The sequence below is a fragment of the Bradyrhizobium sp. 153 genome (assembly GCF_023073835.1).
Classification (GTDB): Bacteria; Pseudomonadota; Alphaproteobacteria; order Rhizobiales; family Xanthobacteraceae; genus Bradyrhizobium.
In genome coordinates this window covers 57,672-171,573 of sequence record NZ_JADPKH010000015.1, presented here as the reverse complement: position 1 = coordinate 171,573, position 113,902 = coordinate 57,672, and the positions used below count along the sequence as shown (strand labels likewise).

Below are 113,902 nucleotides of genomic sequence, written 5' to 3'. Positions count from 1 at the left end.
CGCGCCCGTGGTCGTCGGCCTGATCCTCGGCCCGATCGCCGAAAGCCAATTGCGCAGGGCGCTCGCGATCAGCCTCGGCGATCCCATGACGCTGCTGCAGAGCCCGATCTCGGCGACCCTGCTCGGCATCGCGCTGATCGCGCTGCTGGCGCCCTTCGTGCTGAAGGGGCTCGGGCGTTTCAAGGCGAACGAGGACTAGCGGAGCTTAGAAGGCGGGGCCCGTCTGCCCAATGCGTAAGCATGGGTGCCGCATTATTTGAGTTGCCCCTGCCGCCATCGGGGGCAACCATCACTGGGCTGTCCATTCCCACGCGAGAGCCCCCATGACCAAGCTCACTCGTTTTGCCGTCGCGCCGCTGCACAGCATGACGCGGTGCCTCGCCGACGTCGCATCCGCACGCGCCGCGCCGGATCTGGTCATCACCGGCGCGCGGGTGCTCTCGACCTATTCGGAGCGCGTCCACGCGAGCCGCGAGGTCTGGATCACCGGCGGCCGCATCGCGGCGGTGAAGCCGGCCGGAACAGCCAGGAAGGCGTGGAGCGACGTCACGAGCTACGACGCGGCCGGCGGCATCATCGCGCCAGGCCTCGTCGATCCGCACATCCATATCGAATCCTCGATGGTGACGGCCTGCGCCTACGCGGAGGCCGCGCTGCTCAACGGCACCACCACGATCTTCTGCGACAGCCACGAGATCGGCAACGTCATGGACGTCGCCGGCATCGAGGCGATGCTCGAGGATGCGCGCGAGGCGCCGCTCTCGATCTTCCTGACGGTGCCGAGCACCGTGCCGGCAACGTCCGCGGAGCTGGAAACCGCGGGCGGCGACCTCACACCGGACAAGATCGCGGCCCTGTTCGACCGCTGGCCCGAAGCGGTGGCGCTCGGCGAGAAGATGGATTTTGTCCCGGTGACGATGGGCGACGAGCGCAGCCATGCGATCCTTGCCGCTGCGTTGAAGCGCGGGCGCCCGGTGTCCGGCCATGTCTATGGCCGCGAATTCGTCGCGGCCTATGCGGCGAGCGGCGTCACCGACACGCACGAGGCGATCGACCGCGACATCGCCGACGACCTGCTCGACGCCGGCGTGTGGGTGTTCCTGCGCGGTGGTCCGCCGACGACGCCCTGGCACTCGCTGCCGCAGGCGATCCGCACCATCACCGAGCTCGGGGCGTCGCACAAGCGCACGGCCGTGTGCACCGACGACCGGGATGCCGACGATCTGCTGCTGTTCGGTCTCGACTGGGTGGTACGGGAAGCCGTGAAGGCGGGGATGTCGCCGGAGCAGGCTTGGTCGATGGGCTCGCTGCATGGTGCCACCCGCTTCGGCATGGAGAGCGATATCGGTGGGCTCGGCGGCGGCCGCCGCGCCGATCTCGTGCTGATGGATGACAATCTCAAGCCGCAATGCACCTGGTATGGCGGCGAGCTCGTGGTCGAGCACGGCAAGATCACCTCCAGGCTCGATCAGGCGCTGTCACAGCGCTATCAATATCCGAAGGCCGCTTATGCCACCGTGAAGTTGCCCAAGAAGGTCAAGCTGACGCCGGAACTGCCGGCAAAGGCTTGCACCGTCAATGCCATCAAGACTGCGCTGCCGGGCATTACGCTGATTCACGAGAAGGTCAGGGTCGAGCCCGCCAATGACTGGCCGGAGCTGTTTGCTCGCTACGGCCTGTGCTTCGTCACGGTGGTCGAGCGCCACGGCAAGTCCGCGGGCAACGTCGCGTACGGCCTGTTGAAGGATTTTGGCTTGAAGCGCGGTGCGGTGGCCTCCAGCGTCGGCCACGACAGCCACAACATCATCGTCGCCGGGACCAACGAGGGCGACATGCAGGTGGCGATATCGGCGATCAGGGAGCGTCAGGGCGGCGTCTGTGTGGTGGCTGATGGCAAGGTGAGGGCATTGGTTCCGCTGCCGATCGCAGGCTTGCTCTCTGACAAGCGCGTCACCGAGGTGGCCGAAGAGGTCAAGGAGCTCAAGAAAGAATGGGCGGAGGCCGGCTGCACCATCCCCTACATGGGCTTCAATTTGATTCCGCTATCGGTCATTCCGGAAATTCGTATCACCGACAAGGGTATCGTTCTCGTGCCGCAGATGGAGCTGGCGCCGCTGTTCGAGTGATCTCCTTTCACGTGCATCTCGATCTAACCGATTGAGCCTGCCGCTATTTTTCCGCGGCTGCCGCATCGTGGAAAATAAAATCGATCTCGTTGAGATCGCATCTTGCACGCCGGATGATCTCGCTCGCTGACGCAACCAAGCGAGGTCCGATATGGCGAAGATGCGAGCCGTCGATGCAGCCGTCCGAATTCTGGAGAAGGAAGGCATCTCCACCGCCTTCGGGGTTCCCGGGGCAGCGATCAATCCGCTTTACTCGGCGTTGAAGAAGCGCGGCTCGATCCGCCACATCCTTGCGCGCCATGTCGAGGGCGCTTCGCACATGGCGGAAGGGTACACGCGGGCCAAGGCGGGCAATATCGGCGTCTGCATCGGCACTTCGGGACCGGCCGGCACCGACATGATCACCGGGCTGTATTCAGCGATCGCCGATTCCATTCCGATCCTCTGCATCACCGGACAGGCGCCCCGGGCGCGGCTCTACAAGGAGGACTTTCAGGCCGTCGATATCGAGTCGATCGCAAAGCCCGTGACCAAATGGGCGGTGACGGTGCGCGAGCCGGCGCTGGTGCCGCGCGTGTTCAGCCAGGCGTTTCACGTGATGCGCTCGGGAAGGCCGGGTCCGGTGCTGATCGACATGCCCCTCGACGTGCAGCTTGCCGAGATCGAGTTCGACGACGAGACCTACGAGCCGCTGCCGGTCTACAAGCCGGCTGCGTCGCGCAAGCAGGTCGAGAAGGCGCTGGAGATGCTCAATGCCGCCGAGCGGCCGTTGATCGTCGCCGGCGGCGGCATCATCAACGCCGATGCCTCGGATCTGCTGGTCGAATTCGCCGAAATCGCGAACGTGCCTGTCGTGCCGACGCTCATGGGGTGGGGCGCGATTCCCGACGATCACGTGCTGATGGCCGGGATGGTCGGGCTTCAAACCAGCCACCGCTATGGCAACGCGACGCTGCTGGAGTCGGATTTCGTGCTCGGCATCGGCAACCGCTGGGCCAATCGTCACACCGGCTCGGTCGAGACCTACACCAAGGGTCGTAAATTCGTTCACGTGGACATCGAGCCGACCCAGATCGGGCGCGTGTTCAATCCCGATCTCGGCATCGTCTCGGACGCGAAGGCCGCCCTCGAATTGTTCGTCACCGTCGCCAGGGAGTGGCGCCGTTCAGGCAGGCTCCGCGAGCGCCAGGCGTGGCCCGCATCCTGCCGCGATCGCAAGAGAACGATGCAGCGCAAGAGCCATTTCGACAACGTGCCGATCAAGCCGCAACGCGTCTATGAAGAGATGAACAAGGCGTTCGGCCGCGATACCACTTATGTCACCGTGATCGGCCTGTCGCAGATCGCCGGCGCGCAATTCCTCGGCGTCTACAAGCCGCGCAACTGGATCAATGCAGGGCAGGCCGGGCCGCTCGGCTGGACGCTGCCCGCCGCACTCGGCGTGCGCGCAGCGTGTCCGGAGCGAGAGATCGTCGCGCTGTCAGGCGACTACGACTTCCAGTTCTTGATCGAGGAGCTTGCGGTCGGGGCGCAGTTCAATCTGCCCTACATCCACGTCGTCGTGAACAATTCCTATCTCGGCCTGATCCGGCAGGCCCAGCGCGGCTTCGACATGGACTATCACGTTCAGCTCTCCTTCGAGAACATCAACGCGCCCGAGATCGGCGTCTACGGCGTCGACCATGTCGCCGTCGCCGAAGGTCTCGGCTGCAAGGCGATCCGCGTCACCGACCCGAAGGACACGCAAGCGGCGTTCGCGACGGCGCGCGAATTGATGGCCAAGCACCGCGTGCCCGTCGTGGTGGAGTTCATCCTCGAACGCGTCACGAACATCGCCATGGGCACGGAGATCGACAACATCGTCGAGTTCGAGGAGGTGCTGGACCTGCCACTTGACGAGGTCGACGCGGCGCGGCCCGGCGTGCTTCAGCCGGCCGAATAGGGAGGACAGCATCATGCCGAAATTCGCCGCCAACCTCACCATGCTCTTCAACGAGATGCCGTTCCTCGACCGCTTCGCCGCTGCGAAGGCGGCGGGATTTTCCGGGGTTGAATATCTCTTTCCCTACGATTTCGATAAGGCGCAGCTGCGCGAGCAGCTCGAGGCCCACGGCCTGACGCAGGTGCTGCACAACCTGCCGGCCGGCAACTGGGCAGCGGGTGAGCGCGGCATCGCGATCCTGCCCGATCGCACCGCCGAATTTCGCGACGGCGTATTCCGGGCCATCGACTACGCCAAGGCGCTCGATTGCGAGCAGCTCAACTGCCTCGTCGGCATCGCGCCTGCCGATGCCGACCGGCGCGAGCTCAACGAGACGCTGGTGGGCAATCTGCGCTTTGCCGCCTCGACGCTGGCGCGGGAGAACATCAAGCTGCTGATCGAGCCGATCAACACGCTCGACATTCCCGGCTTCCATCTCAACGGGACCGAGCAGGCGGTGCAGCTGATCTCAGAGGTACGATCGAACAACCTGTTCATCCAGTACGACATCTATCACATGCAGATCATGGAGGGCGATCTCGCCCGCACCATGCAGGAATACCTTCCCCAGATCGCGCACATCCAGCTTGCCGACAATCCCGGGCGCCATGAGCCCGGCACCGGCGAGATCAACTATCCCTTCCTGTTCCGCCACCTCGACGCGATCGGCTATCGAGGCTGGATCGGCTGCGAATACAAGCCGCGCACCACGACGCTGGAAGGACTCTCATGGCACGCGGCGCAGACGTTTGAGACGTGAGCGTCGGGGACCAGATGCGGCAGCGATGACAGTGCGCTCCCTCTCCCGCTTGCGGGAGAGGGTTGGGGAGAGGGTGTTTCCGCGTTGGGACTGTTGAGGTGCACCGAGAAAATCCTCAAGGGGATAAAGCCCTTCACCCGGCGCTCCGCGCCGACCTCTCCCGCAAGCGGGAGAGGTTGCGCCGAGCACGCGGATGAATTCCGCTTATGCAACTGAGAGAAAGTTAGAGACATGACCAATATCGGGTTCATCGGACTTGGCACCATGGGACGGCCAATGGCCGGCCATCTCCTGGCGGCCGGCTATCGGGTTCTCCTGCATGACGTCGCACCGGTCGCGCCCGATCTGATCGCCGCCGGCGGCGTCGCCTGCAAGTCCAGCAAGCAGGTCGCGGAGGAGGCGGGCGCGGTCATCATCATGGTGCCGGATACGCCGCATGTGGAAGCCGTGTTGTTCGGCAAGAACGGTGTGGCGAGCGGCATCTCCAAGGGCAAGATCGTGGTCGACATGAGCTCGATCTCGCCGCTCGCGACGAAGGAGTTTGCCAAGAAGATCGAGGCACTCGGCGCCGATTATCTCGACGCGCCAGTGTCCGGAGGCGAGGTCGGCGCCAAGGCGGCGAGCCTCACCATCATGGTCGGCGGGCCCGAGCGCGCCTTCAACAGCATGAAGCCGGTGTTCGACAAGATGGGCAAGAACGTCACCAGGGTCGGGGCCAATGGCGACGGGCAAACGACGAAAGTCGCCAACCAGATCATCGTTGCGCTGACGATTGAGGCGGTGAGCGAGGCGCTGTTGTTTGCGTCGAAGGCCGGCGCCGACCCTGCGCTGGTGCGGCAGGCGCTGATGGGCGGCTTTGCATCCTCGCGGATTCTCGAAGTCCATGGCGAGCGCATGGTGAAGCGCAATTTCGATCCGGGCTTCCGCATCGAGCTGCACCAGAAGGATCTCAACCTCGCGCTCGAAGGCGCGCGTACGCTCGGCCTCTCGCTGCCGAGCACGGCTGTGGCGCAGCAATTGTTCTCATCTTGCACCGCTCATGGCGGCAAGGGCTGGGATCATTCCGCGATCGTACGTGCACTGGAACTGATGGCGGGGCACGAAATCGCCCCAGCGTAAGTGTTACGAGGTAACAGTTTCCAGCCTTGAAGCGTCTTTCGCCGCCGCGGAACCGGAACAATGCTCCGGCCCCGCGGTTGAAGGCGCATGACAATCACTGGAGACATAAGGACATGAAAACCCGTCTTGCGATTTCGTTGGCTGCCGCCTCGCTGCTGGCGTCGAGTGCAGCCTTTGCTCAGTCGACGACCGCCCAGGGCGCGGCGGACGGCGCGCGCGCGGGCGGCGACATCGGCGGCCCGGTCGGCGCGATGGTCGGCGGCACCGTCGGTGCGGCCGTTGGCGCCGGTTTGGAAATTCCGAATGCGATTCTAGGCGGACTTCCGCGCGATGAGTCAGTGGTGATCCGGGAGCGCGTCGTGGTTGGCGAGCCGTTGCCGCCGACCGTGGTGCTGCGTCCGGTGCCGAACTACACGGAGTATCGCTATGCGGTCGTGAACGATCGCCGCGTGATCGTCGAGCCGCGCACGCGCCGGGTCGTCAAGATCATCGACTGATCTGCGCAACCTAGCCGCTGACAAACCGGGCCCTGCGGAGCATCACTCCGCGGGGCCTTCGCTCGTCAGGACCGAATTGGTGCGAAGCCGGGTCATGGCCCAATCGGCGGCGGCCGCGAGCGCAAAGCCGAGGCAGGCCGTGAGCGCGTCCACCAGAAAATCCTCCAGCCGCGCATGGCGGCCGGGTGCCCAAAATTGCATCAATTCGAGCACGCCGATCAGCACGATCGCGGCCGTTGCGGTCAGCAGGCGCCGCTGCCGATAGGCGAGACCAAAGGCCAGTCCCACCAGGACAAAGGCGAGCGCATGTTCGCCGTCCTGGCCGAAATCGGAATGGGGCCGCAGGCCCGGTGGACCGAGAGTTGCGAATGTGACGGCGGCTGCCAGCAGCCAGGCAAAGGAACGAACCAAAATGGACATGCGGCTCGCTTAGCACAGATTTGCAACCGGCCGTATAGTCCCGCTATCAGATCGACGTGTAGTTAATGACGAAATGTTAAAGTGGTTCGCGCACGCCAAGGCCGTGCATGAATCGTTCCCGGATCTGTACGGGATCGCGGCGAGTGGTGCCGACGCCAGGCTTGTCGTCGATCCGGACGGCGATCAGGCTCGGCTCGGCAGCGGTCATCGCGTCCTCGACCAGCCGCTGGAAATCCTCCTCGTCCGCGGCCCAGGCGCTGTTGGCGAGGCCGGAGCCGATGGCGATGGCGACGATGTCGGCGACGTGCGCGGCCGGTGTCGGTTGTGCGCCGGTAATCTGGTAGATGCCATTGTCCATCACGATCATCGTAAGGTTCTTCGGCTTCAGGGCCGCAATCGTCGAGAGCGCGCCGAGTTGCATCAGCAGCGAGCCGTCGCCTTCAAGCGCGAAGACGCGGCGGTCGGGCTGCGCCAGCGCCACCCCGAGCGCGATGGGGAAGGCAAGGCCCATGCTGCCCAGCATGTAGAAGTTCTGCGGGCGGTGGCCGGCAGCCCAGAGATCGAAATTGGTGTTGCCGATGCCGCCGATCACGGCTTCTTCGTGCTTGAGCTTCGCGATCAGGCGCGAGGTCACGTCGAAACGGTTCATCACCTTGGTGTTGCGCGCACTCAGATTTGAGCTCATTTGGTCGGCCTCACTTGTCAAACACCTTGCCGCCGGTGAGCAGCGGGTTGAGGATCAGCGCCACCGGCGCCTGCGTGGTGACGGCCTGCTTGATCGAGCGGTCCGTGATGAATTCGAGTTCATCGAGCCGGGTGATGGTGTGATGCTCCAGCGCCAGCGAATCCAGCACGGGGCGCATGGTGCGGCAGACCAGCGACTGGCCGTAATTGAACTCGCCGAGCGTGCCGCGCTCGGACACGAACATGATCAGCGGGATCTGGTAAGGCACTGCGAGCGAGGCCAGCACGTTGGCGAGCGTCGCAAAACCCGAAGTCTGCATCAACACCGCGCCGCGGCGGCCGCCCATCCAGGCGCCCGAGACAATGCCGACCGCTTCCTCCTCGCGGGCGGTGGCAAAGGTGGTGAAGAAAGGATCGGCGTGCAGGTTCCTGATCAGCGGCGTCAGCACGCGATCCGGCACGTAAGGGACGAGGCTGATCTCGTTCCGCTTCAGGGTGTGCAGGATGATGCCGTGCCAGCTTCTTTCACCGGCCGCCTGCGTCGCCTGCGGCGAGGTCTGCTGCTCCGCAATCGCCATTGCGTTCTCCCTTGAGCCGCGTCGTATGCTTATTGGTCTTCGGCCGTCGCGGCGCCCTGCTGAACTTGACGCAGCGGGCCGGATTGTCAACTGTTCGAGCCGGCACCGTGATCTGCGCCAGACGGCCTGCCGTGGCTGGCAGCGCCATGTCATATGTGGGCAACGAAAGAGTGGGAGGAAGCACGGAGGGGCGCGCGCTGCGCTGGCCTTGCTGATCCCTGGAGAGCCGGAAGGGTCCTGATGTCGGTCAACAGCAAGCGTGTCGTCTACTCCAATTACTTGGCCAATCCGATCTATATCGACATCCTCAAGGCACGGCCTGACGTCCGGCTCGATCGCATCGAGAACGGGAGCCCCGAACACGCCTATGCGCCGCTCCTCGGCGCTGCCCATGTTTACCAGGTTGGCGCTGCCCGCGACGAGCTCGCCCCGCATTTCCATGTCGATGCGGCTTTCCTGAAGCGCGCGCCGAATTTGCTGCTCGTCTCCAGCAACGGCGCCGGCTTCGATCCAGTCGACGTCGAGGCCTGCACGGCCGCCGGCGTCGTGGTCGTCAACCAGTCCGGCGGCAACGCCCATTCGGTTGCCGAGCATGCGCTGGCGATGATGTTGACGCTCTCCAAGCGCATCATCCAGTCGGACCGCCGGCTGCGCCGCGAGCGCGACGTCAACCGCAACGAGCTCGTCGGCAACGAGGTCGAGGGCAAGACTGTCGGCATCATCGGGCTCGGCAATGTCGGCCGCCGGATTGCCGCGCTGTGCAAGGGCCTGCTCGGCATGAAGGTGCTGGCCTATGACCCGTATTTGTCGGCCGAGGTGATGGCTGAGCGGGGCGGGGAGAAGGTCGAGCTCGACGAGCTCCTGCGCCGCGCCGATTTCGTCTCGATCTCCTGTCCGCTCAACAAGGGCAGCCGCAACATGATCAGCGTGCGCGAATTCGCGCTGATGCAGCCGCATGCCTATTTCATCACCACTGCGCGCGGCTTCATCCACGACGAGGACGCGCTGCTCCAGGCGTTGCGCGACAAGCGCATCGCCGGCGCTGGCCTCGACGTCTGGTCCAAGGAACCGCCGCCGCCGGAGCATCCGCTGCTCCAGCTCGACAACGTGCTGGCGAGCCCTCATACGGCGGGCGTGACGATCGAGGCGCGCCAGAACATGGGCCGCATCGCTGCCGAGCAGGTGCTGGAGACGCTCGACGGGAAACGTCCGCCGCGCATCATCAATCCGGAGGTCTGGCCGCATTATGCCGAGCGTTTCAAGCAGGCGTTCGGCGTGACGCCGGGATAGGACAGCTACCCTTTCTTCCCGTCATTTCCGGGGTCGGCCTTTCGAGCCGCCCCGGAAATGACGGAGCGAAGAAACCGCGTCCCGGCCTTCATCCGCGTCAAAATCTCTCTCCCGCATCCCGCGCAAATGGGATTAGAGTGCCGCCGGGGCAGGCAGGAGGTCTCATGTCAACTTATGTCGTCAAGTTCATGAAGGACGTGCTTGGCCAGTATGGCCGGCAGATCGAGGTGTGCCAGGGCACGCTCGAGATCGACGCCTCCGACGAGGACGAAGCCAGAGAGCGGGCCAAGGCGAGGTTTTGCAAGGATCAAGCCTTGCACCATTGGTCACTGCATGCCGACCGCATCCAGGTCAGACCGGCCGATCTTCCGTCGTGAAGCCCGGGAGGAGCCGTGACAGGCGGGGCGCCGTCGCTCCTGCGCCGAGCGACAACGTGTTGAAGCAGGTCTCGTTGGCGTCGAACAAAGGTGCGGCGAGGCGCTCACTCCAGTAGCTTGTCCAGCGTGATCGGGAAGCGCCGAATGCGCTTGCCGGTGGCATGATAGACGGCGTTCGCAATCGCCGCAGGCACGCCGACGATGCCGATTTCGCCGAGACCCTTGACACCCAGCTTGTTGATCCGGTCGTCGGGCTCGTCGACGAAAATGACGTCAATATCGTGAATGTCGGCATTCACGGGAATGTGGTACTCGGCGATGTTCGCGTTCATGATGCGACCGAAGCGGTGATCCATCACCGTCTCCTCATGCAGCGCCATCCCGATTCCCCAGACCACGCCGCCCATGATCTGGCTGCGGCCAGTCTTGGTGTTCAGGATGCGCCCGGCCGCGACCGCGCTCACGACCCGCGTAACGCGGATGACGCCGAGCTCCTCGTCGACCTTTACCTCGGCGAAGACGGCGGAATGCGTATTGCGGGCATGCGACTTGTCCTCCGCGAACTGGTTGAGCTTCTCCTTTTCGATCCGCTCGAGCTTGCTGTGGCGCATCACATCCGCAATCGAAAGGGCGGGGCCGTTCCTGCCGTTGCTGGCGATCATGCCGTCGACCAAAGTGACGGTGGCGGCATCGACGTCAGCGAGCGGCGAGCCGGGCATCGCCTTGGCGAGCCGGGCGAGCTCCTGGCGAATGTCTTCGGCCGCTCCCAACACGGCGTGCGCACTGGACGCCGCCATCCAGGAGCCGCCCTCGACGGGCGCTTGCGGCAAGGTCGAATCGGCGAGCCTGACGCTGATGTTCTCGATCGGCAGCCCGAGAGCGTCGGCCGCCACCTGCGCCACAATGGTGTAGGTGCCGGTGCCGATGTCGGACGCGGCGCATGAGACCTCCGCGTGGCCGTTCGATGTCAGAACGATGCGAACGGCGACCGGCATCTGCAGCGCCTCCCAGACGCCTGTCGCCATGCCCCAGCCGACCAGGTCCTTGCCGTCGCGCATGGAGCGCGGCGCGGGATTGCGCCGGGCCCAGCCGAAGGCTTCCGCGCCCCTGGCGTAGCATTCGCGCAGCTGCTTGCTGGTGTAGGGGAGGTCCCCGCTCTGGTCGCGATCCGAGTAGCACTTCAGCCGCAGCTCGATCGGGTCGAGCTTGAGCGCGACGGCCAATTCGTCCATGGCGCATTCGAGCGCGCAGACGCCCGTTGCCGCGCCCGGCGCGCGCATATCGCAGGGGGTGGCGAGGTCGAGGTGGACCAGCTTGTGGGAGAGGCGGCTGTTGGGACTCTTGTAGAGCTGCTCCCCCCAGCCGGTATCGTTGCGCGAGAAATCCTCAAACCGCGAGGTGACGGCGATGGCTTCGTGGGTAACGGCATCGAGTGTGCCGTCGGGCTTTGCGCCGAGCGCAACGTGCTCGATGGTCATGGGACGATAGCCCAGGCTGTACATCTGCTGTCGTGTCAGGACGACACGGACCGATCGTTTCAGCGCGAGCGCACCAAGTGTTGCCAGGACCACCTGGTGCTGCGGCCGCAGGCCCGAGCCGAACGCTCCGCCGACATAGGGCGAGATCACGCGGATGTCTTCCGGCTTCTTTCTGAAGACACCGCAGAGAAACTTCTGGACGTTCTGGACGCCTTGGGTCTTGTCATAGACTGTAAGCCCGCCGTTGCCCTCCCAGACGGCCGTTGTCGCGTAGAGCTCCATCGGGTTGTGATGCTCGCTCGGAATGACATAGTCCGCTTCGTGACGGACGGCCGCCCGCGTCAGCGCTGCTGCGGCGTCGCCGCGCGGCTTGTGTGGCTGATCCACTTTGGCAGCCGTGCCGCGTTCGGATTCGAGATCGGTCGCAAACGCCTCCTGCTCGTATTCAACGCGAATGCGAGTTGCGGCGAATTTGGCGGTTTCCCAGTCCTCCGCCACGACCAGCGCGATCGGCTGGCCGTTGAACCTGATCCTGTCGTCATAGAGTGGGCGGAACGGCGAGCCCTTCTCCGGCGCCACCTCGTCCTTCCAGGCTTCGTCCTTGTCGGCGAGGGGCGGGCGATGCGTGTGGGTGAGCACGTCGACCACGCCCTTCACCTTCAGTGCGTCGCTGCTGTCGAGGCGAACGATGCGTCCCCGCGGAATGGTGGCCTCGACGACAAAGCCATGGAGGAGACGGTCTGCTGCGAACTCGCCGGCATATTTGGCGGCGCCAGTGACCTTGGCCCGGCCGTCGACGCGCGACGTTGGTGTTCCGACATAGGCGTTCATCGGGCCCTCATGCGATCTTCTTGTGAGCTTGTGATTGCGGCGTGGCGCTTGTCGCCTGCATCAGCGTGCGAACGACGGCTCGGCGCGCGAGTTCGATCTTGAATCCATTATGCGAACGAGCGGTTGCTCCCTGCAGCAGCAGATCGGCGGCGCGCCCAAAATGATCCGGCGTTGCCGCTTGGCCGCGCAACGCCGCCTCGGCCTCGAGGCTTCGCCAAGGCTTGTGGGCCACGCCGCCGAGCGCCAGGCGCGCTTCGATGATTGCGTTGCCCTCCAGTTCGAGCGCGGCCGCGACCGAGACCAGGGCAAAGGCGTAGGACAGCCGGTCGCGGATCTTCAGATAGCTGTAGTTCCTGGCAAAGCCGCGCGGCGGCAGCTCGATTGCGGTGATGATCTCGCCGCTGCCGAGATTTGTATCGGCATGAGGCTTGTCGTCCGGAAGCCGATGGAAATCGGTCAGGGCGAGGGTGCGCTCACCGGTCGAGCCTGCGATGTGCACGAGCGCGCCGAGCGCGGCCAGCGCCACGCTCATGTCGGATGGATTGGTCGCGATGCAGGACGAGCTGGTGCCGAGGATTGCGTGGTTGCGGTTGAGGCCATCGAGTGCCGAGCAGCCGGTGCCCGGGCTGCGCTTGTTGCAAGGCGTCGTCGTGTCATAGAAGTAGGCGCAGCGCGTTCGCTGCATCAGATTGCCGCCGACCGAGGCCATGTTGCGCAGTTGCGCGGAGGCACCCGCCAAGATGGCGCTGGCGAGCAGGGGATAGCGCTGCTCGATCAGCGGATGGTAGGCGAGATCCGAATTTGGCACCAAGGCGCCGATGCGCAGGCCGCCATCGGCGGTCTCCTCGATGTCGCGGAGCGGCAGGCGGGAAATGTCGATCAACCGGGAGGGCCGTTCGACATTCTCCTTCATCAGGTCGATAAGATTGGTGCCGCCGGCAATCAGCTTCGCGTTCGGATCGGCGGCCAGCAGGCGAATGGCGTCGGCGACATCGCTTGCGCGGGAATACTGGAAGTTGTTCATGATCGGCTCATTGCCTGCTCGATCGCAGCCACGATGTTAGGGTAGGCGCCGCAGCGGCAGAGATTTCCGCTCATCACTTCCCGGATCTCGTCGGCGCCCCTGGCGTGGCCTTCGGCCAGGAGGCCGGCCGCCGAGCAAATCTGTCCCGGCGTGCAATAGCCACATTGGAATGCGTCGTGATCGATGAAGGCTTGTTGCAGGGGATGCAGGGCGCCGTCCTTGGCAAGGCCTTCGATCGTCGTGATTTCGGCGCCATCCTTCATGACGGCGAGCGTCAGGCACGAATTGACCCGTCTTCCGTCGATTAACACGGTGCAGGCGCCGCATTGGCCGTGATCGCAGCCTTTTTTGGTGCCGGTCAATTCCAGACGGTCACGCAGGGCATCCAGAAGCGTGGTCCACGGCACGACCTCGAGTGTGCGCCTGACGCCATTGACGATAAGGTTGATCGGAATGCGTTCGGGGATCTGATCCGTGATATCGGCCATGTTCTGTTCCCTGCGGAGAGGCCGAGCTGAGCAAGTTTGGATGCCGACTCGAGGATGCGTTGCCGCCGCTGGCCAATAGCGCCCAACGGATGACGAGGTGCTTGGTTCCCGGCCGGTTAGCCCGTCGCCCGGACGAGATTAGCGCTTCGCCTCGCCGAACACCACAGTCGGTACGGCGCGATTGACGATCTCGCGCAGCGCGAAGCTCGATTGCACCCGGGCGACGCGCGGCAGGCGCGACAGCTCGGTACGGTGGATGCGCTCGAAATCCTGGATGTCGCGGGCGAGAACGATCAGGATGTAGTCGTCGGTGCCCGACATCAGGAAGCAGCGCACGACGGAGGGGCACTTCACCACCTCCGCCTCGAATGCCTTGAGCGCATCGTCGCTCTGGCTCTCCAGCGCGATCCGGACCAGCACCGTTGTCGTGAGGCCGAACTGCGCAAGATCGAGCGCCGCTTGGTAGGCCTGGATGTAACCCTCGTCCTCCAGGGCCTTCTGCCGCCGCGCCAGCGCAGTGCTCGATAGTCCGACCTTGTTGGCAAGCTCGGTGTGGCTGGCCCGCGCATTGGTCGTGAGTTCGGCGAGGATGGCGAGGTCTTTCCGGTCGAGGGCCAAGGTTTCGTTTCCAGCGTGAAAGGGCATTTTCGCGCCGGAAACCGGCGCGCTAGGCATGAACCTAGCGGATATTTGCACGAAACCAAACCGCCGCCATCGCTACGATGATGAACGGAATCAAGGCGTTGGGAAGGAGCTGAAGATGCGCGTCGGTGTGCCCAAGGAGATCAAGGTGCAGGAATATCGCGTCGGGCTCACTCCGGGCGCGGTTCGTGAATATGTCGCGGCCGGCCACCGGGTGACGGTCGAGACCGGCGCCGGCAGCGGCATCGGCGCCTCCGACGACGTGTATCGGCGGGCAGGCGCCACGATCGCCGAAAGCGCCCGTGACGTCTTCGCCAAGTCCGACATGATCGTGAAGGTGAAGGAGCCGCAGAAAAGCGAATGGGCCCAGCTCCGCGAAGGCCAGGTCCTGTTTACCTATCTCCATCTTGCACCCGACCCGGAGCAGGCCAAGGGCCTGCTTGCCTCGGGCTGCACCGCGATTGCCTATGAGACCGTCACGGACGCGAGCGGTCACCTCCCGCTGCTCGCGCCGATGAGCGAAGTCGCCGGCCGCCTCGCCATCGAGGCCGCCGGCGCCGCGCTCAGGCGCTCGGCTGGCGGCCGCGGGCTGCTGCTCGGCGGTGTTCCCGGCGTGCAGCCGGCGCGGGTGGTCGTGCTCGGCGGCGGCGTGGTGGGAACGCAGGCGGCACGGATGGCCGCAGGGCTCGGTGCGGAAGTCACGGTGATCGATCGCTCGATTCCTCGTCTGCGCCAACTCGACGATCTCTTTACCGGACGCGTGCGCACCCGCTTCTCGACGATCGAGTCGGTCGAGGAGGAGGTGTTCGCTGCCGACGTCGTGATCGGCGCGGTGCTCGTGCCGGGTGCCAGCGCGCCGAAGCTCGTCACGCGCGCGATGCTGACATCGATGCGGCCGGGCGCGGTGCTGGTCGACGTCGCGATCGACCAGGGCGGCTGTTTCGAGACATCGCATCCGACTACGCACGTGGAGCCGACCTATGAGGTCGACGGCGTGGTGCATTATTGCGTCGCCAACATGCCGGGCGCGGTGCCGGTGACATCAAGCCAGGCGCTGAACAATGCGACGCTGCCGTTCGGCCTGATGCTCGCGAACAAGGGCTTTGCCGCGGTGTTGGAAAATCCGCACTTGCGCAACGGCCTCAACGTGCATCGCGGCCGGATTACGAACAAAGCGGTGGCGGAGAGTCTGGGGCTGGAATTCGCTCCGGTGGAGTCTGGGCTGGCGGCCTGAGTGGTTTTCTGATTGCGAGCGCAGCGAAGCAAGCCAGAGTGTCTCCGAGGAACGATTCTGGATTGCTTCGCTACGCTCGCAATGACGACGTGGGAAGTGGTTGCGCTGACGCCTAATCTGCCTCCGCAGGAGGGTCACGCTTTCGTCAGCTTGTATTGCCTCAGATCCGGATCGTGGGTCATGCGCCAGTAGTCTACGAACCGCCACGGCATCGCGGAGAATACGCGGCCGCTTGCATTCCGGTAATACGTGCTCATGCCGGGATGGGTCCAGATCATGGCCTCGTGCTCGGCATCGACCTTGCGGAGATAGTCATCGAGCACGTCCTGGCGAACCTCGATGGCCGCGATATCTCGCTCGATCATGTCGGCGAGGCAGGCGGAGATGTAGCGGCTCTGGCACTCCGACTGGAAGATGACGCTGCCGCCGTGGGCAGGACCGGAATTGGGACCGAGCATGCAGAAGAAATTCGGGAAGCCCGGCACGGTGAGGCCGAGAAATGCCGTCGGATTGTCGTTGGCCCAGGCATCGCGCAAATCTTTGCCGTCGCGGCCGCTGATGTTGAGGCGCGCCGCCATCTCGGTGACCTTGAAGCCGGTCGCGACCACGATGATGTCGGCGTGGCGGTGTGTGCCGTCGGCGGTGACGATGCCGTCCCGGTCGAAATGGTCGATTGCGTCGGTGACGAGTTCGACATTGTCCCGCGTCAAAGTCTTGAACCAGTTGTTGTCGAGCAGAATGCGCTTGCCGTAAGGCGGATAGGTCGGCACGCATTTTTCGATCAGGTCGGGTCGATCTTTCAGCTCGGACAGGATGAAGTCGGTCAGCTCCTGGCGGTGCCGGTCATTGCCCTTGTTGACGGCGCGTTCGGGATGCGGCCAGGCCGGGTCCTTGCGCAGGAAGGGCAGGAGGCCATCGCCATAGCGCCAAAACATGTTGAAGCGGTACCACTGCACATAGAACGGCAGGTGCGCCAGCAGCCAGCGCGCGCCGTCACTGATCGGATCGGCATAGCCCTTCACCGGCCGCGCCCATTGCGCGCTGCGCTGGTAGACGATGACTGAGGCCACACGGGTGGCGATCGACGGCACCAGCTGCATCGAGGTCGCGCCGGTGCCGATCACGGCGACATGCTTGCCCTCGATGTTGATTTCGTCGGACCATAGTGCCGAGTGCAGGATCGTGCCCTTGAACTCTTCTTCGCCTTTGAAGCGGGCGCGCGAGGGATCGTTGAGCTGGCCGATGGCCGAGACCAGCGCGGTGGATTCGAAAGTCTCCGCGCCGTTCTCGGTCTTGAGCGTCGAAATCCAGCGTTGCCTTTCTTCATCCCAGCGTGATGAGGTCAGCTCGGTGTTGACGCGCAGATGCTTGCGAATGCCGTATTCGTCCGCGACCTTCTGCAGATAGCCGAGTAGCTCCTCACGCTGGCAGAAATAGCGCGTCCATGCGTTGCGCGAGCCGAAAGAGTAGGAATAGGAGTGGTTCGGCGTGTCGACGCCGCAGCCGGGATAGCGGTTGATCCACCAGGTGCCGCCGAGCTCGGCATTCTTCTCGACGATGGTGTAGGGGATGCCGAGATGGCCGAGTGCCACGCCGAGCGCGATGGCGCAGACGCCGGCGCCGACGATCAGCACATGCTGGTCGGCAAGCTTTTCGTCGGAGGGGCGCTTCGTCCAGCGCGCCTCGCGCGGGACAAAACCCATCTCCTCGCGCATCAAAGGTGCATATTCCGGCGCGACATTCTCGCCGAGGCAAGCGCGCATCATCCTCAGCAGCAGCTCCTCGCCCGGATCGGTGATCACGGGTTTTGGCGTGCCATTGGCGAAGAGCCTGACCACGGCGGTGCGGATCTCGTCCTGAATCTCCCGGCGCACGCCGGCCTCGGGATCGGGAATGAGGCGGATGTCGCGTTTGGGCAGATAGGGCGGTTCGAGCCACTTTTCGTCGCCGGTCATGTGCACCAGCACCATCAGAAGGCAGCGGATATCGCCCTCGGCGATTGCGGAGGCGAGGTCGAGCGGTTTGTGCGGAGATTCGATGTTCATGGCGTGTCCTGATCTCCGCAGGCCCTGAAGAGGCCGCGCGTCATCAGCTTGCGATAGGCGGAGAAGACGTGATCGGGCACAGCGGTGACGCCGCCTCCCAAATAGGAGTAGCGGCGGCTGAGATAGCCGCGCGCGCCCATCAGCATGTGAACGATGGCCTCGAACTCCTCGTTGCTGTAATCTTCGATCGCGCCGGCAAGCCGTGCGCGGCGCAAAATGCGCACATAAGCGGTCGAGATGTTGTCGAGGTGCTTCTGGTAACCGATGGGCGCGAAGAACTCGGCCTCGTTGAGGATGCGCAAGAATTCAGGCACCTCGCGGATGAAGTCGAAGAAGGCGGCAAAGCGCTCGATCTCCTGCCGCGCCGCGTGCGCATTGCCGGTGCGGACGCGGATGAACTCGACCATGTCGAGGCCGATTTTTGGTAGGAGCTGGTCGAGCAGTTCCTGGCGGTTATCGAAATGGTTGTAGAAGGTACCCTGCGCGACACCGGCTTCTTCGGTGATGCGCGCGACCGAGGCCTCGGCATAGCCATGCTTGCCGACGACTTTCGTGGCAGCCTCAAAGATCTTCTGCTTGGTCCAGGCGTTGCGCTCGATTCGGTTCAGCTTGGTAACCTTTGCAGTCGCTTGCGTCATTCGGAGGTCTCCAACTCGGCGCGCAGCACGCGCTTGAGGATCTTGCCTGACGGATTGCGCGGCAGGCTGCCGCGGATGACCAGCTGTTTCGGCACCTTGAAACTCGCCAGCCGCGCGCGGCAATGCTCGGTGAGGGCAGCGAGGTCGAGGCTCGCGCCCTCAGTCAGTACGACAACCGCGACCGGCCGCTCGCCCCAGCGCGCATCGCGCAGGCCGATCACCGCGACTTCGCGCACTTCGGGCAAATCGTAGATGATGCGCTCGACCTCGGAGGAGGCGATGTTCTCGCCACCGGAGATGATCATGTCCTTCTTGCGGTCGGTCAGGTAGAGGAAGCCCTCGTCGTCGAGATAGCCGACGTCGCCGCTGCGGAACCAGCCGCCGAAGAAGGCGGACGCCGTCTTCTCCGGATCCCTCCAATAGCCGCGCGTGATCTTCGGACCCCGCAGGCAGATCTCGCCATTGACGTTCGGCGGCAGCTTGTTGCCGTTCTCGTCGCGGATTTCGATCTCGACATGGGCAATGGCGCGACCGGTCGAGCCGATCTTCTCGATCTCGCGACCTTTCTCCATGAAGGTGTCGCCGCCGACGGTCTCGGTGAGTCCATAGGCGTCGATGTAGCGCGCATTGCGGAAATATTCGGCGAAGGCGCGGATGCGTGCCTCCGGCGTCTTCTCGCCGCCGCCGATTGCCCATTGCAGGCTGGAGACGTCGTAGCGGTCGCGGGTGGGGCAGGTGAGCATCGCGGTGGTCATGACGGGCGCGAACCAGGCAGCGTTGAGCTTGTCTTCTGCGATAGAAGCAAGCGCCGCCTCCGGTTCGAAATTGCGCTCGATGCGAATGAATCCGCCATGCCAGAGCACTGCGATGCCTGGCAGGTCGAGCGCGCCGACGTGATAGAGCGGACCGATGACGAGAAGACGCGTATCGGCGCTTAAGGCCAGCGCAATCGTCTGGTCGGCCGACTTCCAGTAGAAATTATCGTAAGTGAGCATCACGCCCTTGGGGCGGTCTGTCGTGCCAGATGTGTACATCAGCCGCATCAGGTCGGAGGGCTGGCGCACATGCATCGGCGCAGCGGTCGTGTTGCCTGCGAGATGGGTGACGCTCTGCTGCGCGGTCTCGTTCAGCACGACGATGTTCGCGCCCGCTGCATTCGCAGCCAATTCCTCGTCGGCGATCAGAAGGCGCGCGCCGGCATTGCTGGCGATGTAGTCGACCTCGTTGCGGGACAAGCGAAAATTGATCGGCAGGAACACCGCGCCGAGATGGCTGGTGGCGAAGACGAGCTCCAGGAATGCCGCGCTGTTCTTCATCAGCACGGCGACGACATCGCCGGCACCGATGCCCTGCGCGGCGAGCCAGCCGGCGACCTGCCGGATGCGCGCGTCGAACATCGCGTAAGCGATCTCCTCACCGCGGTATTTCAGCGCGGGCCGGTCCGGCGTGCCCCGGGCATGGAAGGCGATGAAGCTCGAAAGGTTGATCATTTGCCGGGTTTTGGGCCGGTTACCGACCTCACTTCCTCCCTTGATGAATTCTGACTCGTAATTCATCTTTGGCTTGACGTCACCCCCCACCCTCTGAAATCCTTGGGATCACGGAGACGAGACGATCTCCGGCAGGGATCAGGACACGCCGACCCGAAAGAGGGAGGGAAAATGACGAGAACCCGCACGCCGGGCATCAGCCGCCGTTCCACGCTGGCGCTGATGGGCGCCGGCGCGATCACGTTTGCCGCGCCCTGGGTGGCGCGTGCGCAAGCCAAGACCATCAAGATCGGCATGCCGACGATCCTGTCGGGCCGTGTCGCGCAGCTCGGCACGTCCTCGCGCAATGCGGTGATGCTCGAGGTCGAGAAGGTCAACGCCGCCGGCGGCCTCGCCGGCCGGCACATCGAGATGGTGATCCGCGACTCCAAGGGCCAGCCGCAGGAAGCCGCCCGCGTCGCGCGCGAACTCGTCAACACCGACGGCTGCGAACTGCTGCTCGACGGCGAGGCGTCCTCCGGATCGTTCGCGGTGCATGAAGTCGCGCGCGATCTCGGCGTGCTCTGCGTCCACACCTGCTCGGAAGCATCTTCGCTGACGGCCGATCCCAAGCAGCACATCCCGAATGCGTTCCGCTGCGTGCGCCAGGGCATCCACGATTCCATCGTCGGCGGCAGCTATGCCGCTTCGATCGCGAAAGCCAAGCGCCTGAAGAAGTGGGCGACGTGTTCGCCCGACTACGCCTACGGCCGCGATACCACCGGAGAGTTCACGCTGTATCTGAAGCGCTTTGCGCCCGACGTCGAAATCGTCAGCGAGTCCTGGCCAAAGCTGTTCCAGCCCGACTACACCGAAGTGGTGACGAAGATCCTCCAGGCCAAGCCGCAGGCGCTGTATTCCTGCCTCTGGGGCGGCGATCTCACCTCCTACATCGACCAAGCCAACATCTACGCGATGTTCAGCCAGATGGAGGTGTTCGCAGTCAACATGGCCGACTACACAGCGCTCACGGTGGTGAAGAACCTGCCGAAGGGCATCCATTCCGGTAATCGCTACATCAAGACGTTCCCGGCCACGCCGGAGAACGCAGCCTGGGGGGATGCCTACAAGGCCAAGTACAACGAATATCCGACCAACTGGTCGTGGCAGAACGCCACCGCGGTGATGTTCCTCAGTGAAGCCGCGAAAAAGGCGAACTCCGCCGACGGCAAGAAGATCGCGGAGGTGCTGAAGGGCCTCACCATCAGGTGCCCGTTCGGCGCCGACGGCACTGTGACAATGCGCGGCGACGACCACACCCTGGTCGGCTACGCCATCGGCTGGGGCACCACCATCCCGCAGGAGCCTTATGTCCCGGAGGTCAAGGCCGGCGACTGGAAGACCATCTTCGAGTTGGAGGCCGAATGGAAGAAGAGCAAGGGCTACACCTGACGCCGCGGCGGAGAGGGATGACCCTCTCCGCCGTTTTCGTTTTCCGCGCCGTGTCAGGCGCGCCGCAATGAAAGTGCTCTCGTGGATCTCGACGCGCTCGCCGGCTGCCTCGCCAGCTCCGCCTGCTTGGTGACGCAAACCACCAGCGGCCTCATCATCGGCATGCTTCTGTTTCTCGTCGCGGTCGGGCTGACCCTGATCTTCGGTGTGCTCAAGGTCGTCAATTTCAGCCACGGCGCCTTCTACATGTTCGGCGCCTACTTCGCGATGACGGCCTATCAGCTCACCGGCAGTTTTGCGCTCGCCATGCTGGCGGGCGCGGCCGGCACCGCGATCCTCGGCCTGATCTTCGAGCGCGTCTTCATGAGCCGCGTCTACGGCGCCGACGTGCTGATGCAGCTGCTCGTCTGCTATGCCTTCGTGCTGATCTTCGACGATGTCGTGCGCATCATCTGGGGACCGGAGTTCAAATCGATGGGCATGCCGTCCGCGTTCCAGGTGATGCCGCTATTCATCGCCGGTGGCGTGGTGCCGCCTTATTATCTGTTGCTGATCGGTGTCGCGCTTCTTGCGGCCGTCGTGCTCGGCATCGGATTGTCGCGCAGCCGCATCGGCAAGGTGATCCGCGCGGCCGCGCACAATCCCGGCATGGTCTCGGCGCTCGGCATCAACACCGGCCTGATCTATGGCGGCGTGTTCGCGCTCGGCGGCATGCTGGCGGGTCTTGCCGGCGCGCTGGCGGCTCCTGTGCGGTCGCTGACGCCGGGCATGGGATTTTCCGTGCTGATCGAGTCCTTCATCGTCACCGTGATCGGCGGCATGGGCTCGATCCTGGGCGCGCTGATCGGCGCGCTGCTGCTCGGGCTGATCCGCTCGTTCGGCTCGCTCGGCTTTCCCCTGTTTACGGAAGGCCTGATGTATCTTTTCATGGTGATCGTGCTGGTCTCCAAACCTACCGGCCTGTTCGGCAGGGAGGCGGCATGACCGAGCTCGAGGCCGGTCGCGCCGAAACGCTGGCGCCGGTGCGCAGCGGTGCCGTACTGCGGCGCTACCGTGACGTCCTGATCGCGCTGATCGCCCTTGCCGTGCTGGCGAGCCTGCCGCTCTTCACCGGCAGCAAGGCGCTGCTCGATTTCGTCATCCGCTGCTCGGCCTACGGCCTGTTTGCGACGTCGCTCAATCTGCTGGTCGGCTATACCGGCCTGACTTCGTTCGGCCACGGCATGTTCTTCGGGCTTGGCGCCTACAGTTTTGGCCTCATCATGCAGAAGCTCGGCGTGCCGATTCCCGTCGCCTTCGTCGCGACGCTGGCGATCACCGCAATAGTCTCCGCGATCATCGGCGCCATCTGCGTGCGGCTGAAGGAGACTTACTTCGCCTTCGTGACGCTCGCATTCCAGATGCTGATCCACTCGACCATATTGTCCTGGGCCTCCTTCACCGGCGGCGACCAGGGTCTGCGCGGCGGCATTCCGCGGCCGCCGTTCCTCGGCATTGACCTTGCCAACCACGTCCATCTCTATGTCGCGAGCTGCGCGCTGCTGATCCTTGGCCTGCTCGCGATGCGCCAGATCGCGCAATCACCGTTCGGCTACACGTTGCGCATGATCCGCGACAACGCCGCGCGCGCGAGCTTCCTTGGCATCGACGTCTGGCGCGCCAAGCTCACCGTGTTCGTGCTGGCGGCTTTGTTCGCGTCGATGGGCGGCATGGTGATGGCGCTGTTCGTGTCCGGCGCCTATCCGGAATTCGCCTATTGGACGATCTCGGGCGAGGGCATTTTCATCAACATGCTCGGCGGTGTGTCGACCTTCCTCGGGCCGATGGTCGGCACCGTGCTGCTGCTTCTGCTCAACGATACCGTCACACGTTTCACCGAGTATCACGGCATCGTGCTTGGCGTCGTCATCCTGTTCTTCGCGCTGGGCCTGCGCAAAGGTCTCCTGGATTTCGCCGCCGAATGGTTTGCGCAGCGGCGCGACGCAGGCGAGGGGCGCTAGCAATGCTCGAGATCTGCAACCTCGCAAAATCGTTCGGCGGCGTGAAGGCGACCAACGACGTCTCGCTCGACTTTCCGGACGGCTCGCTGACCGCGGTAATCGGCCCGAACGGCGCCGGCAAGAGCACCTTCTTCAACCTGATCACCGGCGCCTTGAGGCCGGATTCCGGCCAGGTGCTGCTCGACGGCGTCGATCTCGCCGGCCGCTCGCCACCGGAGATCGTGCGCCACGGTATCGGCCGCGCCTTCCAGGTTGCCAGCATCTTCAAATCGCTCACGGTGCAGGAGACCATGCTTGCCGCCGTCAGTGCCGACCAGCGCACCTCGGCGGTGCTGCACAAGCGCTTTCCGCTGCCGGAGATGCGCGACCGTGCTGAGCATGTGATGGAGCTGCTGGGCCTCGCCGGCAAACGCCATCGCACCGCCGCGACGCTCTCGCACGGCGATCAGAAGCTGCTCGACATCGCGCTCGCGCTGGTGCTCGATCCAAAGGTGCTGCTGCTGGACGAGCCAACCGCCGGGATGGGCCCGGAGGAGCGCTGGCGCATGATCGACAAGGTGCGTGAGCTCTGGGAGACGCAGAAAATTACGGTCGTCTTCATCGAGCACGACATGGACATCGTGTTCAAGATCGCGCCAAAAATCGTCGTGCTTTGCTACGGCCGCATCCTGGCCACCGGCACGCCCGACGAGATCCGGAGCAACAGCGCGGTGATCGAGGCCTATCTGGGCACCGAGCATGCGGGAGCTGCGGCATGAACGCAGCCGTCATCGAAGTCGCCGATCTCGACGTCTATTACGGCACCAGCCAGATCCTGTTCGGCGTCAACCTGTCGGTGCGGCAAGGCGAGACCATGGCGCTCTTGGGCCGCAATGGCGCCGGCAAATCGACGACTATGAAGGCGATCATGGGGCTGGCGCCGCCGCGGAGGGGCAGGGTCAACCTGCGCGGCGCGGTGATCTCGGGCCTGAAGCCGCACACCATCGCGCGCGCCGGCCTCGGCTTCGTGCCGGAGGACCGCCAGATCTTTCCGGAGCACACGGTCGAGGACAATCTCGTCATCGGGAGGAAGAAGGGACCGCAGGGCCAGGACGAGTGGCCGATCAAACGCATCTACGAGGTCTTTCCGCTTCTGGAGCCGCTGCGCAATCGCATCGCCGGACGTCTCTCGGGCGGCGAGCAGCAGATGCTCGCGATCGCGCGCACGCTGATGGGCAATCCCGCGCTCCTGCTGCTCGACGAGCCGAGCGAGGGCCTCGCGCCGATCATCGTGCAGCGGATCGGTGAATTGTTGCGGCAGCTCCGTTCGCTCGGATCGACGGTGCTGATCGCCGAGCAGAACATGCATTTCTGCCTGGGGCTGGCGAGCCACGCCACGATCATCGACAAGGGCCAGATCGTCTATGCCGCCGGAATCGACGAGCTGAAGGCCAATGAGGCGATCCGGCGCAGGTATCTGGCCCTGTAGGCCGGACCGCCAGTGTCTCAATAGGCCGAAGAAGAAAACTATTGTGCCGGGGTTATCGAACGGAAGGAGTTTTTCCTCCGGAGGGCAAAAACGCCAATCGCTTCCATTGCCGTTTGGGGCCGAAAAGACGACATTCCCATCAGAATTTGATGGGTTGGCCAGAGCCATGGAACGTACCGGATTTGAACCCTTCGGCGAGCAATTGGTGTCCGCGACGGACACCCAGCCGCGGTCGCGTACGTCAAAGCTCCTGCTGCGGGCCGGCACCGGTCTGTTCTGGTCGCTGGTTGCGGGTATCGTGCTTGCCCGCGCTGCCTTCTTCGAGCCCGGCATCTATGACGGCTTCAGCCGCGTCGCTTCGCTGGCCAAGAGCCTGATCTTCTAGGGTCGATTATTTCGGGCTGAGGATAGAATATTCCGGGCTGAGGATAGAACTTCCCTCGGGCCTGATATGTCGAAAGCTTATTCCCCAACGGAAGCGCGCTGCGTATAAATCTTTCTCCTCTGGGAGAGATTTGTGTCGCAGAATCAAGCATCCAGCCCGGCCGATGCCAAACCGGCCACCGCCGCGAGCCGTATTGCGGCACTGATTCCCGGCATTCTCCTCTGCGTTCTAGTCGCCGGTGTCTCGGCCCTGCTCGAGCGGGCGGAACTCGGCGTCTTCGAGCATCCTTATGTCGAGGCGCTGGTGATGGCGATCCTGCTCGGGATGGCCTTGCGCAGCTTCTGGAAGCCCGCGCCGCGTTGGCAGGCCGGCATCGCCTTCAGCGCCAAACAGCTCCTCGAAGTCGCGGTCATGCTGTTGGGGGCCTCCATCAGTTTCGCCGCCATTGCCGCCTCGGGCATCGCGCTGCTCGCGTCAATCGCGGCCGTCGTCGTGATCGCGCTCTGCGTCTCCTTCGGGCTCAGCCGCATGCTCGGACTGTCGACACGGCTGTCGATCCTGATCGCCTGCGGCAACTCGATCTGCGGCAATTCGGCGATTGCGGCTGTGGCGCCGATCATCGGTGCCAACAACGACGAGATCGCATCCTCCATCTCCTTCACTGCCATCCTGGGCGTGATGATGGTGCTGGGCCTGCCGCTGTTGATTCCGCTTCTGCAATTATCGGCCACTCAATATGGCATTCTCGCCGGCCTGACCGTTTATGCGGTCCCGCAGGTGCTGGCGGCGACGGTGCCGGCCGGACTCGTCTCCACGCAAATCGGCACGCTCGTGAAATTGATGCGCGTATTGATGCTTGGGCCGGTCGTCGTCGGCCTCTCGCTGGTTGCCTCGCGCTGGCATAGCGATGCCAAGAAGACCAATGTCGGCTTCTTTCGGCTTGTGCCGTGGTTCATCCTCGGCTTCCTCGCGCTGGCGACCCTGCGCTCCCTGGAGATCGTGCCGGCCACGGTGGTCGGACCGGTGACGAAGATCACCGCCTTTCTCACCGTGGTCTCCATGGCGGCCCTCGGCCTCGGCGTCGACGTGCGCGTGTTGGCGAATGTCGGGGGCAGGGTGACAGCAGCCGTGACGCTGTCGCTGATGCTGTTGCTTGGCATCAGCATTGCACTGGTGCATTGGTTCAAGTGACAGCGCGTGCCGCCTCTCTGGACATCCCGCGCCAGACGTTTATTGGTCTTCGCTAATGTGACCGGCCAGCGTTCAACGCGGCCGATCCGAAAACAGCGAGGACGCGGCCATGACGACATTGACGGTTAAAGACCTTCTCCCCGAGGACGGTACGCGGGGAACGCTGGCCGGCCGCGTCTGGCTCCCGCAGGTGAATGGCCCCGCCGTCGTCGCTATACGTGATGACGGCGTCTTCGATGTTACCGCAGAGTTTCCCACCATCAGTACGCTTTGCGAAGCGGACGATCCAGCCAACGCGCTTAGGGCGGCCAAGGGTGAGAGGATCGGCGATCTCGAGGCGATCGTCACCAATACGCCGCCGGACCAGCGCGATCCTCAAAAACCGTGGCTGCTTGCCCCCGTCGACCTCCAGACTCTGAAAGCCGCCGGCGTCACCTTTGCGATCTCGATGCTGGAGCGCGTGATCGAGGAGCGCGCCAAGGGCAATCCGGCTTCGGCCGAAGCGATCCGCAAAGAAGTGACGCGCCTGATCGGCGATGATCTTTCGAAGCTCAAGCCCGGCTCCGACCAGGCGATGCATCTGAAGCAGGTGCTGATCGACCAGAACGCCTGGAGCCAGTATCTCGAGGTCGGCATCGGTCCTGATGCCGAGGTCTTCACCAAGGCGCCGACATTGTCGTCGGTCGGCACCGGCATGGATGCGGGCCTGCATCCGAAATCGACCTGGAACAACCCCGAGCCGGAGCTTGTGCTGTTCGTCTCGAGCCGCGGCAAAATCGTCGGCGGCGCGCTCGGTAACGACGTGAACCTGCGTGACTTCGAGGGCCGCTCGGCGCTGCTATTGTCGAAGGCCAAGGACAACAACGCCTCCTGCGCGATCGGCCCGCTGCTGCGCCTGTTCGACGATACGTTCTCGCTCGACGATGCGCGCAAGCTGGACATAAGTCTGAACGTCAAGGGACAGGACGGTTTCGTCCTCAACGGCCATTCCTCGATCAGCAAGATCAGCCGCGATCCGACAGATCTCGTCGAACAGACCATCGGCAAGGTGCATCAATATCCAGATGGTTTCGTGCTGTTCCTCGGCACGATGTTCGCTCCCGTCGAGGACCGGGATGCGCCGGGACAGGGCTTCACCCACAAGCGCGATGACATCGTCACGATCGCCGCGCCCCAGCTCGGCAAGCTCGTCAACCGCATGCGCACCAGCGACGAGTGCGAGCCGTGGACGTTTGGAATCGGTGCGCTGATGAAGAACCTGGCGCAGCGGAAGCTGATTTAGCGTCCCTGCGTTTTCAATTTCGCATAAGCGAATTTGCAGAAGGTCGTCATGCCCGGGCTTGTCCCGGGCATCCACGTCCTTTGTCCCGCTGGGTCAGGCGTGGATGGTCCGCACCAGCCCGGCGGCGGCAGCCGAGCCGTATAATTTCCTTCATCTTCCCGTTGTATCGCCGGAACAAAATCCCGCTGAGCGTGTCGTCTGCGCGAAGCCCGCATCCCTCCTCCTTTCACCTCAATAGTAAAATAATATGACTATACGGCGCTGGGTTTCCGTGAAATAGTGCCTGTCGCCGGCTCGAAGGCTGGCCTGCGGGTGCCATGCTACCAATCGGCGCCCCCAAATAAACATCTTAGGAGACACGCCTGATGACCCTCAAAGCCCTCTTTGCGGCCAGCGCCACGACCGCGTTGCTGCTCGCCCTGCCGGCGAATGCCGCCGAGCTCACCATCGGCTTCTCGCAGATCGGGTCGGAATCCGGCTGGCGCGCGGCCGAGACCTCGGTCTCCAAGCAGGAAGCCGCCAAGCGAAAGGTCAATCTCAAGATCGCCGACGCGCAGCAGAAGCAGGAGAACCAGATCAAGGCGATCCGCTCCTTCATCGCGCAGAATGTCGATGCGATCTTCCTTGCGCCTGTCGTCTCGACGGGCTGGGATTCGGTGTTGAAGGAAGCCAAGGAGGCCAAGATCCCGGTCGTGCTGCTCGACCGTGACATCGATCCCTCGGGCAAGGATCTTTATCTCACCGCTGTCACCTCCGACAGCGTGCACGAAGGCGAGGTGGCCGGCGACTGGCTGGCCAAGACTGTGGGGACGAAAGCCTGCAACATCGTCGAATTGCAGGGCACGGTCGGCGCGAGCGTCGCCGCCAACCGCAAGAAGGGTTTCGACACCGCCATCGCCAAGCATGCGAACCTGAAGGTGGTGCGCAGCCAGACCGGCGACTTCACCCGCGCCAAGGGCAAGGAGGTGATGGAGAGCTTCATCAAGGCCGAAGGCGGCGGCAAGTCGATCTGCGCGGTCTACGCGCATAATGATGACATGATGGTCGGCGCGATCCAGGCGATGAAGGAAGCCGGGCTCAAGCCCGGCAAGGAGATCCTCACCGTCTCCATCGATGCGGTCCCCGACATCTTCAAGGCGATGGCCGCCGGCGAGGCCAATGCGACTGTCGAGCTGACGCCGAACATGGCCGGCCCCGCGCTCGATGCGATTGCGGCGTTCAAGGACAAGGGCACGGTTCCGCCGAAGTGGATCCAGACCGAATCCAAGCTCTATACCGCCGCCGACGATCCGCAGAAGATCTACGACAGCAAGAAGGGCCTCGGTTACTGAGGCGGATGCCGGTCGGACCGCGTCTTGCGGTCCGACCGCGCCCTTCGAATCTGCTGCGCGAACGAATAGGCTGGGTGACCGCATTGTTAGCGGGCATTGCCGGGAGTGACGTTGTCATGGAAAACAGCCCCGATCCTGCTCCGGCCCTTGTGGAGGTGCGCGGGATCAGCAAAAGCTTCGGTGCTGTGCGAGCGTTGCAGGAGGTCGACTTCACGCTTCGCGCCGGCGAGATCCATGCGCTGCTCGGCGAGAACGGCGCCGGCAAATCCACGCTGATCAAGGCGGTGACCGGCGTGTTCCCGCGCGATACCGGCATCGTCAGGCTCGGCGGTGAAGAGGTCGCGCCGCGCTCGGCCAAGGCGGCGCTTCAGGCCGGCATCGCCACCGTCTACCAGGAAGTCAACCTGCTGCCGAACCTCTCGGTGGCGCAAAATCTGTTTCTCGACCGCCAGCCGATGCGTTTCGGCATTGTCCGCGAGGGCGAGATGCGTCGCCGCGCCAACGCCTTGCTGGCGGACTTTGGCCTCGACATCGATGTCGCCGCGCCGCTCGGCAGCTATTCTGTCGCCGTGCAACACGTCACCGCGATCGCGCGGGCCGTCGATCTCTCCGCGCGCGTGCTGATCCTGGACGAGCCGACCGCGAGCCTGGACCGCCACGAGGTCGACATCCTTTTCGGCATCATGCGCCAGCTCGCCAAACGTGGCATCGGTATCGTCTTTGTCAGCCACTTCCTGGACCAGGTCTACGAGATTTCTGACCGCGTCACCGTCTTGCGCAACGGTCGCCTGGTCGGCGAGCGCGAAACCGCTTCGCTGCCGCGGCTGGAATTGATCCGGATGATGCTCGGCCGCGAGCTGGCCGAGACCACCAGCGCGCGGGCGTCTGCCACTGAGCACAGAGCGCGCGAGATCTGCGCGAGCTTCGAGAATTACGGCAAAGCCGGCTACGTCGCGCCGTTCAATCTCGAGCTGCGCCATGGTGAGGTCGTTGGTCTCGCCGGCCTGCTCGGCTCGGGCCGGACCGAGACGGCGCGGCTGGTGTTCGGTGCCGAACGCGCCGATCGCGGCCAGGCGAAGGTGGAGGGCGCACCGGTGCGGCTCCAGTCGCCGCGCGACGGTGTCCGCCACGGCTTTGGCTATTGCCCGGAGGAGCGCAAGACCGACGGTATCGTCGCCGAGCTCAGCGTGCGCGAGAACATCGTGCTCGCGCTCCAGGCCAAGCGCGGGCTGCATCGGCCGCTGTCGCGCCGCGAGCAGGACGAGATCGCACGTCGTTACGTCAAGATGCTCGACATCCGCCCGGCAGATGCCGAACGCCCGGTCGGCCTGCTCTCCGGCGGCAATCAGCAGAAAGTGCTGCTGGCGCGCTGGCTTGCGACCTCGCCGCGCCTGCTGGTGCTGGACGAGCCGACCCGCGGCATCGATGTCGGCGCGCATGCCGAGATCATCCGCCTGATCCGTGAACTCTGCGACGACGGGCTGGCACTGCTCGTGATCTCCTCTGAGCTCGATGAGATCGTGACCTATTCCGACCGCGTCGTGGTGCTGCGCGACCGCGCCCATGTCGAGGAGCTCGCGGGCGAGGCGATCGACGTCGGCAACATTCTCGCGGCCATCGCCGCCGATGGCGCCGCGATCGCGCATGAGGGGCGGGCATGACAGCGCTGTTGCCGCGCCGCGGCCTTGCCCAGATCCTCGCGTTGATTGTTATCCTGGCGGTCGATCGCGTGGTGTCGCCGCAATTCTTCGACCTGCGTCTTCAGGACGGCCGGCTGTTCGGCAGCCTGATCGACGTGCTCAACCGCGGCACGCCGGTGGCGCTGCTCTCGCTCGGTATGGTGCTGGTGATCGCCACGCGCGGCATCGATTTGTCGGTTGGCGCGGTCATGGCGATCTCGGGCGCGATTGCGGCGAGCCTCGCCGACAGCCATGGTCTGCCCATCGTGCTGGGGGCTGCGCTTGGTGCCGGACTCGTCTGCGGCCTCTGGAACGGCTTCCTCGTCGCCGTGCTCGGCATGCAGCCGATCGTGGCGACGCTGATCCTGATGGTGGCGGGCCGCGGCATCGCCCAGCTGATTACCGAGGGGCGCATCGTAACTTTCTCCTCGCCCGATTTGGTGTGGCTCGGCAATGGCGCTGTGCTCGGCCTGCCGGTGCCGGTCGCGATCGCCTTGGGCATGCTGATCCTCACCGGCGCGGTGGTGCGCGGCTCGGCGCTGGGGCTGCTGATCGAGGCGACCGGTGGCAATGCGCGGGCGAGCGAGCTCGCCGGCGTCGGCACGCGCGCCATGATATTGTCGGTCTATGTCTGGTGCGGCGTCTGTGCCGCGCTCGCCGGCGTGATTGCAGCCGCTGATATCATGGGTGCGGATGCCAACAATGCCGGCCTCTGGCTCGAGCTCGACGCCATCCTCGCGGTCGTGATCGGCGGCACCTCGCTGTTCGGCGGCCGCTTCAGCCTGGTACTGGCCGTGTTGGGTGCGCTGATCATCCAAACCATGAACACCGGCATCTTATTGTCCGGCTATCCGCCGGAGTTCAATTTGCTGGTCAAGGCGGTGGTGGTGCTCGCGGTGCTCTTGCTGCAATCGCCGAAATTCGCCGGCATTGCCGGGACAGCCGCGCGACTGCGGAGGTCCAAAGCATGAAAGGCCTGCCGCCCGTCCTCATCACCGCCATCGTGCTGGTCGCCGGCTTTGCGCTCTGCGCGATGCAATTCCCCAACATTGCCTCAACCCGCGTGGTCGGCAATCTCCTCACCGACAACGCCTTTCTCGGCATCGTCGCGACCGGCATGACCTTCGTCATCATCTCCGGCGGCATCGATCTTTCGGTCGGCTCGGTGATCGGTTTCACGACCGTGTTCGTGGCGCTGGCTATCGAGCGCTGGGGCGTGCCGCCGCTGGTCGCTTTCACCGCCATCCTCCTGCTTTCGGCAGGGTTCGGGGCTGCAATGGGTGCCGTGATCCATGTCTTCGACCTGCCGCCCTTCATCGTCACGCTCGCCGGCATGTTCCTCGCGCGCGGTGCGAGCTTCCTGCTCTCGACGGAATCGGTGCCGATCACAGCGCCGGTCTACTCGACCGTGTCGGACTTCGCGCTGCGGATGCCCGGCGGCGGACGGCTGACGGCCATCGCGATCATCATGCTGGTGATCGTGATCGGCGGCGCCCTGCTGCTGCATCTCACCCGGTTCGGCGCCAATGTCTATGCGCTCGGCGGCAGCCGGGCCACCGCGAGCCTGATGGGCGTTGCGGTCGGCAAGATGACGGTGAAGATCTACATGCTGTCGAGCCTGCTCGCTGGCATCGCCGGCATTGTCTTCTCCTTCTACACCAGCGCCGGCTATTCGCTCTCCGCGGTCGGCGTCGAGCTGGATACCATCGCGGCCGTCGTGATCGGCGGCACGCTGCTCACGGGCGGCCAGGGATCGGTGATCGGCACCTTCCTCGGCGTGCTGATCCAGGGCTTGATTCAGACCTACATCAATTTCGACGGCACGCTGTCGAGCTGGTGGACCAAGATCGCGACCGGCATTCTGCTGTTCGCCTTCATCGCCTTGCAGCAGGGACTGGTCGCGCTGGCACGACGGCCGGTGAGGAAGAGTGCAGGAGCAACCTCATGACCTCGCGCATCGTCGTCATCCCGACGCGGCGGGCCCACTCCAATCATGCGGAGGTGGCCCGCTCGATCGGCGTCGATATCATCGCTGGCCGCTATGCGGAGGGGACGCGGCTGCCCGGTGACGCCGAGATGATCGCGATGTTCGGCGTGTCGCGGCCGGTCCTGCGCGAGAGCGTCAAGACGCTGGTAGCCAAGGGGCTGCTCACCACCAAGGCGCGCGTCGGCACCGTCGTGCGCGAGCGCGGCGCCTGGAACATGTTCGACGCCGACGTGCTGGCCTGGCATCTGGACGCCGGCATCGACAAGCGCTTCCTCAACGACCTCGCCGAGATCCGTCTCGCCGTCGAGCCGCGCGCCGCCGTTCTCGCAGCTATGCACCGGTCCGAAGACGACGTCGCTGAGCTCCGTCGCTGCATGGATCGCATGCGGCTTGAAGCGTCGGACTCCGTCGGCTTTGCCGATGCCGACCTCGCGCTCCATGTTGGGGTGGCGCGCGCCTCCGGCAATCTGTTCATGCGCTCGATCGGGCATGTCATCGAGGCAGCGCTGCGCGCCTCGTTCCTGCTGAGCGCCCCGGTCGCGCCGGAGGACCGCGACACCGTGCTGCTCTGGCATCAAAAGATCGTCGATGCCATTGCGGCAGGCGATGCTGACGGCGCCTCGGAGGCGATGGTCTACGTCATTCACAACGGCATGAGCCGGCACGAACACACTGTGATCGAGGCCGCGCCGGCGGATCCGCTGCCATCTGCGAATACTGGAGAGCAAGCGTGACCGAACTTCGCATCGCCATTGTTGGCTTCGGCAAGATCGCGCGCGACCAGCACCTCGATGCAATCGCCGCGACACCGGATGCGACGCTCGCGGCTGTCGCCAGCCGCAACGCCTCGCTACCGGGGCTGCCGCATTTCGCCACCATCGAGGAATTGCTGGAGAAGGGGCCGCCGATCGACGCAGTGTCGCTCTGCACGCCGCCGCAGGTGCGCCGCGCCCAGGCGGCCGCGGCGCTCGCCGCCGGCAAGCATGTCATGCTGGAGAAGCCGCCCGGCACCGGCGTCGCCGAGCTCGATCCGCTGATCGCGATGGCAGCGGAGGCGAAGCGGACGTTGTTTGCAACCTGGCATTCGCGCTACGCGCCGGCCGTCGAGCCGGCGCGGCAATGGCTCGCCGAGCGCCGCATCGCCTCCGTGCACATCAGCTGGAAGGAAGACGTCCGCGTCTGGCATCCCGGGCAGGGCTGGATCTGGGAGCCGGGCGGCCTCGGCGTGTTCGATCCCGGCATCAATGCGCTGTCGATCCTGACCAAAATCCTCCCGCAACCCGTGTTCGTCACCGCGGCCGAGTTGGCCTTTCCGGCCAACTGCCAGGCACCGATCGCGGCGAACCTGACGCTGACCGATATCGACGGCCTGGCCGTCAGTGCCGAATTCGACTTCCGCCAGACCGGGCCGCAGAGCTGGGATATCCTCGTGGAAACCGATCAGGGCCGGTTGACGCTGTCCGGTGGCGGCAGGCGGATGGCGATCGACGGCAAGACCATTGCCGAGGCGCCCGATGAGGAATATCGGGAGCTGTACCGGCGCTTCGTCAATCTCGCTGCGACCGGCGCGAGCGATGTCGACCTGGCGCCATTGCGTCTCGTCGCCGATGCCTTCCTGCTCGGCAAGCGGTCGATCGTCGAACCATTTGTGGACTGACAATGGCTGGCTCGCGAATCACAAGAGACGTTTTCGGAGCACTGCCGGATGGTCGCGCGGTCGAACGCGTCGTGCTGCGCGGGGAGGGCGGCTTCGAAGCGCGCATCATCACCCACGGCGCGGTGCTCCAGGCGTTGATCGCGCCGGACGCTAAGGGCGGCTATGACGATGTCGTGCTCGGCCACGATGCCTTCGCCGGTTATCTCGCCGAACGAAAGTTCCTCGGCGCCACGGTCGGCCGCTACGCCAACCGCATCGCCAACGGGCAGTTCCCGCTTGACGGCGAGACTGTGCAGCTCGCCGTCAACAACTGCCCTAATGCGCTGCACGGTGGCGTCGATGGCTTCGACCGCAAGCTCTGGGAGATCGCGGAGATCAACGAGAGCGCCGAGCCCGCGGTGACGCTCACCTATGTCAGCCCGCATGGCGAAGAAAATTATCCGGGCCGGCTCGATGTGCGTCTGACCTATCGCATCACCGGTCCGACCGAGCTATCGCTGAGCATGGAGGCCCGCACGGATCGGCCGACGATCGTCAACCTCACCAACCATAGCTTCTTCAATCTGGAGGGTGCGACGTCGGGTACGCCCGTCCTTGATCATGAGCTGACGGTCGCCGCCGAGCATTTTCTTGCGATTGATCCCACCGCCATTCCGCTGCCGGAGCCGCCGCGTCGCGTTGCCGGCACGCCGTTCGACTTCCGCGAAGCACGGCCGGTCGGCGAGCGCATCCGCGAGAGCAATCAGCAATTGCGCAACGGCAGAGGCTACGATCACACGTACTGTCTCGCGCGTGACGGCAAGCTTGCTTTCGCGGCCCGGCTGGAGGCGCCGGACTCGGGGCGCATCATGGAGTTGTTCACCGATCAGCCCGGCCTGCAGGTCTATTCCGGCAATTATCTCGATGGCACGATCTCCGGGAAGGGTGGCAAGCTCGTCCGGCAGTCGGACGCGATGTGCCTGGAGCCGCACATCTGGCCTGACGCGCCGAACCGGCCGGATTTCCCGAGCCCGCGGCTCTCACCTGGCGAGGTCTATCGCCATCACACGCTCTATCGCTTTTCGGTGAGGACGCCATGATGGAAGAGGTGCCGACGTCTGTGCTCTCGGATCACCCTTGCCATCTCGGCGAGGGGCCAACCTATGACGCGACCACCGACACGGCCTGGTGGTTCGACATCCGCGAAGGGCTGCTGTTTGAGGCGCAGCTCGGCGGAGGTGGCGTCCGCGTCCATGCGCTCGGCCGGATGGCGAGTGCGCTCGGCAGGATCGACGCCGAGCGTCAGTTGATCATCGCGGAAGACGGCCTCTACGTCCGCGAGCTCGCTCACGGCACGATGACGCTGCTCTGCCCGCTCGAAGCCCACAATCCGACGACGCGCTCCAATGACGCGCGGGTGCATCAGTCCGGCACGTTCTGGATCGGCACCATGGGCCGCAAGGCGGAGCCGGAGGCGGGCGCGATCTACGCGTTTCATCGCGGCAAGATCTCGCTGCTGTTCCCCCGCATCAGCATTCCCAACTCGATCTGCTTCTCGCCGGACGGCGCTATTGGCTATTTCGCCGACAGCGCGCGGGCCGTGCTCTACGCCGTGCCGCTCAATCCCGGGACCGGCCTGCCGCGCGGCGAGCCGGAGGTGCTGCTGCGCCACACCGGCATCGGCGGCCTCGACGGCTCGGTGTGCGACGCCGACGGGCAGATCTGGAACGCCTGCTGGGGCGCGGGCCGCATCGATGTTTACTCTCCGCAGGGCGAGCGCCTGCGCTCACTCAGCGTGCCGGCAAGGCAGGCGAGTTGCCCGGCTTTCGTCGGCCCCGATCTGTCGCGTCTCCTCGTCACCTCCGCCTGGCAGGACATGGACACGGCGACGCGTGCTGCCGATCCGCAAGCAGGCCACACCTTTCTGCTGAAGGCGTCCGCGCGCGGTCGCGCGGAGCCCGACGTCAAGCTCGCATAGGAGACCCAAAGCAACCGACATCTGTCCTCGAAACGAAAGAACAGTCTGACACCCAAAGGGAGTGAAACATGCTGAAACTGAAGACGACATTCCTCGCGCTCGCGCTGGCCGGCGCTGCCACGATGGCCACAGGCGTCGCCGCCTTTGCTCAGAAGGCGACAGTCGGCATCGCCATGCCGACCAAATCCTCGGCGCGTTGGATCGACGACGGCAACAACATGGTCAAGGTGCTGAAGGAGCGCGGCTACAGCACCGACCTGCAATATGCCGAGGATGACATTCCGAACCAGCTCTCGCAGGTCGAGAACATGGTGACCAAGGGCGCGAAGGCGCTGGTGATCGCCGCGATCGACGGCACCACGCTGTCCGACGTGCTCAAGCAGGCCAAAGCCAAGGGCATCACCGTGATCGCCTATGACCGCCTGATCCGCGGCACGCCGGATGTCGACTACTACGCGACCTTCGACAATTTCCAGGTGGGCGTGCTCCAGGCGCAGTCGATCGAGCAGGGGCTCGGCCTCAAGGAAGGCAAGGGACCCTTCAACATCGAGCTGTTCGGCGGCTCGCCCGACGATAACAACGCCTACTTCTTCTACAACGGCGCCATGAGCGTTCTGAAGCCCTATATCGATAGCGGCAAGCTCGTCGTCGTCTCCGGCCAGATGGGCATGGACAAGGTGGCGACGCTGCGCTGGGATGGCGCCACCGCGCAGGCCCGCATGGACAATCTGCTCAGCGCCTATTACGGCAACAAGAAGATCAATGCCGTGCTGTCGCCCTATGATGGCATCTCGATCGGCATCATCTCCTCGCTGAAGGGCGTCGGGTACGGCAGCGCGGACCAGCCGATGCCCATCATCTCCGGCCAGGACGCCGAGGTGCCCTCGATCAAGGCGATGCTGCGCGGCGACCAGTATTCGACCATCTTCAAGGACACCCGCGACCTCGCCAAGGTGACGGCCGACATGGTCGACGCGGCGCTCGCCGGCAAGCAGGTCACCGTCAATGACACCAAGACCTACGAGAACGGCGTCAAGACGGTGCCGTCCTATCTGCTTAAGCCGGTCGTGGTCTACAAGGACAATTGGGAGAAGGTGCTGGTCGACAGCGGCTACTACAAGAAGTCGCAGTTCCAGTAGGCTTGTCTTGCTCAGTCATTCCGGGGCGATGCGAAGCATCGAACCCGGAATCTCGAGGTTCCGGGTTCGCCCTTTGGGCGCCCCGGAACGACGGTGAACTTTCCAAGGACACTATCCGATGACCGCCATGCTGGAGATGCGCAACGTCAGCAAGAGCTTTGCCGGTGTTCAGGCGCTGCGCGACGTCAATTTCTCGGTTCACGCCGGGCAGATCCACGCGCTCGTGGGCGAGAACGGCGCCGGCAAGTCGACGCTGATGAAAGTGCTGAGCGGGGTCTATCCGCACGGCAGCTACGAGGGCACCATCGTCTTCGAGGGCGAGGAGCGGCGCTTCCGCGACATCAACGATTCCGAGGCGCTTGGCATCATCATCATCCATCAGGAGCTGGCGCTGATTCCGCTGATGTCGATCGCCGAGAACATCTTCCTGTCGCATCCGCCGTCGAAGTTGGGGGTGATCGATCGCGACGAGGTCTACCGGCGCACGCGGGAACTGCTTGCGCAGGTTGGCTTGAAGGAATCGCCGGATACGCTGATCACCGATCTCGGCGTTGGCAAGCAGCAGCTGGTCGAGATCGCGAAGGCGCTGTCCAAACGGGTGCGGATGCTGATCCTGGACGAGCCGACCGCGAGCCTCAATGAGGCCGACAGCGCCGCGCTGCTCGAACGGCTGATGACATTTCGCGAGCAGGGTATCGGCTCGATCCTGATCTCGCACAAGCTGAACGAGGTCGCAAGGGTCGCCGACCACATCACTGTGCTGCGCGACGGCCGCACGGTCGACAGCATCGATTGCCATGCCGAGGCGATCCAGGAGGATCGCATCATCCGCAGCATGGTCAACCGCGATCTTGCCCATCGCTTTCCGGAGCGCAGCGCGAAGATCGGCGAACCCGTGCTCACCGTCGAGAACTGGTCGGTCTATCATCCCGTCCATCCCGAGCGGAAGGTGATCAAGAACGTCAATTTCAGTGTCAAGCGAGGCGAGGTCGTGGGCATCGCCGGCCTGATGGGAGCCGGCCGCACTGAATTCGCCATGAGCCTGTTCGGCCGCTCCTGGGGCACCACCATCAGCGGCAGCCTCCGGCTCGAGGGCAGGGAGATGACGCTGCCGAGCGTCGCGGCCGCGATCGATGCCGGCCTTGCCTATGTCACCGAGGATCGCAAGCAGCTCGGCCTCATCCTCGCCGACGACGTTCGCAAGAACATCACGCTGGCGAGCCTCGACCAGGTCGCGCCCGGCCGTGTGATCGACGACATCGCCGAGCTCAAGGTCGCCAGCGACTACCGCAGCCGGATGCGGATCCGCTGCTCCGACGTCTACCAGGAGACAGGCCAGCTCTCCGGCGGCAATCAGCAGAAAGTGGTGCTGTCGAAATGGCTGATGACCGATCCGAAGGTGCTGATCCTGGACGAACCGACGCGGGGCATCGACGTCGGTGCCAAGTACGAGATTTACTGTATCATCAACGAACTGGCGGAAGCCGGTCGCGGCGTCGTCGTGATCTCCTCGGAAATGCCCGAGCTGCTCGGCATCTGCGATCGCATCTGCGTCATGAACGACGGCGCCTTTGTCGGGGAATTCCAGGGATCCGAGGCGACGCAGGAAAAGATCATGCGCGCCATCATGCGCAATAAGAGAAGCAACGGGAGCGGCGCTCGTGCGGCCGCGGAGATTGGAGGATCGCAGCCATGACCGACAAGACGGTGTCGCTGCCCGAGGAGCGCCGGCACGGCAGCTTCATCAAGAACAACTTGCGCAGCTACGGCATGCTGATCTCGCTGGTCGCGATCATGCTGTTCTTCCAGGTCGTCACTGGCGGCACGCTGCTCCAGCCGCTCAACCTGACCAATCTGGTGCTCCAGAACAGCTACATCGTCATCATGGCGCTGGGCATGCTGCTGGTGATCGTCACCGGCCATATCGACCTTTCGGTCGGCTCGGTCGCGGGCTTCATCGGCGCGGTGGCCGCCGTGCTCATGGTGACCTACAAGATCGACTACACGCTCGCCTTCATTGCCTGCCTCCTGATTGGCGCCGCCATCGGCGCGGCGCAGGGCTATTGGGTGGCCTATTTCAAGATCCCGTCCTTCATCGTCACCTTGGCGGGCATGCTGGTGTTCAAGGGCCTCGCGCTCGCGGTCTTGCAGGGCCAGTCGCTTGGACCGTTCCCGGCGACCTTCCAGAAATTGTCGTCGGGGTTCATTCCTGAACTGCTTCCGGAGGCCGGCACGCTGCATCCGACCTCCATGCTGATCGGTGCGGTGCTCGCGCTCGGCCTGGTCTATGCCAGCGCCAAGGGACGGTCGCGCGAGCAATTGCATGGCATTGAGGTCGAACCTTATGCGTTCTTCCTGGGCAAGAGCGTTCTCTTGGCCTGCGCCGTGCTCTATTTCACCTATCTGATCGCCTCGCATCGCGGCCTGCCGAATGTGCTGGTCATCATGACGGCGTTGATCGCGCTCTACGGCTTCGTGACCCGGCGCACCGTGATCGGCCGGCAGATCTATGCCGTCGGCGGCAACGCCAAGGCGGCGAGCCTGTCGGGCATCAAGACCGAGCGGCTGACCTTCCTCACCTTCGTCAACATGGGCGTGCTCGCCGCGCTCGCCGGCCTCGTCTTCGCCGCGCGCCTCAACACCGCGACCCCGAAGGCCGGCCTCGGCTTCGAGCTCGACGTCATTGCCGCCTGCTTCATCGGCGGCGCCTCAGCCTATGGCGGGGTGGGCCGCGTCGGCGGTGCCGTGGTCGGCGCCATGATCATGGGTGTGATGAACAACGGCATGTCGATCCTCGGCATCGGTATCGACTACCAGCAGGTCATCAAGGGCCTGGTGCTGCTCGGGGCGGTGTGCATCGACGTGTACAATCAGCGGCGGTAAGCTCGCGGCGAAGAACGTAGAGTGGGCAAATGGCGCCAAAGCGCCCATGCCCACCAATTCTCGCGGTCGGTCAGGACTGCAGCACCGGTACCAATCCGTAGCGCAGCATCGTCTCCTTCATCTTTGCCGGATCGGGTGTACCGGCGGTGAGCAGGGCCGCCATTTCCTTGAAGTATTGCGGGCCAAGCACGCCGGGGGTGAGTGTGCACAGGCAGGTCGCCGGCCGGGGTGAACGGTTGGTGAAGCTGTGCACGACGCCGCGCTTGATGAACGCGGTCTCGCCCGGCGCCACGTCGACCTCCGTTCCGTCGATCCGCCAGGTCGAGATGCCGCTGAGTCCATAGATCGTTTCGTCCCAGCGATCGTGATAGTGAGGGATCGGCATGCGCGCGTTCGGTTGGAGGGTCATTTCGAACAGATCGAGGCTGCCGTCGGTGTCGTCCTTGCTCCGCAGAAAGATTAGCTGCAGCGCACCAAGATTGATGATCTCAGGCATGGCAAACTCATTGGGTCGTGTGCGGTCGCGAACCTTACCGCGTTCGGGCAGTGAGCCAAAGCGCTCTGGTGATACCATGATCTGGGTGGCGCAATTGGCGCAATCCTACTTGCCGACGCTGTTCCGCCGCGGCGGCTGCGTATCCTCGGCAACATCAAGCGTTGCCGGCGATCGACCGGCAGGTGGCGCATTGAGGCGCAGACCGCGCCGCGAGGGCTTGCCCCAGCTGAGCTATTGCTCGTCAGTTGGGTATATGATCGAATGGCTGGATGCACCAGGGCCGGCTGAAACCCGATCTGATCATCTTCGACTGCGACGGCGTGCTCGTCGACAGCGAGCTGTTGAGCTGCCGCTGCCTGTCCGAAGTGCTGGCCGAATCCGGCTTCGCGCTCAGTGAGGCGCAGGCGCTCGAACTCTTTCTCGGGCGGAGCACCAAGGCGATCGAGCAGCATTATCACGATCTCGGGCAAACCGTGCCGCACGGCTTCCTGCCGCGATTGAAGTCGCGCGTGCTCGAGACGTTTGCCGCCTCGCTCGAACCGATCCCCGGGGTTGGGGCGGTGCTGTCGGACCTGACGGTGCCGTTCTGCGTGGCCTCGTCGAGCGATATCGACCGCGTATCGCTCTCGCTCGACGTCACCGGCCTCAAGCCGCTGTTCGACGATCGCATCTACACGGCGCAGATGGTCAAGCGCGGCAAACCGGCGCCCGACCTTTTCCTCCACGCGGCCGAGAAGATGCGCATACCGCCCGCGCGCACATTGGTGATAGAGGACAGCGTCAGCGGCGTGCAGGCGGGCAAGGCGGCGGGCATGACTGTCTGGGGATTTGTTGGCGGAGGCCATTACAGCACCCGGGACGGGCAGGCTATATTGTCGGGCGCCGGGGCCGATCGGGTCTTCGAGCGCATGAGCGATTTCTGGAAGGACGTCTGACGCCTGCCATGGCCGCCGAGAATGAGAAATCGAGGCTCGACGACGCCGCGCGCGCCGGCTGGCTCTATTTCATTGCCGGTCATACCCAGGACGAGATCGCAAAGATGCTCCAGGTCTCGCGTGCCTCGGCGCAGCGGCTGGTCTCGCTCTGCCTCGCCGAGCGGCTGATCACGTTTCGGCTCGAGCATCCCATCGCCGCCTGCATGGAACTGGCGGCGCGCCTGAAGCAGCGCTTTGATCTGGTTCATTGCGAGGTGGTGCCGGCCGACCCTGCGGCGCCGCAGGCTACCGCGGGCATCGCCGAGCGTTGCGCCAACCTGCTCGATTCCACGCTGCGCTCGGAGACGCCGGTCATCGTCGCACTCGGCACCGGACGGGCGGTGCGCGCCGCGGTCGAGCGCGTTACGCCGATTGACCGGCCCAATCATCAGATCGTCTCGCTGGTCGGCAACATCTCCGCCGACGGCTCGGCGAGCTTCTACGACACCGTCGGCCGGCTCGCCGACCGCACCGGCGCGCGGCATTATCCGATGCCGTTGCCGTTCCTGATGTCGTCCGAGGACGAGCGCAACAAGATGGTCCGCATCGAGCCGATCGCCAAGGTGAAGGCGGTCGCGGCCAAGGCGGACCTTCGCCTCGTCGGCATCGGCCAGATGGACCAGAAGGCGCAGGTCCATGTCGATGGCTTCGTCACCCGCGATGAATTGTTCGAGATGATGCGGTTAGGTGCCATCGGCGAGATCACCGGCTGGGCCTATGATTCCAACGGTCGCCTGCTCAAATCCGGCACCAACAAGCGCCTGACCAGCATCCCGCCGGAAGTCCCGGCCAAGACCACGACGATCGGCGCCGCGATCGGCGCCGCCAAGGTGCCGGCGATCGCGGCCGCGATGAACGGGCGATTGATCAACGGCCTGATCACGGACGAGGCGACGGCAAGGGCGATCTTGGAGCGGTAGGGCGTTTGCGCTTTCGGCGTGCGCACGAGGCGGGAAGTCTCTCAACCACACCGCTGTCATTGTCCGCGAAGGCGGACGATCCAGCACGCCGCGGCCCCGCTTGGGCCAACCAACCGCACCGAGTACTGGATGCCCCGCTTTCGCGGGGCATGACAGCGTGGGTGCTCCCGCATCGCAGCACTCATAAGTTGCGGGAAGGGCCGCACGCCCTGCTTGACAACTGCGCCTGCTTGCGCTGAACATATGCCCAACGCGTGGGCATGTACTCAAAAGCGCGACTCTAGGGAGGTCTCCGTGAAACACGTCCTCGGCGCCGTCTGCGGCGCGTCTTGCCTGCTGCTGGCCATCCCCGCGATGGCCGAAACGACCCTGACCATCGCCACCGTCAACAATGGCGACATGATCCGCATGCAGGGGCTGACGGGTGAGTTCACCAAGAAGAACCCTGACATCACCGTGAAATGGGTGACGCTAGAGGAGAACGTACTGCGCCAGCGCGTCACCACCGACATCGCCACCAAGGGCGGTCAGTTCGACGTGCTGACCATCGGCACCTATGAGGTGCCGATCTGGGCCAAGAAGGGCTGGCTGGTGCCGTTGGCCAATCTCGGCGCCGATTACGACGTCGCCGACCTGCTGCCGAAGATCAAGGATGCGGTCTCCTCCGACGGCAAGCTTTACGCCGCGCCGTTCTACGGTGAGAGCTCGATGGTGATGTATCGCACCGATCTGGTCGAGAAGGCCGGCCTGAAGATGCCGGAAAAGCCGAGCTGGGATTTCGTGATTGATGCCGCCAAGAAGCTCACCGACAAGAGCGCCGGCGTCTACGGCATCTGCCTGCGCGGCAAGGCCGGCTGGGGCGAGAACATGGCGTTCCTCTCGGCCATGGCTAATTCCTATGGCGCGCGCTGGTTCGACGAGAAGTGGCAGCCGCAGTTCAACACGCCGGAATGGAAGGCGACGCTGACGACCTACGTCAATCTCATGAAGGAGGCCGGTCCTCCCGGCGCGAGCTCCAACGGCTTCAACGAGAACCTGGCGCTGTTCAACGCCGGCAAGTGCGCGATGTGGATCGACGCCACGGTCGCGGCATCTTTCGTCACCAATCCGAAGGAGTCCAAGGTCGCCGACAAGGTCGGCTTCGCGCTCGCGCCCAACACCGGGCTCGGCAAGAACGCCAACTGGTTATGGGCCTGGAATCTCGCGATCCCCGCCGGCTCCAAGAAGACGGAAGCGGCCGAGAAGTTCATCGCCTGGGCCACGAGCAAGGACTACACCAAGCTCGTCGCGTCGAAGGAGGGCTGGGCCAACGTGCCGCCGGGCACGCGGACCTCGCTCTACCAGAACGAGGATTATCTGAAAGTCGCCCCCTTCGCCAAGTTGACGCTGGCCTCGATCGACGCGGCCGATCCGAACAAGCCGACGGTGAAACCAGTGCCATACGTCGGCGTGCAATACGCCGCGATCCCCGAATTCCAGGGCATCGGCACGCAGGTGGGCCAGCAGTTCTCGGCCGCGCTTTCGGGATCAATGACGGTCGACGCCGCGCTAACCGCCGCGCAATCCGCGACCGAGCGCGAGATGAAGCGCGCCGGCTACATCAAGTGAACCCGAGCTCTCCCTCCTGAGCTCAAACTGGCGGCCATCCGCCCATCCCCGGATGGATGGCCGCCTTTCTTCCCCGAAAGGAGAAGTCAGGGATGGCAACCCGGCAGACGCAATTTCTTGCGCGCTCGCTCCTGACGCCAGCGGTTGGGCTGCTGTTCATCTGGATGATCGTCCCGCTCGCGCTGACGATCTATTTCGCGACGCTGCATTACAGTCTGCTCGATCCCGGCTCGGAATCGTTCGTCGGCCTGGAAAATTTTCGCTACTTCCTGACCGATCCCGCCTTCCTTGCCTCGCTCCAGAACACCTTGGTGCTGGTCGGCTCCGTGCTGGCACTCACGATCCTGCTCGGCATTCCTCTGGCGCTGCTGATGGACCAGCCCGTGATCGGCCGCAATTTCGTCCGGCTGATGGTGATCGCGCCGTTCTTTGTGATGCCCACGGTGAGCGCGCTGGTCTGGAAGAATCTGCTGATGCACCCGGTATCGGGACTGTTTGCCTGGCTTGCTTCGCTGTTCGGCCTGACGCCGATCGACTGGTTCAACGATATGCCGCTGTTTGCGGTGATCCTGATCGTGACCTGGCAATGGCTGCCGTTCGCGACGCTGATCCTGCTCACCGCACTGCAATCGCTCGACGAGGAGCAGAAGGAAGCTGCCGAGATGGATGGCGCCAGCGCCGTCTCGACCTTCATCTACATCACCCTGCCGCACCTCGCGCGCCCCATCACGGTAGTGATCCTGATCGAGACCATCTTCCTGCTGACCGTGTTCGCCGAGATCTTCGTCACCACTGGCGGGGGTCCCGGTCTTCAGACCACCAATATCGCCTTCCTGATCTATTCGCAGGCGCTGATCCAGTTCGACGTCGGCAGCGCCTCCGCGGGCGGCCTCGTTGCCGTGGCGATCGCCAACATCGTCGCTTTCTTCCTGGTCCGCATCGTCGGCCGCAATTTGGAGGCCTGACATGGCACGGATGGCGACGACGCGGCGAGTGGCGATATCGACCGCAGCGGCCTGGCTGTTCGGATTTCTGATCTTCTTCCCGATTCTGTGGATGGTGCTGGCGAGCTTCAAGACCGAGCTCGAGGCCTTCGCCATCCCGCCGTCCTTCCTGTTCTTCCACTGGACCACGGAAAACTACGCGACCGTGCAGGAGCGCAGCGACTATTTCCACCACGCCATGAACTCGGTCATCATCGCCGGCGGCTCGACGCTGATTGCGCTTTTGATCGCCATCCCGGCGGCTTGGTCGATGGCATTCTCGCCGACCAAGCGCACCAAGGACATCCTGCTCTGGATGCTCTCGACCAAGATGATGCCGCCGGTCGGCGTGCTGGTGCCGATCTACCTGATCTACAAATCCTTCGGCCTGCTCGATTCCCGCATCGGCCTCGTCTTCATCCTCTGCCTCGGCAATCTGCCGATCGTCATCTGGATGCTGTTCACCTATTTCAAGGAGATCCCGCGCGATATCCTCGAGGCCGCGCGCATGGACGGCGCCACCATCGGCCGCGAACTCGTCTACGTGCTGACGCCGATGGCGATCCCGGGGCTCGCATCGACGCTGCTGCTCAACCTGATCCTCGCCTGGAACGAGGCGTTCTGGACGCTCAACCTGTCGACCTCGAACGCCGCGCCGCTCACCACGTTCATCGCGTCCTATTCGAGCCCGGAAGGGCTGTTCTGGGCAAAGCTGTCGGCGGCCTCCACGCTGGCGATCGCGCCCATTCTCGTCCTCGGTTGGTTCAGCCAGAAGCAGCTCGTGCGCGGGCTCACCTTCGGCGCGGTGAAGTAGAGGGGCTGCCGGATCATGGGTCAGATCACACTTCAGGGCGTGCAGAAATCCTTCGGCCCCGTGCACATCATCAAGGGCGCCGATCTGGACATCGCCGACGGCTCCTTCGTGGTGTTCGTCGGTCCCTCCGGCTGCGGCAAGACCACGCTCTTGCGGCTAATTGCCGGGCTCGAGGACGTCTCCGGCGGCAAGATCCTGATCGACGGCAAGAACGTGGTCGACACGCCGCCCGCCAAGCGCGGGCTCTCAATGGTGTTCCAGTCCTATGCGCTCTATCCGCATATGAGCGTGCGCGGCAATATCGGCTTCGGCCTGAAGATGGCGGGGCTGCCGAAGGAGGAGATCAACCGCAAGGTCGAGGCCGCAGCCGCGACGCTGAATCTCACGCCCTATCTCGACCGCAAGCCGCGCGAGCTCTCCGGCGGCCAGCGCCAGCGCGTCGCGATTGGCCGCGCCATCGTCCGCGAGCCCAAGGCGTTCCTGTTCGACGAGCCGCTCTCGAACCTCGATGCAGCGCTGCGTGTGCAGATGCGCATCGAGGTGACGCGGCTCCAGAAGCAGCTCGGCACCACCGCGATCTACGTCACCCACGATCAGGTCGAGGCCATGACCATGGCCGACAAGATTGTCGTGCTCAACGGCGGCAAGATCGAGCAATATGGCTCACCGCTGGAGCTCTATGAGCGGCCGGCCAATCTCTTTGTCGCCGGCTTCATCGGCTCGCCCAAGATGAATTTCGTAACCGGCGAGCTCGCCAAGCAGCAAGGCGCGGCGACCATTGGCGTGCGTCCCGAGCACCTCAAGATCGAGCGCGACGGCGCCGGCGGCTGGCAAGGAACGATCGCAGTCGCCGAGCATCTCGGCAGCGATACCTTTCTCTACGTCGACGCCGGTTCGCTCGGCATGCTGACGGCGCGCTACATCGGCGAATTGAGCCTGCACGCCGGTGATCGCGTGTCGCTGGTGCCGGACCCCGCGCGCATCCACCGCTTCGACGATGGCGGCAAGGCGCTTCGAAGCTAACAAGAAACGGCAAGAAAACGGGAAGACGATCATGTACCTGGACAAATTCAAGCTGAACGGCAAGAGCGCGTTCATCACCGGCGGCGGGCAGGGCATTGGCCTTGCTTGCGCCGAAGCGCTGGCTGAGGCCGGCGCCAGGGTCGTGATCGGTGATCGCGACAGCAAGGTCGCCGACAGCGCCAAAGCCACCCTGAAGGCCAAGGGCTACGACATCGAGACCGCGATCATGGACGTCACCGATACCAAGCGCGTCGCGGAGGTCGCAAACGACCTCGTCGCCCGCCACGGCAAGGTCGACATCCTCGTCAACAATGCCGGCATCGCGCGCAGCGAGACGCCGGCCGAGACCGTCACCGACGAGCACTGGCTCAACGTCATCGACGTCAACCTCAACGGCACCTTCTGGTGCTGCCGCGAGTTCGGCAAGCACATGTTGAAGGCTAGAAGCGGTGCCATCGTCAATGTCGGCTCGATGTCTGGCTTCATCGTCAACAAGCCGCAGGAGCAGTGCTTCTACAACGCCTCCAAGGCCGGTGTGCACCATCTCACCAAGTCGCTCGCCGCCGAATGGGGCGCACGCGGCATCCGCGTCAACGCGGTGGCGCCGACCTATATCGAAACGCCGCTGAACGCCTTCGTGAAGAGCAATCCGAAAATGTACGACGCCTGGATCGGCGGAACCCCGATGGCGCGGATGGGGCAGGTCGAGGAGATCGCCTCCGTCGTGCTGTTCCTCTCGTCCGAGGCCGCAAGCCTGATGACCGGCAGCATCGTGCTGGTGGATGGCGGCTACACTTGCTGGTAGGCTTGCGTCAAAGCTGACGAAGCGACCGGGAGCGACAATGCCGCGAGCGTATATCGGCGTCGATGTAGGGACCACAAGCACGCGGGCAGGGGTGTTTGACGAAGCGGGCACGCTGCTCGCTCTGGCGCGACATCCGATCCGGACCTGGCACGAGGCCGGCGATATCGTTGAGCAGTCGTCCCAGGACATCTGGGACGCCTGCGCGACATCGGTACGCGCGGCGATGACGGAAGCTGGCATCACGCCCGATAGCGTCCGTGGCATCGGTTTCGATGCCACCTGTTCCCTAGTCGTCCTCGATAGGCAAGGCGAGCCACTCACGGTCAGTGGCTCCGGGGATAAGCAGCGCAACGTCATCGTCTGGATGGACCACCGCGCCACCGCCGAGGCGAGGCTGATCAACGAGACCGAGGATGCCGTGCTGCGCTATGTCGGCGGCTCGATCTCGCCCGAGATGCAGATGCCGAAGCTGCTTTGGCTGAAGCGGCATCTTCGGGCGAGTTTCGACGCCGCTGGTTACTTCTTCGATCTGGCTGATTATCTGGCCTGGCGCGCGACCGGCTCGCTCCAGCGCTCGACTTGCACCGTCACCTGCAAGTGGAACTACCTCGCACATGATGGCGGCTGGAGCGCGCCATTCTTCAAGCGCATTGGCCTGTCGGACTTCGTCAGCGAGACATGCGCGCGCATTGGCACCGAGATGGTCGCCCCCGGCACGCGGCTCGGTGCCGGTCTCACGCCCGCCGCGGCGGCCGAACTGGGCCTGTCGCCGGGCACGCCGGTCGGGGCGTCGCTGATCGACGCGCATGCGGGCGGCATCGGTGCGATCGGCGGCCGCGACGGCTCGGGCGGAGCAGCAGACGCATGCGATCGCCTCGCCTACATCATGGGGACATCGGCCTGCATCATGGCGACCACGAAGGAACCCTGTTTCGTGCCCGGCGTATGGGGACCTTACTACTCCGGCATGGTGCCGGACTTATGGCTCAACGAGGGTGGCCAGTCGGCCGCGGGCGCCGCGATCGATCACCTCCTCAAGTCGCATCCGGGTTTTGGCGAGGCGAGCGCGGCGGCGCGTAACGAGCGCCTCGACCTCATCGACTTCCTCGAGCGCCGCATCATCGCGCGCGCAGGCGATGCCAGCCGCGCCGCGCTGCTCGCGCGTGACGTGCATGTGCTTCCCGAATTCATCGGCAACCGTTCGCCCTACGCTGATCCTGACACGCGCGCGGTGATCGCCGGTCTCGATCTCGACACCGACATCGCTTCGATGGAGCGGCTATTCGTCGCCGGCCTCTGCGGGCTCGCCTATGGGCTCGCCGAGGTGATCGAGGCCTTTGCCGCGCATGGCGTTCGCTCCAGCATCATGATCATGGGCGGTGGGGCCAGCCGTAGCCCGCTGGTGCGCCAGATCATGGCCGATACGACCGGCCTCACGGTCGCGCTGCCGCAGACCAAGGAGCCGGTGCTGCTGGGTGCCGCGATGCTCGGCGCAGTGGCCGGCGGCGCCTATGCCTCGATCGGCGAGACCATGGCAAAAATGTCGGCGTTGGGACGCAAGAGCGAGCCGACCGCTCCCGATATGGCGGCGTTTCACGCCCGCAAGCGCGAGGTCTACAAGCTGCTACGCAACGTCGACCGCGGCAGCCGCGCGGCGATGAGCGACATCGCGAGGGGTTGAAACGGATGCTGATTGCCTGTGGCGATGCGCTGATCGATTTCGTGCCGACGCGAAGCACTGAGGGACGTGAAGCGGTAATGCCCGCGGTCGGCGGCGCCTGCCTCAACGTGGCCATCGGCATGGCGCGGCTGGGGGCGCCGACAAGTTTCGTCGGAGGCATCTCGACCGACTTATTCGGCCGCATGATCGCAGATCATGCCACCGTCTCCAACGTCGGCCTCGATCTCGCTACCCGCAGTGATCACCAGACCACGCTGGCTTTCGTCCGCATCGTCGCCGGCGAGTCGCATTACGCCTTCTACGATGCCGAGACCGCGACGCGGAACTGGACCTACCGGCGAGGTACGATTCCGTTCGATGCGGTGGACGCCCTCCATGTCGGTTCGACCACGCTGGTCAATGATCAGGGCGCAGCGGAGACGACGGCATTGGTCGCGGACGCGCGGGCGTCAGCAACCATCTCCTTCGATCCGAACTGCCGCCCCAATCTGGTCAAGGACAAGCCGGCCTATCTCGCGCGCATGGCCGGCTTCGCTGCCAGCGCCGATCTCATCAAGATGTCCGACGTCGATTTCGCCTATCTCTTCGGGGACGAGCCATATCAACAACGCGCGAGCGCGTTGCTGGGGCAGGGTACGAGCCTTGTCGTCATCACCCGCGGCAACGACGGCGCGGTCGCCTGGCACCCGGGCGCAGGACGGATCGAGGTCGCCGCGCCCAAGGTCGAGGTGGCCGACACGATCGGGGCCGGCGACAGCTTTCAGGCGGCGCTGCTGTTCGCTCTGCACAAGCAGGGTCGCATTGCCCGGCAAACCTTGAAGGACATCAGTGCCGACGAGCTCCGCCGCGCGCTATCCTTCGCCGCCAATTGCGCCGGCCTCACTTGCACCCGTCCGGGCGCCGATCCGCCCTGGAGCCACGAGGTGAGTTGGAGCTTGTAGCGATTGCCACCCCTGCGGTTGCCGCGATTCGGTGGACAATGGTTATGCGCCCGCGGAAATGGACAGGATAGACCCGAGCTGGCAAGGTCCGAGCGTCCATGACGCGGGGCTTCGATATGAGCAATGATCCCTGTTTTTTGTCTGCCACTGAACTGCGCGGCCTCTTTGCCGGGAAGCGGATCTCGCCGGTCGAGATCGTCCGCGCCGTGCTTGCGCGCGCCGAGGCGCTCCAGGTCGAATTGAACTGCTTCATCACCTTATGCGGCGACCAGGCGATCGCAGCGGCGCGCGAAGCCGAGCGCAAGATGATGACCGGCGAGCCCCTCGGCCTGCTGCACGGCATCCCCGTCACCGTCAAGGATATCGTCAACACCAAGGGTGTGAAGACCACCTTCGGCGCCGTTCCCTACAAGGACAATGTGCCGAACGAGGATGCCGTCGCGGTGGCGCGGCTGCGCAGCGAAGGCGCGATCCTGATCGGCAAGACCACGACGCCGGAATTCGGCAGCAAGTGCCTGACGGACTCGCCCTTGTTCGGCCGCACCCGCAATGCGTGGGATGCGCGCCGTTCCTCCGGCGGCTCCAGCGGCGGCGCGGCGGTTGCCGTTGCGAGCGGCATCGCGCCGCTTGCAATCGCGACGGACGGTGGCGGCTCGACGCGGATTCCGGCCGCCTGCAACGGCGTGGTTGGGCTGAAGCAGAGCAACGGCGTCGTCCCGCACAGCCAGGCGCTCGATGTGTTCGGCAACCAAACCTATGTCACGCCGACCACCCGCACCGTGGCCGACACCGCGCTGATGATGCAGGCGATGGCCGGCGAGGATCCTTGCGATCCCTGGTCGATCGGCGTCCCCGTGCCTGATTTCATCGGCACCGCCGCTCCGCACGGCGATCTGCGCGGGCAGAAGATCCTGTTCTGTGCTTCGCCGCCCGGACGTCCAGTGTCGCTAGACGTCGCGGCCAGCTTCAAGGCGAGCCTTGATCGGCTGGCGGAGCTCGGTGCCGAGCTTGAAGAGTTCTCCGGCGACGGCTTCGACATAGAGCCAATCTGGCGCGCGATCAACCACACGGTCTGGCGCACGCGCTTTGCAAAGCTCGCCGCAGAGCACGGGGACGAGCTGAGCGAGGCCTTTCTCAAGCAGCTCGCGCTCGCAAGCGAGGTCAGCGGCGTCGAATACCAGGACGCGATGTTCGCGCGCACCGCGCTGTTCCGCCGGGTGCAATCGTTGCTTGCGCACGGGCACCTGCTGGCGATGCCGACACTCACGCGCACGGCGCTGCCGATCGAGCAGGATTTGTTCGGCACCATCGAGATCGACGGCAAGCAGTTCGACAGCGTCCGGCCGCATTGGTTCCCCTGGACCATGCTATTCAACATGACCGGGCATCCCGCCGTCAGCCTGCCCTGCGGCTTCGGCCGTGACGGCCTGCCGATCGGGCTGCAGCTCGTCGGCCGCTTCCGCGGCGAGGCCGAATTGCTGCGCGTGAGCGCGCTGTTCGAGGCTTCAAGTGACCTTCTGTCCCGCTGGCCGGCCTGAGGCGACGGGCATGCGGCAAAGGGCTTGCCTCCGGCACCCGGACATGTTGATCGTGCCTGCTAGCCCTGAAGCCGAGCGCGCATGAGCGTCTTTGTCCTCCGACGTCTGTTGACCTTGCTGGCGACCCTGGTCGGCGCATCGCTGATCATCTTCCTGGTGCTCGACGCGCTTCCCGGCAACGCCGCGCAGATGCTGATGGGGGCCGACGCCTCGCCGGACGCAGTCCGCGCGCTCACCGTCAAGCTCGGGCTCGACCAGCCGCTGGCGGTTCGCTACCTGCAATGGATCAAGGGCCTCCTCGTCGGAGATCTCGGCAACTCCTATGTCTACGGCACGCCGGTCGCGAGCCTGATCGCGGAGCGGCTGGTGCTGACCATTCCGCTCGCGATCATGGCCATGACGATCACGGTGACGCTGGCGCTCTCCGCCGGCATCTACACCGCCGCCAACCACAACAAGCTTGGCGACGTCGGCGTGATGTCACTGACGCAGGTGGGCATCGCGCTGCCGAATTTCTGGTTCGCGATCCTCTTGGTCCTGTTGTTCTCGGTGCGGCTGCAATGGCTCTCGGCGGGCGGCTTTGGCGGCTGGGACGATGGCCTCTGGTCGGGCATCAAGTCGCTGCTGCTGCCGGCGATCTCGCTCGCGGTGGTGCAGGCCGCGATTCTCGCGCGGGTCACCCGCTCGGCCGTGCTCGAGGTGCTGCGTGAGGACTTCGTCCGCACAGCCCGTGCGAAGGGCCTCGGCAAGCGCGAGGTGCTGTGGCGCCATGTGCTGCGTAACGCCATGATCCCCGTGATGACCGTGATGGGGTTGCAATTCGCCAATCTGCTCGCCGGCACCATCGTGATCGAGAACGTGTTCTACCTGCCGGGCCTCGGCCGCCTGATCTTCCAGTCGATCGCCAACCGCGACCTGATCGTGGTGCGCAACTGCGTGATGCTGCTCGCGGCCATGGTCGTCATCGTCAATTTCGTGGTCGATGTGCTCTATGCCTTCATCGATCCCCGCATCAAGGTCCACGACCTGTGAGCGAGCCCCTCACCATCGACGCGCCGATTGCGACGCGGCCGCTGCCGGCTCGGACGTTCTGGCGCCGCGCGCTGCGCCATCGCAGTTTCGTGCTTGGCGGCGCGCTGAGCCTGCTGGTGCTCGCCTCAGCGCTGTTGTCGCTGGTGTGGACGCCGTGGTCGCCCTATGAGATCGACATCGCCTCGAAACTCCGGCCGCCGTCGGCATCGCACTGGCTCGGCACCGATTCCTTCGGCCGAGACATCGTCTCGCTGCTGCTCGCTGGCGCGCGTTCGACCATCATGGTCGGCATCATCGCGGTGAGCATCGGTCTCAGCTTCGGCGTCTGCCTTGGCTTGATCGCCTCGGCCAGGCGCGGCTGGACCGAAGAGATCATCATGCGCTTTGCCGATTTCAGCTTCGCCTTTCCGGCCGTGCTCTCGGCGATCATGCTCGCCGCCGTGTTGGGACCGGGCATGGTGACCTCGATCGTCGCGATCGGTATCTTCCAGATCCCGACGCTGACGCGGCTGACGCGCGGTTCGGCCAACGCGATCTGGGCGCGCGAATTCGTGCTGGCCGCGCGCGCGGCAGGCAAGGGGCGCTTCCGCATCACGATCGAGCACGTGCTGCCCAACATCCTGTCGATCCTGATCGTGCAGGTCACCATCCAGTTCGCGCTTGCCATTCTCGCCGAAGCCGCACTGTCCTATCTCGGCCTCGGCACGCAGCCGCCGCAGCCGTCATGGGGCCGCATGTTGAACGATGCGCAGACGCTGCTGTTCCAGTCGCCGATGCTCGCGGTCTATCCCGGCGCTGCGATCGCGATCGCGGTGCTCGGCCTCAATCTGCTTGGTGACGGATTGCGCGACCTGCTCGATCCCAGACTGGCGCGGGAGCGGTAATAATGGCTGATTCCGCAACCATGCCATTGATCGAGGTCGCTAATCTCGGCGCGCGCCTCAACACCAGCCGCGGGCCGGCGCAGGCCGTGCGTGGCGTCAGCTTTGCCCTTAAGCGCGGCGAGACGCTCGGGCTCGTCGGCGAATCCGGCTGCGGCAAGTCGGTCACGGCGTTATCGCTGATGGGGCTGCTGCCAGACAGCGCGGTGGTCGGCGGCAGCATCAAGCTGGATGGCAACGAGCTCGTCGGGCTTTCGGATGCGGATTATTGTCGCCTGCGCGGCAACCGCATCAGCATGATCTTCCAGGAGCCGATGACCGCGCTCAATCCGATGCACACGATCGGCCACCAGGTCGCCGAGCCGCTGCGGCGTCACAAGAAATATTCGGCGTCACAGGCGCGGCGCGAGACCATCGCCTTGCTCGACCGGGTCGGGCTGCCCGATGCTATCAGGCGCGTCGACGCCTATCCGCACCAGTTTTCCGGCGGCCAGCGCCAGCGTGTCACCATTGCGATGGCGCTCGCCTGCGAGCCGGACCTCTTGATCGCGGACGAGCCGACCACCGCGCTCGACGTCACCATCCAGGGCCAGATCCTCGACCTCATCGCTGATCTCGTCGAGGAGCGCGGCATGTCGATGATCCTGATCTCGCACGATCTCGGTGTCATCGCCGAGAACGTGCAGCGCATGATGGTGATGTACGGCGGCACCGTCGTCGAGAGCGGACCGACCGACGAGGTGTTCCGGCGCATGGGGCATCCCTATACGCAGGGCCTGTTCCGCGCCCGGCCGAAGCTCGGTGCGCGCAAGGGGACGCGGCTGAAGACGATCTTGGGCACAGTGCCGGAGCTCGCCGATTTGCCGTCCGGCTGCACCTTCTCTGATCGCTGTCCCCTGGTGATCGATCAGTGTCGTGCCGCGTTGCCGCCGATGGTGGACGTCGGACCTGGCCATGGCGTGCGTTGCATCAGGACCGACGTATCGATGGCCGAACGCGTCGGAGCGCTGATCGCATGACCGCCGCCGGATTGCTTCTCGAGGTGAAGGATCTCGAGCAGCGCTATACGCTGCCGCGCGAAAGCCTGTTTCGCCCGCCGGGGCAGGTGCGCGCGCTGAACGGCGTGAGCGTGCAGGTCGCCGCGGGCAAGAGCCTCGGCGTCGTCGGCGAATCCGGTTCCGGCAAGTCGACCTTCGCGCGGCTGGTGATGGCGCTGGAGCGGCCGACGTCAGGGCAGGTCGCGCTGCTCGGCTGCGATCTCAACCGCATCTCTGCCGATGAACTGCGCCGTGCCAGGCGTGATTTCCAGATGGTGTTCCAGGACCCTTACGGCTCGCTGGATCCGCGCCAAACCATCGCCCGCATCGTCGCCGAGCCCCTCACCGTGCTGGAGGAGGCGGATCGCACCAAATTCCGCGAACGCGTCGCCGCAGTGCTGCGCCAGGTCGGCTTGCGCGACGCCGACATGGACAAATATCCGCACGAATTCTCCGGCGGGCAGCGCCAGCGCATCGCCATTGCGCGTGCGCTGATCACCCAGCCGAAGCTGATCGTCGCCGACGAGCCGGTCTCCGCGCTCGACGTCTCCGTGCAAGCGCAAGTGTTGAACCTGATGCAGGACCTCCAGGAGCAGTTCGGTCTCAGCTACATCCTGATCAGCCACGATCTCGCCGTCGTCGACTATCTCTGCGACGAGGTTGCGGTGATGTATCTCGGCCGGATCGTCGAACAGGGCCGGCCGCAGGACCTGTTCGAGCACTGCGCCCATCCCTATACGCGCGCGCTCTTGGATGCCGTGCCGCGGGCACGCGCCGGCGGCGGCCGGCGGCGGCGCGGGGCCCAGGCGGCCGCCTCGCAATCGGCGGCGGCGACCGGATGCCCCTACGCCGCGCGCTGTGCCCTCGCTGACCAGCATTGCCGCGCGATCCTGCCTGAGTTACGCAAGGTAGGCGAGGGGCACCTTGCCGCCTGCCACAAGACGGAGGCGGTGATGGCGTTGCCCCGGCCGACCCTGGAAGGTTAGTCTCCAGAGCAGGATTGGCGTAGGCTTGAAGAACAGAGATGGCCGGGGAGTTGCGCATGTTCAGGAAATTATCGATCGTTGCATTCGCCGCCGTGCTTGCCGCAGCGCCGTTGCCGGTGCTGGCGCAGAGCAAGAAGGACAGCGTCGTCATGGCGATGGCGCTGGAGCCGCCGGGTCTCGATCCCACCAACGCCGCCGCCGCCGCGATCGCCGAGGTCACGCTCTACAACATCTATGAGACGCTGACCAAGATCAACGAGGACGGCTCCGTCTCGCCGCTGCTGGCCGAAAGCTGGAGCGCCTCGCCGGACCTGAAGACCTATACGTTCAAGCTGCGCAAGGGCGTCAAATTCCACAACGGCGAGCCGTTCGATTCCGCCGCGGTGAAGTTTTCGTTCGAGCGTAACGCCGTGCCGACCAGCACCAACAAGGACAAGAGCCTGTTCCAGAGCTTCGAGTCCGTTGCGGCGCCCGACGCCGACACGATCGTGATCACCCTGAAGAATTCCGAGCCGAACCTGCCGTTCCTGCTCGGGCAGGCCAGCGGCTCGATCGTCGAGCCGAAGAGCGCTGCCACCAACATCACACAGCCGGTCGGCACCGGGCCTTACCAGTTAGGGGCCTGGGCCAAGGGCTCCTCGATCACCCTGAGCAAATGGGCCGACTATCGCAACGCCGCGGCGATCAAGCTGTCCAAGGTGACGATCCGCTTCATCTCGGATCCGGCGGCGCAGATCGCCGCGCTGCTCTCGGGCGACGTCGATGCGTTCCCGCGCGTGTCGGCCCAGCGCAGCATCGCTCAGTTCAAGGCCGATCCACGGTTCACGGTGCTGGTCGGCGGCTCCAGGGCCAAGACCATCGTCGCGATCAACCACCGCAAGAAACCGCTGGACGACGTCCGCGTCCGCCGCGCCATCCTCGCCGCGATCGACCGCAAAGCGATGATCGACGGCGCCGTCGACGGTTTCGGCACGCCGATCGGCAGCTTCTACGTGCCGGGCGCGCTCGGCTATGTCGACACCACCGGCATCAATCCCTACGATCCCGAGAAGGCCAAGAAGCTGCTCGCCGAGGCCGGCGTCACCACGCCGCTGGAGCTTTCGCTGAAGCTGCCGCCGCCGTCCTATGCGCGGCAGGGCGGCGAGATCGTCGCGGCCCAGCTCGCCAAGGTCGGCATCGTCGCCAAAATCGAGAACGTCGAATGGGCGCAATGGCTGTCGCAGGTGTTCGCCGGCAATGGTCCGCACAATTTCGAGCTCACCATCGTCAGCCATGTCGAGCCGTTCGACCTCGTCAAGATTACCGAGCCGGACTACTATCTCGGCTACAACAACGAAGCCTTCAACGCGCTCTACAAGCAGATCGTGTCCACGCCGGATGAGGCGGCTCGCGCAAAACTTCTCGGTGACGCCCAGCGCATGCTGGCCACCGACGCCGTCTCCGCCTACCTGTACCAGCCGCAGCTGATCACCATCACCAACAAGAAGCTGAAGGGCGTCTGGAAGGACGTCCCGCAATACGAGAATGATTTCTCGACCTGGTATTGGGAGTAAGGGCCGGCTCAAGTCGAGCCTGTCGCTTCCAATTTGACCTCTTCCCATCGGGAAGAGGTCAATCGTTTGGCGTGTCCAAAACAAAAACCTGAAAAACAACCCCATGCACAGTAGGCGTGGATAGTCATTTCAATGGTTTACGCGTTGCGCGGTTCGGTGGTCTGCGCGATGCGCTCGGACGTTGACCCGTCGGGCAAAACACTGGCAATATATCATCATCGCGGCCTCATGGTTCGGGACGCACCGTCAGGCGAGGCACGCCGTGAAGAAGCCATCCTGCCGCGACGCTGGCATGGTCGCGGCTGCCCCTAGCGGCGAGGCGACGACCCCTCTGAAGCTCGACGATGCGCCACTGAGCAATATCGCTCAGGCGCTGGCCAGTGGGCAGGTCACCGCGACGGCGCTGACCAAAGCCTACCTCGCGCGCATCGAGGCCTACGATCGCGGCGGACCCGCGCTCAACGCCGTGCGCGCGCTCAATCCCGACGCGCTCGCGATCGCGGGCAAGCTCGACACCAGCAGACCGTCGGCCAGGCGGCCGCTGGCGGGCATCCCGATCCTGGTGAAGGACAACATCGCGACCGGAGACAAACAGCCGACGACGGCGGGCTCGCTGGCGCTGGAAGGCGCGCGCGCCCGGGACGATGCCACGATCGTCAAGCTGCTGCGGGACGCGGGCGCAGTGATCCTCGGCAAGGCGAACCTGACCGAGTTCTCCAACATGCTCGCGGTCGACATGCCCGGCGGCTACTCGTCGCTGGGTGGTCAAGTGAAGAATCCTTATGGGCCGGCGCTGATGGGCGAGCATGGCATCCCGATCCTGACTCCCGGAGGCTCGAGCGCGGGTTCGGCGGTGGCGGTGGCGGCAGGCCTGTGCGCAGCTTCGATCGGCACCGAGACCTCGGGCTCGCTGCTGTTCCCCGCCAGCCTGAACGGCCTCGTCACCGTCAAGCCGACCGTCGGGCTGATCAGCCGTGCCGGTATCGTGCCGATCGCGCACAGCCAGGACACTGCAGGGCCGATGACGCGCACCGTGCGCGACGCGGCGATGCTGCTGAACGTGCTGGCGGCCAAGGACCCGCTCGACCCGGCCACGCAAAAGCAGCGGCGGCCTGCCGATTATACTGCGGGCCTCGCGCGGGATACGATGAACGGTGCGCGCATTGGCGTGCCGAGCGACCCGGCCGACCCGCTGAACGATTGCTTCTACGGCAAGCTGCTGCCCGACAGGATCAAGGTCATGACCGAGACGATCAAGGTGCTGGAGGATCTTGGCGCCGTCATCGTGCGCGCCAATATGCCGACGCTCGGCTGGATCGGCGGACCGGGCACCACCATGGCCGTGCTCAACCGCAATCCGTTGAGCGAGCAAAAAGGTACTGTCGCAAGGCCGCCGGTCGTCTTCCTCTATGAGCTGAAGCACGACCTCAATCTCTATTTGAACACATGGGCCACAAACACGGACATCAAGAGCATCGCCGACATCGTGGCCTTCAACGAAGCGAACGCGGAGAGGGCGCTGCGTTTCGGCCAAGATCATTTCCTCGCCGCCGACATGACCAGGGGCGATCTCAGCGAGCGCGAGTACAAATCCGCGCGCGCCATGGATCTGCTCTCGGCCAAGACGCGCGGCATGGATGCCTACATGAACGAGCACAAGCTCGATGCGGTGCTGTTCGCAGGCGCCACCGGCGCCGCGATCGCCGCGAGGGCAGGCTATCCCAGCGTCATGGTGCCCGGAGGCTTCATCTCGGGAACGATCGACGGCAAGGACACGCCAGACTATCCGCTCGGCGTCACCTTCGCAGGCCGTGCCTGGAGCGAGCACAAGCTGCTGCGTCTGGCCTACGCCTATGAGCAGGCCTCCAACAAGCGCAAGCCGCCGCCCGGCTTGCTGGCGCCTTGGACCTCACCGGCAGACACCCGATCAGCCTTGCATTGATGAATTGGATCGCTGCTTTCGATCGTAACGCGGACACCCGGGCCCGTCCGCTGGTGCCGCCTTTGTGACCCAACTGAGACATTGGCGCAGAGCTTCTGTCTCGCATCTTGCGTTTAGGAGCACGGCGGCTCTTCGCTCGCCCCGGCTGCCTCATCGTGGATGGCGACACCCTCCAAAATCGTCCGCCTATCGGTGCAGACCGGAAGTGACTAGCGGGCAGCCAGAACAACGCTTTTGACCCGATGCAGACAGGACCGTCTCGCTGCGAGCCTATCCTTCCGGCACACCTGCCAAGCTTAGGCCCTCGTAAATGCGCTCGCGCTGGGCCAGGAAGGTCGGGTTTTCACTGCGCCGCTCGTTGCGAAATCTAGCGACGGTAAAGTTCGGGTCCAACCGAAGCCCGGCATTCCGCGCCTCCCGCGCCTCCGTAGCGCGACCGCTGAGCGCTGAGGCCGCGGCCAGGAAAAAATGCGGCATGGCAACATTAGGATTTATTTCGACTGATCTGCGCAGCCGGTCTAGGGCTGAATCGAGCCGGCCGAGGAAGAGGTCGGCGATCCCAAGCAGGGCAAGCCAGCGATCCAGTCCGGGATCGCGGGGGCTCAGCCGGATTGCGTTCATGAGATCGGCTTCTGCCTCTTCCGCGCGTCCGAGTAGCACCTTCATGAAGCCTGCGTCGGCATGGGCCCAGGCCAGATTGCGATCCAGCGCGATTGCGAACTCAAGCTCGCGCAGCGACCGCTCCGTCGCGCCCGAGACATGCAGGACATTGGCGTGTACGAAATGGGCCAGCGCGTTGCCCGGAGCAAGCGTCAATGCCTGAGTGATCGCGGTATGGGCGATACGTAGCTGTTCCTCGCGATTGGTCGAGGCAAAGGTGCGAAGTTCGTTGCCATGATAGAAGGCGAGACCGACCAACGCCTCGACATTGCGAGGGTCCAACCTGAGCGCCGCGTCGAACAGGTCGCACGCCGCGCGGTCGCGGCGCAGCGACAAGGGTTGGTTGAGGATTGCCCAGCCGCGCATCGCCAAGTCTACGGCATCCATGTTGTTCGGCCGTTCGCGCTCGGCCCGGCGGCCTTCCGCGGCAACGAGCTGGATGCCCACGGTCCGGGCGAGGCGCGTGGTGATCTCATCTTGCATGTCGAAGATATCGGCGCGCGGCTTGTCGAAGCGTTCGGCCCAAAGGTGCGCGCCGGTTTCGGTGTCGATGAGCTGCGCGTTGACGCGTACGCGGTCGCCGCCGCCCTGCACGCTGCCTTCCATCACGTAGCGCACACCAAGCTCGCGGCCGATTACGCGGACGTCGACTGGCTTGCTTTTGAAGGTGAAGGCGGTGTTGCGAGCTATGACGAAGGCTCCAGGAATGCGCGACAGGTCGGTTGTGAGACTTTCAGTGATACCGTCGACGAAGTAGTCCTGCTCGCTGTTGCCATCGAGGTTGACGAAGGGCAGGACCACGATGGAGAGCCGCGGTGCGATGGCCGTGTGCGGCGCCGTTGCTGCGGCGCGCATCGGTGAAAGCGAATAGACCTGCACCGGCTCGGCGATGTTCTTCAGTTGCTGCTGGCCGCGATCTTGTGCGGCGATGTCCATTTTGCCACGTACTTGGTGATAGGCCGCACTAGACAGGCAGATACCACCAGGCTCGGCAATCTGCTCCAATCGCGCCGCCACATTGACCCCATCGCCCATGAGGTCGCCATCGTCCTCCACGACCACGTCGCCAAGGTTGATGCCAATGCGGAACTCGATACGCCTATCCGGTGCTAAGCCGGCGTTGCTCTCGACCATAGCCCGTTGCACATCGACCGCCGAGCGAACTGCATCCACCACCGAGGCGAACTCGGCCAGCAAGCCATCTCCGGTGGTCTTGACGATGCGTCCGCGATGGGCCGCGATAACAGGATCGATCAAGCTCTTGCGGATGACTCGGAGGCGATCGAGCGTACCTTCCTCGTCAGTTGCCACCAGCCGACTATAGCCGACTGCATCGGCCGCGAGGATCGTGGTCAACCGTCGGTTTGGCCGCTCGATCGCCAAGTTTCCCTCCTGGATCGATCGAGGCCAGTCTACGCATTTAGTTGCAGGTGCCAAGGGATTTGACATGAGGGAGCGGTCGAGGTGTCTGATCCTGCTCCATAGCGTCGCCGGGCTGGTTCGCTAGCGTCGGCTCATGAAGACGGACCGGATTCAGCCGGCCAAGCGGCTAAACGGCGCGGATGACTCGAAGCAGACAGGCGGGCCCCTTAGGTGAGTGATTGCCGCGGCCGACGCGATCCTTCGCCTCCGTCAGCCGTCGCGCAATTCCGATGCTCTGCAAGCGCTAAATAGAGGGGCCGCGCCGACGCCGACTCCGCTTTCGGGCAAAGCCTTATGTCCGGTTGTGGCCAGGAAGCGGACGTAAGGTCACCCATCGCTAGGCTGCTGTGGATAGTGGTTGGCGCGTGAGTCGATTCATTTGGAAGAATAACCTTTTTCGCAACTACCAAAGCGTGTGTGGCAAAGTGAGGGAGTAACCGGGAAGCCGAACTGTCCAGAGTGAGGCCCGCGACGAGGGAGCTGCGCCGCAAGGGCATTGAACGTTTGGAACCCTCATGCGTTAGCCGCACGGATGAAGGCCGGATGGACCATCCGGCATGACGACGCGGCCACGGAGTTCGGTTCTTGCTTAAGCTTTACAGGTGGCCGTCGGACGACTGGCACGGCATCGGTGCGGAAATGCCCTCGGAGATCATCTGGGCCGATCTCTTGAACGCGAGTGACGAGGAAAAGCAGTTCGTCGAACGACTGCTCGGGATCCGCATTCCCTCGGAAGAGTCCCTCAGCGAGATCGAGGCGTCGAGCCGCCTGATCCTCGACCACGGGGCGCTCTATCTCAGCTCGCCCGCGCTCCGGCCCAGCGAAAACAAGGAGGCCGAGATCACGCCGGTGGGGTTCGTCATTGGCCCGCATGTTCTGGTGACGGTGCGCTTTGCGGAGCTGCCGATCTTCGACGACGTCGGCAAGCGCATCGGCTCCGACGACAGCCTGGAGAACGGCATGTGCGTGTTCACCAGCCTGCTCGAGGCCATGGTTGACCGTGGCGCCGATGTCCTGGAGCATCTCGGCGCCAAGGTGGACCGGCTCTCGCGGGGCGTCTTTAGGGGCGGGCTGGTTCGCACCCAACGTCCGGTGCGCTCCAGCCGCAGGATGCGCGAGGCGCTGGAGAATATCGGCGAGCTGGCCGACCGGCTGGCCAAGGCGCGCGATGTCCTGCTCGGGGTCGGCCGCGTTGCCTCGTTTGCCGGCGATGTCGGCAGTGAATGGATCAGGGCCGCGTCGAAGAAACGTCTCGAGGCGGTGTCGAAGGACGTCGTTTCACTCAGCGACTACGAGACACGACTGTCCGACAAGATCCAGCTGCTGCTCGATGCGGTGCTCGGCTTCGTCAACATCCAGCAGAACGAGCTGTTCAAGATCCTGACGATCGTCTCCGTTGTCGGCGTGCCGCCGACCATCCTGGTCGGCATCTGGGGCATGAACTTCAAGCACATACCAGAGCTGGACTGGACCTTCGGCTATCCGTTGGCCTGGCTTGCGGTGATTGCCAGCGGCGTGCTTCCGCTGATCTGGTTCAAGCGGCGCGGCTGGTTCGATTGAAGCGGCGGCGCACCGTTCGAAAGCGATGCGCCGCTGCTTTGATCATGCTGCCCTGGCGTCGACATTGCCGATCCAGTCGCGGGCCAGCGTGACGTCGGCTTGCGACAATGGGTGCCCTGCCGGCAGGACCCTGTGGGTGACGCTCGCGCCTGCTTGCGAGAGCAGAGCCGTGAGGTGGGCTGAATTGCCAGCCGGCACGATCGGGTCGCCTTGCCCGGACAACAGCAGGACTGGCTTGCCTGCAAGATCGGTTTTTGGCGGATCCGACAGCGGTACCATGGCGCGCAACAGGATCGCGCCTGCAAGCACGTCCGGCTCCAGCAGCAACAGCGCGGCAGCGATGTTGGCACCGTTAGAGAAGCCGACCGCGACCGGCGCGGCGAGGCCGTAACGTTGTCGCGCCTCCGTGACGAAGTCGGCGAGTTCGTGTGCGCGCCGGCGCAAATCGTCCTCGTCGAACACGCCTTCGGCCAGGCGGCGGAAGAAGCGCGGCTTGCCGTGCTCGAGCACGCGGCCGCGCGGCGAGAGCAGGGCGGCGCCGGGCGATATCATTCGGCCGAGGCCGAGCAGGTCGTTCTCGTCACCGCCGGTGCCGTGCAGCAGCAGGAGTGGGGCCGAGCCCGCGTTGGCCGCGGGCTCGAAACGATGGATGAATGAACTCTCGGTCATGACACACTCTCTTCAAGGTTCGGCAACACTTCCTCGATCTGCTTGCGGTGCGCTTCGAGGAAGCCGGGCAGCTTCAGGTCGCGGCCCAGGGTCGCGACGGGTTCGTCGACGGCGAAGCCGGGGATGTCGGTCGCGATCTCGAACAGCACGCCGCCGGGTTCGCGGAAGTAGATCGAGCGGAAGTAGTTGCGATCCCTCTGCTCGGTCGGGTGCAGGCCGTGATTGCTCACGAGCTTTTGCGCCATCTGGCCCTGCTCGGCGTCGTCGGCCGCGCGGAAGGCAATGTGATGCACCGAGCCGCCGCCCTGATGTCCCCGCAAGAAGCCCTGGGCTTCGTAGATGTCGACGACGCTGCCTTCGGCATCGCCCGCTGCCTTGAAGCGGATCACCGAGCCTTCGCGCGCGGTCTCCTTGAAGCCGAACACGTCGGTGAGGACGGCCGCCGTCTTCACTGCGCTGTCGAGCAGCAGGGTCACGCCGTGCAAGCCGCGGATCGCATGCTCGGCCGGCACGTCGCCATTGCTCCAGCCCGGCTCGTTCTCGGCGCCGGGAATGCCGACCAGCGCGAGCGCCATCCCGTCGGGGTTGCTGAACGGCAGCACGGACTCACCGAAGCGCTTCTCCAGCGCCTCGTGAGCAATGCCCTTCTCGATGAAGCGCTGCGTCCAGTAGGCGAGCGAGCGCTGCGGCACGCGGAAGGCGGTCTGATGGGTTTCGCCGACACCGCGGCGGCCGGCCGAAACGCCCGCCCACGGGAAGAAGGTCAGGATGGTGCCGGGGCGGCCGGTCTCGTCGCCGTAATAAAAGTGATAGGTGGCAGGGTCGTCGAAATTGACCGTCTTCTTGACGAAGCGCAGGCCGAGGTCCCGGGTGTAAAAGCCGAAGTTCCTCATGGGATCGCCCGCGATCGCGGTGACATGGTGCAGTCCAGACATTGTCGTCCTCCAAAATTCGGGGAGCATCGTGCTCTGGTTGGAAATATCGTTCCGCTTTGGATTGGAGACAATCCATGCAAATATGACGGCTATGTCTATGAATTGGAAACAATAGGCGCGCCCGATTGGACAAGGTGGCCAGCCTCCGGGCTTTCGTAAAAGTGGTCGAAAGCGGCAGCTTTGCGGAAGCCGGCCGCCAGCTGCGGCTGTCGCGCTCGGCGATCAGCAAATACATCGCGGACCTCGAGGAGAGTCTCGGCGTCCAACTCCTGAACCGCACCACGCGGCACGCGAGCCCGACCGAGAACGGCCAGCGCTATTTCGAGCGTGCGGTGGTGATCCTCTTGGAGATCGAGGCTGCGGACCAGGCGGTGACGCAGGCCCAGTCGGCGCCGCGGGGCCTGTTGCGCGTCAACGCGCCGATGTCGTTCGGCACGATGCGGCTGGGGCCGGTGCTCGCCGATTTCATGGCACGCTATCCCGAGTTGCAGTTCCAGATCGTGCTCAGCGACGATTTGCTCGATCCGGTCCAGGACGGATTTGACGTGACGTTGCGGATCGCGGAGCTGGAATCCTCCAGCCTGATCGCGCGCAAGATCATGCCGGTGGCGCGCATGATCTGCGCTTCGCCGGATTATCTGGCGCGTCACGGCACCCCAAATCATCCGCAGGATCTGCGCGAGCACGCCGCGCTGACCTACGGCTTCCTACTCACCGGCAATCAGTGGAAGCTGACCGGCACTGATGGCGATCACTGGATCCAGCCGGCCTGGTCGCTCTGCGTCAACAACGCCGAGGTGCTGCGCGACGTCGCGATCAACGGCAGGGGGCTGGCGCTGCTGCCCGAGTTCATCGCCGCGGATGCGTTGAAGAAGGGCGAGCTGCGGACGGTGCTGAACGACTATTTCGCGCCGCCGCTCGCGCTTTATGCGGTGTATCCGCCGACGCGGCATTTGTCGGTCAAGGTGCGTCTGTTCATCGACTTCCTGGTCGAGCGTTTTGGCCGCGAGCGGGACGAAGCCGGCGGACGCAGACGTGCGGAGGCTAGGGATACTATTATACCGTAACGGAGACTGAACTTTCTTCCGATCGCTCAGGACTCATACTTGCGTCCCGACTTCGCGCTTAGGACCAGAGAGCTTCAGCCGCTGCCGGGGCGTCGCCGAGGGCTCTCTTTCGTGCCGCTGCGAAAAGCGGCGGCGTGATGTGTGGCTCGCCGACACTTCTCGACTTGATTCCAACAAGCGCAGGAGGAGCCTATGCGGAAGTCTCTCAGCTTTTTCCTTTCTGGCGTAGCATTGATCGTCGCGGCGTCAACCGCTGTAGCGGGCGAGCGGGTGCTTGAGTTCAAGCTGGTTACAAAGCCGATCGATCTCAAGGTCATCGAGGCCGCAAACGTCGAAGGACAGACGGTTGTGTCAGGCAAATTCTTTGGAGTCGCCGTTTTCAACGACGGCCGTATCGGAGTGAAAGAGTTCGTCAATACTTCGGACTTGCTCAAAGGGTCGGGCCCGTTCTTCGGCTACAGCACTTACACGTTCGAGGAAGGCTCGATTACGGCGCGCTACACCGGTTCGGCCAAAGACGGCAAATCAACGGGCGAATACACGATCCTATCGGGCACAGGTGCCTATGCGAACGCCACGGGTACGGGCACAATCGAAAGCGCGCCGAACCCATTCAAGGGCGTCAACCTGCTAAACATAAAGCTCGTCGTTAAAACGTCCGGTTCATGACAGCGCAATGTTCACAGGTCCCACACCAAGGAAGTTGATCCCTTGTGTGGCGTGTTGGCCGGCCGGCGGCACATTGCCGGCCGGGCGACCTGCTGAAGAACCGGGCGGGCGCGGTCGCCCCACTGGTCTTGATCGTAGGCCTGCAGGATGCGGACAAAATCGGCCATGCTGGATTGATCTCGGTTTTCGGCCATAGCCTCAACCTGAGTATCGGATGCGGGCTGGCTCGCTTGCCAAAACCGCCCGAGGACATCGGCGATGTTTCTCATGACGTACTCTCTGCAGCCAACTGTGACAGTAGACACCAAGTACTGGAGCGGCATCGCACCGTTCGCTAGGAGAAAAGCCGGCGGACGCTACACGGCCGGACTTGTCCTGCAACTGCCGGCTCGCGCGGCCGGTTCCGTTGCTTTTCACTCCGCGTTCATAGTTAGCACTGAGCACTTGGTTGTCGCCATTGTGCGCGGGTATGGCGAGACCATACTGAGGTAGGCTCAGATTGATGAATCGGGAAAAGTTCGATTCGCTCTGCCGCGAATTTCACACGCCGCGAAGAGTCGCGATTTCGGGCCTGGTCTTCACCTTCAGGCATCGAGGGCGTTTCGATACGCTGGTCTCCGCTAGCGCCTCAGCGTGAACTCGTCCGCACTGCGCCGGTGCTCCCATTTCGCCTGCTCCAGTTCGGGCCGGTCGCATTGGACTTCCGGATAGCCGATGCAGAGATAGGCGATGAACTTCCATGATTCCGGCACGTCGAGAATGGCGTGAATGCGCGCAGGATTCAGGATCGAGATCCAGCCGAGCCCGATGCCTTCCGCGCGCGCGGCGAGCCACATCGCGGTGATCGCCGCGACGACCGAATATTCCGTCGTCTCCGGCATGGTGGCACGGCCGAGGCCGTGACCGATGTCGCTGGCCTTGTCGGCAAACACGGCGAGGTGGCCAGGAGCCTGTTCGAGACCCGACAGTTTCAGCGTGGCATAGCGGGTCGCGCGCTCGCCGGTATAGGCGTTCAACGCATCGGCATTGCACGATTTGAAGTCGTCGATCACGGCTTGGCGCCGTGCGGCGTCGTCGACCGTGACGAAGCGCCAGGGCTGGCTGAGACCGACCGATGGCGAGAGACAGGCGGTCTCGATCAGGCGCTCCACCGCGCCGCGTGGTAACGGATCGCCGCGAAAACGCCGCACGTCCCGGCGCCATACGAACAGCTCGCGTAATTGTCGGCGGAAGGCGTCATCGAACTCGACCATGGGTCAGCGTCCGACCTGGAAGGCCGCGGCAACCAGCAGGATCATGATCTCGCCTGTCTGCTCGAACGCGCCGAGGATGTCGCCGGTCTGCCCGCCGATCTGGCGGATGGCGAGCCGCGCCAGCATGAACCCGGCGAGCGACAGCAGGATCAGGGCGACCAGCGCCTTGCCCGGCCCGAGCGCGAGGACGAGAGCGAGCGTCCCAAGTGCGAAGGCGATGGCGACACTGCGGCCCGGCGGCGGCCCCGCGCTCGCCGAAAGCCCATCCGGCCGCGCCAGCGGGACAAGCGACATGAAGGCCGGCACGCCTGCGCGGGCTGCGATGTGCGCCGCGCACAGCGCCAGCGTGACCGTCCATGGATTGGCGATCGCCGCGAGCGCACTCCAGCGCAGGCCGAACGACAGGATCAGCGCGCAGACGCCATAGGTCCCAATCCGGCTGTCGCGCATGATCTCGAGCTTGCGCTCGCGCGTTCGGCCGCCGCCGAGGCCATCGACGGTGTCGGCAAGCCCATCCTCGTGTAGCGCGCCGGTGATGAGGGCGGTAGCGGCCAGCGCGAGCAGGGCGGCAAGGTTCGGCGTCAGTCCGAACCGGCTGCACATCTTATAGACCAGCGCGCCGGCAAGTCCGACCAGCAGTCCCGCGACGGGCAGCGCCCAGGTTGCACGCGCGATGGCGCCGTCGCCTGCGGGCTTCGACGATGCCACCGGCAGAATCGTGACGAACGATGCCGCCATCCTGAGATCGGCGATGACGTCTCGCAGAAATTCGGCGCGCGGCATCATTTCAATTTCATCGGCAGGCCGGCGACGACGAACTCGACCTCGTCGGCAGCCGCCGCGATAGTCTGATTCATGAGGCCGGCGGCGTCGCGAAAGCTGCGTGCCAGGGCGTTGTCAGGAACGATGCCGAGACCGACCTCGTTAGTGACGAGAACAACTGGGCTTTTCAGCCGGGGCAGGGCGCCGGCAAGATCTTTCACCTCGCTCTCCCAGTCGCGTTCCGCATGCATCAGATTCGAGAGCCACAGCGTCAGGCAATCCACCAGCCTTGCGCCGCCGCCATCGGTTGCGACCAGCACCTGCACGAGATCAAGCGGCACCTCGCGCTCGATCCAGTCGGTTTCGCGCCGCGCGCGATGCGTGGCGATGCGCGCCTCCATTTCGGCATCGAGCGCCTCGGCCGTCGCGACATAGACGGGCTGCCCGGGAAAGGCCTTCGCTCGCGCTTCCGCACGCGTGCTCTTGCCCGATCGCGCTCCGCCCGTGATCAAGATGACGGCCATGAAGGTCTCCTATCAGCCCTGACTAATCACCAAACACGGCCAAAGACAAAGCCGAAATCGGGCCTGTAGGGGCTTGCGCTCTGCCTTCGCTTTGCGCAACAGGGGCGGAACAGGAGGCGCGTGTGGGCTTTGCGGCGGGGATGGTGGTGGCGATGGCGGCGGATGCCCTGCTGGGCTGGCCGTCGTGGCTGTTCGCGCGGATCGGCCATCCCGTGACCTGGCTCGGCCGCCTGATCGCGACTATCGACACCGCCTGGAATCGCGCGTCTGACCCGCCGGCGTTTCGCCGCGCCGCCGGCGTTGCCGGAGCGCTCGCGGTGATCGCGGTCTCAATCGCGCTCGGCTGGATGCTTCAGTCCGTGCTTCCCTGGGGCTGGATTCAGATCGCGCTGGTCGGCGTCCTGGCCTGGCCCCTGGTCGCGCTGCGCTCGCTGCATGACCATGTCGCGGCTGTCGCGACGCCCTTGCAGGCCGGCGACATCGCCGCCGCGCGCGACGCGGTCTCGCGGATCGTCGGCCGCGATCCCGCGGCGCTCGATGAGGCCGGTATCGCGCGCGCGGCAATCGAGAGCCTCGCCGAGAACGCCTCCGACGCCGTCGTGGCGCCGGTGTTCTGGGGCGCGCTGTTCGGCCTGCCCGGCATCTTCGGCTACAAGGCGATCAACACACTCGACTCCATGATCGGACATCGCAGCGAGCGGCACGAAGCGTTCGGCTGGGCCGCAGCGCGCATCGACGATGTCGCCAATTTCGTTCCGGCGCGCGTGACCGGCTTCCTCTTCGTGCTGCTGGCGTCGCGGCGATCGGAGGCGCTGTCGTGCATGACCCGCGATGCCCGCCGCCACCGCTCGCCTAACGCTGGCTGGCCGGAAGCGGCCATGGCTGGCGCGCTCGGTGTGCGGCTCAGCGGCCCACGCATCTATCACGGTAGCGTCACGAACGAGCCCTGGCTCAACGAGGGCGCGCGCGATCCGCTCGCTGCGGACATCAATCATGGATTGACGGTCTATCGCAGGTCCATGCTGCTTCTCGCCGCGGTGCTTGCGGTCCTGGCCTTCGCGTGAAAGAACGGGGCATGCGCGAGCACGGTGGAAATCTCGATCTGGCACAGCAGCGTTTTGGCGGACGCGCAGAGGATTGGATCGACCTCTCGACAGGGATCAACCGGCTGCCTTATCCGGTAGGCGAGGTGAGCGCGCGCGCCTGGAGCGCGTTGCCGTCGCGCGCCGAAATCGATGCCTTGCATCAAGCCGCGCAGCACGCCTATCGCACGAGCGCACCTGTTGTTGCGATGGGCGGTGCACAGGCCGCCATTCAACTGCTGCCGCAGCTCGCGGCGCCTGGCCGCGCGCGCATCCTCGCGCCGACCTACAATGAATATGCCGGGGTCCTGTCGGCCGCGGGCTGGGATGTCCTGGAGGTCGGCGAATTTGACGCGTTGGCCGGCGCAGACCTCGCGATCGTCGTCAATCCCAACAATCCCGATGGCCGCCGCCATTCGCCCAAGGACTTGCTGGCACTGCTGCCGCGCGTCGGCCATCTCGTGATCGACGAGAGCTTTGCCGACGCCGTCCCGCAGCTGTCGCTTGCTTCGGAAGTCGATCGGCCGCGGCTGTTGATCCTGCGCTCGTTCGGAAAGTTTTATGGCCTTGCCGGCCTTCGGCTTGGCTTCGCAATTGGCAATGCGGCGGATATCGGCAAGCTTGCGTCGATGTCGGGTCCATGGCCGGTCTCGGGAGCGGCGATCGCGATCGGTTGCCGCGCCTTGCGCGACGATGCCTGGGCTGAGGCTACCTCAGCGCGGCTCGCACGCGACTGTGTTCGGCTCGACGCCATGGCGCAGTCGCAAGGCTGGACGCTTATCGGCGGCACGCCGTTGTTTCGTCTTTACCAGACACCTAACGCGCTGGCCGCGCAGGAAAAGCTCGCGCGCGCCCAGATCTGGTCGCGCGTTTTCGCGCGAGAGCCGGCATGGCTGCGCCTCGGGCTTCCCGGCAGCGAATCCGAATGGACGCGCCTTGCCGAGGTGCTAGCGGGCTAACGCGAGCAGGCCTTCGACGTCGAGATGCCTTTCGATGTGATCGGCGAGGGCATCGAGCGCGCTCTCGATCCTGGCATGATAGGGCTCGTTACCCGCGGGAATATCGAGCTTTGCCAGATATGCCTTGCGGAAATCATCCGACGTGAACAGGCCGTGCAGATAGCTGCCCTGGACGCGGCCATCGCGCGAGATCGCGCCTTCCGGCTTGCCGTTCAGTTTCGCAAATGGCCGCGCGCGATCGGGCCCGTCGGTGTGGCCGATGTGGATCTCGTAGGCCTCGATCGCCTGGTCGGTGGCGGCGTGCAAGGCGGAGACGCGTGTCAGCGTCTTCTGCGGCCTCATCACCGTTGTCACGTCGAGCAGCCCGAGACCCGGCGTGTCGCCCGCAGGTCCCTCGATGCCGTCAGGGTCGGCAACGCTGTGTCCGAGCATCTGATAGCCGCCGCAGAGCCCGAGCACATGGCCGCCCCGGCGGTGATGCGCCACGAGATCAATGTCCCAGCCCTGTGCTCGCAGGAAGGCGAGATCGCCACGAGTGGATTTTGAACCGGGGATGATGACCAGCCTCACATCGCCGGGGATTGCTTCGCCCGGACGCACCATGACGAGATCGACGCCGGGTTCGAGCTTGAGCGGATCGAGATCGTCGAAATTGGCGATCCGCGACAGGGCGAGGCAGGCGATCTTGCATTGGCCCGGCTTGCGCGCGTCGCGCAGGCCCAGCGCGTCCTCGGCCGGCAGCTCGCCGGCGCGCGCGAACCAGGGCAGCACGCCAAAGCCGCGCCATGCGGTTTTCGCTTCGATCAGCCGGTAGCCGTCATCGAACAGCGTGGGGTCGCCGCGGAACTTGTTGATGACGAAGCCCTGGATCATCGCGGCATCGTCAGGGTCGATGACCGTCCTGATGCCGACAAGCTGGGCGATGACGCCGCCGCGGTCGATGTCGCCGACCAGCACGACCGGCACGTTGGCCTTGCGCGCAAAGCCCATATTGGCGATGTCGGCCTTTCGCAAATTCACCTCGGCCGGGCTGCCCGCGCCTTCGACCAGCACCAGATCGGCGCGCGTCTTCAAGCGCGCGAAACTCTCCAGCACGGCGCCCATCAGCGAGGGCTTCATCGCCGCATAATCGCGCGCACGCACCGTTGCGATGCGCTTGCCATGGACGATGACCTGCGCGCCGACATCGGTCTCCGGCTTGAGCAGCACCGGGTTCATGTCGGTGTGCGGCTCGACGCGAGCGGCGAGCGCCTGAAGCGCCTGGGCGCGGCCGATCTCGCCGCCGTCGACGGTGACGGCGGCATTGTTCGACATGTTCTGCGGCTTAAAAGGGAGCACGCGCAGGCCGCGCCGCATGAAGGCGCGCGCAAGGCCCGCGACGATGAGCGACTTGCCCACGTCCGAGCCGGCCCCCTGGATCATCAGCGCGCGCGCCATGGCGAGATCGTATCAGAACTCGACGCCGGCTTGCGCCTTGATGCCGGACCGGAAGGGATGCTTGACCAGCGTCATCTCGGTAACGAGATCGGCGATCTCGATCAATTCGTCCTTTGCGTTGCGCCCGGTGAGCACGACATGCGTCATCGGCGGCTTTTGCGTCGTCAGGAATTCGACCACCTCGGCGATGTCGAGATAGTCATAGCGCAGCGCGATGTTGATCTCGTCGAGCACGACCATGCGCAAGGCAGGATCGCGAATCAGCTCCTTGGCCTTGTCCCAGCCGGCGCGCGCGGCGGCGATGTCGCGGGCGCGGTCCTGCGTCTCCCAGGTGAAACCTTCGCCCATGGCGTGGAATTGGCAGAGGTCGCCGAAATGGCCAGTGAGCAGGCGGCGCTCGCCGGTGTCCCAGGCGCCCTTGATGAACTGCACCACCGCGCAGGGCAAGCCATGGGCGACGCAGCGGACGATCATGCCGAAGGCCGAGGACGACTTGCCTTTGCCGGCGCCGGTGTGGACGATAACGAGGCCTTTTTCGCCGCTCTTGGTCGCCATGATCTCGTCGCGGGCGGCCTTCTTCTTTGCCATTTTCGCGGCGTGGCGGGCGTCGGTTTCCTCGCCCGTTTGGATATCCGGTTCAGGCGTCATCGTATCCGGTCCTTCGGCTTGACAAGTGGCGGCCACCGGCAAATGGTGGGTCTGCGCTGGTTCCTGTCCTATGACAGGCGAAGAGGGAATGCGATAGGGTCCGAATTGGCAAGATTTGGGTCCAAAATGCAGCCGCCCCCGCGACCGTGACCGGAGAGATGCCCGAAGCCACTGACCCCTAACGGGATCGGGAAGGCGGGGATCGAAGGGCAAAAGCCCTGCTCCGCAAGCCGGGAGACCTGCCAGCGCGGACGATTTTGGACCGGCGGACGGGGTGTTCCGCGACGGGGAAACGGGCCTCTCACAATGGTCCGTGCGCCTCTTCGCCTCCCGCTGTTATTCTGGAAGAGGCGATGACGGTCACACTTCACGTCTGCATTACCTGCCGTGCCGGCGAGACGCTTGGCGAAGGCGACGTCACGCCGGGCAAGCGGTTGCATGGCGCGATCCTGGACGCCGGCGTGCCCGACGGCGTCAATGTGGTTCCGGTCGAATGCCTCTCTGCCTGTAGCCAGGGCTGCTCGGTCGCGCTGAGTGCGCCGGGTCGCTGGTCCTATGTCTATGGCCGCCTGTCGGAGACGAATGCGCGCGACGTGGTCGCGGGCGCTGCGGCGTATGCGGCCGCGCCCGACGGCCTCGTGCCCTGGCGCAGCCGTCCCGAAATCTTCCGCAAGCAGTCGCTTGCCCGCATTCCCCCCCTTGCCGTCGTGCCGGAGGCCGCCGAATGAATTCGCTCGCAAAAGTCCCGGTCACTGTGATCACCGGTTTTCTCGGCTCCGGCAAGACGACGCTGATCCAGCATCTGCTCGCCAATGCCGGCGGCAAGAAGCTCGCCGTGCTCGTCAACGAGTTCGGCAGCGAGGGCGTCGACGGCGAGATTTTGAAGTCGTGCGCTGCTGCCAATTGCCCGGAGGAGAACATCATCGAGCTCGCCAATGGCTGCATCTGCTGCACCGTCGCTGACGATTTCATTCCGGCCATGGAGCAATTGCTGGCACGCCCCGTGAAGCCCGATCACATCCTGATCGAGACCTCGGGCCTGGCGTTGCCAAAACCGCTGCTGAAGGCCTTTGACTGGCCGGAGATCCGCTCGCGCATCACTGTCGATGGCGTGATTGCGCTGGCCGATGCAGAGGCTGTCGCTGCTGGCCGCTTCGCGCCGGACCCGATTGCAGTCGAAGCGCAGCGCGCGGCGGACGACAATCTCGACCACGAGACGCCGCTGTCGGAAGTGTTCGAGGACCAGATCGCCTGCGCCGACATCGTGCTGCTGACCAAGGCCGATCTTGCCGGCAGCTCAGGGATAGAAGCCGCCAAGGCGGCGATCACCGCCGAGATGCCGCGCCGCGTGCCGATGCTTCCCATCACCGACGGCGCGATCGATGCGCGCGTCATCCTCGGTCTCGGCGCCGCCGCCGAGAGCGATCTTGCCGCGCGTCCCTCGCATCACGACGGCGAGGAGGAGCATGAGCATGACGATTTTGCCTCCGTCGTGATCGACCTGCCGGAAGTTGCCGATATCGATGCGCTGGTCGCCTCCGTTCAGCGCCTAGCGCGCGAGCAGAACGTGCTGCGCGTCAAAGGCTATATCGCAATCGCGGGCAAGCCGATGCGCCTCTTGCTGCAGGCGGTCGGCGAGCGTGTGCGCCACCAGTTCGACAAGCCCTGGGGCGCAGGTGTCAGGCAATCGAAACTCGTCGTGATTGGCGAGCACGGCGATATTGACGAGGCCGCGATCAGGTCAGGGCTAGCAACCTGATGCACGTCGTTTTCCGCGAGAGCCGCGGTCTTGAGGAGACCGCGACGCCAAGGGACATCGGCCAGGACCCGGCCGATCTCGTGGTGCTCTCATATTCGGATTCCGATCTTGCCGCGTTTGCGGCCGGCTGGCGGCGCGGCCGTACCAGCCTGCCGTCGCTGCGGCTCGCAAATCTTGCGGAACTGCGTCATCCGCTCTCGGTCGACACCTATATCGAGCGCACGCTCTCCCATGCGCGTGGCATTCTGGTACGTCTGATCGGCGGTGAATCCTATTGGCCGTATGGTCTCGCGACGCTCCAGCAACTTGCTAAGGACCGCAACATCGTGCTGGCCGTGCTGCCGGCCGACGGCCGTGACGATACGCGGCTCGACGCGTATTCGACCTTGCCGGTCTCGACCCTGCGCCGGCTCAAGGTGCTCTGTGACACCGGCGGCCCGGTCGCGGCCCAAGCCGCGATCGCGCAGCTCGCGCTGGCCTCGGGCCTCTATGCCGGGCCAGTCGTCGGCGAAATGAATGTGCCCGAGACGGGATTTTATGATCCCGCGCGCGGCGTCATTGCTGCGCCGACGGGCGGCGAGGGGAAGCCGCACGCGCTGGTGACGTTCTATCGCTCCTATCTCACCGCTGCGGACACCGGGCCGGTCGATGCCTTGATCGCCGCGCTGCGCGAGAAGGGTTTTGGTGCCTATGGTGTCTTCGTCACCTCGCTGAAAGCCGCGGCCGTCGCCGATTGGCTGCGCGCGCATCTCGCGCGAGATCCTCCTACGGCGATCGTCAATGCGACGGCGTTCTCGGCCGTAGGCGACGATGGCACGACGCCGTTTGACGTAGCCCCGTGTCCGGTGTTCCAGGTTGCGCTCTCGACGGCACGGCGCGAGGATTGGGCTACCTCGCTGCGCGGCCTCTCGCCGGGCGACCTCGCGATGCATGTGGTGCTGCCCGAGGTCGATGGCCGCTTGTTCGCGGGCGTGGTGAGCTTCAAATCCGCTGCGGAGCGCGATCCCGATCTGCAGTTCTCCCATCTTGCGCATCGCGCTGACGAGGAGCGGGTGAAGGCCGTCGCCGCACGGGTTGCGGCCTGGCGGCGGCTCGCCGAGACGCCGGCCGCCAAGAAGCGTCTGGCGATCGTGCTTTCGAACTACCCGGGCCGTCCACACCAGATCGCGCATGCGGTTGGCCTCGATGCGCTGGCGTCCGTCGAGGTCTTGCTGTCCGACCTCGCGGAGACGGGCTTCGATGCCGCGCCAGTTCATGCGCTCGGCGAAACGCTGCTGAGGCAGCAGCTGACCTGGAGCGTCGCTGAGTACCGCACGGCGCTCTCGCGTCTGCCGCAAGCATTGCAGGATGATCTCGCACAAGCTTGGGGTGCGCCGGAGGATGATCCGAGCTGTCGCGACGGTGCGCTCCACTTCGCCGCGATTCGGTGCGGCCAGTCGATCATCGCGGTTCAGCCCGAGCGTGGCGATGCAACCACGCGCGATGTCGACTATCACGATCTCGCCCGCACGCCGCGCCATGCCTATGTTGCGTTCTATCTGTGGCTTCGAGAGCAGGGCTGTGACGCCGTCGTGCATATGGGCGCGCACGGCACGCTGGAATGGCTGCCCGGCAAATCCTTGGCGCTGTCATCGAGCTGTTGGCCGGAAGCCCTGATCGGCGATCTGCCGGTCATCTATCCCTTCATCGTCAATGATCCTGGCGAGGCCGCGCAGGCCAAGCGGCGCATCGGCGCCGTCACGATCGGCCATCTGCCGCCGCCCCTTGCCGCATCCGTCGTCCCGGAGGGCTTGCGCCGGCTCGAACGGCTTCTGGACGAATATTCCACTGCCGATGGTCTTGACCCCGCCCGCCGCCAGCGGTTGATCGCGGCGATCCGCGACGAAGCCCGTGCCGCGGGCCTCGAAGACGATCTTGGCCTCGATGCATCGGCCGCACCAGCCGAAGCGATTCCACGGATCGATCGTTTCGTCTGCGACATCAAGGAAAGCCAGTTCGGTGACGGCCTGCACGTGTTCGGCCGCGGCGCCTGCGGCGACGCGGAGCGGGACGCCCTGCGCGCCGCGCTTGCGGGGCAGCGCATTGCGCCGGGGCCATCGGGCTCGCCCTATCGCGGGCGCCAGGACGTGCTGCCGACCGGGCGCAATCTCTTCGCCGTCGATCCACGCGCGGTGCCGACGCCGTCGGCGCATGCGCAAGGCATCAAGCTCGCGGAAGAGCTGCTGCGCCGTCACTTGCAGGATCATGGCGACTGGCCGAAGGGGCTCGTGGTCGATCTCTGGGGCTCGGCGACGATGCGCACCGCAGGCGAGGAGTTCGCGATGGCGCTGCATCTGGCCGGTCTTGCGCCGCACTGGGACCACGCCTCCGGGCGCGTCACCGGCTACGACATCATCGCGCCGGCCGAGCTCGGCCGCCCCCGCATCGACGTGACGCTGCGCGTATCGGGCCTGTTCCGCGACGTCTTTTCGGGTCTGGCGCAATTGTTCGAGGCTGCGTCCGAGGCGCTCGCAAACCGCGACGAAGAGGGTGAGGAGAATCCCTATCGCCACCGTGCGCCACGCGTCTTTGCGCCGCGGCCCGGACAATACGGCGTCGGCTTGTCAGCGATCCCTGATACCTTCACGCCCGAGACGCGTGATGCCGCCGGGGAAGCGTGGCTGTCGGCATCGTCCTGGGCGTTCTCGGCGGATGGCGCGATCAAGCCTGATCGCGCCGGCATCGAGGCGCGGCTTGCGTCCGCCGATGCCTTCGTCCATGTCCAGGATCTGCCAGAGACCGATCTTCTGCTCGCCGCGGACTATGCTGCGCATGAAGCGGGGGTCGCCGCAGCTGCGGCACATCTCGGCGCGGCAGGACCATCGCTCTATCACATTGACACGACGCGTCCCGAGCAACCGCACGCGCGCTCGCTGGCCGAGGAAATCTCCCGGGTCGTCCGTGCGCGCGCGGCCAATCCCGCCTGGATCGACGGCATGATGCGCCACGGTTTTCGCGGCGCGGCCGAGATCGCCGCGACGCTCGAGCACATGGCCGCCTTCGCGCATCTTGCCGGCGCCGTGCCGCCGCATCTGTTCGATCTCTATTATGACGCGACGCTTGGCAACGCCGACGTCCGCGCTTTCATGGCGCGCGAAAATCCGGCGGCGGTCGCAGCAATGGAGACGTGCTTCACGCGATTGCATGACGCCTCGCTCTGGCGGACGCGCCGCAATTCGATCGCCGCTGCGTTGAAGGAGGCCTCATGAGCGCTTCCGCGGTCAAGGGCTGGTGTCCCGGCGCGCTGCGGCCGATGCAATCGGGCGACGGGCTCGTGGTCCGCGTGCGCCCGTTCGGCGGTCGCCTTGAAGCGGCACAGGCTTCCGGCCTTGCTGATCTGGCCGAACGCTTCGGCAATGGTCTCCTCGACGTGACGAGCCGCGCCAACCTCCAGATCAGAGGTGTCAGGGACGAAGGCCACGGTCCGCTGCTCGACGGCCTTGCGCGACTGGCGCTGCTCGATCCCGATGCCGATATCGAATCCCGGCGCAACATCCTGGTGACGCCGTTCTGGAACGAGGGCGACGACACGCAGGCGCTCGCCGCCGAGCTCGAAGAGGCGCTTGCCGACAGCGCGCTCAAATTGCCCACAAAATTCGGCTTCGCCATCGATGACGGGACCTCGCGCGTGCTCGCCGGCGACTCCGCCGACGTGCGCATCGAGCGCGATCGTGCGGGCCGGCTTCTCGTGCGCGCCGATGGTGCGAGCTTCGGTCGTTCCGTCGGACGCGGAGACGTCGTGAGCACGGCGCTCGCGCTCGCAGACTGGTTCATTACCTCCGGCGGGGTCCGCAGCGGGCGAGGGCGCATGGCGGCCCACATCGCTTCCGGTGCGGCATTGCCGGGGACCTTGCGCGGCGAGACCGAACCTGCCTCCGTGATGGCTGCGCTGCAGCCCGGACATTATCCGCAGGGCGCCATGGTCGGGGTCGCATTCGGGCAGATGCTGCATACGACGCTGCATGAATTCGCCGGTTGCGGACATGCTCTGCGCATGACGCCATGGCGGATGGTCTTGAGCGAGGGCAAGCGTGCGATGCCGAACGGGGCGGGTCTCATCACCGAACCCTACGATCCCGCGCTGCGCGTCATCGCCTGCAGCGGCGCCCCACGCTGCCGCGAGGCGCATGCCGACACCCGCGCGCTCGCCGCCGCGCTCGCGCCGCGCATTGCACCCGATACGCGGCTTCATGTCTCTGGCTGCGCCAAGGGCTGTGCGCATTCCGGCGCCACCGCGGTGACGCTGGTTGCGACCGGTGCCGGATTCGATCTCGTGCGCGGTGGATCGGCCCGCGATGAGCCCGCTCTGCGCGGCCTGAACCGCGATGACATCGTCAGCGATCCCTCCATTCTGGTGGGAGGGCACTGATGCCGCACAGTTACGAGACCGACGGCGCGGCGATCTACCGGCAGTCCTTTGCGACCATCCGCGCCGAGGCTGATCTTGCGCGCTTCTCGCCGGACGAGGAGCAGGTCGTGGTGCGGATGATCCACGCCGCCGGCATGGTCGGCCTTGAGGCGCATATCCGCTTCACGCCCGGCATGGTGGCCGCTGCGCGCGCGGCCTTGCAGAATGGCGCGTCGATCCTGTGCGACGCGCGCATGGTCTCGGAAGGAATCACGCGCGCAAGACTTCCTGCGGCCAACCCGATCATCTGCACACTCGGTGATGCCACCGTGCCGGCGCTGGCGCAGTCCATGCGCAACACGCGCTCGGCTGCGGCGCTGGAGCTGTGGAGGCCACATCTGGGCGGCGCGATCATCGCGATCGGCAATGCGCCGACTGCGTTGTTTCATCTCCTCAACATGCTGGAGGACCGCGACTGCCCGCGGCCCGCGGCGATCATCGGCTGTCCGGTCGGCTTCGTCGGTGCCGCCGAATCCAAGGCCGCGCTGATGGCCGATCCGCCGGCACCTGCGCTGACGGTCGAAGGCCGCCTCGGCGGTTCCGCGATCACGGTTGCCGCCGTGAACGCGCTGGCGAGCGGGAGCGAATAGTCATGGGACGCATCATCTGCTGCGGTCTCGGCCCCGGCGATCCCGATTTGATGAGCGTGCGCGCCGACCGCATGGTGCGCGGTGCCAGGCACGTCGCCTATTTCCGCAAGAAGGGAAGGCCGGGTCAGGCGCGCCGCATCGTCGAGGGCATGCTTGCTGCCGACATCACCGAATACCCCATGGAATATCCCGTTACGACCGAGATCGCCTTCGACAGCCCCGGCTATGTCCATCTGCTCGCCGGCTTCTATGACGAATGGGCCGAGCGCCTGGCGCGGCTTTCGCGCGCGGTCGACGTCGTCGTGCTCTGCGAGGGTGATCCCTACTTCTACGGCTCTTTCATGCATCTGCATACGCGCCTGCAAGGCCGCGTCGAGATCGAGGTGATCGCGGGCATTCCCGGCATGGTCGGCTGCTGGAACGGCGTGGGACAGCCGATTGCGCTCGGCGACGATGTGACGACGGTGCTGATGGGGACGCTTGGCGAAGACGAACTCGAGCGGCGCATGCGCAATTCCGATGCACTCATCATCATGAAGACCGGCCGCAATCTTGCAAAGGTGCGCCGCGCGCTTGCATCCGCCGGACGGCTGGACGATGCCTGGCTGGTCGAGCGCGGCACCATGCCCGGCGAGCGCATCGCGCGGCTCGCCGAGGTCGATGCCGCCGATTGTCCCTATTTCGCGATCGTGCTGGTGCACGGCAAGGGCCGGCACCTGGACGCCGCCGAATGACGGGCACGCTGACTATCGCAGGGCTCGGCCCTGGCAGCGACGCGCTGGTGACGCCGGAAGTCTCCGCCGCGCTCGCGGCCGCGACCGACATTCTCGGCTATGCGCCTTATGTCGCCCGCGTCCCGCCGCGACCGGGGCTTGCACTGCACCCGTCGGACAATCGCGAAGAGCTGCAGCGCGCAAGCGAAGCCTTGCGGCTTGCCTCGGAAGGCGGCCAGGTGGTCGTCGTCTCCTCCGGTGATCCCGGTGTGTTCGCGATGGCCTCTGCCGTGTTCGAGGCGCTCGAGCAGGCACCGCAATGGCGGGAGCTGCCTATTCGCGTGCTGCCCGGCATCACCGCCATGCTGGCGGCGGCTGCCCGCGCCGGCGCGCCGCTCGGCCATGATTTCTGTGCGATCAATCTCTCCGACAATCTGAAGCCCTGGGCGGTGATCGAGAAGCGCCTGCGGCTTGCGGCGGAGGCCGATTTTGTCATTGCGATGTACAATCCGCGTTCGGCGAGCCGCGCGGAGGGATTTGGCCGCGCGCTTGCGGTGCTGAAGGAGTCCGGTTGCGGCGAGCGCCTGATGATCTTTGCCCGCTCGATCAGCGCGCCCGATGAAAAGATCGAGACCGTCGCTCTGAACGAAGCGACACCCGAGATGGCCGACATGCGCACGCTGGTGATCGTGGGCAATTCGCAGACCCGCCGCGTCGGCCGCTGGGTCTATGCGCCGAGGCAGGTCCGATGACCGAGCCACTGCATGACCTCGGAAACGCTCTCCACCCGCAACCGCTCGGGCAGGTTTGGTCGCGAGATCATGATCACGGGCAGGCCGAGCATGCGGGCCGCATCGATCTTGGCGCGCGCACCGTCTCCGCCGGAATTACGGGCAACGATCCAAGTGATCCCGCGCTCCCGCATCATCTCCAGCTCGCTATGAAGCGTGAACGGCCCGCGCGACACGATCACGTGGGCCGGAAAGGGCAGGGTTGTTTCGGGGGGATCGACGAAACGCAGCGTGTAGCGATGCTGCGGCGTCATCGCAAATGGCGCGATGTGTTGGCGGCCGATGGCGAGGAACACTTTGGCCGGCCTTTCGGGCAGCGTTGCGACGGCGGCGTTGACGTCGACGACCTCGATCCAGTTGTCGCCAGGCGCTTTGGTCCAGGGCGCTCGCTCCAGCGCAATCAATGGCGTGCCCGTCTCCGCGCAGGCTTCGACCGCATTGCGGCTCATCTCCGCCGCGAATGGGTGGGTCGCGTCGACCACATGCGTGATGCCTTCATGACGAAGGTATTCGGCAAGCCTGCCCACGCCGCCGAAGCCGCCGATGCGGGTCGGCAGCGGCTGATCGGCAGGCGCGCGGGTGCGACCGCCATAGGAATAGACGGCCTTGATGCCCGCGCGCGCGATCGCCGCAGCCAGCAGGCTCGCATCGGCTGTTCCGCCCAGAACGAGGGCGCGCATCATGGCTGATCCCTGGCTGACCATCATCGGTATCGGCGAAGATGGCCTTGCCGGGCTGTCCGAAGCAAGCCGAAAGGCGCTTGCCAAGGCAGAAACCGTCTTCGGCGGCGAGCGCCATCTCGCGCTTGCGCAAGTTGGCAGCCGCGGCCGTCCGTGGCCGGTGCCGTTCGATGCAGATATCGTGCTGAGCTGCCGCGGCCGGCCGACGGTGGTGCTCGCCTCAGGCGATCCGTTCTGGCATGGCGCCGGCGCAAGTCTTGCCGACAAGCTGCAGGCTGGCGAGTGGATTGCGCACTCCGCGCCGTCGACGTTCTCGCTCGTCGCTGCGCGGCTCGGCTGGCGTCTGGAATCCGTGATCTGTCTTGGACTTCACGCTGCGCCATTCGAACGTCTCGTGCAGCATCTGGCGCGCGGGGCGCGGATCATCTGTCTCGTGCGTAATGGCAAAGCGGCCGGCGATCTCGCGAACTGGCTGACCGAGCGCGGCTGGGGCCCTTCCGCATTCTGGACTCTCGCCGCGCTTGGCGGGCCGAATGAAAGCGTCAGAGAGTATCGCGCTGAGAGCTTTACGCGCGCTTCGTCCGGAAATCTCACTGCGGTTGCGCTGGAGACGAAGGGAGGGCAGGGGCTGTCTCGCGGTTCGGGCCTGCCGGACGATCTCTTCGCTCACGACGGCCAGATCACCAAGCGGCCGATGCGCGCCTTTGCGCTCTCGGCGCTGGCGCCGTGTCCCGGCAGGACGCTGTGGGACATCGGCGCCGGTTCGGGCTCGATCTCGATCGAGTGGGCGCTGTGCGGCGGAACGGCGGTGGCCATTGAGGCGCGTGATGATCGGGCTGCCAACATCCGCAGCAACGCGGCCGCGTTCGGACTGGAGCATCGGATCAAGGTCATCGCGGGCGAAGCACCCGATGCTGTGACAGCGCTGGACGCGCCGGACGCTGTCTTCGTCGGCGGCGGCCTCGATGGCGCGATGTTTGACGCCATCTGGTCGCGGCTGGCGCCTGGGGCGCGGCTCGTCGCGCATGCGGTGACGCTGGAGACAGAGGCGCTGCTCGGCGAGCTGCATCAGCGCCACGGCGGCGAGCTGATGCGCGTCGAGATCGCGCATGCAAGTCCACTCGGTCGCTACCGCTCCTGGGAAGCGGCGCGGCCGGTGGTGCAATGGAGTGTGGTCCGATGAAAGTTGCCGGGCTCGGATTCAAGAACGACGTGACGCTGGCTTCACTGCGCGAGGCGCTGCTGGCGGCCGGCGGTCCCGAAGGCCTTGCGGCAGTGGCGACCGTCAGCGACAAGGCCGAGGCCGAAGCGCTGAAGCAGCTCGCGCGTGAATGCGGCGTGCCGATCAAGGCGGTTCCGGTGCACATGCTCGCGGGCATCGACACGCCGACGCAATCGGAGTTCATCGCGGAAAAGTTCGGCACGGGATCGGTTGCCGAAGCCGCGGCGCTCGCAGTGGCCGGCCCTCGCGCGCGGCTGATTGCGACACGCGTTGTCTCGCAGGATCGCACCGCGACCGCCGCGATTGCGGAAGGAGACGGCTTATGACCGTGCATTTCATCGGGGCCGGCCCGGGCGCGCCCGATTTGCTGACGTTGCGCGGCCGCGACCTGATCGCCGCCTCTCCGCTGTGTCTCTATGCCGGCTCGCTTGTGCCGGAGGGTGTGCTGGCGCATTGCCCGCCGGGCGCGCGGATCGTCAACACCGCGCCGCTGTCGCTCGACGAGATCATCGCCGAGATCGCCGCCGCGCATGCGGGCGGCAAAGACGTCGCCCGTCTGCATTCCGGCGATCTCTCGATCTGGTCGGCGATGGGCGAGCAGCTCCGCCGCCTGCGCGCGCTCGGCATCCCCTATTCGGTCACGCCGGGCGTGCCGTCCTTCTCGGCTGCTGCCGCTGCGCTGGAGGCCGAGCTGACGCTACCGGGCCTTGCCCAGACCGTGGTGCTGACGCGCACGCCGGGCCGGGCCAGCGCCATGCCCGAGGGCGAGAAGCTTGCCGCATTCGCCGCGACCGGCGCGGTGCTCGCGATCCACCTGTCGATCCACCTGCTCGACAAGCTCATCGCCGAGCTGACGCCGCATTACGGCGCAGACTGCCCGGTCGCGATCGTCTGGCGCGCGAGCTGGCCGGACCAGCGCATCGTGCGCGCCACACTGGCAACGCTCGATGCGGCTGTAGGCAGCGAGATGGAGCGCACCGGGCTGGTCCTGGTCGGCAGGACGCTGAATGCCACGGATTTTGACGAGAGCCGCCTCTATGCCGCCGACTATGATCGCCGCTATCGGCCGGTTGGCGCCGAGCCCCGCTTCCCGGAGGCGCCCTGATGGCGGCAGGTCTCGTCATCTCCGCACCGGCCTCAGGCGTCGGCAAGACCACGCTGACGCTGGCGCTCGCCCGCGCTTGGCGCAATCGCGGCTTGAACGTGCAGTGCTTCAAGAGCGGGCCCGACTATATCGATCCCGCCTTTCACGCTGCGGCGACGGGACGGGCCTCCGTCAATATCGATAGCTGGGCAATGGATCGCGGGGCGATCGCGCATCTCGTCAGCCGCGGCGCGGATGCCGACGTCGTGCTCGCGGAGGGCTCGATGGGCCTGTTCGACGGCGTCGCCGCGCGCGGCGTCTCCGGCACCGGCGCCACCGCAGACATCGCCGAGATGCTGGGCTGGCCCGTGCTGCTGGTGATCGATCCCTCTGGCCAAGCGCAGACCGCGGCAGCGATTGCCGCGGGCCTTCGCGACTACCGCCCTGGCGTGCGCCTTGCCGGCGTCGTGCTCAATCGTGTCGCCAGCCCACGCCACGAAGATCTCGTGCGTCGCGCGCTGAGAGACGCCGGCATCGCCGTGTTCGGCGTATTGCCACGCCATGCCGAGATTAGCCTGCCAAAGCGGCATCTCGGCCTGGTGCAGGCCGAGGAGCAGACCGGGATCGGCAAGCTGATCGACGAGGCCGCGCGCTTCGTTGCCGAGCATGTCGATCTCGATGCGGTGCTGCGGGCGGCCGCCAATTGGTCGCCGCAGGCAGCGAGCAATGATTTGAACGTCACGCCGCCCGGGCAGCGCATTGCGCTCGCCCGCGATGCGGCGTTCTCCTTCGTCTATCCGCACATGCTGGAGGCCTGGCGCGCGGCCGGCGCCGAGATCGTGCCGTTCTCGCCGCTGGCCGACGAATCGCCCGACGCGAGCGCCGATGTCTGCTGGCTGCCCGGCGGCTATCCCGAGCTTCATGCCGGCAAGATCGCGGCCAACGCACGCTTTCGCAGCGGCGTGCGGTCCTTCGCCGAGACACGGCCGGTCCACGGCGAATGCGGAGGCTATATGGTGCTAGGAACTGCTTTGACCGATGCCGATGGCGTGCGCCATGAGATGGCGGGGCTGCTCGGCCTGGAGACCAGCTTTGCCAAGCGCCGCATGCATCTGGGCTATCGTCTCGCCGAACTGGACACGCCGATGCCGGGGCACCGGGCAGGCGCACGCCTGCGCGGCCACGAGTTCCATTATTCGACGATCATCGCCCAGCCCGACACGCCGCTGGCCGTGGTCCACGATGCAACCGGCGCGGTCATTGCCGAGACCGGCTCGCGGCGGGGCCAAGCCACCGGCACGTTCTTCCATCTGATTGCGGAGGACCGGTGAGCGGTTTTGTCAGTTTCGTCTCCGCCGGCCCCGGCGACCCAGAACTCCTCACGGTGAAGGGGACTGCACGGCTGCGCGAGGCCGACGTCGTGCTCTATGATGATCTTGCCTCCGGCGCGATCCTCGATCTCGCCCGTCCCGGCGCCAATCTCGTCGCGGTGGGCAAACGGGCAGGGCGGCCCTCCACCAAGCAGCACCACGTCAACCGCCTTTTGGTTGACTACGCCGCAACTGGCGCGCGCGTGGTGCGGCTGAAGTCTGGCGACGCCGGCATTTTCGGCCGGCTCGAGGAGGAGCTCGAGACGCTGCGCGAGGCCGGCATCGGCTACGAGATCATTCCCGGCGTCACATCCGCCTGCGTCGCCGCCGCGCAAGCCGGCATCCCCCTGACCCGGCGCCACACCTCGCGGCGGGTGCAGTTCGTGACCGGGGCTGACGTCACCGGCGAACTGCCGCAAAACCTGAATTGGGTGGCGCTGGCAGATCCGGAGGCAACCACCGTGGTTTATATGGGCCGGCGCACCTTTCCGGCCCTTGCCGCAAAATTGATCGAGCATGGCCTGGCCGCAAATACGCCGGCGCTGTTTGCGGAATCTCTTGGCCGTTCCGACGAGCGGCTGGTCCGCACCACCATTGTCGAGCTTGCCGAGCAGCTTGCGCGCGGCGGCGCCGCTTCCACCGCCGCCGTCATCCTGTTCGGGGCGCTGGCAGGAGACGATCTGTCATGATGGCCGCGGCCGCCGTTCGCCCCTTGACGCCCGGCTCGCGAAAGGGGCACACAGGAGAGGCATGGTGCTCGACGCGGCGCAAAGCGCCGGAGCATAATCGGGAATGGGGGCGGGCGGACCCAGTTGCGGCGCCCAAATCCCCAGCCGCCCCCGCGACTGTAAGCGGTGAGGGGCTCCGATCAGCCACTGGGCCGCAAGGCTCGGGAAGGCCGGAGAACCCCAGTGAACCGCGAGCCAGGAGACCGGCCCTGCACGTTTTGAGGCCAAGGCCGTCGGGTGTGACGGCAGGAAGGATCTGAGCCATGCATATCGAACCCGGAATCGTGACGGGCGCCAAGCTCGTGTTGAGTTACGCAACCGGCATCGCCGCAGGCGGCGTTGCCTTGAAGCTCGCGGTCGACACCGTGCGCGAGCAGGGCATCGGCTCGTTCGCGACGCGCACGCTCGCCACCACCGGCCTCGTCTTCAGCTTCTTCCAGGTGCTGCCGCACTTCCCCGTCGGCGTCTCCGAGGTGCACTTCATCCTCGGCTCGACGCTGTTCCTGCTGTTCGGTGCTGCGCCCGCCGCCTTCGGCCTTGCGTTCGGCCTGCTGCTCCAGGGCGTCTTCTTCGTGCCGACCGACCTGCCGCAATACGGCATGAACATCACCACGCTCCTGGTGCCGCTGTTCGCGATTCAGGCGTTGGCCACGCGGATCATTCCGCGCAACACGGCTTACGTCGATCTGCAATACCGTCAGGCGCTGGCGCTCTCGACCGCCTATCAGTCCGGCATCGTCGCCTGGGTGGCGTTCTGGGCGCTCTATGGCTCCGGCTTCGGCGCGACCAACCTCGCCAACATCGCGGCGTTTGCGGCATCCTATGCGCTGGTCATCGTGATCGAACCGCTCGCCGATCTCGCGGTGCTGGCGCTGGCGAAGTCGCTGCGCGGTGTCACTGCGCCCGGCCTCGTCACGCCGCGCCTGCATAACGGCGCTTGAGAGACAAGCGAAGGGCGGCCGGTGCGGCCGCCCTTCGCGCTCGCGATGCTCACGCTTTCCCTGATAGGCATCGGTTGCGGCGATCCCGGGCAGCTCACGCGCGCCGCGGCCCGTGCCATCAACGCTGCCGACATCGTCCTGATCCCGCGCAAGGGGCCGGCGAAATCCGATCTGGCGGATCTCAGGCGGACGATCTGCGCGGACGTGCTCACCAGCGCGAGCACGCGCATCGCCGAGTTCGACTTGCCAGTGCGGGACACGACTGAGGCGGACTACCAAAAGGGCGTGGACGATTGGCACGATGCGGTGGCGGCAACCTGGTCGCAAACCATCGCAAATCATCTCGACGGCGAGGGCAAGGTCGCGCTGCTGATCTGGGGCGATCCTTCGCTGTACGATTCCTCGCTCCGCATTGCGCGGCGGCTCGATCCGTTACCGACGATCGAGGTCGTGCCCGGCATTACTTCGATCCAGGCGCTGTGCGCCGCGCATGCGCTGCCGCTCAACGACATCGGTGAGCCATTCCTGGTCACGACGGGGCGGCGCTTGCGCGAAGGCGGCTGGCCACAAGGAGTCGATACCATCGCGGTGATGCTCGACGGCGGCACGGCGTTCGAGTCGCTCGCTCCGGAAAGTCTGCAGATCTGGTGGGGTGCCTATCTCGGCATGCCCAACCAGATCGTCATGTCCGGCGCGTTGGCCGAAGTCGGCCCGCGCATCGTCGCACTTCGGCAGGAAGCGCGCGAGCGGCATGGCTGGATCATGGACAGCTACATTCTCAAGCGCACGCGTTAAGCGAGGCTGCATGCTCCCCGAATGGGTCTACCAAGAGTGTCCCGAAATCTCCGCGATGCACCGCGAGGCAGCGATCGCGCGGCAGACGCAGTTGACAAAACCGACCGGCGCGCTCGGCCGGCTTGAGCAACTGGCGATCGAGCTTGCGGGCCTGCAAGCGACGGAATCTCCTCGCGCCGCGCGCGTGCCGATCATCGTCTTCGCCGGCGATCACGGCATCGTTGCGCAGGGTGTGTCGGCCTATCCTCAAGCTGTGACCATCGCAATGATGGCGAATTTTGCGTCCGGTGGCGCCGCGATCTCAGTGCTGGCGCGTGAGCTTGGCTCCAGCCTGGAGGTGGTCGACGCCGGCACGCTGGCGCAGGAACAGATGGCGGGCGTCGTCACCGACAAGCCGCGGAGCGGCACGCGCGATTTCAGCGAGGAAGCTGCACTTGAGCCGGCGGAACTGGCATTCGCCTTCGCGGCCGGCCAGCGCGCGGTTGCGCGCGCGGAAGTCGGCCGGCCTGATCTGGTGATCTTCGGCGAGATGGGCATTGGCAACACCACGGTCTCGGCGGCCATTGCGGCGAGTCTGCTCGGCATCAGCGCCGAGGAAATCGCGGGCAGCGGCACCGGAATCGACGCGGCCGGCCGCGCGCACAAGGCGCGGGTGATCGATGCCGCGATTGCGCGCCACGGTATTGCGGGGGCTTCGCCCGAACACATCTTGTGTGCCGTCGGCGGTCTCGAGATCGCGGCGATCTGCGGCGCTATCATCGCGGCGGCGCAACGCCGCCTTCCCGTATTGATCGACGGATTCATCGTGTCGGTCGCGGCGCTGGTGGCGGTGCAGATCAACCCATCGTGCCGGCCGTTCCTGCTGCCGTCGCATCAATCGGCGGAGCAGGGGCATCGGCTGGTGCTGCGTGCGCTGAACGTGCAGCCGCTGATCAGCCTCGATCTCCGGCTCGGTGAGGGCTCCGGCGCTGCGATCGCGTTGCCGCTGGTGCGGTCGGCTTGCGCGCTCCACAACGGGATGGCGACTTTTGCGCAAGCCAATGTGCCGGATCGCCCGGCCTGATCGGGCTCAGGCCATCCGCTGATTGACGGAGACGACGCGCCACCCAGTGGCGAGCCGGTCGATCCGGGTGAGCGACAGCGGATCGATCACGAAGCGCAAGGCGGCGTGCGGCGTCAGATCCAGCGCGATGCACAGCGCGGCGCGGATCGTGCCGGAATGCACGACGAGCGTTGCGGAGCCCGCGCCGATCCGCGAGAGCCCAAGCCGGACGCGCGCGACCTGATCCGCAAAGCTCTCGCCGCCCGGCGGACGTCCGCGCGCCGGATCGCTCCAGAATTGCGCATAGGCCTCGTCCCCGGCCGCGCCGATCTCGTCATGCCGACGGCCGGTCCATGCGCCGAAATCCTGTTCCCCGAATTCGGGGATCAGCTCGGGCGCGAGTCCCAGCGCATGCGCGGTCTCGATCGTGCGCCGCGCTGGGCTCGCATGGCTCGCCGCGCCTCTCGGCAGAGACTGCCGCAGTGCCTCTAGCTGCGCGCGATCGCGAAGATCGGCCGGGGCATCGGCGGCATGGATCGTCCCTGTGACGCCATCGACCGGCGCATGCCGTATCAGCCAGAGGAAGGTCTCGCCTTCCATGCTCGTCTCCAAGGAAGTTGGTTGCTGTGGCAATAACGCCGCAGCTTGCACATTGACTCCGTCTTGATCGTAATCCTAGATGCTGGCGACGGTTTCCCCGAGAGGGGATGAAAAGGGAATGCGGTGCGGGGAATTCGTCCCCAATGCCGCGGCTGCCCCCGCAACTGTAAGCGGTGAATCCTTCGTCAGAAGCCACTGGGTCCTCGGTCCCGGGAAGGCGACGAAGCGGTCACGACCCGCGAGCCAGGAGACCTGCCGTCAGCCGTGGTCACACGCGAAGATGTCGGTCGGGGAGTACAGACATTCGGCTTCATCGAAGGGCTGACAGGCCAAAGGTGAGACCTCGTTCGCTGTGACGTGCCACTGACGTCATACCGAGGTTTCGAAAACCGTGTCTTGTCTCCTTTTTGTACGACCGCACCGCTTCCTGCTTGCCTCCGCGGCGCTTACGTCACTGGCCGCCGTCGATGTATCTGCCGCCCGGGCGCAGCAGGTCCGCGAGTCGCTGCCGCCGGTCGAGGTGTCGCCCGCCCAATCCCGCAAGCAGGCCAAGCCGGCGGGCCGGGAGGCGCAGGGCACACGCCGTGCAACGGCGCGCAGGCCAGCGACTGCATCCGCAGCGCCCAAGCCTGTCGTGCCGGCCGCCGCGGCACCAACGCCGCTCAACAGCAATGCTGTGGCTGAAAGCGCCTCGCGGCTCGGCCTCACCGTGCGTGAAACGCCGGCGACCGCCGAAGTCATCTCGGCCGAGACGATGCGCGAGCAGAGCTATCGCACTGTCTCCGAAGTGGCGCAGGGCGCGGTCGGCGTCACCTCCGGCGACAATCCGGCTGAACCTTCAGCCTTCTCCATGCGCGGCTTCACCAACAGCCAGATCAACACGCTCTACAACGGCATCAAGATCGGTCCGCAGAACATGACCTCGCGGATCGTAGACACCGCCAATCTGGAGGCCGTTGAATTCCTGAAAGGTCCGGCCTCGCTGATTTCAGGCGAGGGCGCTGCCGGCGGCGCCATCAACTTCGTCACCAAGCAGCCGCATACAGGACCGGTCCGGAACGAGGCTGATTTCTCTTGGGATTCCCTGAACTCGTTCCGCGTCCACTATGGCTCGGGTGGCAGCACCAACGTGCAGGGCCTGGACTATCGCGTCGACATCAGCCGTTCCACCCTCAACGGCTTTGCCGACGACACCAACGTCAAGACGTTCGGCACGTCCGGCCAGCTCAATTACCGCATCTCGGACAGTCTCAAGATCTGGGGCGCAATCGAATACAGGGAGGACCGCTCCAAAGCCTATTGGGGCGCGCCGCTGGTGCCGATCGCCTTCAGCGGCTCGCACGCGACGACGGGGATCGTCTCCGGCAATTACGTCTCCAACTACAACGGAAGCAATCTCGGCGCCGTCACCATTGACGACCGCACCTTCAACACCAATTACAACGTCCTCGACAATCGCAACGCCGCCCAGGAGGTGTGGCTGCGCGGTGGCTTCGAGCTGAAGCTCGCGCCGGACCTGACGCTGAAGAGCCAGGCATATGGCTACGGTGCAGAACGGACCTGGTTCAACAACGAGATCGAGGCGTTCAATTCCACGACGAACATGGTCGATCGTGAACGCTTCTATGTCGCGCACAGCCAGCGGCTGGTGGGCAACATCACCGACCTGATCTGGGACACGAACATTGCAGGCTTCGACAACCGGCTGGTCACGACGTTGTCGTCAAGCTATCTCGACTTCGTCAGGCCGGGTGCGGCAAACTTCCCAGGCGATTCCGTTTCGCTGGTCAATCCCGACCGCGGCTTTTACGGCCCGCTCACGATCCAGCAGCAAACCGCGCGCATCGACAATGAGGCGCTGTCGTTCGAGGACCGGCTGAAGCTGACACGTACCTTCGCACTGGTCGGCGGCCTGCGCGTCGAGCATATCGGGCTCGACCGCAACTCGACCGATAAGAACGGCCTGGAGAAGGCTGGCTTTCCGTTCACGAAAGACTGGGCGCCGGTCACCGGTCGCATCGGCTACACCTGGGAGGCCGTGCCCGGCCTGACCTTCTTCAGCCAGTACGCCACCGGCGCTGATATCTCCGCCAACAACATCTTTCTGCTCGGGCCGACCCAGCCGCTCGAACTGACGACCGCGCGCACTTATGAGACCGGCGTCAAGCATCTGTTCTGGGACAACAGGGCGGAGTGGTCTTTTTCCGCCTACGACATTGTGCGCAAGAACGTCTACGCCGCGGCCGGCGGCATGCAGTTGAATATCGCCGGACGGCAGGAGTCGAAGGGCGTGGAACTCGCGGCGTCCGTGCGCCCGATCGAGCCCCTGCGTCTCTGGGGCAACATCGCCTTTGTCGATGCGCGCTATGCCGACTACAATTTTGCCGGCGGCTCATTCTCCGGCAACACGCCGCCGAACGTGCCGCGCATCGTGGCCAACGCCGGCGCTTCGTATCGCTTCTTCACGCCCTGGCCGGTGGAGCTCGGCATCACCGGCCGTCACGTCGGCGACCGTTACAACACCGATGCCAACGTGGTGACGATGAAGGCCTACACTGTGGCCGACGTCTATGCCTTCGTCGACATTCCCAAGACGGTGTTCAATGCGGTCGACCAGGCTCGCCTGACCTTCCGTGTGCGCAATATAACCGACAAGCGGTATGCGATCTGGGGCGATCCGTTCTACCCCGACCAAATCCTGCTCGGCGCGCCGCGGACCTACGAAATCTCCGCGGCGTTCAAATGGTGAGGTGTTAGACGGATGATGAGTGCGATCGTCCTGCTGCACCGCTGGCTCGGGATCGCCTTCTGCCTGCTGTTCGCGATGTGGTTCGCGACCGGGATCGTGATGCACTTCGTTCCGTTCCCGTCGTTGACGGAGGCGGAGCGATTTGCCGGACTCGTGCCGCTGGATCGCGAAGAGACGAGAATACCGGTTGCCGGCGCCGCTGCCGCGAGCGGGATCGCGGATGCCACGCGCGTTCGGCTGATCCAGCGAAGCGACGGCGCGGTTTACATCGTCTCGGGTCCATCGCGTCAGCGCGCAATCCGCGCGGCCGACGGGAACGACGCGTCGGTGAAATCCGCCGATCTCGCACTGGCTATTGCGCAGGCTCATGCGCGCCCGCGCGAGATCGATGCCTCGCATGCGAGGATTGTCGGCCGTGCGGATGTCGATCAGTGGAGCGTACCGAACGGATTCGATCGCCATCGACCCTTGTTGCGCGTGGCCCTCGGCGATGCCGCCGGGACGGAAGTCTACGTCTCGTCGCTCACCGGTGAGATCGTCCTGGATACGACGCGGCGCGAGCGAGGCTGGAATCTTGTCGGCAGTGTGCTGCACTGGATCTATCCGACCGTTCTGAGAAGCGACTGGGCGCTATGGGATCGGCTGGTGTGGTCGCTATCGCTGCTGGCTCTGATCGCGGCTGTACTTGGTACGGTGCTCGGGATTGTGCGGATCAGGATTGGCAAGAGGCAGATCTCGTCGCCTTACCGTGGCTGGCACGCCTTGCATCACTTGATCGGCTTGGCAGCGGCAGTCTTCGTGCTGACCTGGATCTTCAGCGGCTGGCTCTCGATGGATCACGGCCGACTGTTCTCGCGCGGGCAGTTGACCACCACTGAGGCCGGCCTGGTGAACGCAGCGCCGGATTGGCGGGATGCTTCATCGCTCGATCGGTGGCCAATATCTGCCTTGGCTCGCGAGGTCGAATGGTTCGCCTTCAACGGCAATGTCTATCGGCGCGATCGGGTGGCGCTCGGCCGTCAGACGTTGATCAGGACAGGGGATGCGCCGCGCGATGGACCGCGGGGATTCCTTGACGTGCACGAGATTCAGGGGCTGACCGGGCGCTTTGCAGACGGCTGCGCTCCACCATCCGTCCTTCCTGACAACGACGGCTACCCCGCCCGATCCATGATGCCGGGTGCACCGGTCTACCGCTCGTTGTGCGGCGAGAACTGGTTCGACGTCGATGGCGCCGACGGCGCCGTGCTGCAAAGATTGGATCCGTCGCGGCGCGCCTACCGCTGGCTTTACGGCGCACTGCACACGCTCGACTTCCCGGTCCTGCTCTCGCATCCGCGGCTGCGCGACGTCGTGACCGTCGGGCTCTGTGCCCTCGGGCTGGTGTTCTCCATCACCGGCATTGTCATCGGCTGGCGGCGCTTGCGGTCCTCGCTGGCAGCCTGAATTAAGGCGCAAGGGCGGCTCGATACGGCAGGGATCAGCAGATCAGCGATACGCGGGCGGCGCACGATACGCCGTGCTGATCGCGGCGGCGCCTGCCAGGACGCGCGAAGTCCGATCCAAATCCCGCTGGCGAAGGTGGGGTTAGTGGCATACCATTTGCACGCCAATGGGCTCTGGTTTCACCTGCCCGTGGCCAATGATGGCCGGCATCACGGCAATACTGGGAGGACTTCATGGATCGCAGGACCGTATTGAAGGGACTGGCTGGTGCGGGCGGTCTGGCATTGACGGGCGGCCTTTCGGCCCCCGCCCTGTCGCAAGGTGCGGCGCGCACCCTGCGCTTCGTGCCGCAGGCAAACCTCGCCAATTTCGATCCGATCTGGGGCACTCAATATGTCGTGCGCAACGCTGCAGCGATGGTCTGGGACACGCTCTACGGCATCGATTCCTCGCTTCAGCCGCAGCGGCAAATGGTCGAGTCCGAGGAAGTGACGGACGACGGTACGACCTGGACGTTTCGCTTAAGGCCTGGCCTCAAGTTCCACGACGGCGAGCCGGTGCTGAGCAAGGACGTCGTCGCGAGCCTTTCCCGCTGGGCGGCCCGCGATCCGATGGGCCTCATGATCAAGGCGCTCCAGCAGGAACTCACCGCCGTTGACGACCGCACCTTCAAATGGGTGCTGAAGCAGCCCTATCCGAAGATGCTTTACGCGCTGGCAAAGAACAATTCGCCTTGCTCCTTCATCATGCCGGAGCGCATCGCGCAGACCGATCCGTTCAAGCAGATCACGGATTACGTCGGCTCCGGTCCGATGAAGTTCGCCAAGGGCGAGTGGGTGCCCGGCGCGAAAGCGGTGTTCGAGAAGTTCGCCGACTACGTGCCGCGGCAGGAGAAGGCATCCTGGCTTGCCGGCGGCAAGCAGATCCTGGTCGATCGCGTGGAGTGGGTGGTGATGCCGGATCCGGCCACCGCGGCCGCCGCGTTGCAGAACGGCGAGGTCGACTGGTGGGAGAGCCCGATCGCCGACCTCGTTCCGGTCCTGAAGAAAAACAAGAATATCAGCGTCGACATCGGCGATCCCCTTGGCAATATCGGCTCGTTCCGCATGAATCACCTCTTTGCGCCCTTCAACGATGTGCGGGCGCGCCGTGCCGTGCTGATGGCGCTGAGCCAGGAAGATTATATGCGCGCGATCGTCGGCGACGACACTGCGCTCTGGAAGCCGCTCCCCGGCTTCTTCACGCCGAATACGCCGCTCTACAGCGAAGCAGGTGGCGAGATCCTGAAAGGCAAGCGTGATTTCGATGCGGCCAAGAAGCTGCTCGCCGAGAGCGGCTATTCCGGCCAGCCGGTGACCTGCCTGGTCGCGCAGGATCAGCCGATCACGAAGGCGCAAGGAGACGTCACGGCGGACCTCCTGAAGAAGCTCGGCATGAATGTCGACTTCGTTGCCACCGATTGGGGCACGGTCGGCTCGCGCCGTGCGCAGAAGACGCCGCCCGGCCAGGGCGGCTGGAACATGTTCCACACCTGGCATGCGGGTGCGGATTGCATCAATCCGGCCCCCTACACCGCCATTCGCGCCAATGGCGACAAGGCCTGGTTCGGCTGGCCGAGCAGCCCCGGCACCGAAAAGGAGGTCACGGCCTGGTTCGACGCCAAGAACATCGATGAGGAGAAGGCTGCGGTCGCCCGCCTCAACAAGGCGGCGCTCGAGGACGTCGTCTATGCGCCGACAGGATTCTTCCTGAGCTACACGGCGTGGCGCAAGAACGTCTCCGGCATCACCAAGGGGCCGCTGCCGTTCTTCTGGGGCGTGTCGAAGTCCGCATGATCCTGCGTTGAGGCCAGATGCTCTCGTACATCCTCCGTCGCATCGTCGCAACACTTCCGGTGATGGCGATCGTCGCGCTGTTCGTGTTCAGCCTGCTCTACATCGCGCCCGGTGATCCCGCCGTGGTGATCGCGGGCGATCAGGCGAGCCCGGAGGATGTCGAGCGCATCCGCCAGAGCCTCGGCCTCGATCGGCCCTTCCTGGTCCAGTTCGGAAGCTGGGTCTGGCGTATCCTGCACGGCGATCTCGGCACCTCGATCTTCACCAATCTGCCCGTGTCGGCGCTGATCGGCCAGCGCCTCGGACCGACGCTGTCACTGATGATGGTCACCCTGCTGCTCACAATCGTGGTCGCGGTGCCGCTCGGCGTGGTGGCGGCGTGGAAGGCTGGCAGCCTGATCGACCGCGTGATCATGGGCTTTGCCGTGTTCGGCTTCTCGCTGCCCGTCTTCGTGGTCGGCTACATGCTCGCCTACGTCTTCGCGCTCGAGTTGGAATGGCTGCCGGTGCAGGGGTATACGCCGCTCGCGCAAGGCTTCTGGCCGTGGCTCGAGAACCTGATCCTGCCGGCGATCGCGCTCGGCTGCGTCTACATTGCGCTGATCGCGCGCATCACCCGCGCCACCATGCTCGAAGTCTTGCAGCAGGATTATATTCGCACCGCCCGCGCCAAGGGCCTCGGGCAGGGGGGCATCCTGTTCGTTCACGCGCTGAAGAACGCGGCGGTTCCGATCGTGACCGTGATCGGAATCGGCATCGCACTCCTGATCGGCGGCGCGGTGGTCACGGAGAGTGTGTTCGCGATCCCCGGTCTCGGCCGCCTCACGATCGACGCGATCTTGCGCCGCGACTATCCCGTCATCCAGGGTATCGTGCTGCTGTTCAGCTTCGTCTACGTCCTCGTCAATCTGATGATCGACGTCATCTACACGCTCGTTGACCCGAGGATCCGCTATTGACCGATACCACCGTCAATCCGCAATCGCTTCCCGCTGGCTTCGTCGTCGCGCCACAACTACCCGAGATCCTGCGACCGGTCAGGATCCGGCTCGGTTTCATCGGGTTCTTGCGCGGCCATCCGACAGTCGCGATCGGCGGCGCGCTGCTGCTGACCCTGGTCCTGATCGCGATCTTTGCGCCATATCTCGGAACAGTCGACCCGACCGCGCTCGCGCCGGCCAAGCGCACGCGGGCGCCGTCGGCCGATTTCTGGTTCGGCACCGACGTGCTCGGCCGCGACATCTATTCGCGCGTGCTGTTTGGCGCGCGGGTCTCGCTCACGGTCGGGCTTTCAGTTGCGATCTTCGCATCCGCGGCCGGCCTTGCCATCGGCATGGTTTCCGGCTTCATCCGCTGGGCCGACGGCATCCTAATGCGCTTCATGGACGGCCTGATGTCGATCCCGCCGATCCTGCTCGCGATCGCGCTGATGGCGCTGACCCGCGGCAGCGTCGGCAACGTCATCCTGGCTATCACCATCGCCGAAATCCCGCGTGTTTCGCGCCTCGTCCGCAGCGTGGTGCTGTCGTTGCGCGAGCAGCCTTATGTGGACGCAGCCGTCGCCTGCGGCACGCGCACGCCGATGATCATCTTGCGCCATATCCTGCCCAACACGGTGGCGCCGATGCTGGTGCAGGCGACCTATATCTGCGCCAGCGCCATGATCACGGAGGCGATCCTGTCCTTCATCGGCGCAGGGACGCCGCCGACTATTCCGTCCTGGGGCAACATCATGGCCGAGGGCCGCGCGCTGTGGCAGGTCAAGCCCTACATCGTGTTCTTTCCGGCTGCATTCCTGTCCGTGACCGTGCTCGCCGTGAACCTGCTTGGCGACGGTCTTCGCGACGCGCTCGATCCGCGCATGGCCAAGAGCCTTTGAAGAGGGGCTGATCGCGATGCCACTGCTCGAAGTCGAGAACCTCCAGACCCATTTCCGTACCCCCAGCGGCATCAACCGCGCGGTGGACGGCGTGTCCTTCCACGTCAACGAGGGCGAGACGCTTGCCATCGTCGGCGAGTCCGGCTGCGGCAAGTCGGTGACGTCGATGTCGGTGATGCGGCTGATCCCGGAACCGCCGGGCCGGATCGCAGGCGCCATCCGCTTTGCGGGGAGGGACCTGCTGCAACTGTCCGATCGCGAGATGCGCGCCATCCGCGGCAACGACATCTCGATGATCTTCCAGGAGCCGATGACAAGCCTGAACCCGGTCCTCACGGTCGGCCGCCAGATCCGGGAGACCTTGATGATCCATCAGGGCCTGGACAAGCAGGCCGCCGAGACGCACGCCATCGAGATGCTGACGCTGGTCGGCATTCCCGAGCCGAAGCGCCGCGTGCGCGAATATCCGCACCAGCTCTCCGGCGGCATGCGCCAGCGCGTCATGATCGCCATCGCGCTCGCCTGCAATCCGAAGCTTCTCATCGCGGATGAGCCCACGACCGCCCTAGACGTGACCATCCAGGCACAGATCCTGAAACTGATGCTGGATCTGAAGCGCCGGGTCGGCGCAGCCATCATCCTGATCACGCACGATCTCGGCGTCGTCGCCGAAATCGCCGAACGCGTCATGGTTATGTATGCCGGCTGCAAGGTCGAGGAGGCACCGGTAGCCGAACTGTTCCGTTCGCCGCGCCATCCCTATACGCAAGGCCTGCTCGGCGCGGTGCCGCGCCTCGGCTCCTCGCTGACCGGCACTGCGAGACGACTGGCCGAGATTCCCGGCCAGGTGCCTGATCTGCGCAAGCGGATCACCGGCTGCGTCTTTGCCGGACGCTGTGCGCTTGCGACCGACCTCTGCCGGCAATATGCGCCGGGGCTCGAAGAGAAGGATCCCCGTCATATCGCCGCCTGCCACTATGCGGCCAAGGGAGCCGTCGCGGCATGAGTGCTCCGCTGCTCCAGGTCAACGACCTCAAGAAGCATTTTCCGGTCAAGACCGGCTTGTTCGGCCGCAAGTCCGAACGGGTCTATGCGGTGGACGGCGTGTCGTTCGAGATCGCGCGCGGCGAGACGCTGTCGCTGGTCGGCGAGTCCGGCTGCGGCAAGTCGACGGTCGGTCGCGCCATCCTGCGGCTGTTCGACATCACCGCGGGGCAGGTGATCCTCGACGGCCAGAGGATCGACGATGCCGCGCCGAGCACGATGCGTCAGATGCGCCGCCGCGTGCAGGTGGTATTCCAGGATCCGTTCTCGAGTCTCAATCCGCGCATGCGCGTGCGCGACATCCTGGCCGAACCGATCCGCAATTTCGGCCTCGCCAAATCCGCGGAAGACCTCGAACTGCGCGTCACCGCGCTGATGGACACGGTCCGCCTGCCGCGCGAGGCGCTGAATCGCAGGCCCCACGAGTTCTCCGGCGGCCAGCGCCAGCGCATCGGTATCGCGCGGGCGCTCGCGGCCGAGCCCGAGTTGATCGTCTGCGACGAGGCAGTCTCGGCGCTCGACGTCTCGGTCAAGGCGCAGATCGTCAATCTGCTTCAGGATCTCCAGCACGAGTTCGGCCTTGCGCTCTTGTTCATCAGCCACGATCTCGCGATCGTCGAGCACATGACCCACCGCGTTGCAGTGATGTATCTCGGCAAGATCATCGAGGTGGCGCCGCGCCGCGAGATATTTGCCGCGCCAAAGCACCCCTATACCAAGGCGCTGCTTTCGGCGGTGCCGTTGCCCGAGCCGGGCGCCCGGCGCAATCCCATCATCCTCAAGGGCGACGTGCCGAGCCCGATCAATCCGCCGCGTGGATGCCGTTTCCACACCCGCTGTCCCTTCGTCTTCGACCGCTGCCGGACCGAGGAGCCGACGCTGCGCGCGACGGGCGCCGAGCAGTGGGTGGCCTGTCACCTCGAAGACGCGCCTTAACGCCTCAACCCTGGCGGCGCAGGAAGCCCGTAATCGTCACCTTCTCCCAGATGCCGGCGGCGGCAAAAGGATCGGCGCGGTTGAAGGCCTCGACCTCGGTGCGACCTGCCGCCTCGATCAGGAACAGGCTGCCGATCATGGTCGCGCCGTCGTCGGAGACGAGCGGTCCCGACATCACGATCTTGACGCCGAAGCGCGAGGTGTCGCTGAGGAAAGCCTTGTGGGCGTCGTAATTGGCGAGCCGGGTCGGCAGCGCGCCGGCGCGGTCGAGGGCGTGAATGGCGAACAGCATGGGGAGATCCGTTTCTTGGGACGGCCGCGAGGACGCGGCCGTCCGGGCCTGTCGTGAGCGGTTGGTCTACTTCGCGCTGAGCTTGCCCGCCTCCTCGAAGGTCGGGCAGGTCCGCTGCTCCAGCGGCACGTCGAACGGCTGGTAATTGTCCTTGGTGATCACCGTAGGCTTTAGCACGATCTCGCTGATGACCGGCTGATTGCGCAACGACCGGATCGCCATCATGGTGCCGAGGCAGCCTTGGGCAAATCCGTTGTAATCCCCACTTGCCAGGAGCTTGCCGGATTTGATCGCATCGATCGCCTCCTTGGTGCCGTTGATGCCGATCACCTGAGCCTTGCGGTTGGCGCCGTCCAGCGCCTCGATCGCGCCGACCGCCATGGCATCGTTGGCGGCGAGCACGCCGTCGATCTGTGAATTCGACTGCATCAGATTCTCCATCACCTGGAGCGCCTGGAGCCGCTGGTAATTGCCCGGCTGCGAGGCCAGCAGCTTGGCCCCCGGGCTTTCCTTCAGCGCGTCGTTGAAGCCGCGGACCCGGTCGACATTGGTCAGTGAGCCCTTGACGCCTTCGATGATGACGATATTGCCCTTGCCGCCGAGCGTCTTGAGCAGGAAGCGCGCAGTCTCGAGCCCGAGGCTGTAATCGTCGGCGCCGACGAAGGAGAGGAACTTGCCGCCCGCGGAACGATCGGTGATGTTGACGACGGGGATCTTTGCCTCGTTGATCTTCTCGACACCGGGCACCATCGCCTTGTAATCGACCGGCGTGAAGACGATCGCGCTCGGCTTCTTCACCACGACGTCCTCGATCTGGCTGAGCTGCTCGGGGATCGAATCCGGCTTGGTCGGGATGTACTGAAGCGTCTTCGCGTTCAGCGTCTTCGCCATATTGTCGGCACCGACCCGAACCGTCTGGAAGAACGGATTGGTCTGGTTCTTGGTGAAGATGGCGATGGTCTCGCCGTCGGCGCGTGCTTGCGTGCTGAACGCGGCCGCCATCAGCAGCGGTAGCGCCAGATAGCCCAGTTTCTGTTTCATATTGCCTCCATCCCTCATTTTGCTTGTTTGAACCTCAAAAGCTCATTGCGTGCGGCGGCGGGTCTTCATGTCGAGCCAGACCGCGAGAATGACGATGATGCCGGTCACGAGCGGCTGCCAGTTGGCGCTGACCGAGAGCAGGTTCATGCCGTTCAGCACCAGCGTCAGGATCAGTGCGCCGATGAACGTGCCGAACACCGTGCCGACGCCGCCGAACAGCGAGGTGCCGCCGATCAGCACGGCCGCGATCGCGGGCAAGGTCAGGCTCTCGCCAATGTCGGCCTCGGCCGAGTTCAGCCGCGACAGGAAGATAATCGAGGCAAGTCCCGCCATGGTGCCGGAGACGGTGTAGACCAGCAGCAGGCGGCGCGCGACCGGGATGCCGGAGAGGCGGGCGGCGACCGGATTGGCGCCGATCGCATAGATCTCCTGGCCCCAGATCGTGCGCTGCGCGAACAGCGTTCCGATCCCGAGGAACACCAGCAGCAGATAGACCGGGATCGGCAGGCCGAACAGGTAGCCGCTGCCGATCTGGCGGAAGCCTGCGGGGAAGCCGTGAAGGGTCTCGCCCGCCATGTACCAATAGGTGAGGCCGTTCAGCACCCAGAGCATGCCGTAGGTGGCGATGAAGGAGGGGATGCGCAGCGCGGTGACCATGATGCCGTTGAGGAGGCCAACGATGCCGCCGCAGGCAAGCCCGGTGAGGATGCCAAGCGCCGGCGAGCCGGTCTTGTGGATCACGGTCCCGGCGATGCAGGCAGACAGTGCGACATTGGCGCCGACGGAGAGATCAAGGCCGGCGGTCAGCACCACCAGAGTCAGGCCGGAGGCGATAAAGAAGGTCAGGCTCGCCTGCCTCAGCACGTTGAGGATGTTGCCGAGGCTCAGGAAGGAATCGCTCAGCACGGCGAGCACGGCGCAGATCAGCAGCGCCGCGAGCAGGCGATAGAACAGCTGGATCGCATCCTGCGACAGGAACGAGCGGGGCGGCGCGATGGCGTCCTTGGTGATGTCGGTCATGCGCGGCTCCTGAGGCCATCGAGGAACAGGGCGACGATGACGAGCACGCCGACGCTTGCCACCTGCACCGAGGACGGCAACGAGATCAGGTTCAGCCCGTTGCGCAACACGCCGACGGAAAGAACGCCGAGCAAGGTGCCGAGCAGCCAGCCATTGCCGCGCTCAAACGAGGTGCCCCCGACGGCAACGGCCGCGATGGCATCGAATTCAAGCCCGAGGCCGGCGGTGGGGTGGCCGGAATTCATCCGCGCGGTCATCAAGAGGCCGGCGATGCCAGCCATGGCGCCGCCGATCGCATAGACCGCGATCAAGAGCCGGTTCGGCGAGAGACCCGCATAGCGCAGCGCCTCGCGGTTGCCACCGAGGGCGAAGATGTAGGTGCCGAAGCGGGTATGATAGAGCAGGCCGTGAAACGCCGCGTAGGTCACGAGCGCCATCACGATTGGCACGGGGATGCCCAAAAGCGTCGCCGAGTAGATGTCGCGCACGCTGTGGGGAATGCCGACCACGCTCTGGCCGTCACTGACGATCAGCGACAGGCCCTGCGCCATGCCGAGCGTGCCGAGCGTCGCGACGAAGGGCGGAATGCCGAGGATGGCGACCAGCCAGCCGTTGGCGATACCGAAGGCGGTGCCGACCAGCAGGCCGGCACCTAAGCCCAGCAACATCGATTTCGTGGCGAGCGATACGATCGCGACGCAGAGCGAGGTCAGCGTCAGCACCGCGCCCATCGACAGGTCCAGCCCCTCGGTCATGATGATCAGCGTCATCGGCAGCGCGAGCATGGTGAGAATGGTCGATTGCACCAGCACGTTGGAGAGGTTGGCGACCGACAGGAAGCCGGGCGCGATCACGCTGAACAGCGCGATCAGCAGCACCAGCACCATGGCGACGCCGGGAATGCGTTGCAGCGGATTGGGCTCTGAGACGATCGCGGCTTCACGCATGATGCATCCCCAGTCGCACGATGTTCTCCTCGGTCAGTTCGTTGCGTGTCAGATGACCGGCGATACGCCCCTCGCGCATCACATAGGCGCGGTCGCAGACATGGCAGATCTCGACCTGTTCGGACGAGATCATCAGGGCGGCCGCGCCCTCCGCCACGAGGCGGTCGATCAGGGCAAATATCTCCGACTTGGCGCCGATATCGATGCCGCGCGTCGGCTCGTCAAAGATGAATAGCTTCGAGCCGGCCGCTAGCCATTTGCCGATCACGACCTTCTGCTGGTTGCCGCCCGAGAGCAGGCCAACGGTCTGCCGCGCACTCGGTGTCGCGATCCTCAATTGCCGGATCAGGCCGTCGGAGGTGCGCTGCGCACGCCGCTGGTCGAACAGGCCGCTGGGAAACAATTTTCGCAGCGCCGACACCACCAGATTGTCGCTCACTGATCGCAGCAAGGCCAAGCCTTCGCTCTTGCGGCTCTCCGGGATCAGCGCGATGCCGCGACGGGTCGCGAGGTCGGGCTCGCCGGAAATGGTCTTGCCGTCGAAGACGATCTCGCCCGACGTTACGGGATCGGCGCCGAAGATGGCGCGCGCAACCTCGCTGCGGCCCGAGCCGACCAGGCCGCAAAGGCCGACGATCTCGCCCCGGCGCACCTCGATGTTGATGTCGGAGATGCCGGTCGGCGCGGTCAGGCCCTTGACCTCCAGCAGCACCTCGCCGGGCTTGGCGGCAAAATGGCGCGGATAGGTCATGTCGACATTGCGGCCGACCATCATCCGGACGAGCTGGTCCGGCGTGACGTCGGCGGGACGGACACCGTCGATGCGGCGGCCGTCGCGCAGCACGGTGATGCGATCGCCGAGTGCGAACACTTCGGCCATGCGGTGGGAGATGTAGACGATCGAGACCCCGTCGGCCTTCAGCCGCGCAATCAGCGCGAACAGCAGCTCGGTCTCGCGGTCCGACAGCGCCGCGGTCGGCTCGTCCATCACAAGGATGCGGGCGTTCTGGCTGATTGCTTTCGCGATCTCGACCATCTGCTGCTGCGCTACGCCGAGCTTGTCGACGGTGGTGGAGGGATCGATGTCGAAACCGATGGTGCCGAGCACGCGCCTGGCGTCAACCAGGATCTGGCGGCGGTCGATGGTACCGGGAATGCGGCCCTTCGGCTCGCGGCCGAGGAAGATGTTCTGAGCGATGTCGAGATAGGGGACCAGGGAGAATTCCTGGAAGATCACGGCAATGCCGAGCTTTTGCGCATCGGCAGTCGAGTTGACTGCAACCTTCTCGCCTTTGTGGTAAAACTCGCCGGAGTCTGCGCGGTAGGCGCCGCACAGCACCTTCATCAGGCTCGACTTGCCGGCGCCGTTCTCGCCCAGCAGCATATGCACCTCGCCGGGGTAGATGGCGAAGGAAACGTCATCGAGCGCCTTGACGCCGGGAAATTCCTTGCTGATGCCGCGCAGCTCGAGCAGCGGCGTGGGCGAGGTGACCTCGATCGGAAGCGCGTCGCTCATACCATGGCTCCGCTCGCAAAGATCTTGCCGGGGTTCATCAGTCCATCAGGGTCGAGCGCGGACTTGATCGACCGCATCACGTCGACGGCCTCGCCGAGCTCGTCGGTGAGATAGTCGATCTTGCCGAGCCCGATGCCGTGCTCGCCAGTGCAGGTGCCGTCCATGGCGATGGCCCGGGCGACCATGCGCGCCTGAAGCGCCTTGGCGCCTTCGGCTTCGTCGGGCTTTGCCGGGTCGATCAGGATCAGCATGTGGAAATTGCCGTCTCCGACATGGCCGACAATCGGTGCCGTGAAGCCGTGCGCGTCCGCATCCCGCCGCGTCTCGGTCAAGCATTCCGCCAGCCGCGAGATCGGCACGCAGACATCGGTGATCACCGCCCGCGCACCGGGCCGCAAGCCGAGGCCGGCATAGAGCGTGTTGTCCCGAGCGTGCCAGAGCCGGCTGCGGTCTTCCGGCGCCTTGGCCCAGGCAAAGCCATGGCCGCCATGGTCGGCGGCGATCGCCTGCGCGGCCTCGGCCTGCTCGGCGACGGAAGCCGCGGAGCCATGGAATTCGAAGAACAAGGTCGGGGCCTCGCGATAGCCGAGCTTTGCATAGGCATTGATGCCGTGCATCATGACGTCGTCGAGCAACTCGATGCGCGCAACGGGGATCGCCGACTGGATCACGGAGATCGCGGTATCGACGGCATTGTGCAGGCTATCGAAGCTGCACACTGCGGCCGAGATCGCCTGCGGCACGGGATGGACCTTCAGCGTGATCTCCGTGATGACACCAAGCGTGCCCTCCGCGCCGACGAACATGCGCGTCAAATCATAACCGGCCGCCGATTTGCGCGCGCGCCTAGCCGTCCGAATCACCCGCCCGTCCGCGAGCACCACCTCCAGCGCCATGACGTTGTCTTTCATGGTGCCGTAGCGCACCGCCATGGTGCCTGAGGCGCGCGTCGACGTCATGCCGCCGATCGAGGCGTCCGCGCCGGGATCGATCGGGAAGAACAGGCCGGTCGTCCGTAGCTCCGCATTGAGCTGCTTTCGCGTGATGCCGGGCTGCACCACGACATCCATGTCGCTGTCGTGGACGGCAAGCACCTTGTTCATGCGCGCGAAGTCGAAGCAGACGCCGCCGGCGACCGCGGCCGCATTGCCTTCGAGCGAAGTGCCGGCGCCGAACGGGACGATCGGCATGCCCGCGCTCGCGCAGAGTTTCACGATCTCGGCGACCTCCTGCGTGCTTTCAGGGAAGACGACGATGTCGGGCGGCAAGTTGCGGTAATGCGACTCGCTCTGCCCGTGCTGGTCGAGCACGCCGCGCGCAACGCTCGCGCGCGGGCCGATCATGCCGGTAAGGCGATCGGCCAATATGCTCGTGCTGACCCGCGGTCCCATCCTCAGCTCTCCGTCCGCCCCCTGTTGCCGGACTCTTGTTGGTCCGCTGCCGCTTCAGCTTAAGCGGCCTTTGCGTTGCTCGCGACCTGCTTCAGGCCGAAATCGTAATTGAGGTGAAAATACTCGCGCTGCACCATGCGACCATCCGGCGCACGGCCGGCGGGATGCCGGACGAATTCGCGGATCAGGCTGTCCTTGACGCCGAACACCACATCACTGTCGAGATACTGGTCGCCCGCGACGAATACGTGCGTCACGAGCTGCTCGAAACCCGGCGCTGAGATCATGAAATGCACATGGGCGGGGCGCCAGGGGTGGCGGCCCTGGGCTTCCAGCATCTCGCCGACCGGGCCGTCATGCGGGATCGGATAGGCCGCCGGCTTGATCGACCAAAAATGGAAGCGGCCATTGGCATCGGTGTGAAAGCGCGCGCGCATCGCGAGATCGCCGATGGCGTCGAGCTGCTGCACGTCGTAATAACCGTCGTCGTCGGAATGCCAGACGTCGACCACGGCGCCCGCAAGCGGCTTTCCGTCGACGCTCGAGACCGAGCCGGTGACCAGCATCGGATCGCCTTCCATCGGACCCGAGATATCGGCGCCACTATCCTTCTCCGGCGCAGCCTGGACGAAAAACGGGCCGAGCACCGTGGTCTCGGTCGCGCCTTCGGGCACCGGGTGATTGATGGCATCGACCAGCATGGAGACGCCGAGCGTGTCCGATAGCAGAATGAATTCCTGGCGCTTGTCGTCGCACATGTGCCCGGTGCGGGTCAGGAAGTCGATGCCGTATTCCCATTCCTTCTGGGTCGGCCGCACCTCGCGGACGAAGGCATGAAGATGACGGACCAGCGCTTCGCTGATTTGCTTGATGCGCGGATCAGTCGCGCGCGCGATCCGCTCCAGCACCGCGTCTGTGATCGTGTTCTCGTTGAAGTTACGCATGTGTGCCTCCGTTGATCACAGCTTCGGCTCGCCGAGGCCGGCCAGCCGTTCGAGATGCTTGACGGTCGCAATGAAGTCGGCCTCGCCCTCGCCCTGCGCGACCAGCGAACCATAGGTCTCGCGCACTTGCGCCGCTAGCTGTAGCGGAACGCCGACGGCGTGGCCGGCGCCGAGGATGAGGTCGAGGTCCTTGGCCATCTGCTTGCAGGAGAAAGTGGACTCGAAATCGCGGTTGCGCAGCGGCGCTGTCTTGTACTTCACCATCGGCGAAGCCACGGCACTGTCGTCGAGCACCTTCAAGATGTCCTGCCAGGCAATGCCGCCCTTGCGTGCCAGCGCCAGGCTCTCCGCCATCATCGCGGCCGAAACCGCGATCATCAGATTGACCGAGAGTTTTGCATAGCGCGCTTCCTCGGCGGGCCCGAGATAGGTCTGGGCACGGGTGAAGGCGGCGAACAGCGGCTTTGCGCTTTCGAAGGCGTCCTTTGGACCCGAGACGAAGCAGGTCAGTGCGCCGGTGTGGACGATGCTGGCATTGCCGGAGACCGGCGAGCGAAGATAGGCAATGCCGTGCGCCTGCGCGGCGGCTGCAATCTCAGTAGAGGCCTCCACACTCACAGTGCTGGTCTCGATGAGAACAGCTCCGGGCGTCATCGCGGCCATGAGGCCGGCAGGATCGAGCAGCGCGCCGCGCAAGGCGGCGTCGTCGGGCAGGGACGTGACCACTGCCGTCTTGCCGCTCACGGCCTCGGCCGACGTAGCGGCAATCGCAATGCCTTGCGCGCGTGCCTCGGTGATTCGCGCCGCGCTCTGATCGAACGCGCTGACCGCGTAACCGGCCTTGGTGACGAGCACCGACATCGGCAGGCCCATCTTGCCGATCCCGATGAAAGCGACATTCCTTGAAGCGTCAGTCATTGTTCTTGTCCACTGGCGCCTTCAGGCGGCGCGTCCCTGTTGTTCGATGTCCTGCACCAGCCGCCGGCCGGATTGCGCCAGCAGCTCTTTTTTGCTCTCTAGCCCTTCGATCAGTAGCCGGCCATTTCGCTTCTTCCAGGCGCCGCCGATCATGACCGCCTCGATGTTGACGAGGCTCGTCTGCATCACGACGGTTGCGACCGCATCGTGCACCGGGAAGAGGTTGAGATCGGAGGCGTTGATGATGACGAGGTCGGCGAGCTTTCCCGGCGCCAGCGAACCGATCTGGTTCTCGCGGCCGAGCATGCGGGCGCCTTCCGTGGTGATCCAGCGCAGCGCCTCGCGCACGGGGATCGTGGTCGTCGCCGGGATGGTGCCGCTGGCCTTGCGCGTCTCCGCATTGTCAAGCGCCCGCTGCATCGAGAGCGCGACGCGAGCGGCGGAGAAGAGATCGCCGGCCAGCACGGATTCGAGATCAATGCCGATCGTCGGCCGCACGCCGCGCTTCAGCAACCGTCCGGTAACCGGAAAGCCGTGACCCTGGATCATCTCGTTCTCCGGCGTTACCGAGAACGACACGCCAAGATCGACCATCCGGTCCAGGAGATCGTCGGGCAAATCGTTGCCATGGACGACGTTGATGCCGGCGCCGACGAGGCCGGCCTCGATCAGCTTCTCCCAGCCACCGGGCGTTTTGGCGGGACCGCCGCCCTGATGCATGGAGGCGATCAGCTTGAGCTCCCGCGCCAAGCGGAAGTCGTGCATGGCAACGTCGAGCGTTGAGTAATGCGGGCCGAGAATGGCGAGCCCGAGCGTGACGAGCCCGTCGCGGTCGGCGAGGGGACCTGCCAACAGCCGCTCGACTTCGCGGCGCGGATGCGCGATCTCAGAGAAATGCGGCTCGCCGGGCTTCGGCTCAGGCTTTGGCGAGCCATGGAAGAAGGCCGCGCGAATGCCACTCTCGATCAGGCCGCTGACCGCGGCGTCGGTATGGTCAGGCGTCGGATTGTTGTGGCACCAGTCGACGAGTGTCGTCGTGCCGCAATTGATCTGGTTCAGCGCGCCAACCAAGGTGGCGATGTAGATGTCGTCCGGCCGGAATACGGTGGCGAGCCCGGCATGCATGCGGCGGAAATATTCGAGCAGCGTCCAGTTCGCTGCATAACCGCGGAGCGCCGTCTGCCAAGTGTGCATATGCGCGTTGATCAGACCGGGAATGATGATCCGCCCGGTGCCGTCAATGATCTCTGCCTCGCCGCTGCCGATATCGATCGACGGACGCACGCTGGCGATGCGGCTGCCCTCGACCAGCACGTCGCCGGTATTGAGATCGCCGATCGCGTCATCCATGCTGATGACGATGGCGGATTGGATCAGCGTGCGCCGCATCGCGTCACGTCACCGCTTTGATGGCGGCCGGCCGCTCGCCGGCCCAGGCGCGCGCGATCAGGTCGCGGATGGCGGCCCGTTCGAGGGGCCGCGGATTCCAGTAGGGATTGGTGACAGCGAGATCGGCCGCCTTGCCGATGCCGCTCTCGGGCATGCCGATGTCGCGCAGCGCGAGCTTTGCACCCAGTCGCTTCGCAAGGTCGTACAGCCCCTGCGACGCATCGGCCGCGCCGATCGCGCGCGAGATGCGCGCCATCGCATCCGGCACCGCCGGTGCGTTGTAGGCCAGCGCATGCGGCAGCACGATCGTGTGCGTTTCGGCATGCGGCAGATCGAAGGTGCCGCCGAGCGTGTGGCAAAGTTTGTGATGCAGCGCCATGCCGACGGTGCCGAGGCAGACGCCGCACAGCCAGGCGCCATAGAGCGCTTCGGTCCGGGCCTCGCGGTCGTCGCTCCTCGCGGCGATGGCGGGGAGGGCGCGGGCCAGCGCGCGGATGCCTTCTTCCGCCATCAGCGATGTCACGGGATTGGCGTCGCGCGCATAGAGCGCTTCCGCCGCATGTGCGATCGCATTGATGCCTGAGGTCGCAGCCAGGCTCGCCGGCAGCGTCAGGGTCAGCTCGACGTCGTAGATCACCGTCTCCGGCAGCACGGCGGCGTCACGGACCGTGGTCTTCAGGCCGTTCTCGGTCTGGCCGACGATCGGCGTCATCTCCGAGCCGGCATAGGTGGTGGGAATGCAGAGCTGGTTGACGCCGGTGCGCAAGGCCAGCGCCTTGCCAAGGCCGGTGGTTGATCCGCCGCCGAGCGAGACGACGCAGTCGGCCTCGCACGCCTTCATCGCCGCCAGTGCCCGCTCGGTGACCTCGACTGGCGTGTGCATAGTGGCGCCGGAAAACAGGCCGGCATAGACTGATCCGAGCGCTGCACCGAGACTCTTGCTTTGCGCCTCCTGCTGCGGCGTCGTCAGCACCAGTGCGCGCTTGCCGCCGAGCCGTTCGACCTCGGCTTTGGCTGAAGCAAGCGTTCCGCTGCCAAACACGACGCGGCAGGGCAGGTTTTCAAAGGTGAACGACCCGATCATGCGCCGGTCTCTTTAATGGGATAATCGACCTGGAAGCGCCCGATCCGCAAGTCGCCCAGCGCCTCGCGGACGCGCAAATGTTCGGGGTGGCTGGCATAGGCGGCAAGCGCAGCCTGGTCGGTGAATTCGGAGAACAGAACGACGTCGCAGGCGTAGTCGACATCGCTGACGTCGAGACCGACCTCGATGTGAGTGAGGCCGTCGATCCGGCCGCGCAGGCCCTCGAACAGGGACTTGACCTTGATCCGGGCGGCGGAGCGCTCCGCAGGCGTCTCCCCGCGCAGCCGCCACATCACGATGTGCCTGATCGGGCCCGACATTTCCTGATTTCCTCGCCTGCGATTGTGCTTTGTTGGCGCCATTTTGCCTTGCAGGAATCGGAAATAAAGGTCAAAATTTGTAAGTCTCTTTTCCTCTTTCTGCAAAAATGGACCGGCTGCTCCAACTCGAGGTCTTCTCCAAAACCGCTGAACTCGGCAGTCTTTCCAAAGCTGCCGAAAACCTGCGGATGTCGAACGCGGCCGCGAGCCGTCATCTCAGTGCGCTGGAGGAGCGGCTTGCGGTCCGGCTGATCGAGCGCAACACGCGCCGGCAATGGCTGACCGAAGCGGGGCAGGAACTCTTGCAGCGTTGCAGCACGCTGTTGAACGAGCTCGCCGAGGCCGAGGACGCGGTCTCGGACCGCGCGCTGTCGCCGAAGGGCATGCTGCGCGTGACGAGCTCGCTGTCCTTCGCGATGATCTACCTCGCTCCGATGCTGCCTGCCTTCCGCGCGCTCTATCCCAATCTCAGCGTGCAGATCATCAGCGCAAACCGCTACCCCGACTTCATCGAAGCCGGCATTGACGTCGCGATACGCACGCGGGAGCATGAGCCGGATTCCAACATCATCGTCCGCCGCATCGGCCAGATGCATCGTGTGCTCGCGGCCGCTCCATCCTACCTGGAGAAGCAGGGCCGGCCCGAGCATCCAACCGATCTCACCCGTCACAACATGCTGATCTACAATCTCGCCAATGATCCCTATTCGCTCCGGTTGAGCCAGGGCAGCACGACGCAGACGGTCCGAATCGCGCCGACGCTCGACAGCAATGACGGCCAGATCATCTGTGGCGCAGCGCGTGCGGGACTCGGAATCCTGATCCAGCCGCTTTACATCGTGCAGGGCGATATCGCGGCCGGCCGGCTGGTGCCCGTCTTGACGGGCTGGGAGCTGCCACTGCTCACCATGAACATCGCCTATCAAAACCGCGTCAGGCTGCCGGCCAAGATCCGGGTGTTTTCCGACTTCCTCGTCAGCTACATCCGCGAGCATTCGGAGCCGGGAATCTGGATCGACGCGGCGAAGTGAGCGGGACGCATTCATGTATCTCGGCATCGATCTCGGCACCTCGGCGGTCAAGACGGTTCTCGTCGACGCTGCGCAGCACGTGATTGCAAGCGAGAGCCGGCCGCTCGCGACCGTCTCGCCGCAATCCGGCTATTACGAGCAAGATCCCGCGCAGTGGATCGATGCGACCTTTGCCACGCTGGATGCTCTGAAGGCATCGCATGCCGACGCGCTGGCGGCGGTCGAAGGCATTGGGCTGTCCGGCCAGATGCATGGTGCCACGCTGCTCGATGCGAGCTTGAGGCCCTTGCGGCCCTGCATCCTCTGGAACGACGGGCGCTCGGGCGCTCAGTGCCGTATCCTGGAGCAGCGCTGGCCCGCCTTGCGTGCGACGACGGGCAACAAGGCGATGCCGGGATTCACCGCGCCGAAGCTGCTCTGGGTCGCGGCGCACGAGCCTGACATCTTTGCGGCGACCAGGCTCGTTCTGCTTCCGAAGGCCTATTTGCGCCTGGTGCTGAGCGGCGAGGCCATCGAAGACGTTTCGGATGCGTCGGGATCGCTGTGGCTCGACGCCGCGCGCCGGGACTGGTCGGACGCAGCACTGTCAGCGACCGGCCTGACGCGCGATCACATGCCACGCCTGGTCGAGGGATGCGCGCCCGCAACGCGCCTGCGCGGCGAGCTCGCGCGGCGCTGGGGCATGAGCCGGCAGCCGGTGATCGCGGGCGGAGCCGGCGACAATCCGGCCGGCGCCGTCGGCATCGGCGCGATCCGGCCGGGAAGCGCGTTCATATCGCTGGGAACCTCCGGTGCTCTCATGGCTCCGACCAGCAGCATCGCCGCCAATCCGGACCGCGCGGTGCATACATTCTGCCACGCCATTCCCGGCATGTGGATTCAGGCCGGCGCGATCCTCTCGGCCGCCTCTTGCCTCGCCTGGACCGCGCGCCTGTTCGGCGTCAGCGAGGCAGAGTTGCTGGCGCCGCTCGGAGTGCGCCCCCAGGCGCCATCGCCGGTGAGCTTCCTGCCTTATCTCGCAGGCGAGCGGACGCCGCACGACGATCCCGCCGTGCGCGGCATGCTGGATGGTCTGAGCCACGGCACCGAGCGCGGGACGATCGTGCAGGCGGTGCTCGAAGGCGTTGCCTTCGCGCTTGCCGATTGTCGCGACGCGCTCGCGGATGCCGGCATTGCGATTGCGGAAGCCGATGCCATTGGCGGTGGTTCACGGTCCCGGTTCTGGCTCTCGGTGCTGGCAAACGTGCTGAATGTTCCGCTCCATCGCTTTGCCGGAGGTGAGACCGGCGCCGCGTTCGGTGCGGCGAGATTGGGGCGACTTGCTGTCACCGGTGAGGCAATCGCCGCCGTCTGCACGCGGCCAGAGCGCATCGAGACGTTCGAGCCCGACGCTGAACTGGTCGCTGCTTATGCAGAGCGGCCTCCCGCATGGCGCGAACTGTATCGGCCGCGCCACTAGCATCGCTTCGATGTTGCATTCACGTCTGTTCGGTATTGCCCTGTGCTGCGACGTTTTGTTTAATGCGCGAACCGCGCTGACAAACCGATAGACACGCGGGTGGGAAACGCATTGTGCGCCGGGAGGCACGATGAACGATCCGATCCTCGAGATGCGCGGGGTCTCGAAATCCTTCTTTGGCATCAAGGCGCTGCGGGCCGTCGATCTCACCGTCTATGCCGGCGAAATTCACGCCCTGATGGGAGAGAACGGCGCCGGAAAGTCGACGCTGATGAAGATCCTGTCCGGCGCCTACAGGCCCGATCCCGGCGGCGAGATCCGCATCGAGGGCAGCCCGGTGCGGATCGAAGGCCCGCTCGGCGGCCGCGCGGCGGGCATCTCGATCATCTATCAGGAGCTGTCGCTCGCTCCCAATCTCAGTGTTGCCGAGAATATCTATTTGGGACGGGAGCTATCGCGATCAGGATTGCTGGCGCGCGGCGCCATGCGCGAGGGCGTCGGCCCGATCCTGAAACGACTGGGCGCGGACTTCCTGCCCTCGACGCTGGTGGCGCATCTCTCCATGGGCCAGCGGCAACTGGTCGAGGTCGCGCGTGCGCTGCATGCCAGATCGAAGATCCTGATCATGGACGAGCCGACCACCGCGTTGTCAGCCGGCGAGAGCGCGCGGCTGTTCGCGCTGATCCGCCAGCTTCGCGCCGAGGGGCTTGCCATCATCTACATCTCGCATCGCATGGACGAGGTTTACGCACTCGGCGATCGCGTCACCGTGCTCCGCGACGGCCGGCTGGTCGGCTCGCTCGACAAGCCTGAGATCCGCGCCGACACCATCGTCCGGTTGATGGTCGGGCGTGACGTCTCCTCGTTCTACAAGAAGGATCACGATCCGGAGGCGGGGCGGGGACATCCGGTACTCCGAGCGATCGACATGGCGGACGGTCAGCGC

At 65.1% G+C, this 113,902-nt stretch carries 107 protein-coding genes and 3 riboswitches (2 of these 110 only partly in view); of the genes, 74 read left to right on the top strand and 33 right to left on the bottom strand.

The window, feature by feature from the left end; translation table 11 throughout:
• From IVA91_RS03270 to IVA91_RS03245, 6 genes are all read left to right on the top strand, one after another.
• Positions 1-199 carry the 3' end of a tripartite tricarboxylate transporter permease gene (locus tag IVA91_RS03270; protein WP_247278274.1) on the top strand. The gene continues 1,271 nt to the left of window position 1, outside the view, so 199 of the gene's 1,470 nt are visible here — the last part of the coding sequence; its start codon lies off the left edge, out of view; it ends in the stop codon at positions 197-199.
• A 124-nt stretch (positions 200-323) separates the two neighbouring features.
• A complete protein-coding gene (locus tag IVA91_RS03265) occupies positions 324-2,126 on the top strand; it encodes an adenine deaminase C-terminal domain-containing protein (protein WP_247278255.1) in 1,803 nt (600 codons plus the stop codon).
• A gap of 151 nt (positions 2,127-2,277) precedes the next feature.
• Positions 2,278-4,068 (top strand): glyoxylate carboligase, encoded by a 1,791-nt coding sequence (gcl, locus tag IVA91_RS03260; protein ID WP_247278254.1) that lies wholly within the window; start codon positions 2,278-2,280, stop codon positions 4,066-4,068.
• A 13-nt stretch (positions 4,069-4,081) separates the two neighbouring features.
• Complete coding sequence (gene hyi / locus IVA91_RS03255) at positions 4,082-4,867, top strand: hydroxypyruvate isomerase (protein ID WP_247278253.1); 786 nt, start codon at positions 4,082-4,084, stop codon at positions 4,865-4,867.
• Between the two features lie 231 nt (positions 4,868-5,098).
• A complete protein-coding gene (locus IVA91_RS03250) occupies positions 5,099-5,986 on the top strand; it encodes a 2-hydroxy-3-oxopropionate reductase (RefSeq protein ID WP_247278252.1) in 888 nt (295 codons plus the stop codon).
• A gap of 113 nt (positions 5,987-6,099) precedes the next feature.
• Positions 6,100-6,483, top strand: coding sequence for a DUF1236 domain-containing protein (locus IVA91_RS03245; RefSeq protein WP_247278251.1), 384 nt, complete (start codon positions 6,100-6,102; stop codon positions 6,481-6,483).
• Positions 6,484-6,525: 42 nt separating this feature from the next.
• Here IVA91_RS03245 and IVA91_RS03240 read toward each other — a convergent pair whose 3' ends face one another.
• The 3 genes from IVA91_RS03240 to IVA91_RS03230 form a co-directional block, all read right to left on the bottom strand.
• Complete coding sequence (locus IVA91_RS03240) at positions 6,526-6,903, bottom strand: VanZ family protein (protein WP_247278250.1); 378 nt, start codon at positions 6,901-6,903, stop codon at positions 6,526-6,528.
• A gap of 76 nt (positions 6,904-6,979) precedes the next feature.
• Positions 6,980-7,588: a thiamine pyrophosphate-dependent enzyme gene (locus IVA91_RS03235; RefSeq protein WP_247278249.1), complete on the bottom strand. Its 609-nt coding sequence runs from the start codon at positions 7,586-7,588 to the stop codon at positions 6,980-6,982.
• 10 nt (positions 7,589-7,598) lie between these two features.
• Positions 7,599-8,165: a thiamine pyrophosphate-binding protein gene (locus tag IVA91_RS03230; protein ID WP_247278248.1), complete on the bottom strand. Its 567-nt coding sequence runs from the start codon at positions 8,163-8,165 to the stop codon at positions 7,599-7,601.
• Positions 8,166-8,405: 240 nt separating this feature from the next.
• Between IVA91_RS03230 and IVA91_RS03225 the strand changes: the two genes are divergently transcribed.
• Together IVA91_RS03225 and IVA91_RS03220 are read left to right on the top strand one after the other, a co-directional pair.
• The gene (locus tag IVA91_RS03225; protein ID WP_247278247.1) at positions 8,406-9,455 is read left to right on the top strand and encodes a hydroxyacid dehydrogenase; all 1,050 of its coding nucleotides are present in this window, start codon (positions 8,406-8,408) and stop codon (positions 9,453-9,455) included.
• 164 nt (positions 9,456-9,619) lie between these two features.
• Positions 9,620-9,832, top strand: a complete 213-nt coding sequence (locus tag IVA91_RS03220) for a hypothetical protein (RefSeq protein ID WP_247278246.1) — start codon at positions 9,620-9,622, stop codon at positions 9,830-9,832.
• 104 nt (positions 9,833-9,936) lie between these two features.
• Here IVA91_RS03220 and IVA91_RS03215 read toward each other — a convergent pair whose 3' ends face one another.
• The 4 genes from IVA91_RS03215 to IVA91_RS03200 form a co-directional block, all read right to left on the bottom strand.
• Complete coding sequence (locus IVA91_RS03215) at positions 9,937-12,141, bottom strand: xanthine dehydrogenase family protein molybdopterin-binding subunit (RefSeq protein WP_247278245.1); 2,205 nt, start codon at positions 12,139-12,141, stop codon at positions 9,937-9,939.
• A gap of 7 nt (positions 12,142-12,148) precedes the next feature.
• The gene (locus IVA91_RS03210) at positions 12,149-13,165 is read right to left on the bottom strand and encodes a xanthine dehydrogenase family protein subunit M (protein WP_247278244.1); all 1,017 of its coding nucleotides are present in this window, start codon (positions 13,163-13,165) and stop codon (positions 12,149-12,151) included.
• Entirely contained in the window at positions 13,162-13,653 is a 492-nt protein-coding gene (locus tag IVA91_RS03205; protein WP_247278243.1) for a (2Fe-2S)-binding protein, read from the bottom strand. The genes IVA91_RS03210 and IVA91_RS03205 overlap by 4 nt, the downstream gene beginning before the upstream one ends.
• A gap of 138 nt (positions 13,654-13,791) precedes the next feature.
• The gene (locus tag IVA91_RS03200; protein WP_201759988.1) at positions 13,792-14,271 is read right to left on the bottom strand and encodes an Lrp/AsnC family transcriptional regulator; all 480 of its coding nucleotides are present in this window, start codon (positions 14,269-14,271) and stop codon (positions 13,792-13,794) included.
• 142 nt (positions 14,272-14,413) lie between these two features.
• Between IVA91_RS03200 and ald the strand changes: the two genes are divergently transcribed.
• On the top strand, positions 14,414-15,529 hold the full coding sequence (gene ald, locus IVA91_RS03195; protein WP_247278242.1) for an alanine dehydrogenase: 1,116 nt from the start codon (positions 14,414-14,416) through the stop codon (positions 15,527-15,529).
• Between the two features lie 134 nt (positions 15,530-15,663).
• On the opposite strand, the gene IVA91_RS03190 is transcribed toward ald, so the two are convergent.
• The 3 genes from IVA91_RS03190 to IVA91_RS03180 are packed head-to-tail and all read right to left on the bottom strand — an operon-like array spanning position 15,664 to position 19,702.
• The gene (locus tag IVA91_RS03190; protein ID WP_247458334.1) at positions 15,664-17,574 is read right to left on the bottom strand and encodes an NAD(P)-binding domain-containing protein; all 1,911 of its coding nucleotides are present in this window, start codon (positions 17,572-17,574) and stop codon (positions 15,664-15,666) included.
• Positions 17,571-18,212, bottom strand: coding sequence for a TetR/AcrR family transcriptional regulator (locus IVA91_RS03185; protein WP_247278240.1), 642 nt, complete (start codon positions 18,210-18,212; stop codon positions 17,571-17,573). The genes IVA91_RS03190 and IVA91_RS03185 overlap by 4 nt, the downstream gene beginning before the upstream one ends.
• The gene (locus tag IVA91_RS03180; protein WP_247458333.1) at positions 18,209-19,702 is read right to left on the bottom strand and encodes an AMP-binding protein; all 1,494 of its coding nucleotides are present in this window, start codon (positions 19,700-19,702) and stop codon (positions 18,209-18,211) included. Before IVA91_RS03180 ends, IVA91_RS03185 begins: the two co-directional genes overlap by 4 nt.
• A gap of 171 nt (positions 19,703-19,873) precedes the next feature.
• On the opposite strand from IVA91_RS03180, the gene IVA91_RS03175 reads away from it, so the two are divergent.
• From IVA91_RS03175 to mmsB, 19 genes are all read left to right on the top strand, one after another.
• Positions 19,874-21,133, top strand: coding sequence for an ABC transporter substrate-binding protein (locus tag IVA91_RS03175; RefSeq protein WP_247278238.1), 1,260 nt, complete (start codon positions 19,874-19,876; stop codon positions 21,131-21,133).
• Positions 21,134-21,214: 81 nt separating this feature from the next.
• Entirely contained in the window at positions 21,215-22,117 is a 903-nt protein-coding gene (locus IVA91_RS03170; RefSeq protein ID WP_247278237.1) for a branched-chain amino acid ABC transporter permease, read from the top strand.
• On the top strand, positions 22,114-23,133 hold the full coding sequence (locus IVA91_RS03165; protein ID WP_247458332.1) for a branched-chain amino acid ABC transporter permease: 1,020 nt from the start codon (positions 22,114-22,116) through the stop codon (positions 23,131-23,133). The genes IVA91_RS03170 and IVA91_RS03165 overlap by 4 nt, the downstream gene beginning before the upstream one ends.
• 2 nt (positions 23,134-23,135) lie before the next feature.
• Positions 23,136-23,891 carry an ABC transporter ATP-binding protein gene (locus IVA91_RS03160; protein WP_247278235.1) on the top strand — a complete coding sequence of 252 codons (756 nt, stop codon included), beginning with the start codon at positions 23,136-23,138 and terminating at the stop codon, positions 23,889-23,891.
• Positions 23,888-24,601: an ABC transporter ATP-binding protein gene (locus tag IVA91_RS03155; protein ID WP_247278234.1), complete on the top strand. Its 714-nt coding sequence runs from the start codon at positions 23,888-23,890 to the stop codon at positions 24,599-24,601. Before IVA91_RS03160 ends, IVA91_RS03155 begins: the two co-directional genes overlap by 4 nt.
• A 166-nt stretch (positions 24,602-24,767) precedes the next feature.
• Positions 24,768-24,986 (top strand): hypothetical protein, encoded by a 219-nt coding sequence (locus IVA91_RS03150; RefSeq protein WP_091892324.1) that lies wholly within the window; start codon positions 24,768-24,770, stop codon positions 24,984-24,986.
• Positions 24,987-25,118: 132 nt separating this feature from the next.
• Positions 25,119-26,177, top strand: coding sequence for a putative sulfate exporter family transporter (locus IVA91_RS03145; protein WP_247278233.1), 1,059 nt, complete (start codon positions 25,119-25,121; stop codon positions 26,175-26,177).
• A gap of 109 nt (positions 26,178-26,286) precedes the next feature.
• Positions 26,287-27,459 (top strand): fumarylacetoacetate hydrolase family protein, encoded by a 1,173-nt coding sequence (locus IVA91_RS03140; RefSeq protein ID WP_247278232.1) that lies wholly within the window; start codon positions 26,287-26,289, stop codon positions 27,457-27,459.
• 365 nt (positions 27,460-27,824) lie between these two features.
• Positions 27,825-28,790 (top strand): galactofuranose ABC transporter, galactofuranose-binding protein YtfQ, encoded by a 966-nt coding sequence (gene ytfQ, locus IVA91_RS03135; RefSeq protein WP_247278231.1) that lies wholly within the window; start codon positions 27,825-27,827, stop codon positions 28,788-28,790.
• Positions 28,791-28,906: 116 nt separating this feature from the next.
• Complete coding sequence (locus IVA91_RS03130) at positions 28,907-30,451, top strand: sugar ABC transporter ATP-binding protein (RefSeq protein WP_247278230.1); 1,545 nt, start codon at positions 28,907-28,909, stop codon at positions 30,449-30,451.
• On the top strand, positions 30,448-31,440 hold the full coding sequence (locus IVA91_RS03125) for an ABC transporter permease (RefSeq protein ID WP_247278229.1): 993 nt from the start codon (positions 30,448-30,450) through the stop codon (positions 31,438-31,440). Before IVA91_RS03130 ends, IVA91_RS03125 begins: the two co-directional genes overlap by 4 nt.
• Positions 31,437-32,417 carry a galactofuranose ABC transporter, permease protein YjfF gene (gene yjfF / locus IVA91_RS03120; RefSeq protein ID WP_247278228.1) on the top strand — a complete coding sequence of 327 codons (981 nt, stop codon included), beginning with the start codon at positions 31,437-31,439 and terminating at the stop codon, positions 32,415-32,417. Before IVA91_RS03125 ends, yjfF begins: the two co-directional genes overlap by 4 nt.
• Complete coding sequence (locus tag IVA91_RS03115) at positions 32,414-33,190, top strand: FadR/GntR family transcriptional regulator (protein WP_247278227.1); 777 nt, start codon at positions 32,414-32,416, stop codon at positions 33,188-33,190. The genes yjfF and IVA91_RS03115 overlap by 4 nt, the downstream gene beginning before the upstream one ends.
• Positions 33,187-34,113 (top strand): Gfo/Idh/MocA family oxidoreductase, encoded by a 927-nt coding sequence (locus tag IVA91_RS03110; RefSeq protein ID WP_247278226.1) that lies wholly within the window; start codon positions 33,187-33,189, stop codon positions 34,111-34,113. Before IVA91_RS03115 ends, IVA91_RS03110 begins: the two co-directional genes overlap by 4 nt.
• Positions 34,114-34,115: 2 nt before the next feature.
• Complete coding sequence (locus IVA91_RS03105; protein WP_247458331.1) at positions 34,116-35,192, top strand: aldose epimerase family protein; 1,077 nt, start codon at positions 34,116-34,118, stop codon at positions 35,190-35,192.
• Positions 35,192-36,070, top strand: a complete 879-nt coding sequence (locus IVA91_RS03100) for an SMP-30/gluconolactonase/LRE family protein (protein ID WP_247278273.1) — start codon at positions 35,192-35,194, stop codon at positions 36,068-36,070. The genes IVA91_RS03105 and IVA91_RS03100 overlap by 1 nt, the downstream gene beginning before the upstream one ends.
• 68 nt (positions 36,071-36,138) lie before the next feature.
• Positions 36,139-37,209: a multiple monosaccharide ABC transporter substrate-binding protein gene (gene chvE, locus IVA91_RS03095; RefSeq protein WP_247278224.1), complete on the top strand. Its 1,071-nt coding sequence runs from the start codon at positions 36,139-36,141 to the stop codon at positions 37,207-37,209.
• Between the two features lie 118 nt (positions 37,210-37,327).
• Positions 37,328-38,905, top strand: a complete 1,578-nt coding sequence (gene mmsA, locus IVA91_RS03090; protein ID WP_247278223.1) for a multiple monosaccharide ABC transporter ATP-binding protein — start codon at positions 37,328-37,330, stop codon at positions 38,903-38,905.
• The gene (gene mmsB, locus IVA91_RS03085; protein WP_247278222.1) at positions 38,902-40,092 is read left to right on the top strand and encodes a multiple monosaccharide ABC transporter permease; all 1,191 of its coding nucleotides are present in this window, start codon (positions 38,902-38,904) and stop codon (positions 40,090-40,092) included. Before mmsA ends, mmsB begins: the two co-directional genes overlap by 4 nt.
• A 70-nt stretch (positions 40,093-40,162) precedes the next feature.
• Here mmsB and IVA91_RS03080 read toward each other — a convergent pair whose 3' ends face one another.
• Positions 40,163-40,588, bottom strand: a complete 426-nt coding sequence (locus tag IVA91_RS03080) for a cupin domain-containing protein (protein ID WP_247278221.1) — start codon at positions 40,586-40,588, stop codon at positions 40,163-40,165.
• Positions 40,589-40,857: 269 nt separating this feature from the next.
• Between IVA91_RS03080 and IVA91_RS03075 the strand changes: the two genes are divergently transcribed.
• The 16 genes from IVA91_RS03075 to IVA91_RS03000 all read left to right on the top strand — a co-directional run bounded on the left by IVA91_RS03075 (position 40,858) and on the right by IVA91_RS03000 (position 59,306).
• Positions 40,858-41,523, top strand: a complete 666-nt coding sequence (locus IVA91_RS03075) for an HAD family hydrolase (protein WP_247278220.1) — start codon at positions 40,858-40,860, stop codon at positions 41,521-41,523.
• Between the two features lie 8 nt (positions 41,524-41,531).
• Positions 41,532-42,482: a sugar-binding domain-containing protein gene (locus IVA91_RS03070; RefSeq protein ID WP_247278219.1), complete on the top strand. Its 951-nt coding sequence runs from the start codon at positions 41,532-41,534 to the stop codon at positions 42,480-42,482.
• A 354-nt stretch (positions 42,483-42,836) separates the two neighbouring features.
• Complete coding sequence (locus IVA91_RS03065) at positions 42,837-44,090, top strand: sugar ABC transporter substrate-binding protein (RefSeq protein WP_247278272.1); 1,254 nt, start codon at positions 42,837-42,839, stop codon at positions 44,088-44,090.
• Positions 44,091-44,182: 92 nt separating this feature from the next.
• Positions 44,183-45,055, top strand: a complete 873-nt coding sequence (locus IVA91_RS03060; protein ID WP_247278218.1) for a sugar ABC transporter permease — start codon at positions 44,183-44,185, stop codon at positions 45,053-45,055.
• A gap of 1 nt (position 45,056) precedes the next feature.
• Positions 45,057-45,887 (top strand): carbohydrate ABC transporter permease, encoded by an 831-nt coding sequence (locus IVA91_RS03055; RefSeq protein WP_247278217.1) that lies wholly within the window; start codon positions 45,057-45,059, stop codon positions 45,885-45,887.
• Positions 45,888-45,902: 15 nt separating this feature from the next.
• Entirely contained in the window at positions 45,903-46,910 is a 1,008-nt protein-coding gene (locus IVA91_RS03050) for an ABC transporter ATP-binding protein (RefSeq protein WP_247278216.1), read from the top strand.
• Positions 46,911-46,941: 31 nt separating this feature from the next.
• Positions 46,942-47,715, top strand: a complete 774-nt coding sequence (locus tag IVA91_RS03045) for an SDR family oxidoreductase (RefSeq protein WP_247278215.1) — start codon at positions 46,942-46,944, stop codon at positions 47,713-47,715.
• Positions 47,716-47,752: 37 nt separating this feature from the next.
• Positions 47,753-49,396 (top strand): FGGY-family carbohydrate kinase, encoded by a 1,644-nt coding sequence (locus tag IVA91_RS03040; protein WP_247415377.1) that lies wholly within the window; start codon positions 47,753-47,755, stop codon positions 49,394-49,396.
• A gap of 5 nt (positions 49,397-49,401) precedes the next feature.
• Positions 49,402-50,337 carry a carbohydrate kinase gene (locus tag IVA91_RS03035; protein ID WP_247278214.1) on the top strand — a complete coding sequence of 312 codons (936 nt, stop codon included), beginning with the start codon at positions 49,402-49,404 and terminating at the stop codon, positions 50,335-50,337.
• 116 nt (positions 50,338-50,453) lie between these two features.
• On the top strand, positions 50,454-51,875 hold the full coding sequence (locus IVA91_RS03030; RefSeq protein WP_247278271.1) for an amidase: 1,422 nt from the start codon (positions 50,454-50,456) through the stop codon (positions 51,873-51,875).
• An 81-nt stretch (positions 51,876-51,956) separates the two neighbouring features.
• Complete coding sequence (locus tag IVA91_RS03025) at positions 51,957-52,907, top strand: ABC transporter permease (protein WP_247278213.1); 951 nt, start codon at positions 51,957-51,959, stop codon at positions 52,905-52,907.
• Positions 52,904-53,791, top strand: a complete 888-nt coding sequence (locus IVA91_RS03020; RefSeq protein ID WP_247278212.1) for an ABC transporter permease — start codon at positions 52,904-52,906, stop codon at positions 53,789-53,791. Before IVA91_RS03025 ends, IVA91_RS03020 begins: the two co-directional genes overlap by 4 nt.
• 2 nt (positions 53,792-53,793) lie before the next feature.
• Entirely contained in the window at positions 53,794-54,807 is a 1,014-nt protein-coding gene (locus tag IVA91_RS03015; protein WP_247278211.1) for an ABC transporter ATP-binding protein, read from the top strand.
• Positions 54,804-55,811 (top strand): oligopeptide/dipeptide ABC transporter ATP-binding protein, encoded by a 1,008-nt coding sequence (locus IVA91_RS03010; protein ID WP_247278210.1) that lies wholly within the window; start codon positions 54,804-54,806, stop codon positions 55,809-55,811. The genes IVA91_RS03015 and IVA91_RS03010 overlap by 4 nt, the downstream gene beginning before the upstream one ends.
• Positions 55,812-55,867: 56 nt before the next feature.
• Complete coding sequence (locus tag IVA91_RS03005) at positions 55,868-57,364, top strand: ABC transporter substrate-binding protein (protein WP_247278209.1); 1,497 nt, start codon at positions 55,868-55,870, stop codon at positions 57,362-57,364.
• Between the two features lie 292 nt (positions 57,365-57,656).
• Complete coding sequence (locus IVA91_RS03000; protein WP_249809004.1) at positions 57,657-59,306, top strand: amidase family protein; 1,650 nt, start codon at positions 57,657-57,659, stop codon at positions 59,304-59,306.
• Positions 59,307-59,576: 270 nt separating this feature from the next.
• On the opposite strand, the gene IVA91_RS02995 is transcribed toward IVA91_RS03000, so the two are convergent.
• Positions 59,577-61,349 (bottom strand): adenylate/guanylate cyclase domain-containing protein, encoded by a 1,773-nt coding sequence (locus IVA91_RS02995; RefSeq protein WP_247278207.1) that lies wholly within the window; start codon positions 61,347-61,349, stop codon positions 59,577-59,579.
• A 624-nt stretch (positions 61,350-61,973) separates the two neighbouring features.
• On the opposite strand from IVA91_RS02995, the gene IVA91_RS02990 reads away from it, so the two are divergent.
• Complete coding sequence (locus tag IVA91_RS02990; RefSeq protein ID WP_247278206.1) at positions 61,974-62,948, top strand: magnesium transporter CorA family protein; 975 nt, start codon at positions 61,974-61,976, stop codon at positions 62,946-62,948.
• Between the two features lie 42 nt (positions 62,949-62,990).
• On the opposite strand, the gene IVA91_RS02985 is transcribed toward IVA91_RS02990, so the two are convergent.
• Positions 62,991-63,617: an alpha/beta hydrolase gene (locus IVA91_RS02985; protein WP_247278205.1), complete on the bottom strand. Its 627-nt coding sequence runs from the start codon at positions 63,615-63,617 to the stop codon at positions 62,991-62,993.
• The gene (locus IVA91_RS02980) at positions 63,614-64,552 is read right to left on the bottom strand and encodes a ring-cleaving dioxygenase (RefSeq protein WP_247278204.1); all 939 of its coding nucleotides are present in this window, start codon (positions 64,550-64,552) and stop codon (positions 63,614-63,616) included. Before IVA91_RS02980 ends, IVA91_RS02985 begins: the two co-directional genes overlap by 4 nt.
• Positions 64,553-64,677: 125 nt before the next feature.
• Here IVA91_RS02980 and IVA91_RS02975 point away from each other — a divergent pair, with 125 nt between their 5' ends.
• Together IVA91_RS02975 and IVA91_RS02970 are read left to right on the top strand one after the other, a co-directional pair.
• Positions 64,678-65,619 carry a LysR family transcriptional regulator gene (locus tag IVA91_RS02975; protein WP_247278203.1) on the top strand — a complete coding sequence of 314 codons (942 nt, stop codon included), beginning with the start codon at positions 64,678-64,680 and terminating at the stop codon, positions 65,617-65,619.
• Between the two features lie 192 nt (positions 65,620-65,811).
• Entirely contained in the window at positions 65,812-66,288 is a 477-nt protein-coding gene (locus IVA91_RS02970; RefSeq protein WP_247278202.1) for a hypothetical protein, read from the top strand.
• 11 nt (positions 66,289-66,299) lie between these two features.
• Here IVA91_RS02970 and IVA91_RS02965 read toward each other — a convergent pair whose 3' ends face one another.
• The 4 genes from IVA91_RS02965 to cobU form a co-directional block, all read right to left on the bottom strand.
• Positions 66,300-66,557, bottom strand: coding sequence for a hypothetical protein (locus tag IVA91_RS02965; protein WP_247278201.1), 258 nt, complete (start codon positions 66,555-66,557; stop codon positions 66,300-66,302).
• 351 nt (positions 66,558-66,908) lie between these two features.
• The gene (bluB, locus tag IVA91_RS02960; RefSeq protein WP_247278200.1) at positions 66,909-67,541 is read right to left on the bottom strand and encodes a 5,6-dimethylbenzimidazole synthase; all 633 of its coding nucleotides are present in this window, start codon (positions 67,539-67,541) and stop codon (positions 66,909-66,911) included.
• 3 nt (positions 67,542-67,544) lie between these two features.
• On the bottom strand, positions 67,545-68,327 hold the full coding sequence (gene cobS / locus IVA91_RS02955; protein WP_247278199.1) for an adenosylcobinamide-GDP ribazoletransferase: 783 nt from the start codon (positions 68,325-68,327) through the stop codon (positions 67,545-67,547).
• Positions 68,324-68,827: a bifunctional adenosylcobinamide kinase/adenosylcobinamide-phosphate guanylyltransferase gene (gene cobU / locus IVA91_RS02950; protein ID WP_247278198.1), complete on the bottom strand. Its 504-nt coding sequence runs from the start codon at positions 68,825-68,827 to the stop codon at positions 68,324-68,326. Before cobU ends, cobS begins: the two co-directional genes overlap by 4 nt.
• Positions 68,828-68,949: 122 nt before the next feature.
• On the opposite strand from cobU, the gene cbiB reads away from it, so the two are divergent.
• Together cbiB and cobD are read left to right on the top strand one after the other, a co-directional pair.
• Complete coding sequence (gene cbiB / locus IVA91_RS02945) at positions 68,950-69,891, top strand: adenosylcobinamide-phosphate synthase CbiB (protein WP_247278197.1); 942 nt, start codon at positions 68,950-68,952, stop codon at positions 69,889-69,891.
• An 11-nt stretch (positions 69,892-69,902) separates the two neighbouring features.
• Entirely contained in the window at positions 69,903-70,868 is a 966-nt protein-coding gene (gene cobD / locus IVA91_RS02940) for a threonine-phosphate decarboxylase CobD (protein ID WP_247278196.1), read from the top strand.
• On the opposite strand, the gene IVA91_RS02935 is transcribed toward cobD, so the two are convergent.
• Both IVA91_RS02935 and cobO read right to left on the bottom strand, forming a co-directional pair.
• Positions 70,857-72,305, bottom strand: a complete 1,449-nt coding sequence (locus IVA91_RS02935) for a cobyric acid synthase (protein WP_247278195.1) — start codon at positions 72,303-72,305, stop codon at positions 70,857-70,859. The genes cobD and IVA91_RS02935 overlap by 12 nt on opposite strands.
• 12 nt (positions 72,306-72,317) lie before the next feature.
• Complete coding sequence (gene cobO / locus IVA91_RS02930) at positions 72,318-72,953, bottom strand: cob(I)yrinic acid a,c-diamide adenosyltransferase (protein ID WP_247278194.1); 636 nt, start codon at positions 72,951-72,953, stop codon at positions 72,318-72,320.
• A gap of 40 nt (positions 72,954-72,993) precedes the next feature.
• A riboswitch (cobalamin riboswitch) is annotated at positions 72,994-73,215 on the top strand.
• A gap of 91 nt (positions 73,216-73,306) precedes the next feature.
• On the opposite strand from cobO, the gene IVA91_RS02925 reads away from it, so the two are divergent.
• The 7 genes from IVA91_RS02925 to cobJ are packed head-to-tail and all read left to right on the top strand — an operon-like array spanning position 73,307 to position 81,214.
• The gene (locus IVA91_RS02925) at positions 73,307-73,681 is read left to right on the top strand and encodes a DUF1636 domain-containing protein (protein ID WP_247278193.1); all 375 of its coding nucleotides are present in this window, start codon (positions 73,307-73,309) and stop codon (positions 73,679-73,681) included.
• Positions 73,678-74,712 (top strand): cobalamin biosynthesis protein CobW, encoded by a 1,035-nt coding sequence (gene cobW / locus IVA91_RS02920; protein ID WP_247278192.1) that lies wholly within the window; start codon positions 73,678-73,680, stop codon positions 74,710-74,712. Before IVA91_RS02925 ends, cobW begins: the two co-directional genes overlap by 4 nt.
• On the top strand, positions 74,712-77,960 hold the full coding sequence (gene cobN, locus IVA91_RS02915; protein ID WP_247278191.1) for a cobaltochelatase subunit CobN: 3,249 nt from the start codon (positions 74,712-74,714) through the stop codon (positions 77,958-77,960). The genes cobW and cobN overlap by 1 nt, the downstream gene beginning before the upstream one ends.
• Entirely contained in the window at positions 77,957-79,120 is a 1,164-nt protein-coding gene (cobG, locus tag IVA91_RS02910) for a precorrin-3B synthase (RefSeq protein WP_247278190.1), read from the top strand. Before cobN ends, cobG begins: the two co-directional genes overlap by 4 nt.
• The gene (locus tag IVA91_RS02905) at positions 79,120-79,749 is read left to right on the top strand and encodes a precorrin-8X methylmutase (RefSeq protein ID WP_247278189.1); all 630 of its coding nucleotides are present in this window, start codon (positions 79,120-79,122) and stop codon (positions 79,747-79,749) included. The genes cobG and IVA91_RS02905 overlap by 1 nt, the downstream gene beginning before the upstream one ends.
• Positions 79,750-79,751: 2 nt before the next feature.
• Positions 79,752-80,483, top strand: coding sequence for a precorrin-2 C(20)-methyltransferase (locus IVA91_RS02900; protein WP_247278188.1), 732 nt, complete (start codon positions 79,752-79,754; stop codon positions 80,481-80,483).
• Positions 80,480-81,214, top strand: a complete 735-nt coding sequence (gene cobJ / locus IVA91_RS02895) for a precorrin-3B C(17)-methyltransferase (RefSeq protein WP_247278187.1) — start codon at positions 80,480-80,482, stop codon at positions 81,212-81,214. The genes IVA91_RS02900 and cobJ overlap by 4 nt, the downstream gene beginning before the upstream one ends.
• Here cobJ and IVA91_RS02890 read toward each other — a convergent pair.
• A complete protein-coding gene (locus IVA91_RS02890) occupies positions 81,190-81,936 on the bottom strand; it encodes a cobalt-precorrin-6A reductase (RefSeq protein WP_247415359.1) in 747 nt (248 codons plus the stop codon). The two genes, cobJ and IVA91_RS02890, sit on opposite strands and share 25 nt — an antisense overlap.
• Between IVA91_RS02890 and cbiE the strand changes: the two genes are divergently transcribed.
• From cbiE to cobT, 8 genes are all read left to right on the top strand, one after another.
• Positions 81,935-83,116, top strand: coding sequence for a precorrin-6y C5,15-methyltransferase (decarboxylating) subunit CbiE (gene cbiE, locus IVA91_RS02885; protein ID WP_247278185.1), 1,182 nt, complete (start codon positions 81,935-81,937; stop codon positions 83,114-83,116). The two genes, IVA91_RS02890 and cbiE, sit on opposite strands and share 2 nt — an antisense overlap.
• Complete coding sequence (locus tag IVA91_RS02880) at positions 83,113-83,481, top strand: cobalamin biosynthesis protein (protein WP_247278184.1); 369 nt, start codon at positions 83,113-83,115, stop codon at positions 83,479-83,481. Before cbiE ends, IVA91_RS02880 begins: the two co-directional genes overlap by 4 nt.
• On the top strand, positions 83,478-84,260 hold the full coding sequence (gene cobM, locus IVA91_RS02875) for a precorrin-4 C(11)-methyltransferase (protein WP_247278183.1): 783 nt from the start codon (positions 83,478-83,480) through the stop codon (positions 84,258-84,260). Before IVA91_RS02880 ends, cobM begins: the two co-directional genes overlap by 4 nt.
• Complete coding sequence (locus tag IVA91_RS02870; RefSeq protein WP_247278182.1) at positions 84,260-85,570, top strand: cobyrinate a,c-diamide synthase; 1,311 nt, start codon at positions 84,260-84,262, stop codon at positions 85,568-85,570. Before cobM ends, IVA91_RS02870 begins: the two co-directional genes overlap by 1 nt.
• Positions 85,567-86,298, top strand: coding sequence for a uroporphyrinogen-III C-methyltransferase (gene cobA, locus IVA91_RS02865; RefSeq protein ID WP_247278181.1), 732 nt, complete (start codon positions 85,567-85,569; stop codon positions 86,296-86,298). The genes IVA91_RS02870 and cobA overlap by 4 nt, the downstream gene beginning before the upstream one ends.
• Positions 86,299-86,343: 45 nt before the next feature.
• A riboswitch (cobalamin riboswitch) is annotated at positions 86,344-86,564 on the top strand.
• Positions 86,565-86,600: 36 nt separating this feature from the next.
• Positions 86,601-87,278 (top strand): energy-coupling factor ABC transporter permease, encoded by a 678-nt coding sequence (locus IVA91_RS02860; RefSeq protein WP_247278180.1) that lies wholly within the window; start codon positions 86,601-86,603, stop codon positions 87,276-87,278.
• A 45-nt stretch (positions 87,279-87,323) separates the two neighbouring features.
• Positions 87,324-88,073 carry a precorrin-6A synthase (deacetylating) gene (gene cobF, locus IVA91_RS02855; RefSeq protein ID WP_247278179.1) on the top strand — a complete coding sequence of 250 codons (750 nt, stop codon included), beginning with the start codon at positions 87,324-87,326 and terminating at the stop codon, positions 88,071-88,073.
• A gap of 10 nt (positions 88,074-88,083) precedes the next feature.
• Entirely contained in the window at positions 88,084-89,136 is a 1,053-nt protein-coding gene (gene cobT, locus IVA91_RS02850; RefSeq protein ID WP_247278178.1) for a nicotinate-nucleotide--dimethylbenzimidazole phosphoribosyltransferase, read from the top strand.
• 6 nt (positions 89,137-89,142) lie between these two features.
• Here cobT and IVA91_RS02845 read toward each other — a convergent pair whose 3' ends face one another.
• The gene (locus IVA91_RS02845; protein ID WP_247278177.1) at positions 89,143-89,715 is read right to left on the bottom strand and encodes a histidine phosphatase family protein; all 573 of its coding nucleotides are present in this window, start codon (positions 89,713-89,715) and stop codon (positions 89,143-89,145) included.
• Between the two features lie 72 nt (positions 89,716-89,787).
• Positions 89,788-89,990: riboswitch (cobalamin riboswitch) on the top strand.
• Between the two features lie 116 nt (positions 89,991-90,106).
• Here IVA91_RS02845 and IVA91_RS02840 point away from each other — a divergent pair.
• The 7 genes from IVA91_RS02840 (at position 90,107) to IVA91_RS02810 (ending at position 99,604) form a co-directional block, all read left to right on the top strand.
• Entirely contained in the window at positions 90,107-92,464 is a 2,358-nt protein-coding gene (locus tag IVA91_RS02840; protein ID WP_247278176.1) for a TonB-dependent receptor, read from the top strand.
• 12 nt (positions 92,465-92,476) lie between these two features.
• Positions 92,477-93,910, top strand: coding sequence for a PepSY domain-containing protein (locus IVA91_RS02835; RefSeq protein WP_247458330.1), 1,434 nt, complete (start codon positions 92,477-92,479; stop codon positions 93,908-93,910).
• Between the two features lie 233 nt (positions 93,911-94,143).
• Positions 94,144-95,745: an ABC transporter substrate-binding protein gene (locus IVA91_RS02830; protein ID WP_247278174.1), complete on the top strand. Its 1,602-nt coding sequence runs from the start codon at positions 94,144-94,146 to the stop codon at positions 95,743-95,745.
• A 17-nt stretch (positions 95,746-95,762) separates the two neighbouring features.
• Complete coding sequence (locus IVA91_RS02825; protein ID WP_247278173.1) at positions 95,763-96,704, top strand: ABC transporter permease; 942 nt, start codon at positions 95,763-95,765, stop codon at positions 96,702-96,704.
• Positions 96,701-97,624, top strand: a complete 924-nt coding sequence (locus tag IVA91_RS02820) for an ABC transporter permease (RefSeq protein WP_247415351.1) — start codon at positions 96,701-96,703, stop codon at positions 97,622-97,624. The genes IVA91_RS02825 and IVA91_RS02820 overlap by 4 nt, the downstream gene beginning before the upstream one ends.
• Before the next feature lie 16 nt (positions 97,625-97,640).
• Positions 97,641-98,630 (top strand): ABC transporter ATP-binding protein, encoded by a 990-nt coding sequence (locus tag IVA91_RS02815; protein WP_247278171.1) that lies wholly within the window; start codon positions 97,641-97,643, stop codon positions 98,628-98,630.
• Positions 98,627-99,604 carry an oligopeptide/dipeptide ABC transporter ATP-binding protein gene (locus IVA91_RS02810; protein WP_247278170.1) on the top strand — a complete coding sequence of 326 codons (978 nt, stop codon included), beginning with the start codon at positions 98,627-98,629 and terminating at the stop codon, positions 99,602-99,604. Before IVA91_RS02815 ends, IVA91_RS02810 begins: the two co-directional genes overlap by 4 nt.
• A gap of 4 nt (positions 99,605-99,608) precedes the next feature.
• Here IVA91_RS02810 and IVA91_RS02805 read toward each other — a convergent pair whose 3' ends face one another.
• From IVA91_RS02805 to IVA91_RS02755, 11 genes are all read right to left on the bottom strand, one after another.
• On the bottom strand, positions 99,609-99,896 hold the full coding sequence (locus IVA91_RS02805; RefSeq protein WP_247278169.1) for a YciI family protein: 288 nt from the start codon (positions 99,894-99,896) through the stop codon (positions 99,609-99,611).
• A 66-nt stretch (positions 99,897-99,962) separates the two neighbouring features.
• Positions 99,963-100,937 carry a sugar ABC transporter substrate-binding protein gene (locus IVA91_RS02800; protein WP_247278168.1) on the bottom strand — a complete coding sequence of 325 codons (975 nt, stop codon included), beginning with the start codon at positions 100,935-100,937 and terminating at the stop codon, positions 99,963-99,965.
• A 42-nt stretch (positions 100,938-100,979) separates the two neighbouring features.
• Entirely contained in the window at positions 100,980-101,957 is a 978-nt protein-coding gene (locus IVA91_RS02795) for an ABC transporter permease (protein WP_247278167.1), read from the bottom strand.
• Positions 101,954-102,904, bottom strand: coding sequence for an ABC transporter permease (locus IVA91_RS02790; protein WP_247278166.1), 951 nt, complete (start codon positions 102,902-102,904; stop codon positions 101,954-101,956). Before IVA91_RS02790 ends, IVA91_RS02795 begins: the two co-directional genes overlap by 4 nt.
• Positions 102,897-104,420 (bottom strand): sugar ABC transporter ATP-binding protein, encoded by a 1,524-nt coding sequence (locus IVA91_RS02785; protein WP_247278165.1) that lies wholly within the window; start codon positions 104,418-104,420, stop codon positions 102,897-102,899. The genes IVA91_RS02790 and IVA91_RS02785 overlap by 8 nt, the downstream gene beginning before the upstream one ends.
• Positions 104,417-105,811, bottom strand: coding sequence for an FAD-linked oxidase C-terminal domain-containing protein (locus IVA91_RS02780; RefSeq protein WP_247278164.1), 1,395 nt, complete (start codon positions 105,809-105,811; stop codon positions 104,417-104,419). The genes IVA91_RS02785 and IVA91_RS02780 overlap by 4 nt, the downstream gene beginning before the upstream one ends.
• 59 nt (positions 105,812-105,870) lie before the next feature.
• The gene (locus tag IVA91_RS02775; RefSeq protein WP_247278163.1) at positions 105,871-106,755 is read right to left on the bottom strand and encodes an intradiol ring-cleavage dioxygenase; all 885 of its coding nucleotides are present in this window, start codon (positions 106,753-106,755) and stop codon (positions 105,871-105,873) included.
• A 15-nt stretch (positions 106,756-106,770) separates the two neighbouring features.
• Positions 106,771-107,673 carry an NAD(P)-dependent oxidoreductase gene (locus IVA91_RS02770; RefSeq protein WP_247278162.1) on the bottom strand — a complete coding sequence of 301 codons (903 nt, stop codon included), beginning with the start codon at positions 107,671-107,673 and terminating at the stop codon, positions 106,771-106,773.
• Between the two features lie 21 nt (positions 107,674-107,694).
• Positions 107,695-109,062: an amidohydrolase family protein gene (locus IVA91_RS02765; protein ID WP_247415345.1), complete on the bottom strand. Its 1,368-nt coding sequence runs from the start codon at positions 109,060-109,062 to the stop codon at positions 107,695-107,697.
• A gap of 4 nt (positions 109,063-109,066) precedes the next feature.
• Positions 109,067-110,146 carry a maleylacetate reductase gene (locus tag IVA91_RS02760; RefSeq protein WP_247278160.1) on the bottom strand — a complete coding sequence of 360 codons (1,080 nt, stop codon included), beginning with the start codon at positions 110,144-110,146 and terminating at the stop codon, positions 109,067-109,069.
• Positions 110,143-110,466: a Dabb family protein gene (locus tag IVA91_RS02755; RefSeq protein ID WP_247278159.1), complete on the bottom strand. Its 324-nt coding sequence runs from the start codon at positions 110,464-110,466 to the stop codon at positions 110,143-110,145. The genes IVA91_RS02760 and IVA91_RS02755 overlap by 4 nt, the downstream gene beginning before the upstream one ends.
• 107 nt (positions 110,467-110,573) lie before the next feature.
• On the opposite strand from IVA91_RS02755, the gene IVA91_RS02750 reads away from it, so the two are divergent.
• The 3 genes from IVA91_RS02750 to IVA91_RS02740 all read left to right on the top strand — a co-directional run.
• Positions 110,574-111,497 (top strand): LysR family transcriptional regulator, encoded by a 924-nt coding sequence (locus tag IVA91_RS02750; RefSeq protein ID WP_247278158.1) that lies wholly within the window; start codon positions 110,574-110,576, stop codon positions 111,495-111,497.
• 13 nt (positions 111,498-111,510) lie between these two features.
• The gene (gene xylB, locus IVA91_RS02745; protein WP_247278157.1) at positions 111,511-112,956 is read left to right on the top strand and encodes a xylulokinase; all 1,446 of its coding nucleotides are present in this window, start codon (positions 111,511-111,513) and stop codon (positions 112,954-112,956) included.
• Positions 112,957-113,086: 130 nt separating this feature from the next.
• On the top strand, positions 113,087-113,902 hold the 5' portion of the coding sequence (locus tag IVA91_RS02740; protein WP_247278156.1) for a sugar ABC transporter ATP-binding protein. 708 nt of this gene lie beyond the right edge of the window; the window shows 816 of its 1,524 coding nt (coding positions 1-816); it begins with the start codon at positions 113,087-113,089; the stop codon falls past the right edge of the window.

Coding starts and splice junctions, on each gene's coding strand:
- IVA91_RS03265 (WP_247278255.1), top strand. CDS start 324: ATGACCAAGCTCACTCGTTTTGCCGTCGCGCCGCTGCACAGCATGACG.
- gcl (WP_247278254.1), top strand. CDS start 2,278: ATGGCGAAGATGCGAGCCGTCGATGCAGCCGTCCGAATTCTGGAGAAG.
- hyi (WP_247278253.1), top strand. CDS start 4,082: ATGCCGAAATTCGCCGCCAACCTCACCATGCTCTTCAACGAGATGCCG.
- IVA91_RS03250 (WP_247278252.1), top strand. CDS start 5,099: ATGACCAATATCGGGTTCATCGGACTTGGCACCATGGGACGGCCAATG.
- IVA91_RS03245 (WP_247278251.1), top strand. CDS start 6,100: ATGAAAACCCGTCTTGCGATTTCGTTGGCTGCCGCCTCGCTGCTGGCG.
- IVA91_RS03240 (WP_247278250.1), bottom strand. CDS start 6,903: ATGTCCATTTTGGTTCGTTCCTTTGCCTGGCTGCTGGCAGCCGCCGTC.
- IVA91_RS03235 (WP_247278249.1), bottom strand. CDS start 7,588: ATGAGCTCAAATCTGAGTGCGCGCAACACCAAGGTGATGAACCGTTTC.
- IVA91_RS03230 (WP_247278248.1), bottom strand. CDS start 8,165: ATGGCGATTGCGGAGCAGCAGACCTCGCCGCAGGCGACGCAGGCGGCC.
- IVA91_RS03225 (WP_247278247.1), top strand. CDS start 8,406: ATGTCGGTCAACAGCAAGCGTGTCGTCTACTCCAATTACTTGGCCAAT.
- IVA91_RS03220 (WP_247278246.1), top strand. CDS start 9,620: ATGTCAACTTATGTCGTCAAGTTCATGAAGGACGTGCTTGGCCAGTAT.
- IVA91_RS03215 (WP_247278245.1), bottom strand. CDS start 12,141: ATGAACGCCTATGTCGGAACACCAACGTCGCGCGTCGACGGCCGGGCC.
- IVA91_RS03210 (WP_247278244.1), bottom strand. CDS start 13,165: ATGAACAACTTCCAGTATTCCCGCGCAAGCGATGTCGCCGACGCCATT.
- IVA91_RS03205 (WP_247278243.1), bottom strand. CDS start 13,653: ATGGCCGATATCACGGATCAGATCCCCGAACGCATTCCGATCAACCTT.
- ald (WP_247278242.1), top strand. CDS start 14,414: ATGCGCGTCGGTGTGCCCAAGGAGATCAAGGTGCAGGAATATCGCGTC.
- IVA91_RS03190 (WP_247458334.1), bottom strand. CDS start 17,574: ATGAACATCGAATCTCCGCACAAACCGCTCGACCTCGCCTCCGCAATC.
- IVA91_RS03185 (WP_247278240.1), bottom strand. CDS start 18,212: ATGACGCAAGCGACTGCAAAGGTTACCAAGCTGAACCGAATCGAGCGC.
- IVA91_RS03180 (WP_247458333.1), bottom strand. CDS start 19,702: ATGATCAACCTTTCGAGCTTCATCGCCTTCCATGCCCGGGGCACGCCG.
- IVA91_RS03175 (WP_247278238.1), top strand. CDS start 19,874: ATGACGAGAACCCGCACGCCGGGCATCAGCCGCCGTTCCACGCTGGCG.
- IVA91_RS03165 (WP_247458332.1), top strand. CDS start 22,114: ATGACCGAGCTCGAGGCCGGTCGCGCCGAAACGCTGGCGCCGGTGCGC.
- IVA91_RS03160 (WP_247278235.1), top strand. CDS start 23,136: ATGCTCGAGATCTGCAACCTCGCAAAATCGTTCGGCGGCGTGAAGGCG.
- IVA91_RS03155 (WP_247278234.1), top strand. CDS start 23,888: ATGAACGCAGCCGTCATCGAAGTCGCCGATCTCGACGTCTATTACGGC.
- IVA91_RS03150 (WP_091892324.1), top strand. CDS start 24,768: ATGGAACGTACCGGATTTGAACCCTTCGGCGAGCAATTGGTGTCCGCG.
- IVA91_RS03140 (WP_247278232.1), top strand. CDS start 26,287: ATGACGACATTGACGGTTAAAGACCTTCTCCCCGAGGACGGTACGCGG.
- ytfQ (WP_247278231.1), top strand. CDS start 27,825: ATGACCCTCAAAGCCCTCTTTGCGGCCAGCGCCACGACCGCGTTGCTG.
- IVA91_RS03130 (WP_247278230.1), top strand. CDS start 28,907: ATGGAAAACAGCCCCGATCCTGCTCCGGCCCTTGTGGAGGTGCGCGGG.
- IVA91_RS03125 (WP_247278229.1), top strand. CDS start 30,448: ATGACAGCGCTGTTGCCGCGCCGCGGCCTTGCCCAGATCCTCGCGTTG.
- yjfF (WP_247278228.1), top strand. CDS start 31,437: ATGAAAGGCCTGCCGCCCGTCCTCATCACCGCCATCGTGCTGGTCGCC.
- IVA91_RS03115 (WP_247278227.1), top strand. CDS start 32,414: ATGACCTCGCGCATCGTCGTCATCCCGACGCGGCGGGCCCACTCCAAT.
- IVA91_RS03105 (WP_247458331.1), top strand. CDS start 34,116: ATGGCTGGCTCGCGAATCACAAGAGACGTTTTCGGAGCACTGCCGGAT.
- IVA91_RS03100 (WP_247278273.1), top strand. CDS start 35,192: ATGGAAGAGGTGCCGACGTCTGTGCTCTCGGATCACCCTTGCCATCTC.
- chvE (WP_247278224.1), top strand. CDS start 36,139: ATGCTGAAACTGAAGACGACATTCCTCGCGCTCGCGCTGGCCGGCGCT.
- mmsA (WP_247278223.1), top strand. CDS start 37,328: ATGACCGCCATGCTGGAGATGCGCAACGTCAGCAAGAGCTTTGCCGGT.
- mmsB (WP_247278222.1), top strand. CDS start 38,902: ATGACCGACAAGACGGTGTCGCTGCCCGAGGAGCGCCGGCACGGCAGC.
- IVA91_RS03080 (WP_247278221.1), bottom strand. CDS start 40,588: ATGCCTGAGATCATCAATCTTGGTGCGCTGCAGCTAATCTTTCTGCGG.
- IVA91_RS03075 (WP_247278220.1), top strand. CDS start 40,858: ATGCACCAGGGCCGGCTGAAACCCGATCTGATCATCTTCGACTGCGAC.
- IVA91_RS03070 (WP_247278219.1), top strand. CDS start 41,532: ATGGCCGCCGAGAATGAGAAATCGAGGCTCGACGACGCCGCGCGCGCC.
- IVA91_RS03065 (WP_247278272.1), top strand. CDS start 42,837: ATGGCCGAAACGACCCTGACCATCGCCACCGTCAACAATGGCGACATG.
- IVA91_RS03060 (WP_247278218.1), top strand. CDS start 44,183: ATGGCAACCCGGCAGACGCAATTTCTTGCGCGCTCGCTCCTGACGCCA.
- IVA91_RS03055 (WP_247278217.1), top strand. CDS start 45,057: ATGGCACGGATGGCGACGACGCGGCGAGTGGCGATATCGACCGCAGCG.
- IVA91_RS03050 (WP_247278216.1), top strand. CDS start 45,903: ATGGGTCAGATCACACTTCAGGGCGTGCAGAAATCCTTCGGCCCCGTG.
- IVA91_RS03045 (WP_247278215.1), top strand. CDS start 46,942: ATGTACCTGGACAAATTCAAGCTGAACGGCAAGAGCGCGTTCATCACC.
- IVA91_RS03040 (WP_247415377.1), top strand. CDS start 47,753: ATGCCGCGAGCGTATATCGGCGTCGATGTAGGGACCACAAGCACGCGG.
- IVA91_RS03035 (WP_247278214.1), top strand. CDS start 49,402: ATGCTGATTGCCTGTGGCGATGCGCTGATCGATTTCGTGCCGACGCGA.
- IVA91_RS03030 (WP_247278271.1), top strand. CDS start 50,454: ATGAGCAATGATCCCTGTTTTTTGTCTGCCACTGAACTGCGCGGCCTC.
- IVA91_RS03025 (WP_247278213.1), top strand. CDS start 51,957: ATGAGCGTCTTTGTCCTCCGACGTCTGTTGACCTTGCTGGCGACCCTG.
- IVA91_RS03015 (WP_247278211.1), top strand. CDS start 53,794: ATGGCTGATTCCGCAACCATGCCATTGATCGAGGTCGCTAATCTCGGC.
- IVA91_RS03010 (WP_247278210.1), top strand. CDS start 54,804: ATGACCGCCGCCGGATTGCTTCTCGAGGTGAAGGATCTCGAGCAGCGC.
- IVA91_RS03005 (WP_247278209.1), top strand. CDS start 55,868: ATGTTCAGGAAATTATCGATCGTTGCATTCGCCGCCGTGCTTGCCGCA.
- IVA91_RS03000 (WP_249809004.1), top strand. CDS start 57,657: ATGGTCGCGGCTGCCCCTAGCGGCGAGGCGACGACCCCTCTGAAGCTC.
- IVA91_RS02985 (WP_247278205.1), bottom strand. CDS start 63,617: ATGACCGAGAGTTCATTCATCCATCGTTTCGAGCCCGCGGCCAACGCG.
- IVA91_RS02980 (WP_247278204.1), bottom strand. CDS start 64,552: ATGTCTGGACTGCACCATGTCACCGCGATCGCGGGCGATCCCATGAGG.
- IVA91_RS02970 (WP_247278202.1), top strand. CDS start 65,812: ATGCGGAAGTCTCTCAGCTTTTTCCTTTCTGGCGTAGCATTGATCGTC.
- IVA91_RS02965 (WP_247278201.1), bottom strand. CDS start 66,557: ATGAGAAACATCGCCGATGTCCTCGGGCGGTTTTGGCAAGCGAGCCAG.
- bluB (WP_247278200.1), bottom strand. CDS start 67,541: ATGGTCGAGTTCGATGACGCCTTCCGCCGACAATTACGCGAGCTGTTC.
- cobS (WP_247278199.1), bottom strand. CDS start 68,327: ATGATGCCGCGCGCCGAATTTCTGCGAGACGTCATCGCCGATCTCAGG.
- cobU (WP_247278198.1), bottom strand. CDS start 68,827: ATGGCCGTCATCTTGATCACGGGCGGAGCGCGATCGGGCAAGAGCACG.
- cobD (WP_247278196.1), top strand. CDS start 69,903: ATGCGCGAGCACGGTGGAAATCTCGATCTGGCACAGCAGCGTTTTGGC.
- IVA91_RS02935 (WP_247278195.1), bottom strand. CDS start 72,305: ATGGCGCGCGCGCTGATGATCCAGGGGGCCGGCTCGGACGTGGGCAAG.
- cobO (WP_247278194.1), bottom strand. CDS start 72,953: ATGACGCCTGAACCGGATATCCAAACGGGCGAGGAAACCGACGCCCGC.
- IVA91_RS02925 (WP_247278193.1), top strand. CDS start 73,307: ATGACGGTCACACTTCACGTCTGCATTACCTGCCGTGCCGGCGAGACG.
- cobW (WP_247278192.1), top strand. CDS start 73,678: ATGAATTCGCTCGCAAAAGTCCCGGTCACTGTGATCACCGGTTTTCTC.
- cobN (WP_247278191.1), top strand. CDS start 74,712: ATGCACGTCGTTTTCCGCGAGAGCCGCGGTCTTGAGGAGACCGCGACG.
- cobG (WP_247278190.1), top strand. CDS start 77,957: ATGAGCGCTTCCGCGGTCAAGGGCTGGTGTCCCGGCGCGCTGCGGCCG.
- IVA91_RS02905 (WP_247278189.1), top strand. CDS start 79,120: ATGCCGCACAGTTACGAGACCGACGGCGCGGCGATCTACCGGCAGTCC.
- IVA91_RS02900 (WP_247278188.1), top strand. CDS start 79,752: ATGGGACGCATCATCTGCTGCGGTCTCGGCCCCGGCGATCCCGATTTG.
- cobJ (WP_247278187.1), top strand. CDS start 80,480: ATGACGGGCACGCTGACTATCGCAGGGCTCGGCCCTGGCAGCGACGCG.
- cbiE (WP_247278185.1), top strand. CDS start 81,935: ATGGCTGATCCCTGGCTGACCATCATCGGTATCGGCGAAGATGGCCTT.
- IVA91_RS02890 (WP_247415359.1), bottom strand. CDS start 81,936: ATGATGCGCGCCCTCGTTCTGGGCGGAACAGCCGATGCGAGCCTGCTG.
- IVA91_RS02880 (WP_247278184.1), top strand. CDS start 83,113: ATGAAAGTTGCCGGGCTCGGATTCAAGAACGACGTGACGCTGGCTTCA.
- cobM (WP_247278183.1), top strand. CDS start 83,478: ATGACCGTGCATTTCATCGGGGCCGGCCCGGGCGCGCCCGATTTGCTG.
- IVA91_RS02870 (WP_247278182.1), top strand. CDS start 84,260: ATGGCGGCAGGTCTCGTCATCTCCGCACCGGCCTCAGGCGTCGGCAAG.
- IVA91_RS02860 (WP_247278180.1), top strand. CDS start 86,601: ATGCATATCGAACCCGGAATCGTGACGGGCGCCAAGCTCGTGTTGAGT.
- cobF (WP_247278179.1), top strand. CDS start 87,324: ATGCTCACGCTTTCCCTGATAGGCATCGGTTGCGGCGATCCCGGGCAG.
- cobT (WP_247278178.1), top strand. CDS start 88,084: ATGCTCCCCGAATGGGTCTACCAAGAGTGTCCCGAAATCTCCGCGATG.
- IVA91_RS02845 (WP_247278177.1), bottom strand. CDS start 89,715: ATGGAAGGCGAGACCTTCCTCTGGCTGATACGGCATGCGCCGGTCGAT.
- IVA91_RS02835 (WP_247458330.1), top strand. CDS start 92,477: ATGATGAGTGCGATCGTCCTGCTGCACCGCTGGCTCGGGATCGCCTTC.
- IVA91_RS02830 (WP_247278174.1), top strand. CDS start 94,144: ATGGATCGCAGGACCGTATTGAAGGGACTGGCTGGTGCGGGCGGTCTG.
- IVA91_RS02825 (WP_247278173.1), top strand. CDS start 95,763: ATGCTCTCGTACATCCTCCGTCGCATCGTCGCAACACTTCCGGTGATG.
- IVA91_RS02815 (WP_247278171.1), top strand. CDS start 97,641: ATGCCACTGCTCGAAGTCGAGAACCTCCAGACCCATTTCCGTACCCCC.
- IVA91_RS02810 (WP_247278170.1), top strand. CDS start 98,627: ATGAGTGCTCCGCTGCTCCAGGTCAACGACCTCAAGAAGCATTTTCCG.
- IVA91_RS02805 (WP_247278169.1), bottom strand. CDS start 99,896: ATGCTGTTCGCCATTCACGCCCTCGACCGCGCCGGCGCGCTGCCGACC.
- IVA91_RS02800 (WP_247278168.1), bottom strand. CDS start 100,937: ATGAAACAGAAACTGGGCTATCTGGCGCTACCGCTGCTGATGGCGGCC.
- IVA91_RS02795 (WP_247278167.1), bottom strand. CDS start 101,957: ATGACCGACATCACCAAGGACGCCATCGCGCCGCCCCGCTCGTTCCTG.
- IVA91_RS02790 (WP_247278166.1), bottom strand. CDS start 102,904: ATGCGTGAAGCCGCGATCGTCTCAGAGCCCAATCCGCTGCAACGCATT.
- IVA91_RS02785 (WP_247278165.1), bottom strand. CDS start 104,420: ATGAGCGACGCGCTTCCGATCGAGGTCACCTCGCCCACGCCGCTGCTC.
- IVA91_RS02780 (WP_247278164.1), bottom strand. CDS start 105,811: ATGGGACCGCGGGTCAGCACGAGCATATTGGCCGATCGCCTTACCGGC.
- IVA91_RS02775 (WP_247278163.1), bottom strand. CDS start 106,755: ATGCGTAACTTCAACGAGAACACGATCACAGACGCGGTGCTGGAGCGG.
- IVA91_RS02770 (WP_247278162.1), bottom strand. CDS start 107,673: ATGACTGACGCTTCAAGGAATGTCGCTTTCATCGGGATCGGCAAGATG.
- IVA91_RS02765 (WP_247415345.1), bottom strand. CDS start 109,062: ATGCGGCGCACGCTGATCCAATCCGCCATCGTCATCAGCATGGATGAC.
- IVA91_RS02760 (WP_247278160.1), bottom strand. CDS start 110,146: ATGATCGGGTCGTTCACCTTTGAAAACCTGCCCTGCCGCGTCGTGTTT.
- IVA91_RS02755 (WP_247278159.1), bottom strand. CDS start 110,466: ATGTCGGGCCCGATCAGGCACATCGTGATGTGGCGGCTGCGCGGGGAG.
- IVA91_RS02750 (WP_247278158.1), top strand. CDS start 110,574: ATGGACCGGCTGCTCCAACTCGAGGTCTTCTCCAAAACCGCTGAACTC.
- xylB (WP_247278157.1), top strand. CDS start 111,511: ATGTATCTCGGCATCGATCTCGGCACCTCGGCGGTCAAGACGGTTCTC.